Source organism: Acidobacteriota bacterium (assembly GCA_033549365.1).
Lineage (GTDB): Bacteria > Acidobacteriota > Aminicenantia > Aminicenantales > Saccharicenantaceae > JAWSUF01.
Genome location: JAWSUF010000002.1, coordinates 285,401 through 400,743, shown reverse-complemented (window position 1 = coordinate 400,743; position 115,343 = coordinate 285,401). Strand labels below are relative to the sequence as shown.

General features: G+C 59.4%; 96 protein-coding genes and 3 pseudogenes (2 of these 99 running past the window's edge). 46 read left to right on the top strand and 53 right to left on the bottom strand.

Going from position 1 to position 115,343, the window contains the following annotated elements; translation table 11 throughout:
- A protein-coding gene (locus SCM96_04565) for an ABC-type transport auxiliary lipoprotein family protein (GenBank protein MDW7759895.1) crosses the window boundary here: on the top strand, positions 1-368 show its 3' portion. It extends 232 nt beyond the left edge of the window; the window shows 368 of its 600 coding nt (coding positions 233-600); the start codon falls outside the window, past its left edge; its stop codon occupies positions 366-368.
- 17 nt (positions 369-385) lie between these two features.
- Here SCM96_04565 and SCM96_04560 read toward each other — a convergent pair whose 3' ends face one another.
- From SCM96_04560 to SCM96_04540, 5 genes are all read right to left on the bottom strand, one after another.
- Complete coding sequence (locus SCM96_04560) at positions 386-727, bottom strand: P-II family nitrogen regulator (GenBank protein ID MDW7759894.1); 342 nt, start codon at positions 725-727, stop codon at positions 386-388.
- Positions 724-1,455, bottom strand: a complete 732-nt coding sequence (locus SCM96_04555) for a DUF1538 domain-containing protein (GenBank protein MDW7759893.1) — start codon at positions 1,453-1,455, stop codon at positions 724-726. The genes SCM96_04560 and SCM96_04555 overlap by 4 nt, the downstream gene beginning before the upstream one ends.
- Positions 1,452-2,135, bottom strand: a complete 684-nt coding sequence (locus tag SCM96_04550; GenBank protein MDW7759892.1) for a DUF1538 domain-containing protein — start codon at positions 2,133-2,135, stop codon at positions 1,452-1,454. The genes SCM96_04555 and SCM96_04550 overlap by 4 nt, the downstream gene beginning before the upstream one ends.
- Positions 2,132-3,421 (bottom strand): poly(A) polymerase, encoded by a 1,290-nt coding sequence (locus SCM96_04545; GenBank protein ID MDW7759891.1) that lies wholly within the window; start codon positions 3,419-3,421, stop codon positions 2,132-2,134. Before SCM96_04545 ends, SCM96_04550 begins: the two co-directional genes overlap by 4 nt.
- Before the next feature lie 253 nt (positions 3,422-3,674).
- Entirely contained in the window at positions 3,675-4,928 is a 1,254-nt protein-coding gene (locus SCM96_04540) for a DEAD/DEAH box helicase (protein MDW7759890.1), read from the bottom strand.
- A 231-nt stretch (positions 4,929-5,159) separates the two neighbouring features.
- On the opposite strand from SCM96_04540, the gene SCM96_04535 reads away from it, so the two are divergent.
- Positions 5,160-5,813, top strand: coding sequence for a type II toxin-antitoxin system PemK/MazF family toxin (locus tag SCM96_04535; protein ID MDW7759889.1), 654 nt, complete (start codon positions 5,160-5,162; stop codon positions 5,811-5,813).
- Between the two features lie 460 nt (positions 5,814-6,273).
- On the opposite strand, the gene SCM96_04530 is transcribed toward SCM96_04535, so the two are convergent.
- The 5 genes from SCM96_04530 to SCM96_04510 all read right to left on the bottom strand — a co-directional run bounded on the left by SCM96_04530 (position 6,274) and on the right by SCM96_04510 (position 14,770).
- On the bottom strand, positions 6,274-7,017 hold the full coding sequence (locus SCM96_04530; protein MDW7759888.1) for an ABC transporter permease: 744 nt from the start codon (positions 7,015-7,017) through the stop codon (positions 6,274-6,276).
- Positions 7,018-7,021: 4 nt separating this feature from the next.
- A complete protein-coding gene (locus SCM96_04525) occupies positions 7,022-7,654 on the bottom strand; it encodes an ATP-binding cassette domain-containing protein (protein MDW7759887.1) in 633 nt (210 codons plus the stop codon).
- 106 nt (positions 7,655-7,760) lie between these two features.
- Positions 7,761-9,575 (bottom strand): M20/M25/M40 family metallo-hydrolase, encoded by a 1,815-nt coding sequence (locus SCM96_04520; protein MDW7759886.1) that lies wholly within the window; start codon positions 9,573-9,575, stop codon positions 7,761-7,763.
- 91 nt (positions 9,576-9,666) lie between these two features.
- Positions 9,667-12,066, bottom strand: coding sequence for an alpha-L-arabinofuranosidase C-terminal domain-containing protein (locus tag SCM96_04515; GenBank protein MDW7759885.1), 2,400 nt, complete (start codon positions 12,064-12,066; stop codon positions 9,667-9,669).
- Positions 12,067-12,331: 265 nt separating this feature from the next.
- Positions 12,332-14,770 carry a glycoside hydrolase family 127 protein gene (locus SCM96_04510; GenBank protein ID MDW7759884.1) on the bottom strand — a complete coding sequence of 813 codons (2,439 nt, stop codon included), beginning with the start codon at positions 14,768-14,770 and terminating at the stop codon, positions 12,332-12,334.
- A gap of 223 nt (positions 14,771-14,993) precedes the next feature.
- On the opposite strand from SCM96_04510, the gene SCM96_04505 reads away from it, so the two are divergent.
- Complete coding sequence (locus SCM96_04505) at positions 14,994-16,835, top strand: glycoside hydrolase family 2 TIM barrel-domain containing protein (protein ID MDW7759883.1); 1,842 nt, start codon at positions 14,994-14,996, stop codon at positions 16,833-16,835.
- Positions 16,836-16,917: 82 nt separating this feature from the next.
- Positions 16,918-17,997 (top strand): M14 family metallopeptidase, encoded by a 1,080-nt coding sequence (locus SCM96_04500; protein MDW7759882.1) that lies wholly within the window; start codon positions 16,918-16,920, stop codon positions 17,995-17,997.
- Between the two features lie 16 nt (positions 17,998-18,013).
- On the opposite strand, the gene SCM96_04495 is transcribed toward SCM96_04500, so the two are convergent.
- Both SCM96_04495 and SCM96_04490 read right to left on the bottom strand, forming a co-directional pair.
- Entirely contained in the window at positions 18,014-19,567 is a 1,554-nt protein-coding gene (locus SCM96_04495; GenBank protein MDW7759881.1) for a M20/M25/M40 family metallo-hydrolase, read from the bottom strand.
- 35 nt (positions 19,568-19,602) lie between these two features.
- Complete coding sequence (locus SCM96_04490; GenBank protein ID MDW7759880.1) at positions 19,603-21,351, bottom strand: M20/M25/M40 family metallo-hydrolase; 1,749 nt, start codon at positions 21,349-21,351, stop codon at positions 19,603-19,605.
- A gap of 187 nt (positions 21,352-21,538) precedes the next feature.
- Here SCM96_04490 and SCM96_04485 point away from each other — a divergent pair, with 187 nt between their 5' ends.
- The gene (locus SCM96_04485) at positions 21,539-22,903 is read left to right on the top strand and encodes a M24 family metallopeptidase (protein MDW7759879.1); all 1,365 of its coding nucleotides are present in this window, start codon (positions 21,539-21,541) and stop codon (positions 22,901-22,903) included.
- Positions 22,904-23,021: 118 nt separating this feature from the next.
- Positions 23,022-24,716, top strand: coding sequence for an alpha/beta hydrolase-fold protein (locus SCM96_04480; GenBank protein ID MDW7759878.1), 1,695 nt, complete (start codon positions 23,022-23,024; stop codon positions 24,714-24,716).
- Positions 24,717-24,725: 9 nt separating this feature from the next.
- On the opposite strand, the gene SCM96_04475 is transcribed toward SCM96_04480, so the two are convergent.
- Entirely contained in the window at positions 24,726-26,090 is a 1,365-nt protein-coding gene (locus SCM96_04475; protein MDW7759877.1) for a M24 family metallopeptidase, read from the bottom strand.
- 87 nt (positions 26,091-26,177) lie between these two features.
- Between SCM96_04475 and SCM96_04470 the strand changes: the two genes are divergently transcribed.
- A complete protein-coding gene (locus tag SCM96_04470) occupies positions 26,178-27,878 on the top strand; it encodes a M14 family zinc carboxypeptidase (GenBank protein MDW7759876.1) in 1,701 nt (566 codons plus the stop codon).
- Positions 27,879-27,984: 106 nt separating this feature from the next.
- Here the strand turns inward: SCM96_04470 and SCM96_04465 are convergent.
- A pseudogene (locus tag SCM96_04465) lies at positions 27,985-28,113 on the bottom strand (transposase).
- Between the two features lie 110 nt (positions 28,114-28,223).
- Positions 28,224-29,384: a Xaa-Pro peptidase family protein gene (locus tag SCM96_04460; GenBank protein ID MDW7759875.1), complete on the bottom strand. Its 1,161-nt coding sequence runs from the start codon at positions 29,382-29,384 to the stop codon at positions 28,224-28,226.
- On the opposite strand from SCM96_04460, the gene SCM96_04455 reads away from it, so the two are divergent.
- A complete protein-coding gene (locus tag SCM96_04455) occupies positions 29,383-29,667 on the top strand; it encodes a hypothetical protein (GenBank protein ID MDW7759874.1) in 285 nt (94 codons plus the stop codon). The two genes, SCM96_04460 and SCM96_04455, sit on opposite strands and share 2 nt — an antisense overlap.
- A gap of 50 nt (positions 29,668-29,717) precedes the next feature.
- Here SCM96_04455 and SCM96_04450 read toward each other — a convergent pair whose 3' ends face one another.
- Positions 29,718-31,130, bottom strand: a complete 1,413-nt coding sequence (locus SCM96_04450) for a M24 family metallopeptidase (GenBank protein ID MDW7759873.1) — start codon at positions 31,128-31,130, stop codon at positions 29,718-29,720.
- Between the two features lie 144 nt (positions 31,131-31,274).
- On the bottom strand, positions 31,275-33,029 hold the full coding sequence (locus SCM96_04445; GenBank protein MDW7759872.1) for an alpha/beta hydrolase-fold protein: 1,755 nt from the start codon (positions 33,027-33,029) through the stop codon (positions 31,275-31,277).
- Between the two features lie 269 nt (positions 33,030-33,298).
- Here SCM96_04445 and SCM96_04440 point away from each other — a divergent pair, with 269 nt between their 5' ends.
- From SCM96_04440 to SCM96_04425, 4 genes are all read left to right on the top strand, one after another.
- Positions 33,299-35,059, top strand: a complete 1,761-nt coding sequence (locus SCM96_04440; protein MDW7759871.1) for an alpha/beta hydrolase-fold protein — start codon at positions 33,299-33,301, stop codon at positions 35,057-35,059.
- Positions 35,060-35,095: 36 nt separating this feature from the next.
- Complete coding sequence (locus tag SCM96_04435) at positions 35,096-36,439, top strand: Xaa-Pro peptidase family protein (protein ID MDW7759870.1); 1,344 nt, start codon at positions 35,096-35,098, stop codon at positions 36,437-36,439.
- Positions 36,440-36,452: 13 nt separating this feature from the next.
- The gene (locus tag SCM96_04430) at positions 36,453-37,793 is read left to right on the top strand and encodes a M24 family metallopeptidase (protein MDW7759869.1); all 1,341 of its coding nucleotides are present in this window, start codon (positions 36,453-36,455) and stop codon (positions 37,791-37,793) included.
- Between the two features lie 72 nt (positions 37,794-37,865).
- Entirely contained in the window at positions 37,866-38,570 is a 705-nt protein-coding gene (locus SCM96_04425; protein ID MDW7759868.1) for a GntR family transcriptional regulator, read from the top strand.
- 96 nt (positions 38,571-38,666) lie between these two features.
- Here the strand turns inward: SCM96_04425 and SCM96_04420 are convergent, their stop codons facing one another.
- Positions 38,667-41,702 (bottom strand): carboxypeptidase regulatory-like domain-containing protein, encoded by a 3,036-nt coding sequence (locus SCM96_04420; protein MDW7759867.1) that lies wholly within the window; start codon positions 41,700-41,702, stop codon positions 38,667-38,669.
- A gap of 439 nt (positions 41,703-42,141) precedes the next feature.
- Here SCM96_04420 and SCM96_04415 point away from each other — a divergent pair, with 439 nt between their 5' ends.
- From SCM96_04415 to SCM96_04395, 5 genes are all read left to right on the top strand, one after another.
- On the top strand, positions 42,142-43,221 hold the full coding sequence (locus SCM96_04415) for a DUF2270 domain-containing protein (protein ID MDW7759866.1): 1,080 nt from the start codon (positions 42,142-42,144) through the stop codon (positions 43,219-43,221).
- A 67-nt stretch (positions 43,222-43,288) separates the two neighbouring features.
- A complete protein-coding gene (locus SCM96_04410; GenBank protein MDW7759865.1) occupies positions 43,289-44,230 on the top strand; it encodes a prenyltransferase in 942 nt (313 codons plus the stop codon).
- Positions 44,231-44,515: 285 nt separating this feature from the next.
- Positions 44,516-46,696 carry a S46 family peptidase gene (locus SCM96_04405; GenBank protein MDW7759864.1) on the top strand — a complete coding sequence of 727 codons (2,181 nt, stop codon included), beginning with the start codon at positions 44,516-44,518 and terminating at the stop codon, positions 46,694-46,696.
- A complete protein-coding gene (locus tag SCM96_04400) occupies positions 46,693-47,748 on the top strand; it encodes an LD-carboxypeptidase (GenBank protein MDW7759863.1) in 1,056 nt (351 codons plus the stop codon). Before SCM96_04405 ends, SCM96_04400 begins: the two co-directional genes overlap by 4 nt.
- Before the next feature lie 30 nt (positions 47,749-47,778).
- Positions 47,779-48,951, top strand: coding sequence for an ATP-binding protein (locus SCM96_04395; GenBank protein ID MDW7759862.1), 1,173 nt, complete (start codon positions 47,779-47,781; stop codon positions 48,949-48,951).
- Between the two features lie 48 nt (positions 48,952-48,999).
- On the opposite strand, the gene SCM96_04390 is transcribed toward SCM96_04395, so the two are convergent.
- The 7 genes from SCM96_04390 to SCM96_04360 all read right to left on the bottom strand — a co-directional run bounded on the left by SCM96_04390 (position 49,000) and on the right by SCM96_04360 (position 58,334).
- A complete protein-coding gene (locus tag SCM96_04390) occupies positions 49,000-51,741 on the bottom strand; it encodes a hypothetical protein (protein ID MDW7759861.1) in 2,742 nt (913 codons plus the stop codon).
- 199 nt (positions 51,742-51,940) lie between these two features.
- Entirely contained in the window at positions 51,941-53,020 is a 1,080-nt protein-coding gene (locus SCM96_04385; protein ID MDW7759860.1) for a peptidylprolyl isomerase, read from the bottom strand.
- A 49-nt stretch (positions 53,021-53,069) separates the two neighbouring features.
- Entirely contained in the window at positions 53,070-54,359 is a 1,290-nt protein-coding gene (locus tag SCM96_04380; GenBank protein MDW7759859.1) for a hypothetical protein, read from the bottom strand.
- A complete protein-coding gene (locus SCM96_04375; GenBank protein MDW7759858.1) occupies positions 54,349-55,062 on the bottom strand; it encodes an ABC transporter ATP-binding protein in 714 nt (237 codons plus the stop codon). The genes SCM96_04380 and SCM96_04375 overlap by 11 nt, the downstream gene beginning before the upstream one ends.
- Entirely contained in the window at positions 55,059-56,297 is a 1,239-nt protein-coding gene (locus SCM96_04370; GenBank protein MDW7759857.1) for an ABC transporter permease, read from the bottom strand. Before SCM96_04370 ends, SCM96_04375 begins: the two co-directional genes overlap by 4 nt.
- Positions 56,298-56,318: 21 nt before the next feature.
- Positions 56,319-57,539 carry an FtsX-like permease family protein gene (locus tag SCM96_04365; protein MDW7759856.1) on the bottom strand — a complete coding sequence of 407 codons (1,221 nt, stop codon included), beginning with the start codon at positions 57,537-57,539 and terminating at the stop codon, positions 56,319-56,321.
- A 12-nt stretch (positions 57,540-57,551) separates the two neighbouring features.
- Positions 57,552-58,334, bottom strand: a complete 783-nt coding sequence (locus tag SCM96_04360) for an outer membrane lipoprotein-sorting protein (GenBank protein MDW7759855.1) — start codon at positions 58,332-58,334, stop codon at positions 57,552-57,554.
- A gap of 104 nt (positions 58,335-58,438) precedes the next feature.
- Between SCM96_04360 and SCM96_04355 the strand changes: the two genes are divergently transcribed.
- Positions 58,439-60,016, top strand: coding sequence for a radical SAM protein (locus SCM96_04355; protein ID MDW7759854.1), 1,578 nt, complete (start codon positions 58,439-58,441; stop codon positions 60,014-60,016).
- A 33-nt stretch (positions 60,017-60,049) separates the two neighbouring features.
- Here SCM96_04355 and SCM96_04350 read toward each other — a convergent pair whose 3' ends face one another.
- Positions 60,050-61,177 carry a UDP-galactopyranose mutase gene (locus SCM96_04350; GenBank protein ID MDW7759853.1) on the bottom strand — a complete coding sequence of 376 codons (1,128 nt, stop codon included), beginning with the start codon at positions 61,175-61,177 and terminating at the stop codon, positions 60,050-60,052.
- Between the two features lie 101 nt (positions 61,178-61,278).
- On the opposite strand from SCM96_04350, the gene SCM96_04345 reads away from it, so the two are divergent.
- Both SCM96_04345 and SCM96_04340 read left to right on the top strand, forming a co-directional pair.
- Positions 61,279-62,352, top strand: coding sequence for a glycosyltransferase (locus tag SCM96_04345; GenBank protein ID MDW7759852.1), 1,074 nt, complete (start codon positions 61,279-61,281; stop codon positions 62,350-62,352).
- Positions 62,353-62,417: 65 nt separating this feature from the next.
- Positions 62,418-63,536: pseudogene (locus tag SCM96_04340) on the top strand (geranylgeranyl reductase family protein).
- Between the two features lie 54 nt (positions 63,537-63,590).
- On the opposite strand, the gene SCM96_04335 reads toward SCM96_04340, so the two are convergent.
- Genes SCM96_04335 through SCM96_04325 form a run of 3 tightly spaced genes read right to left on the bottom strand, consistent with a single transcriptional unit; the run spans position 63,591 to position 66,855 of the window.
- Complete coding sequence (locus SCM96_04335; protein ID MDW7759851.1) at positions 63,591-64,676, bottom strand: geranylgeranylglycerol-phosphate geranylgeranyltransferase; 1,086 nt, start codon at positions 64,674-64,676, stop codon at positions 63,591-63,593.
- The gene (locus SCM96_04330) at positions 64,677-65,438 is read right to left on the bottom strand and encodes a geranylgeranylglyceryl/heptaprenylglyceryl phosphate synthase (GenBank protein ID MDW7759850.1); all 762 of its coding nucleotides are present in this window, start codon (positions 65,436-65,438) and stop codon (positions 64,677-64,679) included. It abuts the gene before it with no gap.
- Positions 65,413-66,855, bottom strand: coding sequence for a radical SAM protein (locus SCM96_04325; protein ID MDW7759849.1), 1,443 nt, complete (start codon positions 66,853-66,855; stop codon positions 65,413-65,415). Before SCM96_04325 ends, SCM96_04330 begins: the two co-directional genes overlap by 26 nt.
- Positions 66,856-66,967: 112 nt before the next feature.
- Between SCM96_04325 and SCM96_04320 the strand changes: the two genes are divergently transcribed.
- Positions 66,968-67,747 (top strand): hypothetical protein, encoded by a 780-nt coding sequence (locus SCM96_04320; GenBank protein ID MDW7759848.1) that lies wholly within the window; start codon positions 66,968-66,970, stop codon positions 67,745-67,747.
- Between the two features lie 100 nt (positions 67,748-67,847).
- Here SCM96_04320 and SCM96_04315 read toward each other — a convergent pair whose 3' ends face one another.
- Positions 67,848-68,849 (bottom strand): outer membrane beta-barrel protein, encoded by a 1,002-nt coding sequence (locus tag SCM96_04315; GenBank protein ID MDW7759847.1) that lies wholly within the window; start codon positions 68,847-68,849, stop codon positions 67,848-67,850.
- A 151-nt stretch (positions 68,850-69,000) separates the two neighbouring features.
- Between SCM96_04315 and SCM96_04310 the strand changes: the two genes are divergently transcribed.
- Positions 69,001-69,663 carry an HAD-IA family hydrolase gene (locus SCM96_04310; protein MDW7759846.1) on the top strand — a complete coding sequence of 221 codons (663 nt, stop codon included), beginning with the start codon at positions 69,001-69,003 and terminating at the stop codon, positions 69,661-69,663.
- Positions 69,664-69,688: 25 nt separating this feature from the next.
- Here the strand turns inward: SCM96_04310 and SCM96_04305 are convergent, their stop codons facing one another.
- The 3 genes from SCM96_04305 to SCM96_04295 are packed head-to-tail and all read right to left on the bottom strand — an operon-like array spanning position 69,689 to position 72,181.
- Positions 69,689-70,642, bottom strand: coding sequence for a radical SAM protein (locus SCM96_04305; protein MDW7759845.1), 954 nt, complete (start codon positions 70,640-70,642; stop codon positions 69,689-69,691).
- Positions 70,639-71,529 carry an NAD(P)/FAD-dependent oxidoreductase gene (locus tag SCM96_04300; protein ID MDW7759844.1) on the bottom strand — a complete coding sequence of 297 codons (891 nt, stop codon included), beginning with the start codon at positions 71,527-71,529 and terminating at the stop codon, positions 70,639-70,641. The genes SCM96_04305 and SCM96_04300 overlap by 4 nt, the downstream gene beginning before the upstream one ends.
- Entirely contained in the window at positions 71,519-72,181 is a 663-nt protein-coding gene (locus tag SCM96_04295) for an isochorismatase family cysteine hydrolase (protein MDW7759843.1), read from the bottom strand. The genes SCM96_04300 and SCM96_04295 overlap by 11 nt, the downstream gene beginning before the upstream one ends.
- Before the next feature lie 236 nt (positions 72,182-72,417).
- On the opposite strand from SCM96_04295, the gene nuoE reads away from it, so the two are divergent.
- The 4 genes from nuoE to SCM96_04275 are packed head-to-tail and all read left to right on the top strand — an operon-like array spanning position 72,418 to position 78,338.
- Positions 72,418-72,882, top strand: a complete 465-nt coding sequence (nuoE, locus tag SCM96_04290; GenBank protein ID MDW7759842.1) for an NADH-quinone oxidoreductase subunit NuoE — start codon at positions 72,418-72,420, stop codon at positions 72,880-72,882.
- 8 nt (positions 72,883-72,890) lie between these two features.
- On the top strand, positions 72,891-76,055 hold the full coding sequence (gene nuoF / locus SCM96_04285) for an NADH-quinone oxidoreductase subunit NuoF (protein ID MDW7759841.1): 3,165 nt from the start codon (positions 72,891-72,893) through the stop codon (positions 76,053-76,055).
- Positions 76,052-76,747: a 2Fe-2S iron-sulfur cluster-binding protein gene (locus SCM96_04280; GenBank protein ID MDW7759840.1), complete on the top strand. Its 696-nt coding sequence runs from the start codon at positions 76,052-76,054 to the stop codon at positions 76,745-76,747. The genes nuoF (SCM96_04285) and SCM96_04280 overlap by 4 nt, the downstream gene beginning before the upstream one ends.
- Before the next feature lie 13 nt (positions 76,748-76,760).
- Positions 76,761-78,338 (top strand): FMN-binding glutamate synthase family protein, encoded by a 1,578-nt coding sequence (locus SCM96_04275; protein ID MDW7759839.1) that lies wholly within the window; start codon positions 76,761-76,763, stop codon positions 78,336-78,338.
- A 51-nt stretch (positions 78,339-78,389) separates the two neighbouring features.
- On the opposite strand, the gene SCM96_04270 is transcribed toward SCM96_04275, so the two are convergent.
- Positions 78,390-79,238, bottom strand: a complete 849-nt coding sequence (locus SCM96_04270) for a DpnII family type II restriction endonuclease (GenBank protein ID MDW7759838.1) — start codon at positions 79,236-79,238, stop codon at positions 78,390-78,392.
- Positions 79,239-80,234 (bottom strand): DNA adenine methylase, encoded by a 996-nt coding sequence (locus SCM96_04265; protein MDW7759837.1) that lies wholly within the window; start codon positions 80,232-80,234, stop codon positions 79,239-79,241.
- A 315-nt stretch (positions 80,235-80,549) separates the two neighbouring features.
- Here SCM96_04265 and SCM96_04260 point away from each other — a divergent pair, with 315 nt between their 5' ends.
- The 7 genes from SCM96_04260 (at position 80,550) to SCM96_04230 (ending at position 84,933) form a co-directional block, all read left to right on the top strand.
- Entirely contained in the window at positions 80,550-80,915 is a 366-nt protein-coding gene (locus SCM96_04260) for a hypothetical protein (protein ID MDW7759836.1), read from the top strand.
- Between the two features lie 21 nt (positions 80,916-80,936).
- A complete protein-coding gene (locus SCM96_04255; protein ID MDW7759835.1) occupies positions 80,937-81,122 on the top strand; it encodes a hypothetical protein in 186 nt (61 codons plus the stop codon).
- Positions 81,123-81,450: 328 nt separating this feature from the next.
- A complete protein-coding gene (locus SCM96_04250) occupies positions 81,451-81,831 on the top strand; it encodes a GntR family transcriptional regulator (protein ID MDW7759834.1) in 381 nt (126 codons plus the stop codon).
- Positions 81,828-82,706 (top strand): ABC transporter ATP-binding protein, encoded by an 879-nt coding sequence (locus SCM96_04245; protein MDW7759833.1) that lies wholly within the window; start codon positions 81,828-81,830, stop codon positions 82,704-82,706. Before SCM96_04250 ends, SCM96_04245 begins: the two co-directional genes overlap by 4 nt.
- Positions 82,687-83,349, top strand: coding sequence for an ABC-2 transporter permease (locus SCM96_04240; GenBank protein MDW7759832.1), 663 nt, complete (start codon positions 82,687-82,689; stop codon positions 83,347-83,349). The genes SCM96_04245 and SCM96_04240 overlap by 20 nt, the downstream gene beginning before the upstream one ends.
- Complete coding sequence (locus SCM96_04235) at positions 83,349-84,221, top strand: ABC transporter ATP-binding protein (GenBank protein ID MDW7759831.1); 873 nt, start codon at positions 83,349-83,351, stop codon at positions 84,219-84,221. Before SCM96_04240 ends, SCM96_04235 begins: the two co-directional genes overlap by 1 nt.
- A complete protein-coding gene (locus SCM96_04230; GenBank protein ID MDW7759830.1) occupies positions 84,214-84,933 on the top strand; it encodes an ABC-2 transporter permease in 720 nt (239 codons plus the stop codon). Before SCM96_04235 ends, SCM96_04230 begins: the two co-directional genes overlap by 8 nt.
- Before the next feature lie 233 nt (positions 84,934-85,166).
- On the opposite strand, the gene SCM96_04225 is transcribed toward SCM96_04230, so the two are convergent.
- The 16 genes and pseudogenes from SCM96_04225 to SCM96_04150 all read right to left on the bottom strand — a co-directional run bounded on the left by SCM96_04225 (position 85,167) and on the right by SCM96_04150 (position 102,377).
- Positions 85,167-86,783 (bottom strand): fumarate hydratase, encoded by a 1,617-nt coding sequence (locus SCM96_04225; GenBank protein ID MDW7759829.1) that lies wholly within the window; start codon positions 86,781-86,783, stop codon positions 85,167-85,169.
- A 135-nt stretch (positions 86,784-86,918) separates the two neighbouring features.
- Positions 86,919-87,467 (bottom strand): 2-oxoacid:acceptor oxidoreductase family protein, encoded by a 549-nt coding sequence (locus tag SCM96_04220; GenBank protein MDW7759828.1) that lies wholly within the window; start codon positions 87,465-87,467, stop codon positions 86,919-86,921.
- A 1-nt stretch (position 87,468) separates the two neighbouring features.
- Positions 87,469-88,368 carry a thiamine pyrophosphate-dependent enzyme gene (locus SCM96_04215; protein MDW7759827.1) on the bottom strand — a complete coding sequence of 300 codons (900 nt, stop codon included), beginning with the start codon at positions 88,366-88,368 and terminating at the stop codon, positions 87,469-87,471.
- Complete coding sequence (locus SCM96_04210) at positions 88,356-89,483, bottom strand: 2-oxoacid:acceptor oxidoreductase subunit alpha (protein ID MDW7759826.1); 1,128 nt, start codon at positions 89,481-89,483, stop codon at positions 88,356-88,358. Before SCM96_04210 ends, SCM96_04215 begins: the two co-directional genes overlap by 13 nt.
- Before the next feature lie 69 nt (positions 89,484-89,552).
- Positions 89,553-89,831, bottom strand: coding sequence for a 4Fe-4S binding protein (locus tag SCM96_04205; GenBank protein MDW7759825.1), 279 nt, complete (start codon positions 89,829-89,831; stop codon positions 89,553-89,555).
- 22 nt (positions 89,832-89,853) lie between these two features.
- Entirely contained in the window at positions 89,854-91,527 is a 1,674-nt protein-coding gene (locus SCM96_04200) for an FAD-binding protein (GenBank protein ID MDW7759824.1), read from the bottom strand.
- Between the two features lie 34 nt (positions 91,528-91,561).
- A complete protein-coding gene (locus tag SCM96_04195; protein MDW7759823.1) occupies positions 91,562-92,344 on the bottom strand; it encodes a 4Fe-4S dicluster domain-containing protein in 783 nt (260 codons plus the stop codon).
- Positions 92,337-92,780: a hydrogenase iron-sulfur subunit gene (locus tag SCM96_04190; protein MDW7759822.1), complete on the bottom strand. Its 444-nt coding sequence runs from the start codon at positions 92,778-92,780 to the stop codon at positions 92,337-92,339. The genes SCM96_04195 and SCM96_04190 overlap by 8 nt, the downstream gene beginning before the upstream one ends.
- Entirely contained in the window at positions 92,777-94,756 is a 1,980-nt protein-coding gene (locus tag SCM96_04185) for a CoB--CoM heterodisulfide reductase iron-sulfur subunit A family protein (protein MDW7759821.1), read from the bottom strand. The genes SCM96_04190 and SCM96_04185 overlap by 4 nt, the downstream gene beginning before the upstream one ends.
- Positions 94,753-95,688: a CoB--CoM heterodisulfide reductase iron-sulfur subunit B family protein gene (locus tag SCM96_04180; protein ID MDW7759820.1), complete on the bottom strand. Its 936-nt coding sequence runs from the start codon at positions 95,686-95,688 to the stop codon at positions 94,753-94,755. Before SCM96_04180 ends, SCM96_04185 begins: the two co-directional genes overlap by 4 nt.
- A 9-nt stretch (positions 95,689-95,697) precedes the next feature.
- On the bottom strand, positions 95,698-96,105 hold the full coding sequence (locus SCM96_04175) for a 4Fe-4S dicluster domain-containing protein (GenBank protein ID MDW7759819.1): 408 nt from the start codon (positions 96,103-96,105) through the stop codon (positions 95,698-95,700).
- Positions 96,106-96,164: 59 nt separating this feature from the next.
- A complete protein-coding gene (locus SCM96_04170) occupies positions 96,165-98,003 on the bottom strand; it encodes a HEAT repeat domain-containing protein (GenBank protein MDW7759818.1) in 1,839 nt (612 codons plus the stop codon).
- 1 nt (position 98,004) lies between these two features.
- Positions 98,005-98,502 carry a hypothetical protein gene (locus SCM96_04165; protein MDW7759817.1) on the bottom strand — a complete coding sequence of 166 codons (498 nt, stop codon included), beginning with the start codon at positions 98,500-98,502 and terminating at the stop codon, positions 98,005-98,007.
- Positions 98,503-98,776: 274 nt separating this feature from the next.
- Positions 98,777-99,952 (bottom strand): annotated as a pseudogene (locus SCM96_04160) (acetate kinase).
- 8 nt (positions 99,953-99,960) lie between these two features.
- Positions 99,961-101,415: a Ni/Fe hydrogenase subunit alpha gene (locus SCM96_04155; protein ID MDW7759816.1), complete on the bottom strand. Its 1,455-nt coding sequence runs from the start codon at positions 101,413-101,415 to the stop codon at positions 99,961-99,963.
- Positions 101,412-102,377: an oxidoreductase gene (locus SCM96_04150; GenBank protein ID MDW7759815.1), complete on the bottom strand. Its 966-nt coding sequence runs from the start codon at positions 102,375-102,377 to the stop codon at positions 101,412-101,414. The genes SCM96_04155 and SCM96_04150 overlap by 4 nt, the downstream gene beginning before the upstream one ends.
- A gap of 360 nt (positions 102,378-102,737) precedes the next feature.
- Between SCM96_04150 and sucC the strand changes: the two genes are divergently transcribed.
- Positions 102,738-103,895, top strand: a complete 1,158-nt coding sequence (sucC, locus tag SCM96_04145; protein MDW7759814.1) for an ADP-forming succinate--CoA ligase subunit beta — start codon at positions 102,738-102,740, stop codon at positions 103,893-103,895.
- Between the two features lie 25 nt (positions 103,896-103,920).
- On the top strand, positions 103,921-104,793 hold the full coding sequence (gene sucD / locus SCM96_04140; protein ID MDW7759813.1) for a succinate--CoA ligase subunit alpha: 873 nt from the start codon (positions 103,921-103,923) through the stop codon (positions 104,791-104,793).
- A gap of 221 nt (positions 104,794-105,014) precedes the next feature.
- On the opposite strand, the gene SCM96_04135 is transcribed toward sucD, so the two are convergent.
- Both SCM96_04135 and SCM96_04130 read right to left on the bottom strand, forming a co-directional pair.
- Positions 105,015-105,398, bottom strand: coding sequence for a response regulator (locus SCM96_04135; protein ID MDW7759812.1), 384 nt, complete (start codon positions 105,396-105,398; stop codon positions 105,015-105,017).
- Positions 105,395-107,410 (bottom strand): cache domain-containing protein, encoded by a 2,016-nt coding sequence (locus SCM96_04130; GenBank protein MDW7759811.1) that lies wholly within the window; start codon positions 107,408-107,410, stop codon positions 105,395-105,397. The genes SCM96_04135 and SCM96_04130 overlap by 4 nt, the downstream gene beginning before the upstream one ends.
- 166 nt (positions 107,411-107,576) lie before the next feature.
- Between SCM96_04130 and SCM96_04125 the strand changes: the two genes are divergently transcribed.
- The 11 genes from SCM96_04125 to SCM96_04075 all read left to right on the top strand — a co-directional run.
- Positions 107,577-108,161 (top strand): GNAT family N-acetyltransferase, encoded by a 585-nt coding sequence (locus SCM96_04125; protein ID MDW7759810.1) that lies wholly within the window; start codon positions 107,577-107,579, stop codon positions 108,159-108,161.
- A gap of 90 nt (positions 108,162-108,251) precedes the next feature.
- Positions 108,252-108,791 carry an NAD(P)H-dependent oxidoreductase subunit E gene (locus tag SCM96_04120; GenBank protein ID MDW7759809.1) on the top strand — a complete coding sequence of 180 codons (540 nt, stop codon included), beginning with the start codon at positions 108,252-108,254 and terminating at the stop codon, positions 108,789-108,791.
- Positions 108,788-109,126 carry a hypothetical protein gene (locus SCM96_04115; protein MDW7759808.1) on the top strand — a complete coding sequence of 113 codons (339 nt, stop codon included), beginning with the start codon at positions 108,788-108,790 and terminating at the stop codon, positions 109,124-109,126. Before SCM96_04120 ends, SCM96_04115 begins: the two co-directional genes overlap by 4 nt.
- A gap of 3 nt (positions 109,127-109,129) precedes the next feature.
- Positions 109,130-109,573: an ATP-binding protein gene (locus tag SCM96_04110; protein MDW7759807.1), complete on the top strand. Its 444-nt coding sequence runs from the start codon at positions 109,130-109,132 to the stop codon at positions 109,571-109,573.
- A complete protein-coding gene (locus SCM96_04105) occupies positions 109,570-110,844 on the top strand; it encodes a [Fe-Fe] hydrogenase large subunit C-terminal domain-containing protein (protein MDW7759806.1) in 1,275 nt (424 codons plus the stop codon). Before SCM96_04110 ends, SCM96_04105 begins: the two co-directional genes overlap by 4 nt.
- On the top strand, positions 110,841-111,182 hold the full coding sequence (locus SCM96_04100; GenBank protein ID MDW7759805.1) for a DRTGG domain-containing protein: 342 nt from the start codon (positions 110,841-110,843) through the stop codon (positions 111,180-111,182). The genes SCM96_04105 and SCM96_04100 overlap by 4 nt, the downstream gene beginning before the upstream one ends.
- On the top strand, positions 111,182-111,916 hold the full coding sequence (locus SCM96_04095; GenBank protein MDW7759804.1) for a PHP domain-containing protein: 735 nt from the start codon (positions 111,182-111,184) through the stop codon (positions 111,914-111,916). The genes SCM96_04100 and SCM96_04095 overlap by 1 nt, the downstream gene beginning before the upstream one ends.
- Positions 111,913-112,488 carry an ATP-binding protein gene (locus SCM96_04090; GenBank protein ID MDW7759803.1) on the top strand — a complete coding sequence of 192 codons (576 nt, stop codon included), beginning with the start codon at positions 111,913-111,915 and terminating at the stop codon, positions 112,486-112,488. The genes SCM96_04095 and SCM96_04090 overlap by 4 nt, the downstream gene beginning before the upstream one ends.
- Positions 112,485-112,871, top strand: coding sequence for a (2Fe-2S) ferredoxin domain-containing protein (locus SCM96_04085; GenBank protein ID MDW7759802.1), 387 nt, complete (start codon positions 112,485-112,487; stop codon positions 112,869-112,871). The genes SCM96_04090 and SCM96_04085 overlap by 4 nt, the downstream gene beginning before the upstream one ends.
- An 8-nt stretch (positions 112,872-112,879) precedes the next feature.
- A complete protein-coding gene (gene nuoF / locus SCM96_04080) occupies positions 112,880-114,733 on the top strand; it encodes an NADH-quinone oxidoreductase subunit NuoF (protein ID MDW7759801.1) in 1,854 nt (617 codons plus the stop codon).
- Positions 114,730-115,343: the 5' portion of a molybdopterin-dependent oxidoreductase gene (locus tag SCM96_04075; protein MDW7759800.1), read on the top strand. 1,630 nt of this gene lie beyond the right edge of the window; the window shows 614 of its 2,244 coding nt (coding positions 1-614); the start codon lies at positions 114,730-114,732; the stop codon falls past the right edge of the window. The genes nuoF (SCM96_04080) and SCM96_04075 overlap by 4 nt, the downstream gene beginning before the upstream one ends.

Below are 115,343 nucleotides of genomic sequence, written 5' to 3'. Positions count from 1 at the left end.
GGGCCGACAAGCCCGGCAAGCTCGTCGGCGACGCCATAAGCCACTACCTGGCCGGACACAATCTCTTCGCCGGCGTGACCCGGACCGTCACGGGGCCCGATCCCGATATCGTCCTCAAGTCCCGGATCCATGTCATCGAGGAAATCGACGAGCCGGATTTCTGGCACGGCCGGCTGGCCATGAGTCTCGAATTCCTGGAGTATCCTTCGGACCTTGCACTCCACACTCACACTTTCGACAGGACGGAAAAACTTCCGGGCAAGGATGTCGCCCATCTGCCCGCCGTGATCTCGCAAATTCTCGAGGAGGAACTGGCTCGGGCCGTGAGCGCCCTGGCCCGGAAAATCGTCGATCCGCCGGACCGCTGATTATCGCCCGGTCCCGTCTACTCCTCGCATGCCATGGTGTCCTTGAGGAGATGGCAGATTCCCGCAACCTGCTTCAGCTCCAGGACGAAAGCCACGCCCGTTCCCGGATTGCCCAGATCTCCGGCTTCCAGGATCGCCGCCAGAACGCTGTCGGTCCGGACCCGGGGAACGGCCGTCAGGATGATTTCCTTTTCCGGCTCGATGGGGATGCCGAGCATGGTTTTGGTGTCGTGAATCCCCGTGCCGCGGCCGAAGATGATGGTTCCCCCCTCGGCGCCGGCCGCCTTTGAGGCCTTGAGAATGCGTTCGGAAACGCCTTTAGGGACGATGGTGATGATCAGATCGAATGGAGGTTTCATGATGTTTTCCCCTTTCTCCTCGCATAAAAAAGTCCGAGGAGCATCATCGAAAGAATGGGCGCCAGGGCGACGAGGGCAATAAGGCCGAACCCGTCCAGGACGGGATGCCGGTTGTCCAGAGCGGAGGCCGTGCCCACGGCCAGAGCCATGACGAAGGTCACGGTCATCGGACCCGTGGCCACGCCTCCCGAATCGAAGGCGATGGAGATGAACGTCCGGTCCGAGAACGGCAGCATGGCCAGAGCCGCCGCATACCCGGGGACGACGATCCAATAGAGCGAAAGACCTGTCAGAATGCGGAACATGCCGACGGCCGTAAAAACGGCCACGCCGATCGAAAGGGCCAGAACGATGACCCGAGTCGGGATGGCCCCTGTCGAGGCCTTCTCGACCTCATGGCCGAGGATGCGGACGGCCGGTTCGGCGGCCGTCGCGGCGAACCCGAGACAAAACCCGATCGGGATGAGAATCCATTTTTGATCGAGGCCGCCCAGGGCAAGGCCCATGGCCTCGCCGACGGGCAGAAATCCGGTCTTGACGCCCTGAAGGAACAAAATCAGGCCGACAAAGGTCAGCCCGACCCCTTGAATCACCTTGACCAGGGCTTCGCGCGGCAGTTTCAGATAGACGACCTGGAACACGGCGAAAAACACGACAAGCGGGATCAAAGCCGTCAGGACTTCGAGAACGATGTCTCCGGCGTTCAGAAATTCGAGGATCATGTTCATCCGTGAAATATCCCCAGAAGCATGACGCCGATCACCGGACCGATCGAGGCGATCCCCACGATTCCGAAGCCGTCGGCCAGGGCCGACTTGCCGCCCAGGACGGAGACGACGCCGATACCAAGCGACAGGATGAAGGGCACGGTTACGGGGCCGGTCGTCACACCTCCGGCGTCAAAGGCCACGGGAACGAAGTTGGGAGGGACGAAAATGGACAAGATCAGGACCACGGCATAGCCCACAGCCAGGATCCAGGCGATGGGAATGCCGAGAATGACGCGCAGCATGGCCAGACTGACCGAAATGCCGACGCCCAGAGCGACGGTCAGGACGAGAACGCCCCGGCCGATGTCGCCGCCGGATACATAATCCACTTGGTAGGCCAGAACGCGGACGTCGGGCTCGGCCACGGTGGCCGCAAAGGCCAGGGCGAAAGCCAGAACCAGCAGGATTCCGAAGGACACCCGTTTCGGCAACTCGGCCCCGATGGCCTGCCCCATCGGGAGAAGGCCCATGCGGACGCCTTTCAAGAACAGAAGAAGTCCGGCCATGACCATGACCGCGCCGATGAGAAAACGGACGACAATCGCGAGAGGCATGGCGAGGACCGCAATCTGAAGGACGAGGACGAGCGCGGCGAGCGGCAGAACGGCCTGCAGCGTCTCGTGCAGAATCTCCTTCATGGATCGGTGTTTCCATCGGGCGGTTTGGGGCCCGGTTTTCTCCGGCGACGGCGGCGGACCGGACGCGGCGCCGACGGCCTGACCTCGGCGAAAAGCCGATCGAACGACTCGCCGTCTTCCGGGAGCCGGCTTTTTTCGAACAGGAAACACAGCCGGGCGGCCGGTTGGAAATGGGCCCTGTTTCTGAGGGAGGCCCGCATCCGTCCGGTGCGGAGAGCCCGGTGCAGGGCCGCTGCTATGGACAGAATCTGGACGGCGCCGGCCCGCATCGTCCGGGGGATTGTGGCACCCGTTTGGGCTTCCATCAGCGCCTCGTTGAGTACGGCCACCACATCTCCGGCGGCTCCCGTGACACGGGGTTCAAGCCAGGGCTGGAACAACAGAGCGTGCATTTCTTCGAGCGAAAACGGCCGCCCCGCCGCGGCCTCCCGTGCCGCAACGGCCAGAAGCGCACGCAGCCGGGCGAAGAGCGCGGAATCGGCTTCGTAGGCCTCTCCGGCCTTGCCCAGAACATAGCGAAGAAGTCCCCAGTTGCGGAGGGCATCGAAGACGGGCGGAAAAGCGGTCTTGAGATCCTTGTTCAGCTCCTCATAAAGACGGGCGCCGGAGCATCCGGTAAGGAGCGGGCGAAAACCGGGAATGGCCAGGGCCGTCGCCTCGTCGATATCAAAACCGATACGGGCGGCGTGGCGGACGACGCGCCAGACGCGCACGGGATCCTCGGCGAACCTTTCGCCGGGGTCGCCGATGACGCGGATCCTGCGGCCGGCGATGTCTTCGAGACCGCCGACATAATCGATGACGCTGAAATCGGCGATGTTGTAAAACAGGGCGTTGATCGTGACGTCCCGGCGGAAGGCATCCTCGCGGGGTGTGCCGTAAATGTCGGGAGCGGCAGGTGGACCGGGGGACGACGGCGCCTCGGCCGATGCGGGCGATTCGGACGACTCGGGCGAATCAACAGCATTTTCGCAGCCGTTGTCGGCAGGCGGAAGCGGCGTCTTGCGGAAGGTCGCGACTTCGATGACCTTGCCGCCCTGGAACCGGACATGAGCCAGCCGGAAGCGCCGTCCGATCAGAAAAGCGTTGGCGAAACGCTTGCGGATCTGTCCCGGCCGGGCATCGGTGACAATGTCGAAATCCTTGGGAGTGCGGCCCAGCATCAGGTCGCGGACGGCCCCGCCGCAGAGATAGGCCGTAAAGCCCAGCCGGTGGAGGCGGTTCAAAACCTTGAGAGCGTCATGATCGATGTCCCGCCGCGAGATCGGATGTTCGGCCCGTCTCAAGACAACGGGTTCATCCGGCGGCCGGCGAAAGGATGGGTTGTCTTCCATGCGCACGGTTTTAGAGCCGGGAATATCCCGCTTGGTCAATCAGAGTTTTACAGAACAACATTTCGGCGGACTTTTCAATATTGGGAAATCGGGAGATCTTTGAAACGTCACAATCTTCAAAAAATAAAGCATCAACACGCATCAAGATAAACCAACGCCGCCGCGAAGTCAATTTGAAGTTGGGCCGAGCCGCGGCGAGTGCGTGTCAGCGCCCCGACGGGGGGCGCGGCTTTCGCCCGCGGTCGCCGCCGGAGCGGGATTGCGGACGCCGGGAAGGGCCGTCGTCGCGCCGCCTGTTCCAGGGGCGATTTTCGAGGCTGCGGTCCGTTGCGAAAAGGCTCAAGTCCGCCTCGACTTCGGGAATTTTCATGTTGATGAATTTTTCGATCGCCGCCAGCCGGTCCTCCGTCTTCTCGCTGGCCAGGGAGACGGCCTTTCCGGATTGACCGGCCCGGGCCGTCCGGCCGATGCGGTGAACGTAGTTTTCATAATCCTCGGGCAGGTCGTAATTGACGACCATCTCCAGCCCGTCGATGTGGAGCCCGCGGGCTGCGACGTCGGTGGCCACCAGGATGGCGAATTTCCCGGCCTTGAAATCGTCCATGATCTTCAGCCTCTGGACCTGGGACAGGTCGCCCGTGAGATGACGCGTCCGGAAGCCGTTCGCGGCCAGATCCCGGGCTACATTGGCCGCCGAATGCTTCATGTTGGTGAAGATGAGGACGGTTTGCGGCTTGCGGGCCTGGAGAAGGCCGATCAGCAGGTTCATCTTGATGTGGCTCTTCACGCGGTAGAACTCCTGGTCGATGGTGTCGACCGTTATCTGCTTCGGCGTGACCGAGATGAACTCCGGCTGGTCCATGTATTCATAAGCGAGCCGCCGGGCCAGGGTGTTCAGCGTGGCGCTGAACAGCATGGTTTGCCGTTCGCCCGGAGGCGGCATCCGCTTGAGCAGGCGGCGGATATCCGGGAGAAATCCCATATCGAAGAGGCGGTCGGCCTCGTCGATGATCAGAATGCCGACTTCCCTGAGATTCAGAATGCCGCGCGATGCAAGATCCAGAAGGCGGCCGGGTGTACCCACGACGACATCCAGGCCCTTATTGAGTTTGTTGGTCTGGTCGGAAAGGCTCACGCCGCCGAAAATGCTGGCAATCGAAAAATTCATGTGGCCGTTCAGCGATTGCGCTTCTTCCTCGATCTGGACGGCAAGCTCCCGGGTCGGGGCGATGACGAGCGCCTTGGTCCCGGGGGGGAGGTCGCCCGAGAGAAGCTGTTCGAAGATCGCGATCAGGAAGGCCGCCGTTTTCCCCGTTCCCGTCTGCGACTGGACGGCGACGTCCAATCCCTGGAGAGCGATGGGAAGCGTGCGCGCCTGAACATCGGTCAGTTGTGTGTAGCCGCGGTCGGCGATGCCGCGCCGCAGGCGTTCGTCAAGTTTCAATTCGTCAAAATTCATATCGTTACCTTATTTCATAAAATTCATCACAGGGGAATGAAATCCAGGAGGGGCTAAACACTTCTACCCATTACAATTCCATCAAGTGAATAAGAAAGTATTATACTCTTTCAGAGCCTGTACAGCAAGCAAAAAGCCATTCCCCTTTAAACTTTGAATCTTGACTTTTTTGATGAATGTATTTACTGTTATTACATATGGCCTTTGGCGCTGAGAATTGAGGAGATCGCGATGAAAATCCGGGAACTCAAAGTCACCCGAATCGGCAACTCCCGCGGAGTCCGGCTGCCGGCTTCATCCCTGAAACGCTATGACGTCGGTTCATCCGTGATTATGGAGGAACGGACCGAAGGCATCCTTCTCCGGCCTGTAGGAGACGCGACAGTCAAGCTCGGATGGGAAGACACCGCACGGGAAATGGCAGGGTCGGGAGAAGATTGGAGCGAATGGGACACAACTGTCGGAGACGGACTCGACTTGCTGCCTTGGGATCCTTCGAAGAAACCCCGGGTCGAGGAACACAAAAGCCGTTACAAAACCAAACCGCAGCCGAGTCCGCAGGCTTTTTGGCGCTACGAAATCCGATGGGCGGCGCTCGACCCCTCGCGGGACTCGGAAATGGCAAAAACGCTGCCGGTTGTCATCATGAGCCTGAATGAAATGAACGCACGGCTCGGCACCGTAACCGTCTGTCCGTTGACCAGCCGGCTCCACCCGGCCTGGCGATGCCGGCTGTCCGTCAGCTGCATGGAGCAGCCGGCTGAAATCGCGGTCGATCAGTTCCGGACCGTCAGCAAAGCCCGCCTGGGGTCGAAAATCGGCATGCTTTCCGACGATGAGGCCGCCCGCCTCCGGCGCCTCATCACCGAAATGTACGGAGAATAACCCCGGCGCCGGGGTTGTACGCGAGTCGAGGTTGCCGTGGCGGCGAGGCCGCGGCCTGCGAAGGCGTAGCAGGCCTACGTCGAGCAGGCTGCAACGAAGCCGACGCGGTAAGATCGGCTCGCCCGAAGGGTGAAAACGCTGTAATAAAGAGAGAGATAATAAAACAGCGTTTTCACGTACGACCCCGGCACCGGGGCTGTGCGCGAGTCGAGATTGCCGTACATGATTCGTCGGCTTCCGCTTTACGGGCTCGGGTGAATCCCTTCACAAGACGTGTCCGGGCCCCGGCGAGTCCCGTCCACTCCGGCTCCGGGTCTCGCTCTCCTCGACCTGCGGTCTCGGATCCGTGCCCGCTCGACCCTCCGACGGCTTGCTCCGGGATCCCCCCTGCGCCCCGCGGAAGCCTCCTTGCGAGGGATAATATGGTGCGACGCAGTCGGAATGGTGAGATCGGTTCCGGCTATTCCCAGCGGAAGAATTTGGCGGAGACAAAGACGCCGACGATCAGAATCCCGACCAGCACGCCGACCTCGACGAGATGGCGGCTCCACGGGTTTCCGAACCAGAGGCCCTGGAGCAGGGTGACGACATGGGTCATGGGCAGAGCCTTGTTGATCGTCCGGACGACGGGCGGGAACATCTCTTTGGGAAACGTGGCGCCCGACAGAAACAGGTTGGGGAAAAAGATCACCAGGCCCAGGATGTTGGCGACCCGGGAGGTCCGGGCCAGCCCGGCCAGGAGAAAGCCGGCCGCAAAAAAACTGAGGCAGCTCAGCGTAAAGGCCAGAAAAACGGATCCGGCTCGGCCGCTGAATTGCAGGTTGAAAACGATCCTGGCGGCGACGATCAGCAGTCCGGCCCCGACGAGCGTCATGGCGAAGTGGACGATGATCTGGGCCGCGATCACGGCCGCCGGACGGAGCGGCGTCGCCCGGTAGCGGCGCAGGATGCCCTTCTCCCGGTACCCGCTGACGACGACGGCGATGGACAGTAGCCCGGTCGAACCGATGATCATGGCCATGTAGGCCGGGGTGCTGACGTCGACGGTGCCTCTCCCTCCGAAGAAGGGGTTGGGCTTGTTTCCGTAGATCCCGCCGAAAAGAAAAAGGAGAAGAAGCGGAAAAACCAGCGTGAAGAAGAAGGCCTCCGGCTGCCGGAGGTAGAGCTTCATTTCCACCCAGGCCAGTTTCAGAAATCCCCGCACGATCTCACTCCCTCATCCGATCGCCCGTCATCGCCAGAAATACGTCCTCGAGGTTGGGATGCTCGGTGCGCAGGTTTCGGAATTTGACGCCCCGGCCGTCCAGGGCATTGACGACGGAACAGACCAACCGGTCGCCGCGGCCGCGGACGACGATCCGTCCGCCCGACATCTCGACGCCGCTTACGCCGGGAAGCTGCTCGAGGATCCCGGGATCGGCACCGTCTTCGACCGTGAAGATGACGCGGGTTTCGCCGCCGAGATTCTGGACCAGGTTTTCGGGGGTGTCGAGAGCGACGATCCGGCCGCGGTCGATGACCAGAACGCGGTCACAGAGCTGCTCGGCCTCCTCCATGAAGTGGGTGGTCAGGAAAACCGTTTTGCCCCGCTTCCGGATATCCCGAACGAGGTCCCAAATGGAGTGTCGCGCCTGGGGGTCAAGGCCCAGGATACGGATCGTCCCTCCGTCGGATGTCCGCAGCCCTTCCAGGCATTCGATGGTCGTCGTCTTTCCGGCCCCGTTGGGGCCGACCATGCCGAAGATCTCTCCTTCGGCCACCTCGAATCCGATGCCGTCGACGGCGCGAAAATCCCCGTAATCCTTGCAGAAGTCGCTTACGAAAATCGCCCTCTGGGTCATGGCCTCAACAGAGGACACTATACGCCAAAACCCCGGAAACTTTCAAAACGCCGCGTTCCTCTCTATTCAGAAAAAGCGATGATCGTTCTTTTGCAGACACCCGATCTTATTTATCGGCCAGCATGTAGGCCGTCGCGTAGACGAGGCGCGAGACCCGGGCGATCAGCTCGCCGGTCACCTTCTCCACGGAATCGCTCGTCTGGTGATAATCCGAGGTCATGGCCGTGATGGCGAACATCCAGGGCACGTTGACGGCGGCGAAGGAGGAGTGGTCGCTTCCGCCCATGCCGCGCCCGCCCTCACTGGAGGCCTCGCGCAGGAAGACTTCGAGTCCCACATAATTGTTGACCGTCCGGAAAATGTCCGCGAAGCCGCCCTCCTGAGAGAAGGAGATCGGCAGGAAATCGGCGACCTTGATCGTCTTCAGGACGTCCTCGCCGCCCGGGAAACTGAACATCCGGGCCATGCGTCCAAAAGTTTCGGCATCGTAGGGACGGCTGATCATGTCCATGTTGAGGTAGGCCACGGTCTTTTCGATGGGGAAGGCCGGATTGCGCACGTAATAGCGGGAGCCGAGAAGTCCGCTCTCTTCTCCGGTCCAGAGGGCGAAGACCACCGTCCGCTTGGGCTTTTTGGGATTGAGGGCCATGGCCCGGGCGATGTTGAGCACGCCGACCGAGCCGGATCCGTTGTCGTCGGCGCCGTTGAAGACATAATCCTCCCAGGCGCCGAGGTGGTCGTAATGGGCACCGATGACGACGACTTCGTCCTTGAGCGCGGGGTCCGATCCTTCGATATAGCCGATGACGTTCGAACAGCGGACGAACGAGGCATCGACCTTGTTTTCGATGGTGACGCGCGTCCCCGGAAGGCCCATCGAGGCGGACTTTCCGGTCGATTCGATCTTCTTTTGAAGGTCATCGATCTTCAACCCGGCGCCGTCCAGGATGGCGTCGGCCATTTCCCGGCTGATCGTGATCGTGGGCGAGCCCTCCCAGGGCATCGTTCCCGCGGAACCGGGGATCAGCAGCCTCCGCCTTTCACGCTTGATGATGGGGCGCGAGTCGTCGACCGGACGGGGCCGGGACATGCTGTTGAACATCTGGGAGTCGGAGATCGTGTTTTGAACCTGAAGGATGGCCGCCGGTCCGAGCTTGGCGATCTCGCGAGCCTTGTTGAACCCGCCGCCGCCCCGCATCATGGGCGATTGAGCCGGAAAATACTTGTCCTTGAGCTCTTTTTTCTGGAAGGGCGAGGCCGGATTGTCCTTGCCGGGCGCTTCGGTGAAGATCAGGACGATCTTCCCTTTGACGTCGAGGCCCCGGAAATCGTCGTAGCCGATCTCCTTTTCCGTGATTCCGTAGCCGGCAAAAACGACGGGCGCCGTGATCGAGCCGGCCGTCGAGGACATGCTGGTGAAGTCGACGCCCTGATGGAATTCCCGCGTGGCCAGCGTATCACCCTTGCGGATTTCAAGACCGATCCGGGCGGAGGGATTCGTGATCTGCTTGAGGGCGAACTCCTGGAGATAGCCTTTCTGAGCGGACGCGGCCGGTCCGGCCGGCGCCATCGCTCCCATGCCGCGCCCGGCGCCCGACATCGGAAGCGGATCGCCCGCCGGCTTGATGTTCCAGAGCGCCATCAGAGAGGCGGCATAATCCGCCGCCAGGCGGTAGCCGCGCGTCCCGACCTCGCGGCCTTCGAGAAGATCGGAGGCGATATAGTTCAGCATGGCCAGGGAATCCTTGGCCGTGATGGAATCGAATCCGGGTTTCATGGCCTCGGGCGGCGCCTGGACTTTTTCAACCCGGACGAGGTTCTTCAGGATATCCTCGGGTTTGGGCGGGGCCGGAGTCTGGGCCAGGGCGAAAACGAAAACACAGGAAAGAAGGATTGCGGCGATGACGGATTTTTTCTTCAAGACGTCCTCCTGGGAGAATGATGGCCCGCGGGCGGGCGGAATTTAACCATAAGATGATTTAGACGTAAAACGCCCCTCTTTTCTTCCCTTATCAATTCCCGATTTCCATCGTAAAGAGCGAGATGCTCATGGGCGGAACGTCGAGTCTCCCGCCGAAGGGCGCGGAAGGCGTCTCGCGGATTTCGACTTCGGGCGGCAGGCCCGGAACGTTCTTGGCCTTCGGATCCGTCCCCTCGATGCGGAAAAGCCGGGCCCGGCGCGGCGTCTTGAGTCCGGCGAGGTCGAGCGTCAGCCCCTGCTCCGTCCGGGTCGGGTTGACGATCCCCACGGTGAACGTCCGGCCGTCCTCGCTCCATGCGGCCATGACGTCGAGGGGTTCGGGAGCGCCCTCGACGGCGACGGGGATCGTCCCGAAGTGCCTGCGGTAGAGTTTGAGGACAAGTCCGGTCGTTTCGAAGGCGGCTTCCGTCTTGCTCGTTTTGATCGCGCCGATGACGTTGACGGTCTGAGCGTAGTTGGCCATGAAGATGATGTCGCTCTGCCGGGCGTATTCGTGGAGGCCGGCCGCGATGCCCAGGGCGTCCTGGAGGAAATACTGGGTTCCCAGTTCGCCGTAGATGTAGGGGCCGTACCAGTAGTTCCACTCATCGAGGGCGATCCGGATGTCCCGGCCTTCGAGCGCCGGAATGGTCTCGCGATACTCGCGGTGGGCCTCGGCGATCCGCCGGACGTTGAAGGGGATCTGTGACACGTGGGACAACAGACCCGGCTTCTCGGCGCAGTAGAAGTGTTCGCTGATGAGATCCATGTGATCGGCGCATTCGGCCATCATGGTGCGGCTCCAGTTCCCGACGGCACCGACGGCGATGAGCCGAACATCCGGATCCGCGGCCCGCATGGCCTCGGCGAAGGCGTTGTGCTTCCTGACATAGTCGGCAAGCGGCATGTGACCGAGCTGCCACGAGCCGTACATCTCGTTGCCCACGGCCCACCAGATGCATTTCCAGGGTTCGAGGCGGCCGTTTGCAGTCCGGACCCGGCCCATCGGCGTGTCGGGGGCTCCGTTGACGTATTCGACCTGCTCGACGGCCATGCGGACATCGCCGAGACCGGTATTGACCGCGATGAAGGGCTCGGCCTCGACCAGACGGCAGAAGTCCATGAACTCGTGGATGCCGACGTCGTTGTGCTCAACGCCGAGCCAGGCCGGGTTTTTGCGCGGCGGCCGCTTGTCGCGGTCGCCGATTCCGTCACGCCAGTCGTAGCCGCTGACGAAATTGCCGCCCGGCCAGCGGTAGACGGGTGAGTCGAGCTCTCGGAGAAGCGCCAGGGTGTCGGGGCGGAAACCTTCGACGTTGTCGGCCGGCATGAGCGAGGCCGTTCCGATCCGGAGGCTGCCGCGGCCGGATGCCGCGATCTCGAGCCGGGCCTCGTTCGAGGAGGCCCCCGCCGTGAACACCAGCGGGAAAGTCCCGAAATCGGTCCCGACCTCATCGACGGTCATTGTTTGGCGGCCGGACTCGCCCTCGCCCCAGACGAAGCTTATGCGCACGGGACCTGTCTGCGGAGTTCCGGCCAGGACGACCCGTCCCTCGTAGGATTTTCCGGCAACGACTCCAAGACCCGTCTGGACGATCCCGGCCTCGACACCATTGAGCGTGATTCGGGGCGTGTGGACGCCGACGAAAGGCTTCGCCGTATCCATCGATACGGACGCGGCCTCCCCCAGCGGCTTCCAGGGCGAATCGGCGGCGCCGACGGCGTCAAAGAACTTCCGGTCCTCGAGCATTTCGGCCCAGATGCCGCCGTAGATGCAGCGCCCGAGGTGCTCGATGAACTGGCCGTAGATGTAAGGCGAAATGGGATGCAGGCGGCGGTCGGCGTCGATCCGGACTTCGGGTTTGACCTCACGCGCCTCCAGGAGATCGAGGCGGATGTCGTCAAACCAGGCCGCGCCCGCGGCCCGGCCCCAGCCTCCGAAGAGGCAGTTGACCTGGAGGGCGTCGTTGGCGCCGGCGTCGAATTCGAAAACGACCTCGGTCCAATCCGCGGTGCCGGTGACGGCTTCCGTGCGCCAACCCGAAACACCATGAATGTTGAGCAGGGCGCCGGCTCCGCCGTCGACGCTTCGGACATCCTCTGTCTTGATCCAGCCGCTCAGTCGGTAGCGGGCGAAGGGGCGGACGGGAACGACGGCCGTCCAGGCCAGATCGCCTCCCGTTTCGGAGGAAATCATGATGCTTCGTTCTCCCGTGCGGGCGACATCGTCGACGCGGAATTCGCCGTCCTTGCGCCAGACTGCGCTCTTCCAGCCGCGCGGCAGGTTGCCGTCCATCTCCTCGAAGGAGGGATTCGGGATGAACTGCGTCACGCCGGCCAATGGATCGTCCGCCGCGGGACGGGACGGGCCGCAGGCTGTGACGAGGCACAAGACGGCCAGGACCGTTGCCACAATCGCTTTTTCGACTATCGATTTCTTTCGCTTGACCATAACCCCTCCTCCTTATCTATTTTGGAGACGATGTTAATGCTTCCCCATTGTCTAAGGGGGGTGCCCGGCTCCGGGACCGTGCGCGAGTCGAGGTTACCGTTTCGACAAGGAAACGGCCTGCGAAGGCGTAGCATGCCTACGTCGAGCAGGCTGCGACAAAGTCGGAATGGTGAGATCGGCTCGCCCGTAGGGTGAAAATGCTGAAATGAGAGAAAGATTGAAAAATTCAGCATTTTCACGCACGGTCCCGGAGCAAGACGTAACCCTATTTGATCGTCCATTCCTGTATACCGGCCGACCATTCCTCCTGAAGCTGAACCTCCAGGCGCAGGCCGGTCGTCCGGACGGGCGCGAAGCTCACCGTATTGTAGGCATTGAGGACAACGCCGTACTCATCCCCGGTTTCCACCGGAAGCCACCGGCCGCCGGATCTGTAGAGCAGCCGCCAGGAGGCGGGGACGCGGCACTGCCCGGCACCCGTGTCATCGAACCAGTAAACCGAGGATTCGGAGACGCGAACGGGAGCCTTGAAGGAGTATTCGATCCACTCGAGTGTTCCCTTTTTGGGCCACCAGTGCATGTAGCCGGCGGCATCGCCGGAAGATTCGGGTTCGTATTGATCGTTGACGTTCTGAGGCCTGACGGCGCCTTCGGACGCCTTGACTTCGGCCATCGAGGCCGGGCCGGGTTCACGGACAGGCCGGGCTCGGGCCGGATCCCGGGCAAGCCAGACGGCCATCTCACCCTTGCCCCTGTTCGCCCAGGCGTAATACGGAATCAGAGTCAGGATTTCCGAAGCCGTCTCCAGGCGGCCGGATTTTTCCGAAAGCGCCTCGGCTTCGGCCGTGATGACCGTAATCCCATTCAGGAGTCCGGGCCGGTGCTCGACCCGAAGATCAGAGGCGTCGGGCAGCACGAACTGATGGACCCGGCCGTCGTTGTCGGGCCATTCGGCGCAGTAAACGAGAGGACCGCGCTCGACGGCCACGCGGCCGCGGTTCACCTCGACGGCCTCGTGGGACAGGACACGGCGCGGCGCCATGGGCAGGCTGATCTCGACGCGATCGCCGTCGCGCCAGGTCCGGCGCAGGGAGACATAGCCGTTCCGGATGTCGAGGGCCGCCTCTTCGCCGTTGACCTTGACGACGGGCCGCTTTTCGGTTCGATCCAGGTAGGTGTAGAGATCCGAAGGAATGGGCTGTTCGACGGCCCAGCCCGGAATGCGGACGTGAAGCGTGAAGGCCGCGGGCTTTTCGGGCCGGACATCGACGGTCACGTCGCCCGTCCAGGGATAATCGGTCGTCTGATTCAGAGTGACCCCGGTTTTCCCGACCGTCGCCCGGGCCGATCCCTGAACGTACAGATTGACGAAAAGACCGTCCTTGGAAACGACATAGGCGTATTCGGGAACGGAGGCCAGAATGCGGGCCACATTGGGAGGACAGCAGGCGCAGGGGAACCACGGTGTCCGCTCATGCTGGCCGAAGGAGGCGAGGGGATTGGGATAGAAAAACTTGTCGCCGCTCAGGGAGATGCCCGATAGCAGCCCGTTGTAGAGGATGCGCTCCATGACGTCGGCATACTTGCCGTCCGCCTTGAGCAGGAACATCCGGTGGTTCCAGAGGAAGGTCGCGATCGCCGCGCAGGTTTCGGCATAGGCGCTGACATTGGGAAGCCGGTAGGCCGGGCCGTATCCCTCCCAGGATCCGGCCGCGCCGATGCCGCCGGTGAGGTAGATCTTCGTGCCGATGACGTCGTCCCAGATGCGGTCGAGGGCCGCGATATAGGCTTGGTCGCCCGTCAGAGCGGCGATATCGGCCATGGCCGTGTACATGTAGTTGGCGCGGACGGCGTGGCCGACGGCCGTGTCCTGCTCGGTGACGGGCTTGTGGTCCTGGGAATATTCTCCGTAGAGTTTGCGGCCGCTATCCGTCCGGCCGCGCACATCGAGGAAGAACTTGGCCAGGTCGAGATAGCGGGCATCGCCCGTGATCCGATAGAGCTTGACGAGACCGATTTCGATTTCCTGGTGCCCCGGCGGATCCTGCCGTTTTCCGGGTCCGAATTCGGCCAGAATGAGTTCGGCGTTCTTGAGAGCGATGTCGAGGAGGTTGCGTTTGCCCGTAGCCTCGTAGTAGGCCGCGGCCGCCTCGTAGAAATGGCCGGGATTGTAGAGTTCGTGGCTCATGTAGAGGTTGGCCCATCGTTCGTCGCCCATCCAGTCGACGGGCGGGGGGCCGCCGATCGTCCGGGCGCTATAGAGATACCCGTCCGGTTCCTGGGCGGCGGCGATCTTCTCGGCCAGGCCGTCGATGTAGGCTTCAAGTTCAGGATCGCGCTCGAGTGACAGCGCATAGGCCGCGGCCTCGATGACCTTGAAGACGTCGGAGTCGTCGAAGGGGAAGCGCGTGCAGAACTCCCCGCCGGTTTCACCCTGGAGCGCTTCCGCGGCGAGCTCGAAGTTGCGGATGCGCCCGGTCTCCTCGCTCTGGCGGAAGTTGTGGGGAATGGTGACCGTGCGGTTCGTCTCCAGGCGCGGCGCCCAGAAATCGTCCTCAAAGTGGACGTCGGTGAAAGAGACGGGCTTATGGGGATAATCCGAAGCGGCCTTCGGCCCGCAGGCCGGAACGACGACCAAGGCGGCGGTGACGGCCGTGATCAGAAGGAATCCCCGGACGGTGTTTTTTCGGAAGAGACGGGTCATGGACGGACCTCCTCATGAATGATTCACCATCAATATATTTGATATCTCCCTCCCCCGCAACCCTTTCCGCTCAGACTGCCGGAAATGATTGATAACAATAAAAATGACTGTTTTTCAGCTGCTTGGACTGCCGAAAGTTATTGAAAAGAAAGGTCTGTGTGTTGGCTTGCGCGGGATGATGCGTTAGAATAAGCCTGTTCGCAATTCAGGTCCGGGAGGTCTCATGTCAACATCCCATCAGTTCGCCGCTGTTTTCACGCTGTTTCTTATTCTTAACGCAGGCACCGCCTGCAAGTCCCCCGAACCGCCTCCGGCCTGGAGTCCCGCCGAGGGGCGCATCATGACGCGCTGGGCGGCCGACGTCGATCCCGTCCTCCCTCATCCCGATTATCCCCGCCCCCAGATGGTCCGCAACGATTGGATGAACCTCAACGGCCTCTGGGAATACGCCATCCGTCCGGCCGGCGATCCGGAACCCGAAGCCTACGACGGGCACATCCTCGTCCCCTTTCCCGTCGAGTCCGCACTCTCCGGCGTTAAAAAGGCCGTCGGCCCCGACAACCGGCTCTGGTACCGCCGGACCTTCCGCCTCCCAAAAGGCTGGGATGCTAAAAGAATTCTCATCAACTTCGAGGCCGTGGACTGGGAAACGCGCGTCTCGGTAAACGGCATCGACATCGGGACCCACCGCGGCGGATACAACCCCTTTTCCTTCGACGTCACGGATGCGCTCAGGAAACGTGGAGAACAGACTCTCGTTCTTTCCGTCTGGGATCCCGTGGATGCGGGAACACAGCCCCGCGGCAAACAGGTCCGGGAGCCCCGGAGCATCTGGTACACGTCGGTCACGGGCATCTGGGCCACAGTCTGGATCGAACCGGTCGACCCGGAACACATCCGCTCCCTTCGCATCATCCCCGACATCGACGCGGAAGAAGTCCGCATTCAGGTTGAGGCCGCAGGAGGAGAACGCGTCAAGATCGCCATCCTCAGCGAGGGCGTCACAGCAGGCAATGCCCAGGGCCGGCCCGGCGACATCGTCGCTCTGGCCGTTCCCGACCCGAAGCTCTGGTCTCCCGAAAGCCCCTTTCTCTATGACCTCTCCGTCGAACTTCTCGATGCGAACGGCCACACGCTGGACCGCATCACCTCCTATTTCGGCATGCGGAAAACATCCCTCGGCCGCGACGAGGCCGGACGCACACGCCTATTCCTGAACAACGCGCCCCTCTTCCAGTTCGGACCGCTCGACCAGGGCTGGTGGCCGGACGGACTCTACGCGGCCCCGACCGACGAGGCGCTCCAATACGACATCGAGGCGCTCAAGGATCTCGGCTTCAACATGATGCGCAAACACGTCAAGGTGGAGCCCCGGCGCTTCTACACCATGTGCGACCGGCTCGGGCTTCTCGTCTGGCAGGACATGCCGAACGGCGACGCCTTCATCGGATCCAAGGATCCCGATCTCGTCCGCAGCGAGGAGTCGGCCCGGCAATTCGAAGCCGAATTCGCGTCCGTCATCAAGACGCTCATCAATCACCCCAGCATCGTGATGTGGGTGCCCTTCAATGAAGGCTGGGGTCAGTACGACACGGCCCGCATCACGGACTGGGTGAAGATCCTCGACCCGACGCGCCTCGTCAATTCCGCAAGCGGCTGGACCGACCGCGGCACGGGCGACGTCAACGACATCCACCGCTATCCCGGCCCCGATGCGCCGCCCAACGAACCCGGCCGGGCGGCCGTGCTCGGCGAGTTCGGCGGCCTGGGCCTTCCCGTTTCCGGACACACTTGGCAGGACGAGAAGAACTGGGGCTACCGGAGCTATACAAACACCGAGGAACTGACGGCCGCCTACATCGATCTCATCGCCAAACTCAAGCCTTTCATCCGGAACGGCCTGTCCGCCGCCGTCTACACCCAGACGACGGACGTCGAAATCGAAGTCAACGGTCTGCTGACCTACGACCGCGCTATCGTCAAAATGGACCGCGAGGCCGCCACGGCAGCAAACCGCTCGGTCTACGCCGCCGCGCCGGCCGGCAAGGCGCAGGACTTGCCGTGACGCCGGGACGCCGCGTCCCGGCATACGGATAACCGCCGTCCGGCCGAAGGAACGGCCGCCCGGCCCTGGGGAGGAGACAGCGATGAAGACATTTTATCGAGTGTTTGCAGGAATCGGGATTTTTGCCCTGGCCGCCGCTTTATCGGCCTCACCCGCCGCTCCGAACAAGCCCCGCGATCCTTTTATTTTCGGAGACCAAACCGTTTTGCCCGGCGAGGCGGCCTCGGGCTTTCTCGAGGTTCCGCCCGGAGACACCGACCCGGCGACCCGTATTCCGGTGACCGTCCTCCACGGCCGGAATCCCGGTCCGGCCCTCGCCCTCGTGACCGGTGTCCACGCCTACGAATACCCGCCCATTCTCGCCCTCTACCGGATCCGGGACATGCTCCGCGGCGAGGAACTCTCCGGTACGCTGATCATCGTCCACGTCGCCAACCTGCCGGGCTTCCAGAAACGGATCATCTATTACAACCCCTACGACTGGAAGAATCTCAATCGGGTTTTCCCAGGTGATCCGAAGGGCTCCCAGAGCCAGAGAATCGCCCATGTCCTGAACACCGAGGTCATCCAAAAATGCGACGCCCTGATCGACATGCACTGCGGCGACGGCAACGAGGCTCTCATCCCCTACACCTACTGGATGATCGGACCCGACCCGGCCGTCAGCGAAAAGGCCCGGGACATGGCTCTGGCCTTCGGTATCCCGACCATCATCATCGACGACTCCCGCACCCAGGACCTCAAGGACTCGAAATACCTGGGGAACACAGCACTTCTCCAGGGCAAGCCGGCTATCACCACGGAATGGGGGTATCTGGGCCGGACTGACGAGATCGCCGTCCGGAGGAACGTCGACGGCGTCCTCAGCGTCATGCGCCTTCTCCACATGATCGACGGCGACCCCGACATGGTCGGGCATCCCGTCTGGATCGACAAGTACGAAGTCGTTTATTCGAAATGGGACGGCCTGTTTTTCCCTGAAGTCGAAATGGGGCAATATGTCGCGGCCGGCCAGCCCGTCGGATATATCACCGACTACTTCGGAGATCGCATCGAAACCCTGACGGCACCCTTCGAAGGCATTATGCTCTACATCATCAACACACCGCCCGCCAACGCGGGCGAACCGCTCTTTGAAGTCGGACAAGTCAAGAGAGACTGATAGACAAGCGCAGCGATCAGCGCCTCACGGGGTACTTGCGCGGGGCCGGCAGAGGTTTGCGTGGTAGCATCTCCTCTCTCATGGCCGTGTGATAGACAAAACTCGCAATAATCACCGCCGACTGGATCAAGTCTTCGGGGATGAGGTGGTCGACGACATCCATGTTCGTATGGTGAATCCGTGTGCCGTAATGGATGGGATCCTGGATCCACTGGAAACTGGGCAGCCCGACCAGGTCCAGGGCGCCGTGATCGGAACCCATCGTCGAAAGGTTAACAACCTGGGTCATTCCCAGGTCATGAAACGGCCTCATCCATTTCTCGAAAATCGGCCGGATCTGGATGTTGTTCTGTGTCCTGATACCACGGATCCGCCCCGTGCCGTTGTCATAATTGAAATATGCGGAAAGCTTGGCATGGCCCGGCTTCAGGGTCATCGTCTCCACTTCCCCGAAGTGCTCGGCGACGTAGGCCTTGGAACCCAGCCAGCCTTTCTCCTCGGCACTCCACAGGACGATCCGGATCGTGCGGCGCGGCTTGACACCCAACTTCTTCAGGATGCGGACGGCTTCCATGTTAACGACACAGCCTGCGGCATTGTCGGCGGCGCCTGTTCCCGGGCTCCAGGAATCGAGGTGCCCACCCAACATGACGATTTCGTCCTTCTTGTCCGTACCCGGAATTTCCGCAACGACATTGTAGCCGTTGAGATCGTCGTCATAGAACTCGGTCCGGACCTCGACGATCATTTCGCAGGATTCCCGATGCTCCGTGACAAGCCTGTGGATGAGATTGTAATGCTCGGTGGCGAGGATGATTTCGGGCAAGGGTCGCGGTCGTTCGGGGTTGATGGCCTGCCGGATGCCGAAGGCGCGGACCGTCCCATAATCACGCGTCCCGGGAGAACTCGGGCGGACCAGGACGCCAATCTCTTCCTCCCTGAAGAAATCCTCCAGGTCATCGATGAAACCCCGAACATAATCGGCATCGACCGGCGATTCATCCGGAATGGGATAACGGTCCATGTTCTTCAATTCTTCGTCGTCGAATCTTCGGGCATCCGGCGTGAAGTGCGGCGGCGTCGGCCGCGGCGGCATGTAAAGAACGACGGCATTCTTGAGCCGGCCCCGATATTTCTCCATGTCGGCATGCGTCTTGATGTCGACAAACACCGGGGCACCGGTGACGGGCCCCCGGGTGCTCGATCCCCATTCCACGGAGATGGCGATGAGCGGCTGGTAGTGTGGGCGGAGCAGGTGAGCGGAAATGTATTGAGGCGCCCAACCGACGCCGAAATGGTAGGGTTCCAAACGGACATTCTGAAGTCCCCATTCCTTCAGCTTGTCCAACACCCAATGCGAGGCCCGGGTCATGGCGGGCGAACCCGTCGGGCGAGGTCCAATGACATCGCATAAGTAACCGGCAAGCTTCATCACCTGGGAGTTCTTGATGCCTTCATGCCGGATCTTGGCGACCATGGCCAGATCGGGTTCATCCTGGACGGCGAAAGAAAAGGCCGCGCAAAAAATTGCGGCGGCTGCAGCGATCCCAATGAAACGCCTGTTTTTCATGACATTCCTCCTTTTCACTCCAAGCCTCGGCCTTCTCACCATTGAAACGGCAAAATCTGTGTCGGCGAATCCCGCCAGGCCGGACGGTCCGCGGCCTCGCCGATCGTGAAGGCGAGCAGGTAAGCGAGACGGACGATCCGGCTCATCTTGGTTTTATTCATTTTGTCCACGGTATCCCCGGGCTGGTGCAGTTCCCGGTGCCCGCCTGTATAAAAGAAAACGGCCGGAATTTTTTTCAGACAGAAGAAATAATGATCGCTGTTGCCGAGCATGGGAAAGGACGGGAGAGGAACGACCTGAAGGCCGCTGTGATCGCGGCCCAACTGAACGGACATGTCCTCAAGAGACGGCGCCGGGGACGACGTGAAGACCATGAGCGTCTTCTCCGGGAGATCTTCGAGGCCGTCGAGTATCGCAAGATCGATGTTGAAATCCCTTGCCGTTTCCTTGACGACACTGAGAGGCGTGTCCCTGGAAATCATGTCAAGATTGACGTTGGCCACAATATTTTCCAGGGGAATTGTGGGGAACCGCACGAAATAGCCGCTGCCGACGAGCCCCTTTTCCTCGCCCGTCCAGTGTGCAAAAAGAACGGACCTTTTAGGTTTCACGGGATTCCGGGCGAGGGCCTTGGCGATCTGCAGGACGCCCACCGATCCGGATCCATTGTCGTCCGAACCGTTAAAAACATATCCCTGGGGATTCATCCCGACGTGGTCCAGATGGGCGCCGATGACCACGAACTCGTTTTTCAATTCGGGATCGGAACCCTCGATCATACCCAGGAGGTTGGCCGTCAGGGAAGGCGTTTGCCGGACATCGAGATCGATGTCTATGGTTACGCCAGGAAAGTTCAGGGAATTCGGCCGGATCCGGGAATCGATTGAGTTTTTCGATTCGACGAATGATCGTCCGGACGATGAAAAAATCGCCTCCGCCACCTCAGGGGAGGCCCAAAACGACGGCACCATGGGATCGACAAGAGACAGTGCGGGGGAAAAAACGCTTTTTCCGGCCGAGCGGATGCGATCGCCCCGGATATATCCGTGAGGGCTCACGGCACGGCCACGGGATTCGTCGATGATGATGAGAGCCAGGGCACCCTTCCTCGCCAGAAGACGGGCGCAGTTTTCCGCGGGCGTGCGCCGGCCGGCGAACCGAGCCCGGTTCTCGGGCCGGTTGAAGACGGTGTCCGCGTCCGGGCCACCCGGTTTCCCCGCCGCGACGACGACGATTTTTCCCTTGACGTCGATATTCGCGAAATCGTCATACCCGACATCCGGAGCCGAGAGTCCGTAGCCCGCGAAAACAACCGGCCCCACAATCGTCCCCGCAAAATCAGCTCCGTTACTGCAAGAAAAATCCGTGTCAACAAAAAATTTGCGGGCGATTCCGCCCGATCGGACCTCCATGAATGTGTCTTTTCCATATTCCTTGATGACGACAGGTATTTTTTGCTCATAGGACCGGGAGGAGCCGGCCGGGTCGCCCGCCGGCTGAACACCCCAGGTTTTATAGAGGCTTTGAATGTACAGCTTGGCGATTGTCAGACCCTTGCTCGGAGTGTCGCGTCCCTCAAGTTCGTCCGCGGCAATAAACTCCAAATAGCTCACCGAATCCTCAGGACGAATGCTTTCATATCCTTCTCTCATCTTCTCCGGAACGCTTTGCGCTTGCGACCCGGCGTCGGCGGAGCCCACGGCCGGGAGGGACAGGCTGCAAAAGACCAGGATGATCACAAGGTAATAGAAAGAAGAACGGCGGATGAAAATACCGGGTTTCATGAAACACCTCTTTTTAATTGATCAATCATAAATATTCTATTAAAATATATTAGAAGTGCAAACACATTTTTTCGATTCTTTTTATTGATTTATTATGAATGACTTAAAGAGTAGATGGGGAACGGCTCCCAAAGCCCCGCCGGTTAGCCGGGCAAAGAATGGAAATCATAAGGAAAGGAAATCAACAATGAGACGATCTTTTGCAATCGGTCTGTCGTTCGTTTTTCTTGTGGCGGCCGGGGTTCCGCCCCCCCCTCTTCACGCCCAATTCGGTTTCCGGCACACGAATGTGGAGTTGCGGGACATTATCCGCAAGGACAAGCTCGACCTGTATCTTCTCCCCCTCATGCAGGAATATGACATCGACTGCTGGGTGACACTGACACGGGACCCGAACGACGATATGACCAATGTCGTCTGGGACAGAAAAATTCAACTCGATCCCATCGTCGAATACATCGGAGGCGAAGATGTCACGGTCCCGGCGGCCTTCATTTTCACGCGGGACGGAGGCAGGACGGCCATTGCCGCCACCGGTGACCGGGAGGCCATCATGGAGACCGGAATCTACTCGGAAGTCCTCGTTTATACCTTTAATCGGGAGAAAGCCTTCAGCGAATTCCAGGACCTCCTCGGCGCAAAACTGAATGGACTGAATCCCCGCAACATCGCCCTCAACTATTCTCTGGACGAAGGCGTCGCGGACGGCCTGACACTCGGCATGAAGATGATCTTCGATGCGGCTGTGGGCCCGGAATTGTCCCGACGAGTGGTCTCCGCCGAAAAGATCATCATCTCCCTCTGGAACAGAAAAACGCCCGCGGAAATCCAATTGATCACGAAATCGGCCCGAAGATCCGCAGCCATCACGGAAGACGCCCTGCGCATGGTTGTCCCCGGTGTGACCACGGCGCGGGGGATTTTCGATTACATCCGGCAAAGAGGAGCGGAAGAAGGCCTCGAGCCGGGATGGCAGGAATACTGGAGCCCGACCGTGACCGTGGGGGCTTTCCGTCTGGGGAAACCGCCCCGGGACAAGGTCGTGGAAAGAGGTGACTTGATCGTCATCAACTCCGGTTTTCTCGTTGAAGGGCACATGGCCGACATCAATAAAATGGCCTATGTCCTCAGGGAAGGCGAAGACGCCCCTCCTTCGATGATCCAAAAGATTTTCGATACAGGACTGCGGGCCACGGAGGCGGCGGTCTCACTTATCCGCCCCGGCGCGACCGGCGTGGATATAGATCGCGCGGCCCGCGACATCGTGGTCGGTGCCGGATTCAAGGAGTATGGGCACGCGACCGGTCACACCACGGGAGTTTGGGTTCACGGGCTGGGCGCCATTCTGGGTCCTCCCTGGAAGGCCTACGGAGAGAAAATTTCCATGACCCTCCAGAAGAACGATATCTACGCCATCGAACCGAGTGTCACTGTCTTTTCCAAGGAACACGGAGGAAATCTCCGCGTCCATTTTCAGGAAATGGTCATCGTCGAGGAGAACGGCGCCCGGTATCTCACCCCGCCGGTCAAAGAACTGATGCTGATCCGTTAGGCGCCGCCGGCCTGAGAACCCCCGAAAACCGTTGAAAACACACAAATCCATATATGAAGATGGAGGAGGTCCAGTGAAAAAAAGGCGACAACTTCTCATTTCAGGATTATCATTTTTCATGCTGTTCATGTCTCTCGGCACAATCTCCATAGCGGAAACACTCCGCTTTGCCGTGTCTTTTCCATCGGAGCAAAGTCAAAAGGCCTTGGAGGGACGCATCCTTCTCATGATTTCGGATGACGAAATCCGGGAGCCCCGCTTTCTCATCACGCGGGGCCCCGACTCACAGCTTGTCTTCGGCATCGAGGTCGAGGAACTGGAACCCGGAGAAAACGCAGTGATCGGCAAGGAGGTTTTCGGCTATCCTCTGGACAGTCTGTCCGAAATCCCTCCGGGTGAATATTGGGTCCAGGGTCTGCTCAATCGCTACGAGACATTCCATCGCTCCGACGGTCACACGGTCAAGCTTGCCCCGGACAAGGGTGAGGGTCAGCGATGGAACAGCAAGCCGGGCAACCTCTACAGCAAGCCGGAGAAATTCTGGATTGATCCCCGGGAAGACAAAGTCATAGAGATTTCTCTCGATCGGCAAATCCCGCCCATCCCTGATCCCCCCGACACAAAATACATCAGGCACGTCAGGATCCAGAGTCGGCTTCTTACGGAGTTCTGGGGCCGGCCGATGTTTTTGGGCGCCAACGTTCTCCTTCCCGAGGGGTTCGACGAACATCCCGAGGCCCGCTATCCCCTGATCATCAACCACGGCCATTTCCCCTACACATTCGGAGGCTTTCGGGAGACGCCCCCGGATCCCGACCTCGAGCCCGAATACAGTTCCCGCTTCAATTTGCCTGACTACAACATCACCGTCCAGGAATACGCATATAAGTTCTACCAGTACTGGACCGCGCCCGACACCCCACGGATGATTATTATGGAAATCCAACACGCCAACCCCTTCTACGACTCCTCCTATGCCGTAAATTCGGCCAACGTCGGCCCTTACGGCGACGCCATTACCTACGAGCTCATTCCTTATGTCGAGAAGACGTTCCGCGGCCTCGGCCAGGGCTGGTCGCGTTTTCTCTATGGCGGATCGACCGGGGGCTGGCAATCGCTCGCCGCCCAGGTCTTCTACCCCGAAGACTACAACGGCTGTTATGCCGCCTGCCCTGACCCCATCGATTTCCGGGCCTACACGTCCGTAAATATCTACAAAAACAAAAATGCCTACTACTTGGACACTCCTTGGAAACAGACCCCGAGACCCCGGGGACGCAATTTTTTAGGGGAGATCTTGTTTACCCTCAAAGAAGCTTGCCACCTGGAACTTGTCCTCGGGAGCAAAGGGCGCTCGGGAGGCCAACAGGATATCTGGGAGGCCACATTCGGCCCGGTCGGCGATGACGGATATCCACGGCCGATCTGGGACAGAATGACCGGAGCCATCAACCCTGAGGTCGCAAAATACTGGCGAGACAATTATGACCTCAGATATCTCTTGGAAAAGAATTGGAAGACGATCGGTCCCAAGCTAAAGGGGAAGATCCATATCTACGTCGGCGACATGGACAATTACTATCTCAACAATGCCGTGTATTTCATGGAAGAGTTCTTGGAGAAGACGACAGAACCTCACTACGGCGGGGAAATCGACTATGGCGACAGGCAAGAACACTGCTGGAACGGCGACCACGAACTGCCGAACGCCATCTCGCGGCTGAGATACCACCAGATGTTCATTCCGAAGATCCTCGACCGCATCCTCAAGACAGCCCCGCCGAGCGCCGATACGACAAGCTGGAGGTATTGACTTTCGGCGTCAGTGGATCAGGTAATATTTTTTCGGGTAGCCGTCAAGCCATCGGCATCCGTCCTTCGTGAACACGGCGCCCTCTTCGAGCCCGATGGAGACCCGGGCGTTGTCCCATTCGGGGATCACATGGGAAACGCTCAGCTCGATCGCGTAACACGTGTTTTCATGAAGAGGATAGTCGCCCCTCACGGGAACTCCTTCCTGTGACTCCGTCCTTCCCATTGTCGTGCCCGCGGCGTGTCCGTGGATGCCGAGGGGGTGGGTGTAGATCCGCCCCTCGATCCCTTCGGCCCCTGCTTTTTTCAAGGCCGCAAGCAAGACCTCGTTCCCGGTCCGGCCCGCCCGGAATTCATCCATAAAGATCTCCTGGAGCCTATTGCCGCGCCGGAGAAGCTCCCGGAGCCCAGCGGGAACGTCCGTTTCCCCGAGGCGAAGGACATAGGCGTTGTGCTGGGCGTCGGTCGAAAGGCCCAGGTAGGAAATGCCGACATCGCAGTGAAGAATGTCCCCCCGTCTTATCGTTCTGTCGCCTTTGCCGTACCGGGCTTCGTCCCGCGGCGACCTCCGGATACTCACGGACGGTTGAAACCAGGTCCCCAGCCCAAGACCCGTGATCCTGTCCCGGATCCACCAGACAACATCGTCCGTCGTCGTGACGTCGGGAATGATGACCCTATTGGAATAGAATTCGGCGATGATGTCGTGGGCGATGCCCTGGATGTGGCGGTAGACGCTGATTTCCATGGGGCTGCGGGTTTCGAGCCAGCCGACGCAAAGCATCTCGGCGGAAACGATCCTTTCCCTGTAAACCGGGTCAAGAACCTTTTCGAGCTCTTTCATCAGCCCTACCGTCAAACCATCGCCGAATTGCCAGTGTTCGGAAAAATTGAGGCCGATCCGGCGGGGATCATACTTCTTAATATATGCGGCGACGGTTTCAAACTGGCCCTTCCAGCCCTTGGAGCGGTCGGTGAAGATCGGCTCGTAGAGGGGGCCCGAGCTCCCTGTGCCGTGCCAGTTGGCGGTCAGCCTCTTGACGCCTTCGGCTCCGCGGTCGTGAAAAATGAGGATCGAAAGCCGGCGGGCGTTCATGTTCGGCCGGGAAATCATCGACAGGTAAACGGGATCCTCGTTATATTCGCGGTTGATGATCAACCAGAGGTCGATGCCTTCCCGTTTCATGATCTCGGGAACGATGTTGTCCAAACGCCATTCCAGCCACGCGTTCATAACCTCGGCCCGGGCTTTTTCCGGAAGAATATTCTCGATGTCCCGGACATCGCTCATGTTCCAATTCCGAGCGGCGGAAAGACCCGCGGCCAGCCCGAATACACAACCCAGAAGGACAATCCAGTATAGCGGCTTTCTCATGACCATCTCCCTCCTATAAAAAAAACCTGCTTGATATTTTTTTCTATGATATATTTAACTCAAAGCCAAGTCAAGGAGTGGACCCTCATGAAAAAACATTTCGTTATCTTATTTGTCATGGCCGCGGCCCTGACCGTCGGCTTTGTCCTGGATGTCGCCGCCCAAGAAATCTACTGGGGAGATTCCGTGCCTGAAGGGTGGGCCGGAACATGGCCGGCCAAGGACTTGACTATCCCTGAGAAGACGAACTTCGAGCGGACCAGTTCCTCCACCGAGGTCCTCGAATTCATAAACGCCCTCCGGTGGAACAGTGAACATGTCCATGTCTTTAACGTGTACACGAGCCCTATGCGGCGCAACTGCCCGGCCGTCGTCTTGGCCAAGCCCAGGGTCACGACCCCGGAAGAAGCCAAGAAATCCGGAAAAACCGTCGTCTACTTCCAGGGAAACATCCACCCCTACGAGGCCGAAGCCAAGGAGGCGCTCCTGATGATCATGCGCGAGATCCTCTTCGGCCGGATGTCACATCTTCTGGACAACCTGGTCATCATCGTCGTCCCCAACTTCAATGTCGACGGCAACGAAATCCTGAACCTGAACCACGGGACACCCCATCTCCTCGGGGTGAACAGCAACTCCCAAAACCTTAACCTCAATCGGGACGCGGTCAAGGTGGATACTATCGAAATCATGGGACTTTATCGAACGATTTTCAACCGCTGGGACCCCATTCTGATCTATGACGGTCACGCCATGGGCCGGGTTCAGCACGGCTACGCCATGGGCTATGCCACGTGCACCGTGCCGACCGCCCATCCCGGTCCGCGCAATTATGTCTTCGACACGCTGTTCCCGGCCGTCCGCGAATCCGCGCGCAGAAACTTCGGCCTTGAGATGTTCACGCATTGCGGTTTCGATCAGGAATGGCCGCCGAAGATTTGGTCGCATCTTGAGGGCTGGTGGTCGAACGAGGCGAAGTTTGTAGCCAACGCCTACGGCCTGCGGAACCGGATGACCATCCTGGCCGAATCACCCGGCCACGAATCCTTCGAACGCAAAATCTATGCCCACTTCGCCTTTGTCGCCGAGATCCTGGAGTTCGCACGCGCCCATGGCCGGCAAATGCAGGACATTTGCCGCAGCGCGGACCGTGACGTTGTTGAAGCTGTGAAAGCCAAGGCCGAGAGCGGGAGTCTCGAGAATTATGTGGCCGGAGAATATCAATCGTACGGAAAGGTCGATGTGCTGGCCTACAGGGAAAGGAATGTCTCGGATTACGTCCCGGGAACAAGCGTCCGGGCGAAGATCCCTGCCCACATGCTGGGACCGCCGGAAGTCGTCAAGGGGCTCGATTTCATGGCCAAGCCGGTCGGCACGGCCAAAGCGAAAATGCCGCGGGGCTACCTGATTCCGGCCGAATTGGAATTCGTCGTCGAGAAGCTTCGGACCCACAACATTCAAATCGATGTCCTGGAGAAACCGGTCAAGGTATCGGGCGAAGAGTTTGTCGTTGACCGGATCGTCCAAAGGCCCGGAGGCCAGAGGCAAGAAGCACCGTTCAGCCTGAAGGGAGGCTTCGCCCCGTCGCCGGTCAAGGAGTTCCCCGCGGGGACTTTCCGGGTCGACATGGCCCAGCCCAACGCCAACACGGCCTTCTACTGCCTGGAACCCCAGGCCGCCGACGGTTTCGTCGGCTGGGGCGTCCTGGACGAACACCTCAGATCGCTCGGCGCGGACCGGCGCAGCGTCGTCTACCCAATCTACAAGTATTTCAAGATCCTGGAATGACCCGGCTCATCGGCAAGACCTGAAGTCCTGCCCATCGCCTCGCAGGGCAAATATCGGCAAAGTGTCTACAGGCCTTGCGCCGCCTGGGAAGCCTCCTTCTCGCAGACTTCTTCTTCCAGCGATAGAACGTGACCTCGGAGATCTCCATCTTCCGGATGATCGCCGCAACCGGCGTCCCGCTCGCCGCTTGGTGAAGGGCAAAGACGATCTGTGCCTCCGTGAACTTCTTCTTCATCCCGAACTCCTTTCCGAATGCCCGGTTTTATCAAACCGTTGCATCCTGAAGAGGCCAAGATCCGGAGGGCAGAACAGAAACGCATATTTATGAACCGGATGAAGGTTTTTTCAAGCGAATGGCTTATCAATTGCTGGACTCGGCTGGGAAAACCAGCGCGGGCCGTCCTGAGTAATGTAAATGCAGTCCTCAAGCCGGACGCCGAACTCACCGGGAAGCACGAGCATGGGCTCGTTGCTGAAACACATACCCGGTTCCATGGGCCGCTTGTTTCCTTTGACCAAATTGATCCACTCATGCCCATCCAACCCGATTCCGTGCCCGGTGCGGTGAGGGCAGCCGGGGAGCTTGTATCCGCCGGGAAAGCCGTAATCGGCGTAGACTTGACGGGCGGCACGATCGACATCCTCGCAGGGAACCCCCGGCCCGGCCGCGGCGAAGGCCGCCGCCTGGGCTTTTTTCATCAGGTTCCACATTTCGCTCTGCCGGACGGAAGGATCGCCGAAGACGATGGTCCGGCTGATATCCGAACGGTATCCATCGACTCCGCATCCTCCGTCCATCAGGATGATGTCCCCTTCCTTGACTTCAATCCGCTTGATGCTGCCGTGGGGATTGGCGGAAGCCTCGGCAATTTGAGCCCCGATTCCCCCCTGAACGCCGAGTGCGGCATGCGCCCGCGTGGAGATCTCCCGGATGTCACTCCCGGTCATTCCCGCCTCGATTTTGGCCACGGTCGCTTTATAGGCTTCAATCGTGATGTCGACCGCTTTCTGCATGAGGGCCAGTTCGGCCGGAGACTTGATCACACGGCATTCGATCGTGACGGGATCGGCGCTGACGTATTCGAAATGAGGCGCTTCCCGACGGATGTTGTCATAGAGAAAGAAGCGAACCCGTTCTTCTATCCCGATTTTCCCGGTCAGGAGGCCGCGGTCCCGGAAGACTTGGGCCACCCGGCGGGCCGGGCTTTCTTCTTCTTCACAAGTTCGGATATCCTCCCCGAAACGGATGAGTTCCCGGGCGCGGTCTTCCTCGAACGCGGGACAGACCCAGGCGATGTCCCCTTTGGCGGGGATGACCACAGCGAACATGCGCTCACTGGTTCCCCATCTCACACCTGTAAAGTAGAACATCCCGCTTCCACCTTCGAGATAGATCGCATCGATTCCGTTCTCGATCATCAGGCGGCGAGCTTTCTCGATCCGCTGCATCCGTTCATCATCGCTGATCGGCACGATATCTCCGGTCATGGGTTTCAAGAGGTCCATGGGATCTACACCTGGACCGGATTTATTTTGCGGCGTGCATCCCGAAGACAGAACCGCAGCCCCAGAGAACAGGCCCGACCATTTCAAAAAATCGCGCCGTCTTAAAGACATGAAAATCCTCCAAAATCTTGAGATTTCCGGCCGCTTCACCAACAACTTCGGTGAACAGCAGGACTCCATTTATATGATGTGCCCGTGGGCAAACATATCGGGTTGGAATCGGCAGCAAATCCAATCGTTGCAAAAATCCATCGGTTCACTTAAGGCTTCATATTTGACATGATTCAGGAATAAAAATCCCTCGACGTGCATCAGGGGTAACCTCCCCGCCTCTCAGTGTATCAGGTAGAAGGTCGTTGGGTATCCGTCGACCCAGCGGCAGACTCCGTTCGCGAAAACCATCTCTTCCTCGAGTCCCAAAGACACCTTCGCGCCTCCCCACTCGGGCACCGCGACCGTCACACTGAGTTCGCTGGAATAGACGGTGTTCGGAAATAGGGGATGCTCGCCCGTTCCGGGAACAAAGTCCTGTTTCTCCGACATGCCGATCATCATGCCCGATCCGTGGCCGTGAAAACCGATGGGGTGGGTGTAGATCCGGGTTTCGATGCCCTCGCCTTTCGCCTTCCGGAGCGCCGCACGGAGAATCTCATTTCCGGTGCGGCCTTCCTTCATTTCGTCCATAAGGATCTTCTGCACGCGGTTGCCCTTTTTCAGCAGGGCCTTCAGACCCTCGGGCGCGTCCGTCTCGCCGATACGCAGGACATAGGCGTTGTGCTGCTGGTCGGTCTTAAGACCCAGGTAGTCGATCCCGACGTCGCAGTGGAGGAGATCTCCGCGCCGGATAACCCTGTCGTCCGAGCCGTATTTCTTCTGATCGGCCGGCGAACGCCGGATGCTGACCGAAGGATGGAACCAGGTTTCCAGGCCCAGGTCGGTGATCCTTTGCCTGATCCACCAGCAGACATCGTCGGTAGTGGTGACATCGGGAGTGATGACCTTGTTCGAGAAAAACTCGGCGATGAGATCGTGACCGATGCCGCAGAGGTGGCGGTAGAGGCTCAGCTCTTGCGGGCTGCGTGTTTCGAGCCAGCCGATGCAGACCTTCTCGGCCGAAACGAGTCTCTTCTTGTGTTCCGGATCCAAGGCCTGCTCCAGCTTTGTCTTGTTGAACGCGGTCAGTGCAGTGCCGTGGGAAAAATCGTCGTGGTAGTCCCAGTGTTCGGCGGTGTTGATCCCAATGCGCTTCGGGTCGTGTTTCCGGATGTAGTCGGCCACGGCGTCGAACTGAGCGTTTGCACCCCGCTCCCGGTATTCGGTCGTGAAAATGTTTGTGTACATGGGACCGGCGCTTCCGGTGCCGTGCCAGTTGGCTGTCAGCTTCTTGAGCCCTTCCGTCGGGTGGTCGTGAAAGAGAAGGATGGACATTCTTCGGGCGGTCAACTGGGGTTTAGGAACGAGGGTCATATAAACGGGGTCTTCCTGGTATTCGAAGCAGATAACAAGCCAGAGATCGATATTTTCCCGGCGGAGAATTTCGGGTAGAATGTTGTCCAGCCGCCATTCGAGGATTTGATTAAAGACCTCGGCCCGCTGTCTTTCGGGCAGGATGTTGTCGATATCCCGGACATGGGACATGGACCAATCAAGGCTCTGGGGATCGGCGCCGGGATCAGCCGGGAGGATAATCCCCCCCAGGAAGAGGCCGGCGGCGAGGATGAATGTGAAGACGCGCGGTGTTTTCATTACAATCTCCTTTCGAATTTAATTTTTCCGGCATCGGCCGAACTTAGTGTTGCGGTATATTGATGATAATAACATGCGACGACAATCTCACGGATACTCAGATGCATTTTCAGATTCGTTCTCAGTTTTCTGGCGAAACAGACATCAATAGCGCCAGCTTTTCGTATCGGCTTCCGGCGGGGCTGTCTTGAGCATGCGTTCGACCATCTTGGGCGCAAACATCTGCTGGTACCTCAACCGCGAGATTGCGTTCGGCCTGTCCTGATCTCCGTTCCAGCAGTGTTCCTGTCTGTCGCCATAGTCGATTTCGCCTGCGTAATAAGGGTCCTTTGTGCTTTCCAGAAATTCTTCTGCCCAATAGACAGCGTTGTTGAGGTACCAATTGTCCATGTCTCCGACATAGATATGGATTTTTCCTTCCAACTTTGGTCCGAGTGTCTCCCAATCCCTCTGCATGATATGGACAAGATCATAGTTCTCGCGCCAATATTCGGCCACATCATGGTCGATCTCTCCAGTAAGCTTGTCCCATATCGGCATGGGGTATCCGTCCTCCCCGACCGGGGAATAGACGGCATTGTAGATGTCCCAGGTCCCTCCGGATCGGCTCTTTGTCCCGAGCACAAGCTCCAGATGATTTCCCTCCTCTGTGGTGAAACTGACTTCGCCGAGATAGTTCCGGTTTCCGGGAGTCGGCGTCTTCTTCCAAGGACTGTCTGCGAAGTAGGCATTTCTATGCTCATAGATGTTGACGATGAAGAAGGAGCGAAAGCTTATTGAATCGGGACAGGCGGCGAAACACCCGTTGTATTCTTCGGGATAGAAGACCTGGGAGGCAAGAGCTTCCCAGCCCCCCGTGGAGCCGCCGTAGAGGAAACGTGCCCAGCCTTCTCCAATCCCTCGGAACTTTTTCTCGATATAGGGGATCAATTCATAATTGATCGCATCCCCGTAAGGGCCTTGATTAACGGAATTGACCGCATAGGAGTCATCGAAGAAAGGCGTTGGGTGCTGAATGGAAATGATAATCATTCGTGGAGTGTCCGGTGCCGTCCAGTACCGATAGAATTTGTAGGCATATTCTTGAACCGTTCGGTTGTATCCTTCCCATTGAAACCTTTCGTTGTAAATAGGCTCAAGATCCGGATCCGGAGGAACCTCGCGCCAGGGAAGGGGGTCGATAGGCGATAAGGGGAAATGGCCGTGGTTGACCACAAGAGGATAGCGGGCTTCGGGATGCTCATCGAACCCCTCAGGCAAAAGGATATTGGCGCCGAGATAGGTGGGTCTGCCCCAGAATTCCGTTAACAACTCACTCTGGATCTTGACATGCTTGACATACTTGGAGTCGACCTGTTCGGGGAGGGGAGGAATTATTTGGTCAAGAGCAATTCGGATCGTCTCAGTTTTCCCAGAGTTCACTCGGAACTTCCGGGGGATACTGTAGAAATTCCCGGGTTTTCGGTTCCACTTCTGTCCTTCACCCATATCCGGAGGCAGTTTGAGGGTGTGACCGTCAGCCCTTCGGAATGTCTCATAGCGGTTGAGGAGGGCCTGAACCCAGTAGTCACCGGGAGGGATGTCAGCGATGCTTCGGAGCGGATAGCCGAATGCGGCGCTGTCTATGACGGCTTCTTCTCCGGGCTTGAGGGCCTCGACATCGATTCCAAAAATTAATTGCGTGTCGGAACTTGTACCGATCTGAAAACGGGGCTCGCGGCCTCCGTCGCTCGAGACCATCACCAAGATCCGTCCATCGAGGGTTTCTTGGCTCTGTTCTCCCGTGAAATACACCCGAAAGACTGTCTCGCCCGTCCCGTTTCCTTCAAAGAACCGGCAGGCGGTGAACAAAGAAAACAGGAAGAAGATGAGGATGGAGATGAAAAGGGATTTTTTCATCATGGGAACGGCCCTCCTTTTTTTAATTATGATACGACCTCATAGACAGCCTGAGCTCATTTCATTAATGTTTTGCGGTGTACATAAATAATTATTGCTTGATATTTTTTAATATGATATATTTTTGTCAGGGCCTCGTCAATGAAAATAACAGCTTTCATTGTTTACCCTAAGTCTCCATTCATGAATTGCAGCCCGGAAAAGGTCTTTATCCCGGTCTCCGAAGACGGGATTATCTCAATTTTTCTTTGCGGAAGGAGCGGATTGTTATGAAAATCCATCGTTTCCCAAGGTTCCAAGGACTTGTCCTGAGCCTGCTTTTCGTGTCGATCATGGGGGCCGTCTCCTGCATCGGAGAAAACGCCCCGGCTGCGAAGCTCCGCTTCGCCGTCTCTTTCTCTGAAGATCTGAGTCCGGACCCTCTGGATGGTCGCGTTCTTCTGATGCTCTCGATCGACGAAAGTCGCGAACCCCGGTTCCAGATCAGCGATGGGCCCGACACCCAACTCGTATTCGGCATCGATGTCGACGGGCTTGCGCCGGGCCGGGAAGCCGTCATCGACAACGGGGTTTTCGGCTATCCCTTGGAAAGCCTCTCCCGGATTCCCGCGGGCGAATACTGGGTCCAGGCGCTGCTCCACGTCTACGAAACATTCCATCGCTCCGACGGCCACACGGTCAAACTGCCCATGGACCGCGGCGAGGGCCAGCAATGGAACCGTGCTCCAGGCAATCTTTACAGCACGCCGGTGAAAATGCATATCGATCCCCGGAAAAAGGAAACGATCTCCGTTGTCCTCGACAAAAAAATCCCACCCATCCCCGATCCCCCCGACACGAAATACATCAAGCATGTCAAGATCCAGAGCGAGCTTCTCACGGAGTTCTGGGGCCGGCCGATGTACCTGGGCGCCAACGTTCTCCTTCCCGAGGGCTTCGACGAACATCCCGAGGCCCGCTATCCCCTGATCATCAACCACGGCCATTTCCCCTACACATTCGGAGGCTTTCGGGAGACGCCCCCGGATCCCGACCTCGAGCCCGAATACAGTTCCCGCTTCAATTTGCCTGACTACAACATCACCGTCCAGGAATACGCATATAAGTTCTACCAGTACTGGACCGCGCCCGACACCCCACGGATGATTATTATTGAAATCCAACACGCCAACCCCTTCTACGACTCCTCCTATGCCGTAAATTCGGCCAACGTCGGCCCTTACGGTGACGCCATCACCTACGAACTCATTCCTTATATCGAGGAGAAGTTCCGCGGCCTCGGCCAGGGCTGGTCGCGCTTTCTCTACGGCGGATCAACGGGGGGCTGGCAATCGCTCGCAGCCCAGATCTTTTACCCCGAGGAATACAACGCCTGCTACGCCGCCTGCCCGGACCCTATCGACTTTCGGGCCTACACGGTCGTCGACATCTACGAAGACGAGAACGCCTATTTCCTGAAAAGCCCGTTCAAGAAAACACCCCGGCCGGGACGAAGGAACTACCTCGGCCACATCAACTGCACGCTCGAAGACATGAACCACAGGGAACTTGTCCTGGGAACACGGTCCCGATCCGGAGCCCAATGGGATATCTGGGAGGCCATGTACAGCCCGGCCGGAGCGGATGGTTACCCCCGGCCGATCTGGGACAAGAGGACCGGGGTCATCGACAGGGAAATCGCCGAATACTGGCGGGAGAACTACGATCTCTCCCATATCGTGAGACGGGATTGGAAAACCCTGGGCCCGAAACTCCAGGGAAAGATCCACATCTATGTCGGTGACATGGACAATTACTACCTAAACAATGCTGTCTACCTCATCGAGGAATTTCTGGAATCCACGAAAAATCCCTACTACGGCGGGGAAATCGACTACGGCGACAGAGCCGAACACTGCTGGAACGGCGACCACGAACTGCCGAACGCCATCTCACGGCTGAGATACCACCAGATGTTCATCCCGAAGATCCTCGACCGCATCCTCAAGACGGCCCCGCGGGGCGCCGATACACATAGCTGGCGCTATTGACGTTGTGACACCATGGAAAGCGAAAGGAGAACGACTTTGAAAAGGAATCTTGGGATCCGCTTGATAATGGCCGTGGCCCTGACAGTCGGCCTCGTCCTCGACGCCGCCGCCCAGAGGACCGGCTACACGAAGGAGGAATTTCTACGCCGCAGGGCCGTTCTCATGGAAAAGACCGGGAACGGCATGATCATCCTCTTCGGAGGAGCCGCCGTTCCCGCCGGAGCTCATTTCCGCCAGGACAACGACTTCTATTACTACACCGGTGTTGACGATACAAACGCCGTCGTGGTCATGACTCCGAAAAACGGCCGCGCCTTCCTCTTCCTCCCCGCCCAGAGCCCGCGCGAGGAGATGATCGATGGAACGAATCTTCTCAAGGATTCCCGGGGAGCGGAAAAAACAGGCATGGCCGAGATCCACCCCTTGAGCTACCTCGACGAGTTCATCGCCCGCAACGCGGGAGAACACGGCACGAAGTTCCACGTCCGACTTTCGCCGGCCGACGATGTCGACAGCGGGCGCTGGGAGACAGGGATCTTCGTCGGCAGGAAAAACAGGACCCATTACAACGATCAGATCTCCATCGATCAGCACCGCATCGTGAAGCTCAAGGAGCGCTATCCCGTTTTCTTTTTCGAAGACGTCGTGCCGCATATCGACGCGATGCGGGTGATCAAGTCGGCCGAGGAAATCGCGGTCCTCCGCCGCAACGGCAAAATTTCCGCCGAAGCCGTGAAACAGGCCATGCTCGCCTCGCGGCCGGGCGGCTTCGAGTACGAAGTTGAGGCGGCGGCCATGCATGTCGTCCTGAAACACGGCGCACGAGGATTCGCCTATCCGCCGATTGTGGGCTCAGGGCCCAATTCCTGCGTCTGGCACTACAGCAAAAACGAGCGCCGCATGGAGAGCGGCGACATTCTCCTCATGGATTTCGGCGGCGATCTCGATTACATGTGCATGGATATCAGCCGAACCTGGCCCGTCTCAGGCAAGTTTTCCGACGAACAGCGTGAGGTTTATACCATTGCGCTCGAGGTCCTGAAAGCCTGTCTGGAATTTTATCGACCCGGTGTCACAACGGCCGATGTCCAAGCTCACGTGGCCGCCGTCATGAAAAAGAAAGGGATCGATCCGCGCGGCCAGCGAGGCGGAATCGGTCATTACGTCGGCATGTCAACCCATGATGTGGGGCCCCGAGGAGTTCCCCTGCAGGAAGGCATGGTTTTCGCCATCGAGCCGGGTCTTTACTATCCCGAAATAAATCTCGGCGTTCGTATCGAGGATACCGTCCTCATCACCAAAGATGGATGCGAAGTCCTGACGAAAGACGTCCCGAAGGAAATCGATGAGATCGAAAAACTCCTGGCGACGAGGAAGTGAAGGAAACGCTCCAATGAAAAAGGCGCTCTTGGGATTCCTAATATACAGCCTGGCCTTCGCTTTGGGAGCATGCCGGGACTTTCCTGAAGCCTCCGCCGACCTCCAGATCCGCCCGCTCAAAGAGCGCATGGCGATTCAGGCCTCCCTGAACCTGGAACGCGTGGACACGCTTCTTCTTCCCGCCATGCGGGCGGTGGAGATCGACTGCTGGATTATCATGTCGCGGGAATTCAACGAAGATTTCGTGCTCGACTACATTGAAGACATGAAAGGGGCGACGGGAGGGCACCGGAACGCCTATATCTTTTTCGACGACGGCTCCGACAGGGCGCAAAGAATCGTGATCGGAACGCACCTGGCCCGTGAAAGCCGGGTCTGGGACCGACAGATTTCCTATCACAGCGGTCAGGGACGGGAAGGGCCGTCCCTGAAGCCCGCTCTTCGGGAAGTCATCGAAACCCTGGATCCGAAGAGAATCGGCGTCAACACCTCCCGCACAATTCCCATGTGCGACGGACTGACCGTGGCCATGAGGGATTTCCTCGTCGATACGATAGGGCCGGAATACGCCGGACGGCTTGTTTCCGCCGAACAGCTGATCGTGGATTTTCTTGATACAAGACTTCCGGAGGAACTCGAGTATTTTGCCGAGGCAGCGGAAATCACCAAAAGGATTCATGAAGAGGTCTTCAGCCGCCGCGCCATCACTCCGGAGGCGAGCACCATCGGGGATGTCCGGCAGTATGTTTACGACAGGCTGGCCGAACTCAGTCTCGAGACCTGGTATGTGCCGATCATCCGCGTCTCCCGGGAAGACGGCGACTTCGCCGATGAGAATACCGTCATCGAACCTGGGGATATCGTGCACACGGATATCGGGATCGTCTATGTCGGGCTCTACACGGATTACCAGAAGAATGCCTACGTTCTCAGGGCCGGCGAGGACGAACCCCCCGCCGGAATCCGCGACGCTTTCCAGAATTCCCTCAAAGTTCAGGACGCCATTCTCCACGTCTCCCGGGCCGGGGACATCGGATACGAATTGAAGGAGGCGGCCGAAAGGCTGTGCGCGGAATGGGGCGTCAAGGCGAGAGTGTACTGCCATTCCACGGGAGTGCCGGGACACGGCATCGGGGCCTCGATCAACTTCAACTGGCCCGACAGGTACGGAATTCGGACAACCTTCCCGCTGAGAATGGGGGCCATCTATGCCGTGGAATCCTCGGCTTCGACAGCCATACCCGAATGGAAAGGGCGGGAGATTGCCCTGGGAACAGAGGAAAATGCCTATCTCGCCCCCGAAGGCTTGAAATATTTCTATCCCAGGCAGGAGGAGCTTTATCTTATCAATTGATATTTAATTCATTCTGTTTTAGAATTTTATGTCAATGGGGTGGTTATAGAATTTTTTATTGAGCCCGGAGCGATGATGAAAGAGATTCAATTCAACTATCAATCCTTGAAACAATGCGTCAAGGACTATCTCAAGGAACAAATGGAAGGTGGAACCCTGAATCCGGGTGAGCGCATCGACGAAAAGGATTTGCGTGAAAAGCTGAATGTCAGCCGGACACCCATACGGGAAGCGCTTATCGAGCTGGAAACAGAGGGCTTTGTCGAAATTATACCGAGAAAACACATCATTGTCAAAAAGCTCACCGAAAAAGAGATCCATGACATGTTTCAGATGATCGGAACTCTCGAGGCCGAGGCAGCCGCCAGTGTCGCGGCCCGTTTAACCGATGAAGAGTATGCCCGGTTCGAACGGCTTTTCCAGGAAATGACGGCCTCCCACGAGCGAGGGGACTTCAAGGAATACTGCAATCTCAATATCGCGATTCATAGCTTTTTCATCGAAGCCTATGGAAACGATATCTTCAAGAAAACCATCGGCCAGTTGAAAGAGCGTCTTTGGGAGTTTCCCAAGATTCTCATAGATATCCCGGAATGGGAAAAGATACTGATCGAAGACCACCGCAAGCTCCTAGAGCTTTTCAAGAAAAGAGATTCGGAGGGCGTCCGTCGTCTGCTTAAAGACAAGCATTGGAACTACAAGCGGAGTTCCTCCTTCCTCAAACAGGTGTTTTCCCTCTGTAAGATCGAGTCCGAGATCGCCCGAACCTCGCTCTGAATCAACAATTTCTTAAGATCAGGATCCAAAAAAAATGGAGGCCCCCGAAGGGGCCTCCATAAAAATTTCCAAGCGTTCTAGAAACCTCTCGATGGGCTAGAAGATGAACTTGAATCCCAGGCGGACGGCACGAGGTGGAGTAAAATCGTATTCCATCAAGAAGCGGGGATCGGGGGTCCAGGAGTAAACTCGTCCTTCAGCGTCAGTAGCCGTTTTCGCATCGAAATTGTAGGTGAAGCCCTGGGCCTTCAGAGCGTCCGTCATCGGGATTGAGGTGCGCGACATTCCTGCGTATTTCCGGCGCGCGGTTTTCATGTCCAACAGGTTGTCCACGTTGACACTGAACTGGAAAGTGGCCCGGTCGGACATCTTGATGTTGTATTCGGCGTAGAAATTGGTCAGGAACAGGAACGGCGACCGGCCGTCGGATAGGCGACCGTCGACCATTAAGCTCTCCGGCATAGGCAAGGTCCTGCTGACAGGGACGCCGCTCATGGCGTTGGCGAAAAATCCCAGGGTAAGCCCGAAGTCGAGAAGGTAGCTGCCATAAAGCTTGAACTGGTGGGGTCTGTCCGTGGTGAGCGGCCCGTTGGCGACGTTCATGTTTTTATCATAGACCATGTACCACAGATCCCAAACCCGGCCGACATTGGGTCTGTCGCCCAGCCCGTCGTAGTTGCCATAGAGGCGGCTCAGGGTGTAGGAAAAACCGCCCATCCAGTTGTTCGAATACCTCTTTTCGAAGTTGAAGTTGGCGGCCCAGTAATCCCGTTGGGCTCGCGGCGTCTCGGGATAGGCATCGCTGAACAAGCCACCCTGAGATTCAGGACGGGTGTATCCGAACCCGGGATTTGAAATGTAATACGTTTCCCCCGCCTGGGATACAACGCCGACGTCCTCGATGGCCCGGATCATATGTTTGTAAACAAGGCGCAAAGAACCCGAGAGATAGTCCCCCAGTTGCTGTTCGATCCCAAAAGAGAATTCGGACTGGCTCATAGGCCTAAGGTCGGGATCCAGGGTGTCGAAGGACGGTAACCGCCAATCGTAGGTGCCGACGTAGGGACCCAGGGCTCCCGGATTTTCCTTGGTGATGAGGCGCCAATCCCAATGGTTCATCAAGTAATAGTCGCTCTTCCACTTGAAGCCGCCGAAGGAGCCGATGGCCATTTCCAGTTTCATCACGTCGTAGTAGAGGCCGTAGCTCGCGAAGATCTTTGTTCTGGAATTGCCGAAGACGTCATAAACGAATCCCAGGCGCGGCGCGATTTTGTCGAAAAACCCAAATTCTATCGGGGGATACTGGAATTCGGGAATATCGGAATAGCTGGGGATGTCCTCGGATTCGACCCGCACCCCCAAATTGAATGTCATCCGGGGCGCGAAGCTGGGTGTCCAACTGTCCTGGATGAACATCGCCCAACGGTTGCTGTAAACATTGGCGAAGGTCCCATAGGGGCCGGCGTCTCCGCCGCGGACGGCGTACATGCCGTACTGACCCTCGGTGATTTCCCCGGTCACAATGTCCTGGAAATTGCTGCCCCAGCCGAGGAGGACATAAGGATACTTGTATGTGTCATCAATGTTTTGATGGAGCCGGATATACTGGATGCCCGCCTTCCAGGCATGCTCGCCGGCCAAGTTGATGTAATATGTGAAGTTCAGGTTGGCACTCACGCGTTGCTTGAGCCGGCTGTTGGTCACATAACCATCGGCGGCGGACATGTTGGACCAACCACGGGGCCGGATCATGTCGGCGGGAATGTCCTCGAACATAGCGTTTGTTCCCAACTGACCATAGGGAATGGTTCCAGCCGTTGGATAACGGAAATGGTAGCGGGGCTCCGTGGGTTGGACGAGCTGGTTTGTCATGTCTTCGGAAAAGAACCCGAACCGCCCGCTGATCAGGAAGTTGTTCCCAACGGTGTAATCGGCCGATAATGTTCCGCTGAAATTGGGGTAGGTGAAACCGTAATCGCCCCAGTTTTTTGTGGGGCTTTCCGATCCGTCCCTGGCCGGAAGGTCGCCCTTGTACTTACTGAAATTGCTCAGGACACTCGCCGAAAGCCGCAGGCCCTGGATCGGCTGGGCCGTCAGCTTCAAGGAGGCATTGTACCAATAATAGTTTTGGGAATGCTGTGTGACAGGGACATCTGTCGCTGTCGCCCATTCGACGTTCCTTTCGGTGAATCGGGCGACGGGCAGGACCGAGGTGAAAAACCAGAGCTTATCCCTGACGACGAAACCTCCGAGATTAAACCCGCCCTCGAGCCGATGGGACTTGTCTTTTCCGTAGAGATCCTGGAAGTTGGCGTATTCGGCCACGTCCTGAAAAGTTCCGAGCCGCAGGGTGTCTCTTTCCTTACTCTCCAGCACACTTCCTGCGTAGTAACCGAGGACCTCACCGCGGAAGTCGTTTCCCCCTGACCGGGTGATTACATTGAGAACGCCGCCGATGGCCCCTCCGAACTCAGCCTGGTAGCCGCTGGCTTTCATCTGGACCTCTTCAATGAATTCAAAGGCGGCTTCCTGGCCCTTGCGGCCCTGGTCCATCTCGGTGATGTCCATGCCGTCGATGTAGAAGACGTTCTCCGCTCCAGTCGCCCCATCGACCGAAAGTCCTCCGCCGGTCAGCGGCTCTTCATTGACGCCCGCAACGGTCAGCGCGAGACTCTGAAAATCCCTTCCCCTTGGCAGGCGTTGGAAAGTCTCCTTGGAAAAATCCATCCCTCGCGCCGTGCTCCGGACATCGATCAGAGGAGACTGGCCTACGACAATGACCTCCTCTTCAAGCGCGCCCATTTCCAGGGAAACGTCTAGGGTCAGGCTCTGCTCGGGCCGGAGCTGGACTTGTTCCCGAATCAGGGTTTTAAAGCCGGAAAGGCTGTAGGTGATTGTGTAGAATCCGGGCGGAACGGCCAGGATCCGATAGACCCCATTGCCGTCGGTCAACGTGGCCGCTTGTCCAACAAGTGCCGGGCTGGAGGCTGCGACGGAAACGCCGGGCAGGGGGGTTCCGTCGCTGTCCACAACCGTACCTATGAACCTTCCGGCCGCTTCTTGAGTAAAGGCCGGCACAACAAGCATGGTCATGCATAATACGCTTAGAATCACATTCTTCAGTTTTCTCAATCTCTCTCCTCCCGTCTGTTCCATAATGAAGCCCTGCCTCCCTTTTGAGGAGGCACCTTGGAGATTGTCAATACGGTCAATCATCCTTCTTCCTTTTCCACCTCCAAACCACGCTGATATATTTTGCTCTTATATATGCAATACTTGTGCCAATTATTTCAGGCAACTTGAACAATTCTATCTTGTTTTTTTTCTTATTCTTAGTGGTTTCATGATTGAAAGAATTTGCGGTTTTTCTTCAATATTTTGGATTTTATCTAATTAATTGGATTATTCTTTTCAAGTCTTGTTAAAATCCCGAATTTTTAGATTATTATCATCAACACACCGCCCACCAACCAAGGAGAGCCGCTCTTTGAAGTCGGGCAGGTCAAGAGGGATTGATGGACCGGATTCCGGTTGCCTTGACACCCGACCTGCCGTGGCATAGAATTTCCCCATGACACAGGATGCCCCATCTCCTCCGGGCACCGGCTCCTCAAGCCCTCCCGAGCCCGGATGCGATCCGATCTGGACCTTCCGCGGCCTCCAGCTCAAAGCCGGCGAATTCACGACGGCCATGGTCCATTTCTTCCGGGCCGAGGTGCAGCGGGCCAATGTCTGGCGGCAGCGCCTTGACGCCACCACCAATTGGGCCGTGGTCACGACCGGCGCCGCCATTTCCTTCGCCTTCACCCATGCGAGCTACGGCCACGTGGTCATCCTGCTCGACATGATCCTGGTGACCATGTTCCTGATGATCGAGGCCCGCCGCTATCGCTACTACGAACTCTGGAGCACGCGCGTGCGTCTCATGGAGACGGATTTCTTCGCGGCCATGCTGGTGCCGCCCTTTCATCCCTCCCCGGACTGGGCCGAAGCCCTGGCCGAAAATCTTCTGACACCGAAATTCCCGATCAAGAAGCGGGAAGCCATCGGCCGCCGCCTGAGGCGGAATTATCTCTGGGTTTATCTTGTCATCGGCCTGTCGTGGCTGGCCAACCTGTGGCTTCTTCCCCAACCGGCCGGGTCCTTCGGTGAGATCATCCAACGCGCCCGACTGGGCCATTTACCCGGAGAAACCCTTGCCCTTATCGTGGCCCTGTTCTACATCGGAATTCTGGCCTTCGCCGTCGGGACACTCCGTTATCATCAGGCCGCAGGAGAGGTGCTGCCCCGCTACGACAGCCTGCCGGCCGGATTGATTCCCTCCGAAGAGGAAGAAGGACGGAAGGGCCGCCGCGCCTGGTTCCGCCGGACCCGGCGGCGGCAGCAGCTGCTCACCTTCATCGTCACCGCCAAGCCTCAGGAGGTCGCCGCACGCATCAACAAGGAGATGAATCGGGGCGCGACCGTTCTTTCCGGCAAAGGCGCTTTCACCGGCCAGGAACGGACCGTTCTGATGTGCGCCCTGACGGTCACCGAAGTCGCCGCGCTCAAAGCCCTGGTCGGAGACGAAGATCCGACAGCCTTCGTCATCGTCTCGCCCGCCCAGGGGATTTTCGGTAAGGGATTCCTGCCTTTCGAAGCCGAGCCCTGACAAAAGTGCCGCTCCCTCGACCCGATAAAAGATCGTCACAGAATGCATGGAAGGCCGCAAGCCTGCGATGAACACGGAAGAGAAAGTTTCAGCGCCTCGGAAATGGGCCGTCGCGGCCCGTCCCTGGGCTCTCCCGGCCTCAACCATGCCCGTGCTCTTCGGAACTTCCCTGGCCGCCGTTTTCGGAGGTTCCGGTTTCAACATCCTGCGCTTCGTCCTGGCGCTTGCCGCAATGATCCTTCTCCACCTCGGCGCCAACATGCTGAGCGACGTGTTCGACGCCCGGCGCGGCCTCGACGTCAAGGTAACGCCGATGAGCGGCGCCATCATCAGGGGATGGCTCACGGAACGCCAGGTCGTTCGGGGATCGACCGTCCTGATCGCCGCTGGATCCGGACTCGGAATCGCGCTTGCCGCCATGACCGGCTGGGAGCTTGTCGCAATCGGCTTGGCCGGTATCGGAATCGGCCTCGGCTATTCCTGGTTGAAAAGCCGTCTTCTGGGCGATCTATCCGTCTTTCTGAATTTCGGCATTCTGGGCTCGCTCGGCGCCTGGTTCGTCCAGACCCGCGCGCTCTCCCTTCTTCCCGTTCTCTGGGCCGTCTCCATGTCCATGCTGGTCGCCGCCATCCTGCACGCCAACAACTGGAGGGACGCCGCCCTGGACAAGGAGAAGGGGATCATCACACCGGCCGTCGTTCTCGGTGACCGGGGATCCGCCGTTTATTACGACCTGCTCATTTTCAGCCCATTCGCCGTTCTTCTCTTTTTCATCGCCGCCCCGCGGATTGCGGCAATGCCCATGCCCGCCATGCCGATCTCGTTTTTCGCGACAGCCGCCGCCCTTCCTCTCTCCTTTTCTCTCCGGCGCAGGGCCCGCCGCAGACATGCCCCCGGCGGGCGGCCGGATTTCATCACCCTCGACGCCGCCACCGCCCAATACAACCTCCTTTTCGGACTCCTCTGCACCCTCGCCGCCTGGTTGTCCCTCATCCCCGGCCTGCCCTAGCCGAATCCACGGCAAATCGATCCGGCTGAAAGTCTTCCGCGGGGGGGGCAGGGGGGATCCCGGATCCGGAGCCGTGCGTGAAAACGCTTTTTTTCTGCTTTCCCTATTTACCAGCGTTTTCACCCTTTGGGCGGGCCGACCTCACTATTCCAACTGCGTTGCAGCCCTCTCGACGTAGCTCAATCTCGACACGCGCACGGCTCCGGAGCAAGCCGTCGGAGGGTCGAGCGGGGTACATTGACTTCGGCGGTGCATCCGGACTAATCTTCCGTCGAGGAGGAATCCATGTCCCTCAAAACTCTCCATCATACAAAACCGAACCGCCGTGCTCTGCCGATCCTGGCTGTTGCGGTCTTTGCCTTGATCCTCGGCCTGCGGGCCGACGAAGGCATGTTCCCGGTATCGGAGATCTCCCGGCTCGATCTCAAGGCCCGGGGATTGGAAATCGACCCGGCCCGAATCTTCAGCGAGGACGAGTCCAGCCTCATCTACGCCATTGTCCAGGTCGGCGCGACCGGATCGTTCGTCTCTCCCGAAGGATTGATCCTGACCAACCACCATGTGGCTTTCGGCGCCGCCCAAGCCGCAAGCAGCACCGAAAACGACTACATCCGCGACGGCTTCCTGGCCCGCAGCCACAGCGCGGAAATCGAAGCCAAGGGCATGACGGCCCGCATTACCGAGTCGTTCCGCGATGTCTCGGCCGAAGTCCTCTCCGTGGTCCGGCCCGGCCTGTCCCCGGAAGCCCGAACGCAGGCCATCCAGAAGAAGAGAAACGAGATCGTCGCCGCTGCCGAAAAAGCCAATCCCGGCAAGCGGGCCGAGGTCGCCGAAATGTTCGCCGGAAAAACCTATGTTCTTTTTCTTTACACCCATCTCCGAGACATCCGGCTCGTCTACGTTCCTCCCCGCTCGATCGGCGAATTCGGCGGCGAAACCGACAACTGGATGTGGCCGCGCCACACGGGCGACTTCTCTTTTCTCCGCGCCTATGTCGCACCCGACGGCTCTCCTGCGGCCTTTTCTCCCGAGAACATCCCTTATCGGCCCAAAGTCTATCTCGAGGTCGAGCCCCGGGGCGTCGCTGAAAACGACTTTGTGTTTCTTCTCGGCTATCCCGGACGAACCTTCCGGCACCGGACTTCGCACTATCTCGCCTACGAAGAAGAGGTCCGGATGCCCGATGTCGCCGACTGGTACGCCTGGCAGATCGCCCTCATGGAGCAAATGAGCGACGCCGGACGCGACATCGCCATCCGCCACGCCGGACGCATCAAGGGCCTGTCCAACACCATGAAAAACTTCCGCGGCAAGCTCAAGGGCATGGCCCGGGTCGGCATCGTCGAGAACAAACGCGCCGAGGAAAAGGCGCTCCAGACCTGGATCGCATCCGACACAAAGCGCCGAGCCGCGGCCGGCGATCTGTTCGACACGTTTGCGGCCGTTTACGACGAAATCCGCAGCGGCCACGAGCTCAACCAGGTCATGTTGTATCTGCGCCAACACGTCAATCTCTTAGGCTGGGCTTCGATCGTGTATGAAGCCGCACTCGAGCGGGCCAAGCCGGACCTGGAGAGGGAATCGGCCTATATGGACCGGAACTTCGACCGGACGAAACAGCGCATCGCGCTCGGCCTCGAAAACTATTACGAACCGACCGACAGGGCCGTCCTGGAAGCCCTCCTTCTCCGCGCGGCCCGGCTGCCGAAAGAGAATCAAATCCCGGCCTTCGCCGAAATCTCCGGCGCCTCCGATCCCGCCGCCGCCGCGGCGGCTTTCATCGACAATCTCTACGGCAACACCCGTATGGCCGATCCTGCATTCGTCGCGGCCGCCTGGGACAAGCCGGCCGAAGAGCTGAAAAAATCCGGAGATGCCTTCATCGATCTCGCCGTCGCACTCCACCCCATCCAGCGCAAGATCAAGGCGCAAGAGGATGCCTGGAACGGACGCCTCGACCCCCTCTACGCCAGGCTTCTGGATCTCAAGGCCGATTATCTCGCCAAGGACTTCATCCCCGACGCCAACAGCACGCTGCGGCTGACCTTCGGACGGATCAAAGGTTACTCACCCGCCGACGCCGTTTATTATCACCCCGTCACAACCCTGACCGGCGTTTTGGAAAAAACGACCGGCGTCGAACCGTTCGACACCCCGGAGGGGATTTTCGATCTCGCTGCGGCCCGGGACTTCGGACCTTACAAGCCCGAAAACCGGGACAGCGTCCCCGTCTGTATCCTCTACGACGCCGACACCACAGGCGGCAATTCCGGAAGCCCCGTTCTCGACGCCCGGGGCCGTCTTGTCGGCGTCAACTTCGACCGGACCTACGAAGCGACCATCAACGACTTCGCCTGGAGCGCGGATTACAGCCGGTCGATCTCCGTCGACATCCGCTACGTCCTCTGGGTGACGGAGAAGTTCGGCGGAGCGGATTTCCTGCTTAAGGAGATGAACGTCAAATGAAAAGGCGCCGTTTTTTGAAAACAGCCGGCCTGGCCGGTGTCGCCGCCGGTTGGCCGGGCCTTGCGGAATCGAGGGCGGCTTCCGCCGGCGCAGCGAAGCCGCACAAGCCCGTCAAACCGAAACGACTGAAAGCCGGGGACACCGTGGCTCTGGTCAGCCCCTCGGGGGCGACGGCCACCCGCTTCGAAGTGACCCTTGTCAAAGAGAACATGGAGGCTCTGGGCTTCAAGGTCAAGTTCGGCGATCATCTTCTCGACCGCTACGGTTACCTCGGGGGAACGGACGAGGACCGCGCCGCCGATCTCACGGCCCAATTCGCCGACCCCGAAATCTCCGGCATCGTGGCCATGAAGGGCGGCTGGGGCTGCGCCCGCATGCTGCCGCATCTCGACCATGATCTCATCCGCGCCAATCCCAAGGTGTTCATCGGTTACAGCGATATCACGGCGCTTCTTCTCGGTCTATACGCCAAAACCGGCCTGGTTGGATTTCACGGGCCGATCGGGCTTGATCCCTGGAACTCCTTCACGGTCGGTTGGTTCCGCAGGGTGATCATGGATGGCGAAGCCGTCGTGATGCGCAACGCCGCCGATCCGGCCGACCGTCTGACGCCGAGAGAACACCGGGTCCAGACCATCTTTCCGGGCGAAACATCGGGGGTCCTCCTGGGCGGATGCCTGTCCATCGTCTCGACGATTCTCGGCACACCCTATGTCCCCTCATGGAAGGATGCGATCCTCTTCGTTGAAGACGTCAACGAAGAGATCTACAGGATCGACCGGATGCTGACCCACCTGAAGCTGGCCGGCGTTCTGGATCAGGCCCGGGGTTTCATCTTCGGCCGCTGCACCGACTGCGGACCCGGCGAAGGATACGGCGCCCTGTCCCTGGAACAGGTTCTCGACGACCACATCAAACCCCTGGGCATCCCCGCCTGGTACGGCTCCATGATCGGACACATCCCGATGAAATTCACGATCCCCGTGGGCGTTCCCGCGCGAATCGATGCCGTGGAGGGGACCATCGCGCTTCTGGAGCCGGCCGTCTCTTGACTTTCATTTTGTCCATGTTAAAATGAAACCATGTTTACAAGATGGATAGAATCTTCCATATCTTCAAAAAGAAGCGTTCTTGTCCTGGGGCCTCGGCGGGCCGGTAAAACGACGCTGCTCAAAAAGCTTTTTCCCGACTTTTGTTACGTCACCCTGGATGACCTCGATGCGCTGGCCTGGGCCCGAAAAGATCCCAAGGGTCTTGTCATGAGCATCGGACCGAGAGGTATTATCGACGAGATCCAGAGGGTTCCGGAATTGACGATCGCCGTCAAGTACGCCATCGATCAGAAAGACGCCGTTATCATGATGACCGGATCGAGTTCCATCGGCCTGCTGGACTCGACGGCGGACACCATGGCCGGCAGAATCGACATTCTGAATCTCCCCACGGCCTGTTGGGGAGAAAACGACGGTCCGGCCACGCATGGCTTGCTGAACGACAAGCCCCCGCTCCCGGAGTTGATGAATGCCGCACGGATGTTCGAAGATGCGGCGACATACGGGCAGTTTCCGGAAGTCCTGACACAAAGCGATCCGGGACAAAAAGAACGGGTCTTAAAAAATTACCGGGATACTTATTTCACGCGCGACCTCATGCAACTCGCCAACCTTGAAAATATCGAAGCCCTTCTGACGATCATGAATCACCTGGCCCGATCCACCGGTTCGACTCTGGATGTCTCCAACTTCGCCCGAGAGGCCAACGTCAGTTTTCCCACGGCAAAAAAATACCTGAACACCCTGCTGCAATCTCAACTTGTTTTTAAGCTTTACGGCTATCAAGACGGGCCGGCAAAACGCTATATCAAGTCCGCCAAGACCTATTTCGCCGACGCCGGGATCGTTCAAGGTCTGAATGCCAAGCTGTCGTTCGGACAGCGGGTTGAAAACTTCGTCCTGGCGGAACTGGAAAAGCGGCGAAAGATCGGACGGATTCCGGCCGACCGGTTTTTCTTTTATAAAAGTATTTCGGGACATGAGATCGACCTGGTCTTTGAGATCGATGAGACCGTATACGCCGTTGAGATCAAGGCTGCGGAAAAACCCGGACCCCGAGACATTCGCAATCTGACGGAATTTTCCCGCCAAACCCAAGCCAAGTGCGAATTGATACTGTTTTATCTCGGCACGGAATACCGGACCGTCGACACAGTCCGCCTGATTCCGATCGCGGCGTTATATCGAGCCGGCGGCCTTTAACCTGAAATGCATTTCGCTTAACGCGTCTCACCTGTTTCTTTTTAGGAATTACCGCCCCGGCGCCTCAAGAAGAATCGTCGGGTGCGGACCATAGGCCCAGCCGGTCCGTTTCGTGATCACGATCTTTTCTTCGAGCCGCTTTCCCCCGGCTTCGAGAACGACGCGGTATTCTCCGGGATCGACGCGCTCGCGCCTGCGGCGCATCGTCCGGTCCTCACCGCCGGCCGGGGTGCGGGTCATGTCCCAAAAAGCGGTGTGCAATCCCGCCGTGGTCTTCCCTTCGAGAACGCTCAGCACCTCGCCGCCCGGGCCGCTGACCGTGATCTTCACGGGACTCCGGACCGGGTCTTTCAGATAATAGCGGACGGCGACGGCCTCGGGTTCGTTGGGTGTCGCAAGATGGCTGTCGCCCATCATGTGATAATTGCCGATGCCGCCGGTCACACGCTGGGCCTTGGGGCGGGGCGCGAAGAGATGGACGTCGCGGTCGAGGACGGCGACCGTCATCTGCTGCAGCGGCGTGATGTCCGCGATGAAAGCGCCGCGGCCGTACGTTGCGACCACAAGATCGTTTTCCCTCGGATGGACGACGAGGTCGGTGACCTTGGCCCAGGGCATGTTGTTCTTGAGAGCCGTCCAGCCCCGGCCGCCGTCGATCGAAACATAGACGCCGCGCTCGGTCCCGACGAAAAGAAGATCGGAGTTCCTGTGATCCTGCACGACGACATTGATCGCATTCTCAGGAAGACCGGCGCTCAGTGAAGTCCAGGTTTCCCCGTAGTCTTCGGTCTTGAAGAGATAGGGGGTCTCGTCGCTCTCGCGCCAGCCGGTTTTGGCGACGAAGGCCGTGCCGCCCGCATGCGGAGAGGCGAAAACGCGGCTTACCCAGAGCCGCTCGGGTCCGCCCGCGGCGGCGATTGCAGCCGTTGCATCGCGCCAGGATGCGCCGCCGTCCCGCGTCACCTGGACCTTGCCGTCGTCCGCGCCCGCCCAGATGATGCCGGGCTCGACCGGCGACTCCGCAAGCGTCGTGATCGTGCAGAAGGAAATATGTCCCGCGCCGCCCTGTTTCGAGGCGTCGTCCGTCGTCAGGTCGGGGCTGATCTCCTCCCAGGTGTCGCCCCGGTCGCCCGACCGGAAGACGATCTGGGCGCCGACATAAACGACGGCCGGATCGTGGGGAGAAAGAAGAATGGGCGGCGTCCAGTTGAACCGCACAGCGGGTTTTCCCGCCTCGCGGCGCGGCGTGATCAGCGTCTGGACGCCCCGTTTCTGGTCGACCCGCCACATGGCGCCGAACTCACGGTTGTTGTAGAGCCAACGGCCGTCCTTCGGATGAACCTGGTTGTACATCCCGTCGCCGCCGCCCACGGTCACCCAATCGGAAAGCGTGATGCGACCGGCCCAGCCGTAAGACGGGCCCTTCCAGGAATCGTGGTCCTGGAGACCGACATAGATATTGTAGGGATCCTCCATGTCCACGCTTACGGTGTAGAGTTCGCCGAGCGGGATGTTGTACCAGAGATGGCAGGTCTCACCCCGGTCGTAGGAGACATAGACTCCGCCGTCGCTTCCGAACAGGATGCGATGGGAATCCCGGGGATCGATCCAGAGCGTGCGGACGTCGCCGAAGGCCGTCCGGAAGACGCCGTCGGGAGGCCAGTCGACGCTCTTCCAGGTCTTTCCGCCGTCGTTCGTCGAGGCCAGCGTGACGCCGGTCACGTAGACGGTCTGGTCGTCGCTCGGATCGATCCGCAGCATGTTGAAGGAATAGGGAGCCTTGTTGGCCAGGCCGACCTCGGCCGGCGTCACCAGCCTCCAGGTCTCCCCGGCGTCATCCGAGCGATAGACTTCACCGCCGATCTCGCGCTCCCGGGGTTCCAGCCCGAAACGGCGGTCCATGGCGGCCTCGTCCTCCGTGGGGGAACGCCGGTTGGCATTTTCGAAGACGGCATACAGGATGTTCGGATTTTTTCTGTAGACATCCAGTCCGATCCGGCCGATGCGGCCCGAAGGCAGCCCCTTGTCCAACCTCCGCCATGTCGCCCCGCCGTCCGTCGTCTTGTAGATCGCGCTTTCCGGCCCGCCGTTTTCATAATGCCAGGGATAGCGGACCTTGTCGTAGGCCGCGGCGTAGAGAACGTCGGGATCGGCCGGGTTCATGGCCAAGTCGATGACGCCGACCCGCGAGTTGATGTAGAGGACTTTCTTCCAGGTCGCGCCGCCGTCCACGGTCTTGAAGACGCCCCTCTCCTCGTTTTCGGAGAAGAGATATCCCATGGCCGCGACGTAGACAATGTCGGGATTTTTGGGGTGGACGGCCATGCGGGCGATGTGGTGGGTCTCTTCGAGTCCGAGATGAGTCCACGTTTTGCCGCCGTCCATCGTCTTGTGAACACCGTCTCCCCTGTTGGAGCTCCGGGCACAGAAGGCCTCTCCGGTTCCCACATACAGGGTTTCCGGCGCCGAGGGCGCCAGGCCGAGCGCGCCGATGGACAGAAATCTTTGGCCGTCGAAAATCGGCTCGAAGGTCGTCCCGTTGTTCACGGTTTTCCAGACGCCGCCGTTTCTCGTCCCGACGTAGAACGTGTAAAGGCGCGCCCTTTCCGGGAACTCCGGCACGGCAAAGTCCGTGATCCAGGAGCCGGCCCGGAACGGACCGAGATTCCGATAGGTCAGCCCATCGAGAAGCTTCTCGTCAAGACGGACCTGCCCGGACGCGGGAATCGCGGCGGCGAGGGCAAGAACCGCCGCCGTCAATACGATGATCATGAGTTTCAATATTCTCAATAGGCCTCCTAAAATCTATGGATTTAGGGCACAGGGCTTCTCAGTCAATATGACCCGCTCCCTGCACCCGGACGCGGGCATATTGACCGGGATTTATGGCATAGAGTTCAATCCCTGCCCGGAAAGGGGAGGGTTTTACAAGATTCGCGCGGCGATTTCGGAGGCTTCGAGGTTCGAATTTAACCAAGGCTGATATATTTTATATCAACCGTTCGATTTCGTAAACCAAAATCGTGTTCGGCCGGATGACAAAGCGTTTTTCGCCCGGTCTTTCGGGAGCGTAGTGGCCGCGGACACCGTAGGCTTTCTCGGCCGGCACAATGACAAGGCGCTTTTCACCCGGCGCCATCATGGAAACGGCGGCATCGAATCCGGGGTTGACGGCATTCGAGCCGACCTCATAAGAAAACGCCTCGGGCGTCTCTCCCCAGTACGGCTTGCCGTCGTCGCCCGTGCCGACAAAGACGCGGGCGCCGGAAAGCGTCCGCCCGGAATAGGCGACCGATATCCGATCGCCCGGCTTCGGCAAAGCGCCCCGGCCCCTGCTCAGGATTTTAGTTCTCAGTCCGTTTTCCAGCAACACGGCATCCGGCCAGTTTGCGGCGACAAGGGCCTCTTCTTCGGCCTCTTTCTCCGCCTCTTCGTTTCGGACGCGGTCCCAAGCCTGTTCGACCAGAGTCCGGAAGGAGTCCGTCGCCGGCCGGAAGGCCTTGGCGGCCGCTCCAACCCGGACGATCCGGACTTTTTCGACGACATCGCCCTGGACGATTTCAAAAACAACGTCCATCCCATCGATGACACGGCCGAAAACCGTATAGTCGCCGTCGAGGTAGGACCGGTCGCCCAGGGTGATGCACCACTGGCTACCGTTCGTGTGCGGACCGGCGTTGGCCATATTGACCATGCCCGCCCGGCCGTGGTCGAGGCCGTCACGGATCTCGTTCGGTATCCGGTAGCCGGGGTCCTGAGCCGCGCCGCCGGCCGGAATGCCGCACTGGATGACATGGCCGGGAACGACGCGATGGAACACGGTTCCGTCGAAATAAGGCCGGCCCTCGGAAAACGCGGCGTTCTTGATGGTCCCCTCGGCCAGCCCGACGAAGTTGGCCGCGGTCATCGGCGTTTTCTCGAATTCAAGGGCCAGGACGATCCGGCCCTTGTTCGTTTGGATTTCGGCATAGAGCCCCTCGTCGTACTGCGGCCCGCGGCAGCCGACCACCGCCGATAAAAGAATCAGAATCGCCGCCGGGGCAAAACAAGAGATTTTGGACAAATTCATTTTCGGACCTCCTCGACCGTCGGGCTTTCCGGACCCGGACATTATAAAATCAGAAATAAACTTTTAAAAGAAGATAGAGCGCATGGGGATATGTGCCGAATTCCGAACGCAACAGCGGGTATTGTTGCTGGTAAAGGAACGGTCCGTCGCCGAAGCCCCATGTGCCTCCCAGATAGAGATCCATTTCGTCGGTCAAGGACAGGGCCACGTGGGGGTGCACGAGAAACGAATGATCGGGAATCGAAAGAATCCAGGCCAGCCGGGCCGAGGCAATCGGTAGCACGGGATAACGGAAAACGGCTCCGAGAAGCTGGGTGCTCATCTGAAGATTCGATCCGTGGACCACGCGGAGGAGCGCGCTTTCGATGTATTTGGCCCGGGCGGCACCGTTATAAAAATACTCCACGGCGAGATCCAGCTCATAGGGAAACCGCCAGCTCAAGCCCAAAACAGCCGTCACATGATCTTCCAGAAGGTCGTTGGCGAGCGGATCGGGAAGAGGCCGGCGGCGCGTTTTATCCGCGATAAAATAGGCCGCTTCCATGCGCATGTCGAACGACCCCGCTTCTCCGGCGGCGCCGGCGCCGAGTTGAAAGCCCCCATAGACTTTTCCCGCTTGGAAGGACATCTCCCAGCCCTGACAAATCGTGGAATATCGGGCCAGAAGAGCCGATCCGTATCGGGACACGCCGCCCCGGGCGGATATTTCCCTGAAATCCGGGCTGAAGACGATCTCCCGTCCCAACGCAGCAATGAGATTCAGCCCGGAAAACCGGCCTGTGGGAACATCCAGCCGGACGGCATCCACGCCTTCCTTGTACTCCCGGTCAAAATCCAACAATCGGAACGGCGCGAAGACGTCCAGGGGATTCCAGAAAAAGGCATGGCCGAATGTGATGGCCTGGCGTCCCACCGTGAGATCGGCCCCGGGAAGGGCAATGCGGATATTGAACCGGTCAAGACGAAGCCCCGCCCCCCACGATCCGCGGCTCCACGTCCGCAGCGGAGGACCCACATGATAGCGGGGATTTCCGATCCGGGGTTTGAAAAGGCCGGATTCCGGCTCGGAGTCATAATCGGCGTAAGGAACGACATGGATATCGTATCCGACGGACGGCGACGGTCGCCCCGCAATCGTCAAGCGGAATGAAGATCTGAGAAATGTCTGAGAGTCCGGAAACAGCGGCTTGAGTTCGGTATAGGAACTGTGCGTGGCCAGAAACCGGACATTCCCTCCGACAGAGAAAAGTTTGGGCGACGAGAGGGCCGGCGCGACCGGCGCCGCGCAAAAAACGACGGACAGAAATCCGCAGGTGAAAATTCGGCGCTTATCGCTCATCAGAACCCGTTATCATCTCCTGCGGCGAAAGACCGCTGATTCGGCCGTCCCTGATATAAAAGATTTTTTCCGATCTTTTCAGCACCTCGGGATCATGCGAGGAGAACAGCATGGTCACCCGTTTTTCCTCATTCAATCGTTTCATCAGGTCCAGAATGCCGGCCGCGGTCCGGGCGTCCACATTCGCCGTCGGCTCATCGGCCAGAACAATGGCCGGCCGGGCCGCGACGGCCCGGGCGATGGCCACTCTCTGCTGTTGTCCGCCTGAAAGCTCCCTGGGAAAGCGATTCTCAAGGCCTTCGAGTCCCACATCCTTCAGAAGCGCCCGGACGATATCCCGGCGCTCATCCTTGGGCCGCCCTTGGAGCATGAGCACATATTCGGCGTTTTCGAGCGCCGTCAAAACGGGAAAAAGATTGTGCGTCTGAAAAACAAAACCGATGCGGTCACACCGCAAACGCGTCCGTTCGGCCTCCGAAAGTTCGTTCAACAATCGGCCTTCCACCTCGACAGAGCCTGCGGTGGGCCGATCCAACCCCCCGATGAGATTGAGCAAGGTTGTTTTTCCCGACCCGGACGGGCCGGCCACGGCCGCGAAATCGCCCTCCTTCAGAGCCAGGTCGACGCCTTGAAGCGCGGGAACGACAAGGCTGTCTTTGACATAATGCTTGGTCAACCCCCGAACGCGTATGATGTCCGTCATGGTTTTCCCTCCCGCAGGGACTCGGCCGGGGGCGCCTGCGTCGCCCGCCGCATGACCAGCAGCCCGAGGCCCAGAACCCCGGCCAGGATCGCCGCGGCCGGAATGATCAGCGCCGGCGCCGTCACCCGCGTGTAAAGCACGGTCGGCAATCCCATCCCCATCACCGGTTTCTGCTCTCCGAGGAATCTCTCGAAATCAACGCCCCGGAACTGAAGGATCAGGGACAACCCGCCGCCCCAAAGTAAACCCAAAAAAGTGCCGGCGGCGGCGATCCATGCTGTTTCAAGAAAAAGCTGCCTTTTCACGAACCCGGTCGGTGTTCCCAGGGCCCGTTGCACGGCGAATTCTTTCCGGCGTTCGAGAATGGACATGAGAAGCGTATTCCAGACCATAAAAAGGACCAGGATCAGAAGAACACCCTCCAGGATCCAGACCGACGCCTTGATCAGACGGGTCAGGGCATCCAATTGGGGAAGCAGGCTCTGCCAGGGGTAAACCGCAACGGATGTTTCGTCGACCCAGGAGGAAATCCGTTTCATCAGACGTTTCTGACTTGCGGGACTTGAAGCCAGGACTCCGATCTGAGTCGCACTTTCCGGGGGGAGCTGCAGGACATCCCGCAGAAACTCAAGAGGCACCTGGACCAGAAACGAATCGAACTCGCTGATTCCGGTTTGAAAAACGCCCGAGACCCGGCAGAGCGCCTCGATCAAAACACCGTCGGCGCCGGACGTCGCCAGAACGACCCGGTTTCCTTCGGCAACCCGCAGCCGCCGGGCCAGGCTTTCGCCCAGGACGATATCGGGAGCCTTCCGGTCCCGGAGATATCGGCCGGAAACGATAAGGGGAACCAGAGGCGACGTGCGGCTTTCGACGGAGGGATCGACCCCTCGAATCTCGACATAGCCGCTGCCCTGGGAGGATTTCACAAGACCTCTCGCAATGACGAGAGGCTTGACGGCATCGACTCCCGGCGCGGTTTCAAGGGAACGCCCGAGTCGCTCGGCATCCTCGAGATAAAAGGCGACATCCGGGTCCATCCGGTAGTCGGGATGTTCCAGGGTGATATGGCCGGCCAGGAAGCCGACCAATTCGTTTTCCAGCCGATAGTTCAGCCCCTGCTCGAAGGTCGCATAGACGATGGCGAATTGAAGACCCAGCGCGACGGCGGCGACGGTGATCGCCGTTCTCTTCGTGTTCCGCCGGAGACTTCTCCAGGCCATTCCGCCGATCATCGGATACTCCTTCGCCCCGGATCAATACCGGCCATGCAGAGTCCGAACGGGATCCAGGCGCGCCGCGGTCAAAGCCGGGTAAAGTGCGGCCGGAATGCAGACCGCCCAGATGCACAGAACCGGCAACATGATGTTTTTCCAGCCGAGAGCGGCCCGCCAGACCGCGCTGTGGATGAAGGTCGTCATTTTCATTTTTATGGGAAATCCCCCGAGATCCAGTCCTGTATCCGCAAGATAGAGTGAGGCGGCCGCCCCCAACGCCGCACCGGCGATCGTGGCGCACAGGCAGAGAAGCGCGGATTCAGCAAGAATCATGCCGATGATCCGCCGCGGCGCCGTCCCCAGAGCTTTCATGATCCCGAACTCCCGGGTGCGTTCGTAAGTCGCCATGAGCATCGTGTTCGTGATGCCCAGACCCGCAACAAGAAAAAAGCAGATGCTGAAGACCCAGACGGCTTTCCGGGCGTTCTGCACCGTTCCCGCAAACAGGGGGAGGATTTCCCGCCAGGTCTTCACATCGACACCGGGGGCGGCGGCGCGAATCCGATTTCTCAATCGATCCGCTGAAATGCGCCCGCCGGAATTGACCGCAATTTCGTGAACGGCACCGCCGGAGACGAAAAGATCGGCGAAGTCCCGCTCATGAATGATCGCGGCCGACAGATCGATTTCAGCGCCGGAGGTTTGAAGAATCCCGCGAAGGATGAAGACCTCGTTTCCTAGCGAACCGTCCGCCGCCTGCACGACCGCATCCAGCTCATCGCCGACGCCGGCCCTCAGGGAGTGGGCCAGGTTTTCTCCCAGAACGATCTCTCTTTCCGGCTGATCGGACAGGAACGCGCCGGCCAGGATCCTTTCCGGCAATGAGAATGCCTTTCTCTCAGCGGCCGGATCGACGCCCCAAAACCGGCAGCCGGAGGACCGGACGTCGCGGGCCAGAAGGCCGTCGCCGTAGCTTCGCGGGGCCGCTTTGGCGGCCGATTGCTCGACGATCCGGAGGATTCCCGCCGGATCATCGAGCGTCCGGTAGAGAGATCGCTCATCGAAATAGCCCGGAGCATGGATCTGAACCTCGCCTGCGGATATCGAAGTGATGTTGTTTTCGATATCGCCGATGAGCCCGTCCAGAAGAGCGAAACTGACGATGAGAACCGCCGTGGCGAAGGCCAGAGACGTGAGCGTGATCATGGTGCGCTTCCTGTTTCGCCCCAGGTTGCGCCAGGCATAGGCAAGAATAGACACCGATGATTCCCGTTATCTTTGCAGCGCGCGCAGCGAGAAGAATGCGTCGTCCAGGTCGGGATTGAAGACAAGATCGCGATAGACGACGTCCGTGAACTCCCCGGGTTTCTCCGCGGGAGTCATACGTTGGCGCCGGGGAAGCCGCCGGCCGCCCAGAGGTCCGATGTCGGAAAATTCCAGCGTCCGCACCAACCCGCCGTTTTCGTCGTAGTATCGAATCCAGCGCGGCAGGTCCAGATCCGTGTTCACCACGACCCGGATCGAGCCCCAAACGACGGGCGCATCCGGTTTCGGAGTGCCGGTGATCTCCACCAGAAGTCCGGATTCCGTAGCTTCTTCATTCGTGACGGCCGACAGGAAATCATCGGCCAGCCGCCTGTCCTTCAACATGTCGTCGTACGTGAAGTGGCTTCCCATCCAGGAGGAGGCCAGCGATACGGACGGCACCTTGATGACGCGGTTGGTTTTGGGAAGGTAGTTCCAGATGTCCGACCCGGATCTCAGGGTTGCCGTGCCCTTCTCCTTTTTGGGAGAGAGAATCCGCACCAGGAACCGGTCATCGCCTTTCGTCGAAAATTGCACCTCGAGCGTCCGAGTCCAATGCTCGGCCTGAACCGTCATGACCAGGATGCCGGAGGAGGAATCGCCGTGCATCATCTTGTCGACGCGCTCCAGAATCTCCCTGGGATTGTGTTCGGCTCGTTTCCCCGGCTCGAAGGCGGCGGCCGCGGAACAGAGGATGCAGAGGCAGACCGCGGTTCCGATGGTGCGCCTCAAAGATCCGTTGTGTTTCATGTCCGGTCGCATCTCTCTCAGGAAAGAATATACCATAGAAACTCCTTATGGGGCAGGCCGCGGCGAGATTGACACCCGGGTTCTCTCAAACTATAGTCGTCGTCATGGGCCGCGGTTATTCGATCGTCTTGACGGCCTCGCGCGCCGAAATGAGCCAATTCGGCCCCGAAATCGGATTGCCCGCCGATGCCTTCGAAGCCTTCAAATGCACGTTCCCCCGGATTCCTGCGGGATTATACCTGGAAAAGTTTTTTGCTCCGGTCGCCCATGCCGACGGCCGCGCCCGCTTCGCGCCTTACGGCCTGAGAAAAATCGAGGCGGCCTTGTCCGAGGCCGAAGACGACGGCGGCGTTGTCGTCTGCCATCCCGACCATCTGGAATCTTGCGTCGGCGACGGGACCGAAATTCTCGGCATTTCGACCATGGACCCCCTGGGGCTCGCCTACGTCAGCACGACCTACAACTCCCTGGTGGGATTCGGGGGAGAGTCCGTCAATGCCTATGAATTCAAACGACTGCTCCGGAAAGCCCGACGGCTCAAACGCGGGAAAACCTTCAAAATCGTCGTCGGGGGGGAAGCCGTCTGGCAAATCGATCATTCCGGAAAACAGGCGGAACTGGGCATCGATCATCTGGTGTCGGGACGGTCGGAGTCGGACATTCCGGCCGTATTCGAATCCATCCGCAGAGGAGCGGCGCCCCGGGTCATCCGCCTCAAGCCGTCCGGACGCAGCGGCGAAGCTCCCGCGATTCGCGCCCCGGCGATATTCGGCGACGTGGAAATCACCCGGGGTTGCGGAAGAGGCTGTGCCTTCTGTTCGCCGAACCTGCAGAAAAAGCACTCCGTGGCCCTCGAAACCGTCCTGAGCGAGATCGATACGAACATCCGGGGCGGCGGCGATGCGGCCTTCATCGTCACCGACGACATGTTTCTCTACCGTTCGCAACGCAACTTCGAGCCGGACCGGAAAGCTCTCGCCGGCCTTTTCGAGGCCGTGGCGGCCCGGCCGGGCCTCCGGCATATCCACCTGTCTCACGCCTCGATCGCACCCGTCCTCGTCGATCCCAAGTTGCTGCCCGAACTCGCCCCCATCTTCGTCGAAAAATCGTCGCGGACCCTGAGAGGCAAACCTTACGCCACGGTTGAAATCGGCATCGAATCCGGAAGCCCGCGGATCATGAGCCGGCACATGCCGGGAAAAGCCCTTCCCCTGGACGCGGACGGCTGGCCAGACATCGTCTGTGAGGGTGTCGCCGCATTCAACGCCAACCGGATCTATCCCCTGGCCACGATCATCGTGGGGTGGCCGGGTGAGGACGAAAACGACGCCCTTCGGACGGCCGGGCTCATCGAGCGGCTCCACCGGCAGAACGCCGTTCTCTTTTACACCCCGATCCTTTTCATCCCCCTGGACCGGACGCCCCTGGGCCGATCGAAGCGGATCAGCCTGGACGGCCTGACGGACACGCAACTGGCCGTCATCGAGCGCTGTTGGGAATTGAACGTCTCGATCTGGGGAAGCGAGGTGCCGGCGCCCATCCTGAAAATCGTCGGAGTGGGAGCCAAAGGCATCGGAATGTGGAGGCGGCTGACGGGCGCGCGCACGGCCGGCATTTCCAACCGCTTCGCCGATTTCATGCTTCGGACGAAATTCCCCTGCGATCCCGAAGCCTGCCGGTGAGGGCGCACGCGTTATCAGGGGAACCGCATCCGATCAATATTTCGCCCGGATGGCCGCAATTTTTTCGAACCGGACCGCCGGGCTGAGCCGGGGATAATGCTCAATGACCGGCAACATTCTGAAAGCGACTTCAACGGCTTGGTCCATGTTCAAATATTTCGAAAACCCCATTCTTCCCACCGGGCAAATCCGGGTCGCGCAGATCGCCCTTAAACACCTGATGTAAGCCTGCTCGTTCTCCGTCGTAGCGACCGGATACATGGGAATTCGGCCGTTTTCCGCAGCCACGGGTTCCTGGTATTGAATCCAATTGCGGCGGGATTGCCGGCGGTGGAGGATCTTGAAGTTGCATTTCCTGATGTATGTCCCATCCTGGGGAAGATTGATGGTCCCAAAAGCGTCATGTTCCCAGGGCGCGTCGGCCTGATAATCGAACCGAAGACTCCGATAGGCCAGCCGTCCGAAACGGAAAGCCAACATCTCGTCGATCGGAGCCGATGACACCACAACATCATACGAATCGCCGGTGTCAAACGGCGTATGGAGCTTCACGGGAATGCTTTCGAGCATGCTTTCCAGAAACGCCGAATAGCCGCGGGACGGCAAGCCCTGCCATTCGCCGCGAAACAAGTCCCCGGCGGGGCCATCCCGGAGCTCAAGTCTCCTTAAGGCCATGTCGGCGGACAAATGGACCGGATCCACCCCCCACATCCGGGTTGTATAATTCCGAATGAACAATCGATAAAGCGTCTCTCCGAAAAGCGAAAGCGCGGCCGTTTCGAAATTCGTCGCGTCAACCTCGTCCGGCAGATTTTCAAGTTCACGGCAGATCCTCTCCCGGGAATCGAGGGCCGACAGGGATTCCCGGCTGATCGGATACGGGAACAGTTTCCCATGGATTATGATCCCCTTGCGGTGAACATAGCCGTTGAATTCGGCGAATCTTCGGACAAAAGCGATGACATCCGGTTTCCGGGAGTGAAACGTCCTCGCTCCGAAGGGTTCGTATTGCAGTCCGTTGGGGCTGATTCTCGTGATGCACAGACCGCCGACATGGCTCTCCTTTTCGACGACAAGGATGCGATGTCCCCGATCCCGAAGCAGCCTGGCGACTGCGGCGCCGCTCAATCCCGCCCCGACAACAAGAATCTTCAAGGACATTTGACAATTTCGACCGTTCTCAGGATACTGTTTGGCCATGAGAGAACCTACAAGAATGCGTTAAGGGTGTCAACCTGTTCACAATCATTCTTATTGTGTACATGCTTTATCTGGCCGTGTCCCTCGCTGCGTTTTTCCTCACGGCCAAGACGGATGACACTCCGACCGCCGACGAACCGCGCCGGTTTGTCTCTGTTGTCCTGACCGCGCGGAACGAGGAGAACAACATCCGGGAGTGCCTCGAATCGCTCAAGAACCAGGACTGGCCCCGGGATCAATACGAGGTCGTTATCGTGGACGATCATTCCAAAGACAAGACTCCGGAGATCATCCGAGTCTATTCGGATTCGCTGGAGAATTTTCGCTCTTTCCGGCTGAGAGGAGGATCTCCGGGAAGAAAAAAGGCTCTGGCGTTCGGTATCGAAAAAGCCCGGGGAGAGATCATCATGCAGATCGACGCCGACTGTGTCGCCGGGTCAAGGTGGATATCCGAACTGTCCTCCCGGCTCCGCGGCGGAGATGCCATTGTGGGCGGGGCCTATTTGATCCGCGAAAACACCCGGATCGCGGCCGATATGCAAGCCCTGGAATTCCTCTACATGTTTTCCATCGGGAAATCCCTGGCGCGAACCTTTCGGACATGCAGCTTGTTCGGGGGAAACATGGCATTCAGTAAAAAGGCTTATGTGCAGGCCGGCGGATATCAAAAAATGAGCTCGGGTGCCCTGTTGGATTATCGGCTTGTCCGGGCCTGTCACAAGCATCGATGTGGGGGAGCTCGCCTGATATTCCATGCCGACACAGCCGTTTTCACCCGGCCCATGAGAAGCCTGAAGGACAATATCCGGCAAAAAAAGCGCTGGACCTCCGGCTTCTTTTATCCGATGCGAGGATGGAGAATTCTGGTCCCGTTTCTTATGGCGCTTTATCTGGGCGTCTCCATTTACCCGGTATTCACAACATCCCTTCCATTATTCGTGATGATTCGTCTGCTCGCCGACATCATGATCATGCTCAACCCCATGAGACATTTCCGGCAATTCCGCTTCCTTCCCTATGCGGTTTTATTTCAATTCTATCTTGTCGTCATGGTCATGACAGTGGGCACCACCCTGATTGTTTCCGGAAACCCCGGCCGGGACATCTCCCGGCTCTCCGATCCCAAACCGGGTTGAACGGCAAGGCCGGGCCGTCTATAATCGGCGGAGCGCCGAAACGCCGCAAAAAAACCGAGGGCGACATGAACGGAAACATCCGTATCGATCGGGAGATCTGCTGTATCTGCGGAGGATGTGTCGGAATCTGTCCGTCGGAAGCCCTGATCCTGGGGCACGGCGGACTCCATCTCGATGAGGCCGCCTGCACAGCGTGCGGGTTATGCGTTGCTTTCTGCCCCGTCCGGGCCGTTTCCCGAACCTCGGACAAGACGTGTTCGACTTCGTCGGAGACGATCGATACGGATGTCGTCGTCGTGGGCGCCGGACCCGCCGGCAGTGTCTGCGCCGAACGTCTGGCCCGGTCGGGGATCCGGACGATCGTCGTCGAAAAGCGGCGGGAAATCGGCGCGCCGAAACGATGCGCCGAGGGCATCAGCTCCCAAACCTTCAAAGATCTGGACATGGAGGTCGATCCCGGCTGGGTGGCCGCCCGCATCCAAAGCGCCGTTCTCCATGCGCCGGACGGAACGGCCGTGCGGTGGAAATCCCGATCGCAGGAGGATTGGGGCTATATCCTCGAAAGAAAGGTTTTTGAAAAACACCTGGCCCGGAATGCCGTTCTGGCGGGAGCGCGCTATCTGATTCAAACGGAGGCTGTCGGCGTTATCCGGGATCATGGAACCGTTGCGGGCGTGGAATTCCGAAGCCGCGGCAAAAAGGGATTCATCACGGCCCGAATCGTGATCGCGGCGGACGGGCCGGACTCCATGATCGCCAAATGGGCCGGACTGGACAGCAGAAACAGGCAGGAAGCCTACATCAGCGGAATCCAATATGAGATGGCCGGCCTTCGCCATATCGACGAAACCGCGATCCACCTCTATTTCGGAAACGGCATTGCCCCGGGCGGATACGCCTGGATCTTCCCCAAGGGACCGAGCATGGCCAACGTCGGCCTCGGCATCAAGACGGACAAATCCGAGGGGAAAAGCGCAAAAGATTTCCTGGACCTGTTCATCCGCGATCGTCCGGATATTTTCGGGCGGGCCTCGGCCGTCGAGATCAACTGCGGCGGAGTCCCGACGGACGGATCGATCCCGGCTCTTGCGGGAGACGGCCTGCTGATTGTCGGAGACGCCGGTCACCTCGTCAACCCGGCGACCGGAGGCGGGATGAAACTGGCCATGATGTCGGGCCGGATGGCGGCCGAAATCGCCGCCGATGCCGTCCGAAAGAACTCCGTCACGCGCGAAAGCTTAAGCCGTTATGAAACGCTCTGGAAAGCGCAACACGGCCGGAAAACGGCGCGGATGCTCAAGCTCAACACATTCCACGAACGTCTCTCCGACACGGACCTGAATCGCCTCGCCCGGCTGATCTCGGGAGAGACACTGGACGATCTTTCCCGGGGATCTTTTGCCGGGATAACGAAAATCCTGACGAAAAACGCCACCGATCTCGCCCGTTACGCCGTCAAATACCTCATGTCCTGAGCCTCGGCTTCTCTTGTCCGTCGACAAGACACCGAAGACATAGGCCAGGAGAACCAGAATCACGGCGATTTTGATCGACCTCTGGGCCGCACGCGGATTCGGAAAGAAGGAATAAACGACGGTTGCGGCGGCGGGAACGGCGAAAACCGGGAAAAGAACGTTCATCCCCAGATTCAAGGACGGAAGAACAATCAGGGGAACCGCGGGAAGAGCCGCCAGAACGGCCGCCGTTCGCGCCCGGCCCGGACCGACGCGGATCGGCAGGGTCGCCGCCGCGCCTCCTTCCCTGTCACCTTCCATATCCTCGATGTCCTTGAGGATTTCTCTCGATGTCATAATGAAAAACGCGCTCAGGCTCAAGGCCAGGATATTGACATCCGGATGTCCCTGAATGATCGCAGCGAAGAGAAAGACCGATGCCGTCAGCCAGCCGACCGCGAGATTGGCGAGCAGACCCAGGGACTTGGACCAACGGGCATAGATGACAAGAATCAGGATGTTCGCGGCGGCGAAGGCCGCGACTTTGAGGCCAAGAGCCAGGCTCAGCCCCAGACCCAGCGAAAGCAGAATCCAGGAGAAAACGACGGCCTGCCGGCCGGTGATCCGACCCGAAGGAATCGGCCTCCGCGGCCTGTTCACCTTGTCGATATGGCGATCAAAAAAATCATTGAGGGCGTTTCCTCCCGAAAGGATGAGCCAGACGATCCCGGCCCCGAGAAAAACCGCGGGCCGGATATCGAAGGACCGGGCGGTCACGACGCCGGCCATCACCGTCGATAAAACGGCGATCAAACCGTTGGGAAGCCGGATGAGAGATAAAAAGCCGGATATCGTCGTTCCCTTCGCCATTTATCGACGGCCGGGCCGGAACGCTTTGATGGTCCGGATGATGGCTTCGAGACGGGCCGGATCCCGCTCGACGATCGTGCCGGTGACGACGGCGTCGGCGCCGGCTTCCGCCGTTTGGAGGGCCCGGCGCGGGCTGCGGATGCCTCCACCAACAATGAGAGGCACCGAGATTTCCCCCCTCACGGCCCGGATCATCCGCGGCGGCACGGGCTTGTCCGCGCCCGATCCCGCCTCAAGATAGACACAGCTCATTCCGAGATATTCGGCCGCGAGCGCATAGTCCCTGGCTTTTCGAACATCGCAACTTCCGATGGCTTCCAGTCTGACCTTCTTTTCCACGGTCGTCGGCTTCCGGCTCGTGCCGACAACGATATAGGCCATGGAAATCGGGCGGAGGCCGGCCCTTTTTACAGCGGCGGCAGCCCGAACTTGCTCGCCGATCAGAAACCGAGATCCGCGGGAGTTGAGAAGCGACATGAAAAATATTTCGTCCGCGTGCCGGGATACGGATTCGGCGGAGTTCGGAAACAGAATGACGGGCCGGTCCGTATGTTTGCGGATCGTCTTCAGGGCGGTTTCCAGCCGGCGCCGTCCGAAAGGACCGGACCCGCCGACCATGAAGGCATCCGTGCCGAACCGGCAACACATCCGAACGACTTCGGCCAGCCGCTTGGGGGTTTGGCTGTCGGGATCGATCAACGTGAAATGCAGGACCTCCCGGCGGTCCCTCAGGCGTTCAATCACGGACGGTTTTGAAGGCATGCTCCACCTCATCCCGGTAGCCGAGATTGTTGTAGGCGCAGAAGGGGATGATCCGGCCGTCCGGGACGGCATAATGAATGACGCAGCGCCGCACACGCTCCCCGTCGAAATTCCAGGCATCCATGAAATGCATGCAGGAAACCAGCACGACCTTGAAGTGGAAATCGGCCAGGGCCTCAAACGTTCCCATTCTTAAAATGGGCAGAAGAAATCTCCTCAACATGCCGATCTTGACATGGCGGAGAGAGAAAAGGAGCATCAGGCCCGCCAAGCTCCGATATCCTTTCGCGGCCGTTCGTGATATGCGCCCCAGGGAACGGAGAAATTTATTCACATTCACGTGCCGGTTGATCGCCGTGATCCGGCCGTCTTCGACAAAAAAATAAGTGCCGGCGCCGCAGTGGGGATGGGCGGTGAACTCGGGAAAAACCTCGCCCTTCAGAGCGCCGACGGCCTTGGCGACGGGAACGACGCTTGGCACCGGATAAAAATCCGAGGCCCGGATGTCGCCCTGTGTCTGCTCCTCGACAAGGGCCAGAACATCCGGGATCGTGATGCGCCCGGTCCGGTCCGCTTCGTCAGGCCTCCGTCCGGTGAAGGCCACCGGTTGAATGTTGACGCAGCGGATGATGTCGCGGTTTTGGGCCGCATAGCGGATGATCTCTCCGAGATGCCCGTCATTCACGCCTTTGATCAGGGTGACGACCAGTACAACGCTGGGGATCTCCGCCCGGCGGCAGTTCTCGATCGCCTGTCTTTTGATTTCGACAAGGTCCCGGCCCCGTATGCGGCGATGAACCTCGGCATCCGGCGAGTCGAACTGAAGATAGACCGTATGCAGACCGGCATCCTTCAGACTTCGGCATAAATCGAGGCTTTCGGCCAGCCGGATCCCGTTGGTGTTGACCTCGATATTCAGGAAACCGAGGTCCCGGGCCATGGCCACGAGGTCGGCCAGGTCGGGCCTGAGAGTCGGCTCTCCTCCGGAAAACTGCAGCGCCGGGGTCGGCAGGGGCCGGTTGTTGCGGACGTTTTCCAGCATGGCCCGGATTTGATCCCGGGTCGGTTCGTAGACATAACCGCGGACCCCGGAATTCGCGAAGCAGACGGGGCAGCGGAGGTTACATCTGTTGGTCACATCCACGATCGCCAAAAGGGTGGTGGATTTATGGCCGGGACAGAGGCCGCAGTCGAGAGGACAGCCGCGGTCTTCCCGAGTCCGCGGGTTCTCGATGCCTTCGCCCTCATGGCGAAACGACTCGAACCTTTCGAACTGCCGGGAATCGGACCAATAGACATCCTGAAAACGGCCGTGGCGGGGGCACGTCTTGTCGAGCAGAATCCGCCCGCCGTCCAGATAAACCCGGGCCTCGACCACTTTTCGGCATTCCGGACATAGGGATGAGATCGTTTTCAATTCCCGGAAATCATACCTTAGGCGGCAATACGATTCAACACGAGGCGCCAACCTCGATTGTGGAAACAGCCGGATTTTGGAAGAGGCGTTTCTTCTGATATGATGGCTTCAAATGAAGGCAATATTCATCGGGACAATCCTGCTGATCCTTGTCTCCGGAGCGGTGCTCGGCGGCCCGGTCGAAGACAAGCGCGAAACATGGGAGTTTGAATGCGCCTGGGGCCCCTGGACTCTGTCCCCATTCCGGTCTCCCGTCGAGAGGGAAAGCGAGGCCGCGATCCGGAGCGCTTTCGTCCAACTCATCGACTCCGCCTACCTGGATCGCATCGTCTCCGTCGATGCCGTACAGGCTGATCTGGATTCCTCGGGCACAAATCTTTCCCTGGCCGCATGGCATCACATCCAGCCGGGAGCGGTTTCTCTGGGTATCCGCATCGGTTGGGCCGATTACCGCATCCCCTTCCGGGTTTCTTCCCGCCACGAAATCGGCCTGTTCGGATTTCCTCTGGGCGAGCTGGAAACCCATGGAGACGGCACGGTTCGCATCCGTTCGGTCATGGTGAACATGATCGCCCGTTGGAACGCCGTCCGGAACGAGAGATATCGCCTTTCCGTTTATGGAGGGGCGGCCGTCCTCCCCTTCACGGGAAATTTGGATGTCGACGGATCGGCCGTCTTGCGGACACCTCTGGGAGAGATCCGGGCTCAGGCCCGCGAAAGTTTCGAACTCGACACCCTCAGGGCTTGGGATCCCCGGACCCCCTCCCTCATCACGGCGCCCGTCATCGGCATTTCCGGACGAGCCCTGGCGTGGAGACGTCTGGGCTTTCTTCTGGATGTCGGTTTCGCCCATGGAACGGCCCTATCGGCCGGTCTTTTCTTCATCTTATAAAAAAGAAGCCGCGTTGTCGGCGGGAGGACGCGCGAATCTCGCTTTTCCCGCAGGCAACGCGGCTTGAACGACTTTCTTGTCGCCTATCGATTCCGGTTTCTTAGAATCTGATGCCGCCCACAATCAGGATTGTGCTGGTCTTGGTCCAGTTCTCCGCGGCGATGATGCCTTCATCCGGATTGTCCTTCGTGAGATTGGCCAAGCCGAGGTGATACCGGGCTTCGATGAAGATCGGAAACGACCCGGTATTCATTTCATATCCCAGGCCGAAAACGATTCCGTAGTCGATCGAGTTGATATCGTCCTTGAAGTCCTCGGTGTCGGTTTCCTTCTCCCCGGACTCAAGATCCGTGATCGTATACTTCGACTTCGCAGAAAGAACATAAGCCACTTCGCCTCCGGCCAATGCATACGGCGTCGAGCCGGGCATAAACCGGATCTTGGCCATGACGGGAAGGCTGATCATGTCAATGCTGATGGGGAAGCTGAACTTGACTCCGTCTTCCTCGCCGGAATATTTCACGCCCTTCTGCAGGTAAAGAACGTTCATGCCGAAACCGAACTGTCCTCCGCTGTCGAATCCGATTCCGCCGGCAAGGCCCATCTTGGATTTTTTGTATTTATCGAATTCGGCGGTTTCTTCGGTGGGATACCGGAGGCTGGCCATGGCCAGGCCGCCGATCGCCTTGAATCCGCCCATGCCGTAGTCGGAACGATAAGAGACGGGCGCCATGCGTCTTTCGACGGGCTGACGGGGTTCTTCGCGGACGGGCTCTCGGACGGGTCGCCGGGGTTCTTCACGGACGGGTTCCGGCTCCCTGGGCGCACCGGCGACAACATCGACAACCTGCTGGTGAATGTAACCCGATATGGCGGCTCCTGAGGCATCCGTCACGGTGATCTCATACCAGTCGCCGATTCTCTGGCGGGCTTCGAGCAGCGTGTCGGCGGGGATTTTCTTGACAACGGTGCTGTTCATGTCGGGTTCGGCCCGAACATTGGCGACCTGAACCTTGACTTTAAGAACGATCGCCTGCTCCGCGGTTAAAACCGGGGCGGCCACCAGCGAAACCAGAACAAATAAAAATACCAGTTTTTTCATAGAACCTCCTTCGCGTTTAACTGCCGAAAAAATATCGACATTCATCGAAACGTATCTCAGCACAAAAGGCCGCCTCTGTCAATTCCCCGATTTTCACCGAAAACATTGACTTTGCGCTCTCGTCCCATGTATTTTGGAGATTCGCAAACAGATGAACGAACTGAATACCGTCCTTTTCGACTTCGACGGCACGCTGGCCGACACCCGTCAAGCTCTTCTTCAAGTCTACCGGCGTTTGGCGACAAAATACAATTTCCCGGAGTGGCCCAAGGAGAAGCTGGAAGAGCTGTGGAGGCTGCCGATCCTTGAACGCTTGAATAAAGCCGGAGTCCCTCTCAGTCTTCTGCCCCGGCTGGCCCGCGAAACACGGGCCATTGTCAGCGAGTTCATGCACCAGGCCGTCCCCTATCCGGGAGTCCACGACATGCTCACCTCCCTGGCGGATAAAGGATTCCGCATTTATATCCTTTCCTCGAATTCGGAGCAGAACATCCGGACCTTCCTGAACGATCACGGCATGACCGACATCTTCAAAAAAATCCATACGGCCAAAAATCTCCTCGGCAAACATGCCGCCATCCGGAGTTTTCTGATCCGCAACCGCATCAAGAAGGCGGAGGCCGTCTATGTGGGCGACGAGCTGAGAGATATCACAGCCTGCAAAAAAGTCCCCATCCGGGTTATCGCGGTCTCCTGGGGATACGACATCCTTTCCCTCCTGCGCCAGGGCCGACCCGACGCCATCGCCGACTCTCCCTCGGATATTCTTCCGATCCTTGAGAGCGGCTTTGCGGACCGAATGTCATCCGGATGAAATTTGCTGTGTTGTGGCTTATGTGTTACTTATCGAAGCCAAGCAACGGAGGGTAAGAATAGCCGTCGGCCAGGGGGGCCGGGCTTTCCAGGTGGCGGCGTAGATATTGCCCGCAATTGCTGCCGATTTGGTTTTCCTCGGCTTCCCCGACGCTCACAATCACCCGGTAGCCGGCCGCACGCAGGAAGTCGGCCGCCGCCGCATCGGCCTCGGGGGCATCCGGATCGACTGCGGACGCAAGACGGTTGTCGCGAGCTCGATAGGTCGGGTTGAGGGGCGTGATCTTGATTAGAAAAAGTTCCGGATCGAAGTGGTCCTTCAGGATTGCGGGATCGACCGGAGCTTCCCGCGGCAGGGCGAAATTGAGAACGATCTTCCGGTCGCCCGGAGCGAAAAAGCGGCGTCCGTAGGCGGCCATCTCGGAGAAGCTCCACGTCTTCGCGGGAATCAGTTTGCCCCGCCAAGCCGCGTCCGTGGAATGGATGGAAAACTGGAACTGGAAACGCCCCCCGGCATAACGGCGGCGCTTGATGTCGATCAGGGCTTCGAAAAAGTCTTCTGCACCGGCCGGGGCGATCGTCGATAGAGACGGCATAAGACCGGGAGCGTCCAAACGCGACGGCAGTTCGTCCAAGACATCGAGCACGGCCGGATTGAGCGCCGGTTCCCCCATGCGGGCGAATTGGATCTTGAACTGCTCGCACGGGACATGTCCGTCGGGATAACGGCGGCGGACCAGAAAATCGATCTGGGCCAGAATCTCGTCCTTGGAAAGAAGACCCTGATAACCGCCTCCGGCGTCGCACATCGCACACCCGATCGGACAGCCGCACAGCGTGGAAATCAGAAGCACCCATTTCCTGAGGCGCGGAATCGGCGGCTGAACGGATTCGACCAGCTCGATTTTGCGTCCGTCTCCGATATCGGCGATGTAGACCATGGCCACATCCTCGGTTCCCGCGGCAGCCAGGATTTTCATTCTCCGGCCTCCTTCATGAGCCTGTGGATTTCCATGGCCGCCCGGATTCCGTCTCCCGCGGCGATCGAGGCCTGCCGGCAGAGGCCGTTATGGATGTCCCCCGCCGGAAAAAGCCGGCCGGATGCGCGAAGCACCGGGATGTTTTCAAGAAGTTCGCGAGAAAGACAGCCCGTCTCCGGATCGCGGCCGACGGCGAAGATCACGGCATCGACGTCCAGACGGAAATCGCTTCCCTTCCACGTTCCGCAAACAGATGCGCCGCCGGACGGCACCGGGGCCAGGCGGAGGACGTTCACATGATTTCGGATGTCGATGCATGCGTTTTTTGCGGCCCTTTCCCGGAGGAGAGACAGGCACCGGACGCCGGCGCTGCGTTTCAAGAGAGTCACATCATTCCTTTCCGAAAGACCGATGGCATAGTCGAAAGCCGCATCGCCCGCTCCGACAACGGCAATCCGAAGACCCGAGGCCTCGCGCAGGGCGACGACTTCGGTGTGGATGCGGCCCTCCATCTCCGGAGGAATTTCGCATCCGGCCGGCCCCCGGGCTTTTGTTCCCGAGGCCAAAACGATCCTGCGGGCCAGGTAATTCCGGGCGCGGCCTTTGATCCGGAAAACCTTGTCTTCGTCCACGATCGAGACAATCTCATCCTTCGTCAGAACGGCGCCGAAACTTTCGGCATGGCGCCGCATTAAGCGGACGAGATCGGGGCCGGACAGGCCGTCCGGAAACCCGGGATAATTCTCGACCCAATGAGCATTCAGAAGCAACCCGCCCGGATCGGCCCGTTCCAAAAGCCTTGCGGATATCCCCATGCGGGCCAGTTGCATGGCGGCCGCAAGCCCGGCCGGACCGGCTCCGATAACGGCCACGGGTTCAACCTTCATCGCCTCTCGCAGCCTCCAGGATCGTCTCCGACAGGGTCAAGACGGCAAAACCATGGGCCAGGTTGAGAAGGCTGGCCCGATGGAAAGCTTCCGTATACGTGGCCGTTCCGTCCACAGTGAAGAAAACATCAAAACCGCGCATGAAGGCGGACCGGGCCGTCGTCTCGCAGCACAGGTGCGTCATCACACCGCAGATCACCACCTGGTCGACGCCGCCGCCGCGCAACATCTCCTCGAGCGGCGTCCGGAAAAACGCATCGTAACGGCTCTTGAGGATGACCCGGTCCGAAGGCCTGTGGAATTCGGGAATCAGCGCCGACAAGGGGTTGTCGGGGGCGATTCTGTTTCTCCACCAGTCCGCCATGCGGCCGGCATCCTCCGGCGTGTTGACATGGCGTGTGAAAATCGCCGGCCGATTGCGGATTTCATAGGCCTCGGCCAGAGCCCTGATTCGGGGAATAACAGCCGGGGCACTCGGGATATAGGCGTGGGAGGATGGGTCCATAAAGACGCGCTGCATGTCCAAAACCAGGAGGGCCGAGCGAAGAAAATCAAAACCGGGGGGCCGAGCCGGTTGCAGGCCGGAATATTCCCTCAGAAAGTCCCGGCTTCGACTCTCGATCGTCTCGGGCGTGACATACAGCTTTTTCATGACACCTTTAGCGGACAAACGGCATTCTTTGTTGCATTCTTCTTGACAACAGCTCTTTTTCTCTGGTATAAACCGTTTCTGTATTTATTTTCGCACCTCCGGCTCGATGGGTGCGAGGAGCAAGTCATATTATCATTATCCGCCGCTCCCTCCAAGACCCCGGGGCCCCGGCCGGCCGCCGGCCGATACACGGACCATCCGATTTTTACGATACTAATCTTTCAATCCGGAGGTGAATGTTGCGTGTAGAGACGGCGAAAATTCAATCGCTCGTCGACAGACACGGCGGAAACAAGAAAGCTCTCATCGCCATCCTGCAGGACATCCAGGAGGAATACAACTATCTTCCCCGAGACTGTCTGAAACAGGTGGCCAAGGCGCTCAACATTCCGCTCGTCGATGTCATCGGCGTGGCGACGTTCTATCGGGCCTTCAGCCTGGCCCCTCGCGGGAAGCACACCTGTACGGTTTGCCTGGGAACGGCCTGCCATGTCCGGGGAGGTCCCAAGATCCTGGACGAATTCGAGCGCCAGCTCAAGGTGAAACCGGGCCAGACCACCAAGGACGGACAATTCACCCTGGACACCGTGGCCTGCCTGGGGTGTTGTGCCATCGGTCCCGTCGTCGTGGTCGACAAGGACTACCATGCCCATACCTCCATGCGCAAGGTCGTCCCGATCCTGAAGAAGTACAAGAAATGAGACGCGCCATGAAACATGAGGCCAAGTTCAAAACCGCCCGGGAATTCACGGCCTATGCGAACGGGATCGTCCGCGACCGCAAGGCGGACACCCGAACGGTTCTCACCGTATCGGCCGGCACATGCGGCCGGGCCCGTGGTTCGCTGAAAGTCATCGCCGCTCTGGGCCGGGCCGTCAAGGATCTGCGCCTACAAAAGCGCGTTCAGGTCCGGGTTTCAGGCTGCCACGGATTCTGCGAGGCCGAACCCAACATCATCATCACTCCGCGGGATATCTTCTACCAGAAAGTGCAGCCGCGGGACAGCCGGGCCATCGTCAGGGAAACCGTCAAAAACGACAGAATCATTCAGAAACTCCTTTACACGGAACCCGAAACCGGGATTGAGGCCGCCAAGGAGTCGGACATCCCTTTCTATAAGAAGCAAAAACGCATTGTCCTCGGCGACAATCCCCGGATCGACCCAACGCAGATCGAAGATTATTTCGCGATCGGCGGATACCGGACGTTTGTCAAGGCCCTGACCCGGATGTCCCCCGACGAGGTCGTCGCCGCCGTCAAGGAATCGGGACTTCGGGGCCGGGGCGGCGCCGGATTCCCCACCGGAGTCAAATGGGAACTGGCCCGGGCGGCCAAAGGCGACGTCAAATACGTCATCTGCAACGCCGATGAAGGTGACCCGGGCGCCTATATGGATCGCAGTCTTCTCGAAGGGAACCCGCACCGTGTGCTCGAAGGCATGATGATCGGCGCCTACGCCATCGGGGCCGGAACGGGCTATATCTACGCCCGCGACGAGTATCCCCTGGCCGTCAAGCACGTCTCCCTGGCCATCGCCGATCTTTACCGGCTCGGTCTTCTGGGAAAAAACATCCTGGGCACCGGCTTCGATTTCGACATCCTTATCGCCAAGGGCGCCGGCGCCTTTGTCTGCGGCGAGGAGACCGCGCTCATCGCCTCCATCGAGGGCAAAGTCGGCGAGCCGCGGCAGCGCCCGCCGTTCCCGGCCCAGAAGGGCCTCTGGAAGAAGCCGACCAACATCAACAACGTCGAAACATGGGGAACCGTCCCCATCATCGTCGACAAGGGCGCCGAATGGTTCGCCCGGATCGGAACGGACGGAAGCAAGGGCACCAAGATCTTCTCGCTTGTCGGCAAGATCAACAACACCGGCCTCGTCGAAGTCCCGATGGGCATGAGCCTCCGGGAAATCATCTACGATGTCGGCGGCGGGATCCCCGGCGGCCGGGCCTTCAAGGCCGTCCAGACCGGAGGCCCTTCGGGAGGGTGCATTCCCAAGGAAATGCTCGATCTGCCCATCGATTACCAGAGCCTGAGCCAGGCCGGCTCCATCATGGGCTCGGGCGGCATGATCGTCATGGACGACAAGACCTGCATGGTCGACATCGCCAAGTATTTTCTGAATTTCCTTCAGGACGAATCGTGCGGCAAATGCGTCTCCTGCCGCGAAGGCACCCGGCGCATGTACGAAATCGTCAAGGCCGTCACGGACGGCCGGGCCGTGCCGTCCGATCTCGCCGTTCTCGAGGAACTTGCCGCCGCGGTCAAGGACGCCTCCCTCTGCGGGCTCGGTCAGACGGCGGCCAACCCCGTTCTCTCCACCCTCAAGTATTTCCGGGACGAATACGAAAAACACGTTCTCGAGAAAAAATGCCCGGCCATGGTCTGCAAGGAGATTGTCTCCGCCCCCTGCCACTACACATGTCCCATCGACCAGGAGGCCGCCACTTACATCGCCCTTACGGCCGCAAAGAAGTTCAAGGAAGCTTTCGAAATTATCCGCAAGGACAACCCCCTGCCCTCGGTCTGCGGCCGGGTCTGCAGCCGGACCTGCGAGTCGTCCTGCCGGGCCGGCGAAATCGGCGAACCCATCGCCATCCGGGCCATCAAGAGATTCGTCACGGACTGGGGGCGGGCCAACGGCCTCGACTCCCCACCGAAATTCCCGGTCACCAAAAGCGAAAAGGTGGCCATTATCGGTGCCGGACCGGCCGGACTCGCGGCCGGCTATGCTCTGGCCGCAAAAGGCTATCCGGTCCGGATTTTCGAATCCCTCCCCGTCGCCGGCGGCATGCTCCAGGTCACGATCCCCGATCACCGTCTCCCCAAGGATATCCTGAAGCACGACATCGATTACCTGGTCAAATCCGGTCTCAACATCAAGACCAACATGACGCTGGGCAAGGACTTCAGCCTGGACGACCTTTTCCAACAGGGTTATCAATGCGTTTTCCTGGCGACCGGGGCCCACAAACCCATCGAAATCGGGGTCCCGGGAGAGGAAGCCGAGGGCGTTCTCCAATCCCTCGAATACCTGAAAGAGCACCATCTCGGCATCCCCGTCAACCTGGGCGCCGAAGTGGTCGTCATCGGCGGCGGCAACTCGGCCGTCGACGCCGCGCGGGTGGCCTTCCGGGACAAAAAGGTCAAAAAGGTCACCGTGCTCTATCGGCGCACCCGGAAAGAAATGCCGGCTTACCCGGAAGAGGTCGAAGCGGCCCTGGAAGAGGGCATCGACATCCAATTTCTCGTCGCACCGATCCGGGTCCGGACCGAAAACGACCGGGTCGTCGGCGTGGAATGCCTGCGGATGAAACTCGGCGAAAGGGACGAAAGCGGCCGGGCCCGCCCGGTCCCCGTGCCCGGATCCGAATTCCAAGCCAAGGCGGACACGCTGATTCTGGCCATCAGCGAACGCGCCTACACGCCCTACCTCAGAGAAAGCGACGGCCTGACCCTGGATTCGAAATGGGGAACGATCATCGTGGATCCGGCCACGCTGGCCACGACACGACCGGGAGTTTTCGCGGGCGGCGACGTCGTTACGGGCCCGAGCAGTGTCGTCGACGCCATCGCCGCCGGCAAACTGGCCGCGCGGTCCATCGAAAATTACCTGGAGGGCCGCATCATTCCCCGGACACACAGCCTCACGCGGCCCAGCCTTTATGTCCCGCCGGTCAAACTTTCCGAAGAGGAAGCCCAGAACGCCAAGCGGGAAAAGATGCCGCACCTCTCCCCGGCGAAAAGAAGAACCGGGCACGAGGAGGTCGAGCTGGGTTTCACGAAAGACATGGCTGTGCGTGAAGCCCGCCGTTGCCTTCGATGCGAGCTCGATACCGAGGACGGCAAAAAAGCCACAGGACGGGAAATATGATCGACCTCATACTCAACGGTTTGGAAGTCAAGGCCGAGGAAGGCTGGACTCTTCTGGAGACCGCCCGATTCTACGGTCTCGAAATCCCGACGCTCTGCCACAACGACGGATTGACGCCCTTCGGAGGCTGCCGTCTCTGCGTGGTGGAGATCGGGGAGGGGCCGCGGGCCAAACTGGTGTCCTCCTGCACCTATCCGGCGGAGGCGGGCTTGGTCGTCCGGACGGACACGCGGCGCGTCATCGCCGCCCGGCGGATGATGATCGAGCTCATGCTTTCGGTCGCCCCCGGGTCGAAACAGCTTCAGGACCTGGCCTCCAAGTTCGGCGTCACCCAGGTGAGGTTCACCCCCCGCAACGAGGAGTGCATCCTGTGCGGGTTGTGTGTCCGAATGTGCGCCGAACAGATGGACGGCCGGGCCATCGGGTTCCAGCAGCGCGGCTACAAAAAAAAAATCTCGACGCCGTTCGACATGCGTTCGGAGGAGTGCCGCCTCTGCGGCGCCTGCATGTACATCTGCCCGGTCTGTCAGCTCCGCTGCCAGGGCCCTTCGGCGGACACCGTGCTCTGCAACGCCTGTCTGACCATGGATCCGACCTGCCTCGACCACCACGAGGATCTCCAGTGCTGGATGTACGACGCGGGCCGCTGCGGAACCTGCGTTCAGGATCAGGATAAGAAAAAGGAATCTTAGGAGGTAAACGACAATGTCCTATACACGACTCAACCGGAGCGCGGCGACGCTCACCAAGAACCGGACCGAGGGATCGGTCAGCCCATTCAGCGGCATGTGCGTGACCTGCGTCGACGGCTGCATCGGGATGTGCGAAATCGGAAAATCCGCCTACCGGGGCGCCGAGGTTCTCTATCCCCAGCCCTTCGGCATCATCACGGCGGCCTCGGAAAAGGAGTACCCCGTCGACCTGTCCCACTTCAGCATCATGGGAACGGCCGTCGGAGCCTGGGGAGTCGCCGCCGACAGCGACATCGCCACCTTCGAAAAGGTCTCCGTCGAAACGGCGATCGGCCGCGACAAGGGCATCAAGCTCCGCCTGCCCTTTGTCATCCCCGGCATGGGATCGACCAACGTGGCCAAGCAGAACTGGGAAGGTCTGGCCGCAGGCGCCGCGATCTCGGGCGTCATTCTGACCGTCGGCGAGAACGTCTGCGCCATGGACCCGGATTCGGAAATCAAGAAGGGCCGTATCGTCCGTTCGGCGGACATGGAGATGCGTGTCGGAAGTTTCAAAAAATGGTCCGACGGCTACGGGACGGTCGTCGTTCAGGCCAACGTCGAGGACACCCGGCTCGGCGTTCAGGAATATGCCATCGAAAAACTGGGGGTCGAAGCCGTCGAGCTTAAATGGGGACAGGGCGCCAAGGACATCGGAGGCGAGGTCAAGCTCCACAGTCTCGAGAAAGCCCAGGAACTGAAAAAACGGGGTTACATCGTGCTCCCCGATCCCGAGGATCCGGCCGTCGTCGCCGCCTTCAAGAAAGGCTCCTTCAAGGAATTCGAGCGGCATTCCCGTCTCGGCATGGTCGAGGAGGAATCCTTCATGAAGCGGGTCGAGGAGCTGCGGAAGGCCGGCGCCAAGTACGTCTTCCTCAAGACGGGGGCCTACCGACCGGCCGACCTGGCCCGGGCCGTCAAATTCGCCTCCAAGGCCAAGCTCGACATGCTGACCGTTGACGGGGCCGGCGGCGGAACAGGTATGAGCCCCTGGCGGATGATGAACGAATGGGGCATCCCCAGCGTCGAAATCTGGAGTCTGACCCACAAATACGCCCAAATGTTGGACAAGGCCGGAGAATACGTGCCGGACATCGTTTTCGCCGGCGGAATCACTTTCGAGGATCAGATCTTCAAGGCACTCGCCATGGGCGCCCCTTACGTCAAGGCGATCGGCATGGCTCGAAGCGCCCTGGCCGCGGCCATGGTCGGGAAAACCATCGGCAAACGGATCCAGGAAGGCCAAATCCCGGTCTATGTCGAAAGGTTCGGCACCACGGTCGACGAGATCTTTGTGACGGCTCCCGACCTGCGTCATCGTTTCGGAAAGAAGTTCGATGAAATTCCGGCCGGGGCACTGGGCGTTTACAGCTACTTCACACGGCTCAGTCAGGGCGTGCGCCAGCTCATGGCCGGCGAGAGAAAGTTCAACCTCGGCTACATCAGCCGGGACGACATCGCCGCCCTGACCCGGGACGCAGCCGATATCAGCGGCATCCCCTTCATCACGGACGTGGACAAGGAGGAGGTCGAAAAGATCCTCAAGGGATAAAGAGCACCGATCGTTTAAAGCAGCCATCACAACGGGCGGATCGTTGCACGGCTACTCATTTTCCCAGATGTGTCGTATTACGACAGCCAGGTCGGAAAGGCGAACCCTTGTATAGATCATATCAATCAGATTCTCATCGTGGAACTCAACGATTTTTCGCAGATCACTGACGCGGTTGTGCCATCCACGACCGTCGGTGACCAGGAAGAAATACATATGAAAGTCTTTGGCTTGGGCAATTTTCAGGATGTCGCCGATAAAGTCCGTCAACTTGCTCCCGGTGGCTTCGAATCCTTTGGCCTCGATGACGACTTTTGGACGATCGCGACCGGGTATGGCAAAATCGCATTTGGCCGTTGCTCCCCTTTTCCCAAGGAAGGAGACACCCCGGTCGAAGGGGATCCGCAGTTCCTTCAATACTGCGGCCACATCATCCTCGAGACTACGGCCTCGCCGCTGTCCTGCTATTGCACGACCGCGACTCATCTTGTAGCGCTCAATCAAGATATCTTCAGCCTGCCACCGGCGTTCGAGGTGACTCTGGATAAGCTCAGGAAATTTTAGCGAATCGAGTGCCTTGGTCAACCGCTCCGGTTCCTGTCGCGCCATGGCTTGCAGTTTCGTCCACGAGACGCGCACTCCGAGAGCCTCGCAGAAGACATGAGCGGCCGGTTCTTGACCTTTGCCAAGGAAGAGCCGGCAGATCTCAAGAAACCTTGGGTCCGTGCGCAGCTCTGCCAATAAATCATCCGCCATCACCGGACGATTTAACCCCCGCAGGCGCCCGAGTGAAAGTTTGATAAGCGACTCTAAAGCCCGGGCTTTCTCATCCATCCAGTCGGAAGGAAGCTCTTCAATCTCTCCAAGAATTTCTTCAAGGGTGACCTTCCTGAGTTGCATTTAGACTCCGACGATGAGGTATTCCCGAACCGCGGCTCTATCGGGGGACACATTGCGATGTGTCCCAAAATGATAGCGATGATCCGTTTCAAAGACTCTGACGCTGCTTTTATAACGCCTCATAAGCGAGACCAATGTCTCAAGGTCCGGATAACCGTTGGATGAATAGGACAGGACAAGGATGCTCGAGCCGAAACGGGAAAACATCCGGTCGAAGGCCGCCAGAGCCGTACGTCGATAAGAGAAAGGAGTGAAGCGCTTCTTGATCTTCTTGACTTTCGAAGTCTCAAGGATTTCCGCATCCTCAGCTTTCCAGTAGGTCGCCAAACCCTCCAGAAAGTGATAGCGTTTGATGTAACAGTTGTCATCGGCTCGCGGGACATAGGGAGGATCCATATAAACCAAATCATAGCCAAGGGGTTCAATCTCGAAGATGTCCCGTCGGGTCGCCCGGCAAGGACGGCCGCTATCGAAGACCGCGCGATTAAAGGCTTTCACCGACTCAACGAAATGCTCCTCCAAGGTCAGCGTCAGGTCACGCCTTCCATCCTTATACCGCTCAGGATCCGCTACGGTGAAAACTCCTCTAGGTTGACGTTTCAAACAGGAACGAATAAGTGCTGCCAAAGCCAGCGCCCGGAGCCGTCCCGAAGGCAGAGCGGGCAGGTTTGCCCAGACATTGTCAAGGAATCGCAAATCTCCTGATTCGAAGAAGATCCCGCTGAAGGTTTTTTCTATGAATCGGTCCCGCGAGACTTTATCGGCCGTAAGAATTTCGATATGCTCACTCGAAAGGCGTTGATCCGAATTGGCCACTGCAGCCTCTGCAATGATCGATGCGAAGGACAGAAAGTCATTGGCCATGACTTTCTTGCCCATCGCTTTGAGCAAGTAGGCCACACACCCGCTGCCGGAAAACGCGTCCAGCGCCGAGTCGAACTTGAGACCCCAAAGGATCTCATGAATCCAGGGAAGAAGCCGATGTTTGCTTCCCATGTAACGCAGCTGGGGATATTCCGACACTCGCTGAGGAAACGTCGGCATTCCCCACAGAGTCTGTTGCTCACGGGCTGCAGATGTCACCATATCCGTTTTCTCTCGAACCGACTCCGGAAAAGCGTTCGCCCCTTTCATTTAACCCCTGTAACGAACCAAATCTCGACTTGCATGAGTTGCCGAATGAGGAATTTCAGTATAGGTTTAGTTTTATAACATGTCAAGAACAGACGGCAACTCGATCTTTTTTTGACCGCCGCGGTCATTATTGATAAAATACTGATAAAAGACACAGATTTCAGGAGAAAAATCAATATGCCGAAACAATTCCTTTCGATGTTATGCCTGCTTTTGTTGTTAACATCCTCGGCCTACGCCAACCGAACTGCGGTGTCCCTGGATGGTCCGGAGTCCGCGGCCGCCGGGACCGAAATCACCCTGACCGTCAAGGTTTCCCACAGAGGAAACAGCGCCTTCCATTACACGAACTGGGCGGTCGTCAAGGCCGACGGCGAGGAAATCGCCCGCTGGGATTTCAAATCCTCCGAGCGGCCGGAGAGCGAAAACTTCACCCGGGAAATCAAATACACGGTCGAGAAGACCGTGGAAATCACGGCCCAGGGCAACTGCAGCATTCACGGCAGCGAAGGACCGGCCGTGTTGAAAATCACGGTCGAGTAATTTCCGCAAGGGTGGCGGCACATGACCATCGGCGGCATTTCCATCATATGGATTCTCGGCATCGTCAATTTTCTGCTTATCCTGTTTCAGATTGCCTCCGGGTTCAGATACATCAAGGTCAAGATCGGCATTCACAAAAAAACGGGCTTGGCGCTGCTGTTTTTCGCCTCAGCTCACGGATTTCTTGCGTTCCTCGCCAATCTCTAATCAGACTCTCACCCGGGATCGAAAAACAGGCCGGGTGCTGTCTTCTTCGCTTATTTCCGGTTCTCTAAACCTACGGGCATGCCGCTCGACAGATTCCAACCGCACTGCAGCCCGCTCGACGTCGTTCAACGACGCCTCGGGAGCCGCTTCCTAGTTGGAGCGGCAATCTCGACGACTCTGCGCATGACCTCGACCTGAGAACCCCAGGCTCTTCAGTTTTTTCGCCCTTTCGAAAAAAGTTCTTGACAAGAACGATTTTATAATTATAGTGTTTATGTATGGTATATACACTATGTCCTCTATAGACATTTTTTGAGGATCGAAGCGCATGAAAATTATCATCTCTAATGCCTCCCCCGACCCAATCTATGAACAGATCTCCCGCCAGATCAAGGCCCAGATCCTCTCGGGAGATCTCTCCGAAGGCGAGGCTCTTCCCTCCATCCGCCGTCTGGCTCAGGATCTCCAGATCAGCGTCATTACGACAAAGCGGGCCTACGACGAGCTCGAACGCGAGGGCTTCATCAACACGGTCGGCGGCAAGGGCACCTTCGTCGCCGTTCAAAACCAGGAACTCCTCCGCGAAAAAAAGATGAAAATCGTCGAGGACAAGCTGGCCGAGGCCGTCTCCGAAGCCCGTCTTCTCGGCATCGATCTCAATCAGATTCAAAACATGCTTCTGCTTCTCTATCAGGAGGAAAACTCATGATACCCGCACTTGAAATCCGGGGCCTGCATAAGACCTACAAGAACTTCGCTCTCCAAAATGTCTCGTTCGCGCTCGAACCGGGAACGATCATGGGCCTTGTCGGGCCCAATGGGGCGGGCAAGACAACGATCATCAAGCTCATTCTGGGCATGATCCGCCCCTCGGAAGGTGCGATAAGGGTCTTCGGACTCGACGTCCCCCGGCATGAAGCCGAGATCAAACGGAGAATCGGGTTTGTTCAGGAAACCCCGACTCTGGTCGAAGATGCGCTTCTCCGCGACATCAAGGCGGCCGTCGCACCGTTTTATCCGAAGTGGGACGATCTCCGATTTTCATCCCTGGCCGCCGATTTCGGGCTGATGCTGAACAAGAAGTTCAAAACTCTGTCCCACGGCCAGAAAATGAAGTTCCAGCTCGCCCTGGCTCTCTGCCACGACGCCGATCTTCTCATTCTGGACGAACCGACCTCGGGTCTGGATCCCGTTTTCCGAAGGGAGCTCCTCGAGCGCCTCTCGGATGTCATCCAGGACGAGCGGAAATCCGTCCTCTTCTCGACTCACATCACCTCGGACCTGGAAAGTACGGCCGATATCATCACTTTCATCAGCCGCGGAAAGCTTGTCTTTTCCCTCCCCAAAGACGGAATTCGTGACGTCTGGGCCGTCGTCAAGGGCGGAACCGAGCTGGAAAACGGCGACCGAGCCGGTCTGTTCCGAAGCCTCCGCCGAAATCCCTACGGCGTTGAAGCCCTGACTTCGGATATCCCGGCCGTCCGCGCGGCTTTTCCCGCCGGAATCGTCATCGACAGAGCCTCCATCGAAGATATCATGGTCTTCATGGACTCGGGAGAATCCCATGTTGATATTCATCCTTAAAGACCTCCGCCTTCACAGAAAAACGGTCATGTTCCTGGGCGCCCTCTATCCGATCTACATCGGCTGGTTCGGATCGAGCCTCAGCAATCCCCGCATCTATCCCTTTTTCGCAGCCGTCATGTTCGTCTTCGTCGCCGTCATCCTCTACACACGGGAGGACAAGTTCAAGGCCGTCGGCTGGAACCTCGGCCTGCCGGCGACTCGGAGACAGATCATTCTGGGCCGTTATCTGACGAGCTGGTCTCTCATGACCGGGCTCGGAATCCTGAGCGCGGCCGTCGCGCTCCTCATCCCCGCCGGCAAGCTCGGCGCATCCGACTTGATCGGGCCGGCGGCGCTCCTGGCCCTTCTGTCTTACATGACGGCCGTTCTCGGCGTCCTTATGCCCCTGACCGTTCAGTTCGGCCTGGCCGGAATCCTGGTCTTTCTCATCGGTCTGCAGGTTCTCGGCGTCGGCGCCATGCTCTTCCGGGTCAGTTTCCAAAACCTGAAGGCCGTCATCGGCTTGCCCTGGCGTGCCGTTGCGGCCGCCCTGGACGCCTGGGGCCCGGCCGCCGCGGCGATCGTTCTGGGTGTTCTTTTCGCCGCCAATTGGGCTTCGTTCGAGCTTTCTTCGTTTCTCTTCAAGCGGAAGGATTTCTGATGAAAGCGCTCTATGCCCTCGAAATCGACCGCTTGTCTAAAAGCTACGGGGATTTCCGTCTCCGCGACGTGTCCTTGGCCCTTCCCCGGGGTACGATCATGGGACTCATCGGCCCGAACGGCGCCGGCAAGACGACGGTCATCAAGCTCCTCCTGAATCTTGTGCACCGGGAGAGCGGCGGAATCCGGATTTTCGGACTCGACATCCCGAAGAATGAAATCGCGGCCAAGCGCCGCATCGGCTTCGTTCACGACACGCCGCATTTTTTCGAATATCTGACGCTGCGCAGGATCGCGGACACCGTGGCGCCGTTTTATCCGGACTGGGAGGAAGGGGCCTTCTGTCGGCTCCTAGAGGAATTCGACCTGCCCCCGAGCCAAAAATTCTTCCGGCTTTCGCGCGGCATGAAAATGAAATTCAGCCTGGCCCTGGCCCTCGCCCACAATGCCGACCTTCTCATTCTTGACGAACCGACCTCAGGGCTGGATCCGGTCTTCCGGCGCGATCTCCTGAGTCGTCTGTCCGGCTTTCTCCAGGACGAGGGCAAATCCGTTTTATTTTCGACGCACATCACGTCCGACCTCGAACGGACAGCCGATTACGTGACCTTTCTGAAAGACGGCGCGATTGTTTTTTCGGCCGCCAAGGACGATATCCTCAACCGCTACGCCGTCGTCAAAGGCGGTCCGGAGCTTCTGGCTGCGGAAAACCGGAGGTTGTTCGCGGGTGTCCGGAAACGGGAATTCGTCGTTCAGGCGCTGACCGCCGACGCCCCCGAAGTCCGGCGGCGGCTGGGTTCCGCCGCGGTCATCGAAAAGGCGACCCTCGAAGACATCATGGTTTACCTGACACGGGAGACAGCCGATGCTTAATCTCAGCGGGAAGGATTTTCTGGCCTGCCGCCGGCCGTGGCTTCTCATGCTCCTGGTATTTTCTCTCTATGCGGCGTCGCCCATGGGTTGGGAAAGCCTGCCCTATATGCTGATGGGCGCGGCCCTCGTCGTCGGAGGACTCGTCGTCAACGCGGTTCTTGAGGACAAGCATAAGACCGAGGGTTTTTATCTCAGCCTTCCGGTCTCCCGCTCCGAGGTTGTCGCCGCGAAATACCTCACGGCCGGACTTCTCGCCGCGGCCTGCGGAGTGATTGTTTTCCTCGGCATCCTCATTCTCGCTCGGGTCGTTCCGCCCGACCGGTTTGGAATGGATCCGCGGATCATGGTCTCGATCGACGGCGCCGCCGGTTACGTCTTCGTCGTCGCGGTCCTGGTCGCCCTTTTCCTTCCGTTCTACCTCGGATTCGGGCTGGGTCGCGGCGGCGCCTTATTCTCAGCGACAATTCTGGGAATCAACCTGGTTCTCTACGCTCTTCACCGGATTCACACCTCAATCCGGCCAGGCTGGAGCACGGATTTTAAAATCAATACGGATCAGGACATCGGCGCCGTCTTCATCGGGCTGATCTCTTCGTTGCGATCCGCCGTGGGAACGCCGCTTTTCGTCGTTCTGGTCGTTCTCGCGGCCGGCGTGCCCGTCCTTTTCTCGATCGGAATCTCCATGCGTCTCTACGATCGCAGGGAGTTTTGAACCCTGAAAGGAGTTCAGGCCATGGCCAAACTGGTTTGGGCCGTCCTGATGATTCTGATCGTCGTTCTGCTTTTCATCGTCTCCGCCTGAAGCGGATTTTCGCGGAATCCTCCTTGCGGGATACCGAAAGGTGCGACTCAGCCGGAATGGTGATATCGGCACGCCCGAAGGGTCATAACGCCGAATTGGAAAAGGAGAAAAAATTGGCGTTAAGACGCACAGCCCCGGAGAGGTCAGGTCATGAGGGGGGCGTAAAAATCATTCCCCTTGTCATCGACGATGATGAAGGCTGGGAAATCCTCGACCGTGATTTTGAAAATCGCTTCCATGCCGAGCTCGGGATAGGCCAGCACTTCCTGCTTGGTGATGCAGTCCTTGGCCAGACGGGCCGCCGGGCCGCCGATCGAGCCGAGGTAGAATCCGCCGTTGGCATGGCAGGATTCCGTGACGACCCGGGAGCGGTTGCCCTTGGCCAGCATGACCATCGATCCGCCCATTTTCTGAAAGATCGGCACATAGTCGTCCATGCGGCCGGCCGTTGTCGGTCCGAGAGAGCCCGATGCGTAGCCGGGCGGCGTCTTGGCCGGTCCGGCGTAGTAGACCATATGGTCCTTGAAAAAAGCCGGCAGGTCCTCGCCCTTGTCGACGAGTTCCTTCAGACGGGCGTGGGCGATGTCGCGGGCGACGACGATCGGTCCGCTGAGCGAGAGCAGCGTGGCTACGGGATATCGGCTCAGAGTCGCCCGGATTTCGCTCATGGGCCGGTTGAGATCGATCTTCACGGCCTCGGCGGCGTCTCCTTCCGGCTCCGGCAGGAAGCGGGCCGGATCGGTTTCCAGCTTCTCGAGGTAAACCCCGTCGCGGGTGATTTTGGCCTTGATGTTCCGGTCGGCATTGCAGCTGACGCCGAGTCCGATCGGGCAGGAAGCGCCGTGGCGCGGCATGCGGACGACGCGGATGTCCAGGGCGAAATACTTCCCCCCGAACTGGGCGCCGAGGCCCAGCTTGTACGCGGCTTCAAGGAGCTCCTTTTCGAGGGCGATGTCCCGGAAAGCGTGTCCGCCCGGTCCGCCCGCGGCCGGCAATCCGTCCAGATCGCGGGCCGAGGCCAGTTTCACGGTTTTGAGGACGAGTTCGGGCGAGGTGCCCCCAACGACGATGCCGATGTGATACGGCGGGCAGGCCGCGGTGCCAATGGCCCGCATCTTGCCGATCAGATATTTGACCAGGGCTTTCGGATTGAGAACGGCCTTGCTTTCCTGGAAGAGATACGTCTTATTGGACGAACCGCCGCCCTTAGCGACGAACAGGAACTTGTAGGCATCGCCATCGACGGCCGCGATGTCGATCTGGGCGGGCAGGTTGCATCCCGTGTTTTTCTCATCGTACATCGTGATCGGCGCGTTCTGCGAATATCGGAAATAGTTTTTTGTGTAGGCGTTGAAAACACCCCGGGACAGGGCTTCCTCGTCTCCGCCGCCCGTCCAGATCTGCTGGCCCTTCTTCCCCATGATCACGGCCGTTCCCGTATCCTGGCACATGGGAAAGAGGCCTTCGGCCGAAATCACGGCGTTCTTGATAAGATCGAGGGCCACAAACTTGTCGTTGTCGGAACTCTCCGGATCCTTGAGGATCGCGGCAAGTTGCTCAAGATGGGAGGTTCGAAGAAGGAAGCCCGCATCACGATAGGCATTCTCGGCTACAATCGTCAGGGCTTCCGGGGCAACCATGATTATCTCCCGGCCTTCGAAGACGGATCTCGAAACGTGATCCCTTGTCAACTCCCTGTATTCGGTCGTGTCGGGACCGAGCGGAAACATCGGTTGATAAGAAAATTCGGCCATTGTCATTCCCTCCTGCAATATGTTGCCTCCCCCGGGAGAATTCCCAATCATTCGGACCCCCGGGAGGCCGGATGTCCCGCCCGGATCACCGGGGGGATTCCAGCGTTGTCCACAAAGCTCTTTCGGTTTACCGAATCCGGGTTACGCGCTCTTTTTTTGAAGCCCGTATTCGTAGCCTTTTTCGAAAGCCATCAGGTTCAATCCCTCGGTTCCCTTGGGAACCGACGTTTCGATGGCTTTCCGCATGGCCTCCTTCGAGACAAGTCCCGTAACCGCCGTGAAGAAACCCGTCACGACCATATTGAGAACGACCTTCCGTCCCAATTCCTCGGCGATCCGGGTGGCCGGGATACCGAAGACCTTGACCGTCGGGGGCAATCCCTTGACATCAACCAGATCCTCCTCGATGAGCGCCATTCCGTTCGGATCAATCGAGGGTGAATATTTCGTGAAGGCTTCCTGGCTCATGAAAACCATGACCTGAGGCGTCTTGATATAGGGATAGAGAATGGCCTGGTCCGAGAGGATGACCTGGGAACTGCAGGCGCTGCCCCGGGCTTCCGGGCCGAAGGACTGGGTCATGGTGGCGTTTTTCTTGTCGAAAATCGCCGCCGCCTTGCCGATGACATACCCGGTCAGGATGACGCCCTGTCCGCCGAATCCGCCGATTCTGATTTCTGTGCGTGCCATCTTATCCCTCATAATCCTTATACCGGTCGCCGAAACGCTTCCGGAAATGCGTGTTCATGCTGTCCAGGTAAGTCGGCCGCTCCTTGTCGACGAACTTGCCGACGATGACCGGATCGTGGAGCTTGATGTCGACGTCGTGGGTATCGGCGCCGTGGCGGATGATGCTGTTGTCGCAGTACCAGCGCAGGCGATCGAGCCCGTCGCCGAACTTCTGCTGCCGCTCGAAAATGGTCGGGCAGGGGGCCAGGATTTCAATGAAGGTGAACCCGGGCTTTTTCAAGGCCTCGACCATGGCAACGGTCTGATTATAAATGTGGAGCGACGTCCAGCGGGCCACATAGACCGCGCCGACGGACTCGGCCAGGAAAGGAAGATTGAAGGGAGCCTCGAAATTCCCAAAAGGCGATGTCGACAGCACGGAACCTTCGGGCGTGGTCGAGGCCAATTGTCCGCCGGTCATGGCGTAGTTGAAGTTGTTGACGCAGATGACCGTGATGTCGATGTTCCGCCGGGCGGCGCTGATGAAATGGTTGCCGCCGATGGCCATGAGATCGCCGTCGCCGCTGAACACCACGACCTTGAGCTTGGGATTGGCCAGCTTCAGCCCGGTGGCGAACGGAATGGCCCGGCCGTGGGTCGTGTGGAAGGAATCGACTTTCATGTAGCCGGCCACCCGTCCCGTGCAGCCGATTCCCGAAACGACGGTGATGTCGTCCAGGGGAATCCGGGCCTTTTCGATGGCTTTGGCGAAACAGTTGACGCTGACCCCGATGCCGCAGGTCGGACACCAGATGTGAGGCATCCGGTCCATCCGCAGGTAGTCGTCCATGGGATGGTGGCTGGGATCCAAATCCTTGGTCGGGGACAGGGACGCTCTTTCAAGTTCTTTTAAGACCGACATTTGTGCGCCTCCCTGATTTTTTCCACAATGGCTTCGACGTTGTGCACGGTTCCGCCGCCGTGCCCGGCCAGAACGACCGGGGCCCGGCCGCGGGCACAGCGATCGACCTCGTAAAAGACCTGCCCGTAATTCATCTCGGCCACGACCAGCCCCTTCCCCTGGGAGGCCAGTTCGAAGATTCGATCCTCCGGGAAGGGCCAGACGACGATGAGCCGCAGCATGCCGACCTTGATGCCCTCCTTCCGGGCCATGGCCACGGCTTCGACGGCCACGCGCGAGGTGATGCCGTAGGCGATGACGACGACTTCGGCGTCCTCAACGGCGGTTTCCTCATAGCGCCAGATCTTGGGGGCATTGAGCCGGATCTTGTCGACCAGTCGCCGGACCAGTTGCTCCTGGATATCGGCCGACATCACGGGATACCCCTTGTAGTCGTGCGTCAGCCCGGTGATATGCAGACGATAGCCGTCTCCGGCCTTGAACATTTCGGGCACGAGATCCTCGCCGGGTTTGTAGGGCAGATATTCACCGGGGGGAAGTTTGGTGTATCGGCGGGGCGTGATCTCGATCGTGTCGGCTTCCGGGATGATAACCCGTTCCATCATGTGTCCGACGCATTCATCCATCATGAACATGACCGGGACGCGGTACTGTTCCGCGAGATTGAAAGCGTCGATGGTCAGGTCGAAACACTCCTGGGGAGAGTTGGGGCAGATGGCGATGATTTCGTAGTCGCCGTGCGAGCCCCAGCGGGCCTGCATCATGTCGGCCTGGCCGGGGAGGGTCGGCAGCCCCGTGGAGGGACCGCCGCGTTGGACATTGACAAAGACGCAGGGGACCTCGGCCATGACCGCCAAACCGATATGTTCCATCATCAGCGAGAACCCCGGCCCGCTGGTCACGGTCATAGCTTTCTTGCCTGCCCAAACGGCCCCTTGAAGCGTGATGGATGCCGCCAGTTCGTCTTCCATCTGGATGAAAAAGGCTCCAGGCACCATCGGCGCTCGGCGGGAGAAGCGCTCCACGACTTCGGTGGAGGGCGTGATCGGATAGCCGGCCACAAACCGGCAGCCGGCCGCCAGCGCGCCCTCGCAGCAGGCGTGGTCGCCGTCCATGTAATGGGCTCCTGTTAAAACCCCTTTGGGATCAGCTTTCACGGGACGTCACCTTTCCTTGGATTCCGTTCATGGTTTCTCCCCGGTGGTGGATTCATAGGTGTAAATGGCGAACTCCGGGCAGATCATGCGGCAGAAACCGCAGTTGATGCACAGTTCGGCTTTTTCGACTTCCGGGGGGTGGTAGCCCTTGATGTTAAACCTCTTGGATATCACCAGCACATCATGCGGGCAGTATTCGATGCAGAAGGCACAGCCCTTGCACCGGTCATCCAGGATGACGATCTCACCATGGGGAGTTTCGGGCTTAGGGAGCCCGAACGGCTTTTCTCTGTGTCTCACCGGCATGGACGCACCTCGCTTGTTGGGATCAGCGCAACGTCCCGTGATAGGCCGTCGTTAGCTGTTTTTTCCGGACCTCGGGATTGGAATAATCGGGAAGAATCATGGGCGCCACGCGGTTGTCCACGGAGATCCCCGCCTCTTCCAGGGCTTTGTGATAGGCCCGGACGTGATCGAGCGTCGGCTGGCCGGCCTCGGCCCTGGTTTTCACATAATCGGCCGCGGCGCAGCCGGCGATGCGGCCGAAAACCACGACATCAAGGAGAGAGTTGCCCATCAGGCGGTTTTCTCCGTGGATGCCGCCGCTCACCTCGCCGGCGGCGTAGAGCCCCGGCACCCGGGTTTCGGAATTGGGCTTGATTTCAAGCCCTCCGTTCTGATAATGCAGCGTGGGGTAGATGAGCATGGGTTCCTTGGTGATGTCGATGCCGTAGCGCTTGAAGAGGATCCACTTGCCCGGGAATTCCTTGCGGACCGTGCCCTCGCCCTGGAGGATGTCGATCATGGGCGAGTCGAGCCAGACGCCGAATTTGCCGGTTGGCGTCGGCACGCCCTTCCCCCGTTCAAGGCATTCCCGGATGATCGCCGATGATTCGACATCGCGGGGCTCGCGCTCGAAGACGAACTGCTCGCCGTCGACGTTCAACACATTGGCCCCGGCGCCGCGGAATTTTTCGGTGATGAGAAGCCCTTCGGCCTGTTCGGGGAACACGGCGCCTGTCGGGTGGTACTGGACCGTATGCAGGAACCGAAGCGGAACGCCGGCCCGGTATCCGAGAATCAGGCCGTCGCCCGTCGCGCCGTAGTGGTTGGTGGTCATGAAGTCCTGGATGTGCAGGCGGCCCGATCCTCCCGTGGCCAGGATGGTCGCCTTGGCCCGGACGATGAAGTACTCTTCGGTTTCCAGATTGTAGAGAACGGCGCCGGCGCAGGCTCCGTTTTCGTCGAGGAGGAGTTCCACGGCCGTCGTGAACTCGAGAACATCGATGTCTTCGGGATGGTTTTTGACCTCGTCGCGAAGCGTCCGCATGATCTCGGCGCCGGTGATGTCGCCGGCGTAATGCATCCTCTTGCGGGACGTTCCGCCGCCGTGCATGGCCTTGAGCAACCCGTCGTCGAATTTCGAGAACATCGTGCCCTGCTTTTCCAGCCAGGCCATGACCTTGGGCGCCTCGAGAACCAGGGTTTTGACGAGGTCGGGGTCGTTCTTGAAATGGCCGCCGCCCATGGCGTCGAGATAATGGTAATAGGGCGAATCCTTTCGATATTTCGTGGCGGCCTGGATTCCGCCTTCGGCCATCATGGTGTTGGCATCGCCCAACCGAAGCTTGGTGGCGATAAGGACCTTCGCCCCGTTTTCCCGCGCCAGAAGAGCCGCCGAAGCGCCCGCACCGCCGCCGCCGACGACCAGGACATCGGTTTCGAAGTCGACCTTGTTGAGATCGACGGCATCCGGATCCAGCCGGCTTTTGGCATGGATGAGGCTGACCATCTCGTTGGCGATCCGGTAGCCTGTGTTGGGCCCGACCTTGATTTCGGACCGCCCTTCTTCCTTGAAGTCGGGATGGAACTTGAGGATATCCTTCCGCTCCTGAAGCGACATGGCGGGGAATTCCTCGCCCTTGCGCTTCTTCTCCACGCGGGCCGGCCGCGTTTTCTCGACCTTCTTGATGAGTTCGTTCAATTCCGGTGTGTACGGCATGGGTCACCCTCCCTTCTGATCGTCGCCCGTCATGTCAATCTTCATAGATCTGGACCTTTTCCTTCGGCGTCCAGTCCTCGTCCGCCATGTCGGGTTCGTGTTCGAGACTCTTGTAAATTTTCGCCAGGTCCTCGGTGCTCAATTTCTTGAGTTCCTCCAGGGCCTGGTCATATTTTCCGTTTTCGACATTGGCCACGGCCTGGACCAGATGCACGGCCTTCGGTGCCAGGTGGCGGGCGTAAAGACGGCGGGCCAGGATGGCGAAGTTGTACTGGACTTCTTCGGCCGGACAGCGCGCCGCGCACAGCCCGCACATGACGCAGTCGAAGGAGCCCTCGGCCACGGCCGCAATGTCTCCCTGAATGGCTTTGGAGACGTAGTTCAGAACGTCGATGTCCATGGGACAGCTTCGCGTGCAGGTGCCGCAGCCGACGCACTTGAAGATTTCCGGATAAAGAGCGGCCACCGTCGCCCCCGTAGGATCGAGGGTTTCGATGTCGTAGACCGCCTTGTTTCCCGGGAAAAAGGGAATCTGGGCGATGTACATGTCCGGCTGAACGACGGTCTGGCAGGCCAGTCCGACTTCGACCCGGTAGGAGTCGGGGAAGCGGTAGACCGTGCCGCAGGCGCCGCAGATTCCTCCCCGGCAGCCGCAGCCCCGGACCAGTTGATAGCCCGCATATTCGAGGGCTTTCTGAATGGTCAGGGAGTCGGGGACGTCGTACCGTTTGCCCATGACGAAGATGGGAACTTTCCCCGCTTCCTTTTTCTTGGTGCGGGACACGGCCTTCTTGGTTTTGCTTTCGGTTTTACTCATCGTGCTCGACCTCTCTCAATAAGGCGTTTTCGTTCAAACGCAACGGGCCCAAGGCCCGGATCTGCTCGGTGAATTCGTCCATGACCTGGGCGTATTTCCGGCCTTCCGCGGCGGAAATCCATTCCAGCCGGAGCCGGCGGGGATCGATACCCAGGTCCTTCATCATCCGCTTGAGAAGGGCGATCCGCCGGAGGGTCTTGTAGTTGCCCTCGACATAATGGCAGTCGCCCGGATGACACCCGCCGAGAAAGACGCCGTCGGCGCCTTCCCGGAACGCGTAGAGAATGTGCTGCGGGTCCACCCGGCTCGAGCACATGACCCGCATCGAGACGGCGTTGGGCGCGTGCTCGATCCGGGATGTCCCGGCCAGGTCGGCCGCCGCGCTCGTGCACCATTTGCAGAGAAACGACATGATTTGAGGCTCGAACATGGTCATCCTTTCATCATGGCGGTGACCATCGCGAAGATCTGGTCGTCCGTCTGGTTTCTCTGCTGGGCGGCGCCGGCCGGGCAGGCCGCGGCGCAGGCGCCGCAACCCTCGCAGAGAATCTCGTTGACCACAACGACGCCGCGTTCGCGGTCCAGGGTGCGGGCCTGATAGGGGCACATCGTAACGCAGATGCCGCAGCCGGAGCACAGGTCGTCGTCGACCGGCACGATGGTCGGCTCATGGAGAAGTTCCTTCTGGGCGAAGAGATCCCCGACCTTGGCCGCCGCGGCCGAAGCCTGGGAGACCGCTTCGGGGATGTCCTTGGGCCCGTGGGCGCAGCCGGCCAGGTAGAAACCGGCATTTAGACTTTCGACGGGCCTCAGTTTGGCATGGGCTTCAGCCAGGAAACCGTGAATATCGGTCGAAATCTTGAGCTTCTTCAGGAGATCCCCCACGCCGTCGGCCTTGACCATGGCCATGGCCAGGACGACCATGTCGGCCTCGACCTCGACCTTCCGGCCGCTCAAAGTGTCGACGCCCCAAACGATGACCTTGTCCCCTTCTTTGAAGATCTTGGAGACCTTGCCTCGAATGTAGAGGACCTTGTCCTCCTCGACCGTCCTCTGGTAGAACTCATCGAAAGCCTTGCCGCCCGTCCGGACGTCGATGTAGAAGACCGTCGCCTGCCCGTCCGGGACGCGGTGCTTGTAGAGCATGGCGTGCTTGGCCGTATACATGCAGCAGATCTTGGAGCAATAGGGCAGGTGTTTTTCGGTATCCCTCGATCCGCTGCACTGAACAAAGACGATGGACTTGGGGACCTTGCCGTCCGACGGCCGGCGGATGACACCGCCCGTCGGACCCGAGGCGGAGAGGATCCGTTCGAACTCAAGACCGTTGATGACGTCGTCGTATTTCTCGCCTCCGAATTCGCCCAGGGCCTGCATCGTGTAAAGGTCGTAGCCCGTGGCCACGACAATGGCCCCGATCTCTTCCTCGATGATTTCCTCTTTCATGTCGAAATCGATGGCGTGGACGTCGCAGACATCCTTGCACTTGCCGCAACGGACGGGATTCAGGCCGAGGCAGTTGGCCTCGTCCAGAGTGTAGGTTCCGGGCACGGCCTGGGGAAAGGGCATATAGATGGCTTTGCGGAACGACAACCCCATGTTGAACTCGTCCGGAACGACCTGCGGACAGACCTTTTCGCATTCACCGCAAAGATTGCACAGGTCTTCATCGACGTAACGCGGTTTCTTCTTGATCCGGACCTTGAAATTGCCGACGAACCCGGAGATGGAATCCACTTCGTGATAGGTCAGGATGCGGATATTCGGATGGCGATGCGCCTCGACCATCTTCGGAGTCATGATGCACTGGGAGCAGTCCAGCGTGGGGAACGTTTCCGAAAGCTGGATCATTTTCCCCCCGATCGAGGGATTCTTTTCGACCAGGAGGACTTCGTAGCCGTGGTCGGCGATGTCGAGCGCGGCCTGCAGGCCGGAGACGCCGCCGCCGATGACCAGGGCTTTTCTGGAGACGTCCACGCGGATAGGTTCGAGGCTCTCATTGAGAAGGGCCTTCTCGACATGCGCCTTGCAGATCTTGACGGCTTTCCGGGTCGCCCAGTCCTTGTCGCTGTGGACCCAACTGTTCTGTTCGCGGATGTTGGCGATTTCGATCTGGTAGGGATTGAGACCGGCCAGGCGGGCCGCCTCCTGGAATGTTTTTTCGTGCAGCGTCGGCGAACAGGCGGCGATGATGATGCTGTCGAGTTTCTTCTCTTTGATCGTGTCGATGATCATCTGCTGCCCGGGGTCGGAGCACATGTAGATGTAGTCGGCCGAGAAGTTCACCCCCGGGTAATCCTTCATGACCTCGGCCACTTTTTCGACGTCCACCACGCCGGCGATGTTGACGCCGCAGTGGCAGACGAACAGCCCGATGCGCTTATCCGTCGGTTTCGTCTTCTTCTTTGTCATGTCCTCACCTCGGCTGGGCGGTCATCGGCAAACAGATGACCGGCGGGAACGGCATGCTGGTCCAGCCCCAGAACATCCCGGTCGACGCCCAGGGCCCAGGCCAGAATCTGCGTGAAAAAGACCACCGGCAGGCCCGGGAAGTCGGGAAACATTTCCCGGATTTTTTCCTGGCGACGATCCAGATTGTAGAAGCAGAGGGGGCAGGTCACGGTGGCCGCGGCGGCGCCGTTGAGGCCGGCCGACCTGAGAACCCGGTAGGAGGCGTCGGATGCAGCGTCCGGCATGGACACCGAAAGATAGGATCCGCAGCACTCCTGTTTGAAGGGATAGTCGACGGCCCGGCAGCCCACGGCTTCCAGGAATTCCTCGAAAAAGCGGGGCTCGTCCGGCTCACCCCAACTCATATCCTCCTGGGGACGGAGCAGCCGGCAGCCATAATACGCGGCGATGGGCAGTCCGGCGAGATCGCGCTTGATTCGGGACCGGAGCCTTGGATAAGTGACCTCGTCCTTGATATATTCAAGGAGATGGAGGACTTTGACCTCCCCCTTGTAGTCCTCGAATCCCGTCGTTTTCGTTTTGGTCAGGGGATCGATCTTGATGTCATCCTTGAGATAGGCGTTGATCCTCCTGTTTTTCAAGGGGTCCTCGATCATGGCCTTGTTGGCCCGTTTCAGGACGGCATAGCAGAAGGAACAGGTCGTGACGACGAGCTCGCCCCCTTCGTCCCGAACCTGGCGCAGGACGCGCACCGGCGCGGCCAATCCCGAGATTTTTTCCTCGGTCAGCGGATATTCCGCCCCGCAGCAGGCCCAGCCGTCGGGCTCGACAAGTTCGACATCCAGGCGCTTCATGGCCTCGCGGGTGGACAGATCCAGATTCGTCGTTTTTTCCTTCAGCGTGCATCCGGGGTAGTAATGGATCTTCATCATGGGCACACCTTATTTGCTGAATTTGCGGAACAGAGACACAAGAACCTGTTGGGGCAGTTCCTTGGCCAGCTCCGGGGTAATCTCGTCCGGACCGCAGACGTCTTTCCCTTTCGGTTCGAGCAGGTGGCGGACGGCTTCCATGACCCGGGCCATATCGATGCCCTTGGGGCAGCGGGACTGGCACGTGAAGCAGGATGCGCAGAGAAACAGGGTTTTCGAACCGAGGACCTCTTCGGCGAGGCCCAACTGGATCAGCCGGATGACCTGATTGGGCAGGATGTCCATCTCGAGGGCCACCGGACAACCTGCCGAACACCGGCCGCACTGGTAGCAGGCGAAGATGTCCTCTCCGGACAGCTCCTCGATTCTCTCGATAAACTTCCGCTGTTCGGGCCCGGCCCTGAGCTTGACTCTCATGTCCTCTCTCCTCGACTGGAATTACCGCCAGCTATAAAAGCTTATAAGTCCGTAAAAAATTATGACGCGCTATCCTTTTTTTCCAGTTTGGCAAGAGAGGCCCGGGCGATGTCCCGAACGCTATTCCTTTCTCCCTTCCGGGCGATCAAACCCTTCAGGGGTTTCTCGGCTCTGGAATCCCCGCTTTCTCCCAGAAGGCGGGCGGCCCGGAAACGGGCCCACCAGGAGCGACTTTTCAATGTCTCGACAAGGTGAGGTACGGCTTTGCGGCCGAAATTCAAGAGCGCGATCTCCGCGCTTTGGCGGACGCTCCAATGGGGATCGACCATGGCTTTGAGAAGAGGCGGGATGGACCGCTCGTCGTGAAAGTTCCCCAGGAGTCGGGCCGAGTGAGAACGGACATCGCGACAGGGATCATTGAGTCCGGCCAGGGCCGTATCCAGAACACCGGGCCGCCCCAGACCGATCCGCCGCAGGCCCCGGACGGACTCCGTGCGGACGAAATCCGCCTTGTCCCGCCGGGCCATACGGATGAGATGATTGACGGCCTCTGGACCGCCCATGCGGGTCAGGGCCCGCACGGCCTCGAACCGGACATTCTCGGAATGGTCCCTGAGAGAGGGGATGATACGAGGCACGAGGGACGCATCGCCGACCTCGGCCAGAACTTTGAGAGCCGTGCAACGTCCCCAGGCCGCGCACCCGATTTGGAAGAGGGCGTGAACGACCGCTTCCTGGACATCGGGCAGACTGTCCTCGACAAGGTCTTTCAACAGGGCGACGACCCGATGATCCTCCAAACCGCCGAGCGCCTTGACGGCCCGCAATTGGAGTTCCGGACGTTCCCGGCAACAGGCGTCTTTTTTGAGTGTGTCGATGTCGGATTTGTTATAAGAGAGGAGCGGGATGAGGAGGTTGGCAATGGACGGACCGAAGAGGACGAGGGAGGAAAACGCCGTCTGGCGGACGATGAAATAGCTGCTGCGCAGACAGCCGATCAGGGCCGGGGCGGATTTCGGGTCGCGGATGAGGCCCAGAGTTTTCAAATAGGCCGTTTGGGCGAATTTGTCTCTCTCCCGGGTCAAGGCGTTCAAAATCGGAATGGTCGCCGGTTTCCCGACACGAGCCAAAGCCTGGACGGCGCTGTCCCGAACGACACCGACGTTGTCCTGGACTTTTCCGACCAGGGCCTCGATCGCGATTTTGTCGCCGATCACGCCCAGCGCCTCGGCGGCCGCGGCACGGACCCGGGCATCGTCGTCCTTGAGAAGCTCCATGAGATAAGGCGTCGACTGGGAGGACCGGATGCGGCCCAGAGCCCGGGCCGCGTTGGCCCGGATTGCGGCCGAAGAGGCCGAGAGCGCGTCATGGAGGCAAGGCAGGCTCTCCAGACCGAGGTCTTCAAAACCCTCAATGGCCAGGTCGACGATCTCTTTGTTGTCGAGATAAAACATATTGATGAGCAGCCGGGTCAGTCTCAGGTTTTTCGCGGCGATGATGTCCCGGATCTTGTCCATCAGTTCGGCTACGGCCTGGGTTCGAACGATCCATTCGGGATCCTCCGCGGCCTTGATGAGGGGGTCGATGACCCGATGGTCGCCCAGCCGGCCGACCGCGGACACCGCGACCCAGCGGATATTGGCCCACGGCGACCTGAAAATCTTGGGCTTGATCAGTTCTTCTACGGCCTCCGGTCTGCCGGAGCGGCCGAGGGAAACGACGGCGGCGTGCTGCACGGCGGGGTTGGGGTCGTCCAGACGCTCGATCAGAATCTTGTAGGCCTCAGCGCTCTTCTCGTAGCCCAGATCGATGACCGCACAGCGGATGGCGGCGGCGTCCCGGCTTTCGTTCAGGACGCGGAGCGCCGTATCCAGCGAAGAACACCCGTCTTTCGTCAAATCAAATCCTTTCGATATAACCTTTGCAGGCGCCTTCGATGTTGAAGGAGGTCACCTGGTAATCGCAGTCGAGGTTGCCGAGGGCCTTGACCGCGGCTCGGAAACAGCCGATCCGGGCACAGGTCAGGTCTCTCACGGAAAATCCTTCGTCGATGAGCGCCTGGCAACTCTTGAGGTAGACGCAGTCATGGACCGTGACTTCGACGTGATAAGGATTGACCTCGTTGAGTTCGAAACTTCCGCCCTCGCGGAAGACTCCGGCCGAGACTCCGATGCGGATGTAGTTTTCGACGGCCTCCCGGATGGAGGCGGCTTTCTCGATCGCAAAACCATACTCGTCACCGAGGCGATGAAGGAAAAACTGAACGGAGTGTTCGTAAACGCGCTCGCAGAAAACGCGGGGGCGCGTCCCGTGAAAATCCCGGGCCGTCTCCTCCAGGGCGCTCAGCCAGGACAGGGCGACCAGCCAGCCCGATTCTTCTTTCGAGATCTTATCCATGTGATTTTCCTTTTTTGGGCTTGGCCGATCGGCGGTCCGGGGCGGGCAGTGACGCAAGTTCCAGACGGCCGATCTCTTTCTGAACGGCCGCGGGTTCGACCGTCCGCCCGAATTCCCGGCTTAAGCGGGCGGCCAGGTCATCGGGTGCCGCCTTGGGATTTCGCGCCCAGGCCAGAACAAGGCGGGCCGTCTCTTCGGGTTTGAAAGGCGCCGGGACCGGCGCCGGGACCGAGCGTGGCGCGGCCTGTGCGGCTTCGCGATATTCCGCGGATCCCAAAATGTCCCGCGTATCCCGGGCGATGGCCAGCTCCTCATTGGTCGGAATGACCAGGATTTTGACCTTGCCGGAACTGATATCGGAGGCATTGGCCTCGTTTTTATCGGCATCGCAAACGATGCCGAAAGCTTCGAGATTTTCGCAAACAAGCCGCCGCACAAGGCGGGAATTCTCTCCGATGCCGCCCGTGAAGACGATGGCGTCGAGACGCCCCAATTCGAGCATATAAGCTCCGATGAACTTCTTCACGCTCTGGCAATAGATATCGATGGCCAATTGGTGGCGTTCGCTGCCGCGGGCGGCTTCCTGCTCGATCTCGCGCATGTCGTTGGATGTTTCCGTCAGGCCGAGCATGCCGCTGTTTTTGTTCATGATGGCGTCGATATCCTTGGTCCCCAGCTTTTCCCGTTCCATAATATACGGGACAAGCGCAGGATCGATGGAGCCGCAGCGGGTGCCCATGACCAGCCCTTCCAGGGGGGTAAAGCCCATGGTCGTATCGATGGACCGGCCGCCGTCGATCGCCGTGATGCTGGCGCCGTTGCCCAGATGGCAGGTGATGATTTTCGTTTTATCGATGGGCTTGCCCAGAATCTCCGCGGCCCGATGGGCCACATAGCTGTGGGATGTCCCATGGAAACCGTAGCGCCGGACACCAAGCTTCTTGTACAAGGCATAGGGAAGACCGTAAATGTAGCCTTTGGGCGGAATGGTCTGGTGAAACGCCGTGTCGAAGACGGCGACCTGGGGGACGCCGGGCAGGAGGGCCTCGCAGGCCTCGATGCCCTTGAGGTTGTGGGGATTGTGCAGAGGAGCGAATTGAATGCACTTCCGGATGGTGGCGGCCACACGGTCCGTGATCAAGACGGACGAGGCGAACTCCTCGCCGCCGTGAACGACCCGGTGACCGATGCCGTCGATTTCACTCTTGTTCTTGATCACCCCGTGCTGGGGATGGAGAAGCAGGGCCAAAACGATCTCGATGGCCGTGCCGTGATTCTGCACCTCGCGGATCTCCCGGATCCGGTCCCGGCCCGAAGGCTGGTAGGTGATGATGGCATCGCTCGAGCCGATTTTTTCGACAATCCCCTTGGCCAGAAGGCTCTCGTCCTCCATGCCGATGAACTGGAATTTGATCGAAGAACTGCCGCTGTTGAGAACGAGAACGCGCATGGCCTGTGTTATCTCCTCAAATCCTTGATGATCTCGCCCCGGTGATCGTGGACGGAAACCCGGAGCGGGGTGCGGCCGAGGGCGTGCGTGGCGCAGCCGAAGCAGGGGTCGTAGGCCCGGAAGGCCATTTCGACGATGTTCAGGAGCCCGTCGTCGACCCGGCCGTTTTTGATGAATCCCTGAGCCGCTTTCTTGACGGAAAGGTTGATGGCGCCGTTGTTGTTGGTCGTTCCCACAATGAGGTTGGCTTCCCGAAGAAGGCCCTTTTCGTCGGTTTTATAGTGATGAAAAAGCGTTCCCCGCGGGGCCTCAACCACGGCAACGCCCTCGTCCGGGGTCTTGTCCGGAACGATGCGGTATTCGGGGCCCGTGATCTCCGGGTCGGAAGCGAGTTCGACCCAGCGCTCGGCCGCATAGAGAAGCTCGATCAGGCGAGCCCAATGCGTGGCCAGAGTTTGATGAACCGGCTTCCCGCCCAGGGTTTTGTACATCTTGTCATGCTCTTCATTGGCCAGAGGCGTGGCCATACTATCGGAAACATTCAGCCGGGAGAGGGGCGTGGCTTTGTAAATGCCGCTGTCTGGCCCATCGACCAAGCCCTTCCAGCCGACGTTCTTAAGGAAGGGGAACTTGAGGTAGGACCAGGTCTCGACATGCTCGACGATATGGTTCAAGTAATCGGCCGGTTTGAACTTGGCCAGTTCGGCGCCGTCCGGGCCGGTGACGCGGACGTCTCCGTCGTAGAAGTTGACGCGGTTTTTCGCGTCGACGAGTCCCATGTTGTAAGTCCGGTGCGTGAAGCTGTCGCTCAGGATGAGATCGACATACTCCTTGTTTTCGAGAACCAGGGAGTTGAAAAGACCGATCGAGAACTTGGCGAATTCGACGGCCTCTTTCCCCTTGGCCAGAATCGCCGCCTGCTCCTCCTTCGTCATGCCCTTGCTCATGCCGCCGGGAATGGCGCCGATGGGATGAACGGACTTCCCGCCCATCTGCTTGATGATGTTGTGGCAGGCGCCCCGCATGCCGATGACTTTCTTGCCGATTTCAACGCCGACCTTGTGAATGACGCCCAGGATGTTGCGCTGGGCTTTGGGTGCGGTTGGCCCCATGACGAAGTCCGGGCCGCCCAGGGCGTAAAAGTGCGTCGAATGGTCGGTGACGTAAAAAACGACATAAAGAAGCTCCCGCAGCAGCTTGGCCGTGCGGGGCAGTTCGCAGTGATAGACGGCGTCGCAGGCCTTGGCCGCCGCCATCATATGGGCTTCGGGACAGACGCCGCAGATCCGTGTCGTAATACGGGGCATTTCCTCGACCGGACGGCCGATGCAGAACTGCTCGAACCCGCGCAGCTCGGGGATCTGAAGATAGGCATCGGCGACGTTTCCGGCGTCGTCGAGGAATATGGAAATCTTGCCGTGTCCCTCCAGCCGGGTGATGGGATCGATGGTGATGGTTTTCATCTTACGCGTCTCCCCACAAACGAACCGGCCAGGTTGAACCGGTAAAAGGTTCCGACCGGATCGAGGATCTGGTCGACGATGCCGTCGATTTCGGCCGGATCATCGCTGTCGATGACCGAGGCGATGGCGCCGGCCAGTTTGGCCCCGACATCCTGGATGCCGGCCGCCGGGCCGTAGCAGCCGCGGCAACCCAGGTTGACCCGGGGGCAGAGGGCGCCGCAGCCGGCGTGGATGGCCGGGCCGTTGCACAGGAGGCCTTGTTCCAGAAGACAGATCTCGGGATCGATGTCCCGGGGTGAGACAAGATGGGGCCGCCGAAAGGCTTTGACCTTCTTGACGTCCTTCGTCCGGGGACATTCATCGCAGACCGTTTTGGGGTTGACGCCGACGAGCGACCCCTTGGGCGGAAGCTTGCCCGAAAGAGCGGCCTCGGCCACCGCCCAGATCTGCTCCTCGACGGGCGGGCAGCCGGGCATGAAGTAGTCGACATCCACCACCTGCCCGAGCGTCCTCAGGTTTTCGTGGATGGCGGGAAGCGTGAGCTTCCCGAACGGCGTTTCGGTCTCCAGTTGCGGAAGCACGGTATTTCCGGGAGCCACCGACGGAGATCGGCGATAGACATAATCCAGGATGTCCTCTTTCGTCGTCAGGTTGGCCAGACCCGGGATGCACCCTTCGGTGGCACAAGAGCCGAACGCCACCAGAACCTTCGATTTCCGCCGCAGAAGATGGGCCAGATGAAGGTTTTCCTCGTTGCGGATCCCGCCGTTGAAGAGCGTGACATCGATCTCCTCATCGGCCATGGCCTCGACATCGGAGTACTTGGTGTCCATGAGGCAGGGGCAGAACACCAGTTCCGCCGCGGCATCGAAATCCAGGATCTTCTCCTTGATGTCGAGGAAGGCGATCTCGCATCCTCCGCAGCTCGCGGCCCAGTAAATCGCAAATTTCGGTTTCGCCATGACTCACCCTTTCGAACTCGTGTGGAGTCCTCTCCCTTCATTGAAGATCAAGCGCCGGGAACCGGAATCCGGCGGTCGGGGGGACAGAACGGACGACATCGACGGGCACAAGGAGCGGGAAAAGATAAACGGGAGGGGGATTAAGATTCCGTGTCGCCGCTTTAGCAATGAATGCATCATAAAAAATTAAAATTTTTCCGAAACCGGTCGGAAGCCGCGAGATCGAAACTATAGACTCTTTTTTCTGGGGTGTCAAGACTTGAGGAGATGCGAGACGTCTCAATCATTGACACCCCCGTGCGCCTTTGCTATAAAAAAACAGCCCGCCGCCCGACGGCGATGCAATTTCGGGAGGGAAAAATGAAAATCCACGAATTCCAAGCCAAGCAGATTCTGGCCCGCTACGGTGTCCGCGTCCCCCGCGGCGAAGTCGCCGGGAAACCGGACCAGGTTCAGGAGATCGCCCAACGCCTCGGCTCCCGCGTCGTCCTCAAGGCGCAGATCCACGCCGGCGGGCGCGGCAAAGGCGGCGGAATCAAGATCGCCGACACACCCGAACAGGCCGCAAATCTGGCCGCGGACATGATCGGCATGACGCTGGTCACGCCCCAGACGGGACCCGAGGGGAGGAAGGTCAAGAGCCTTCTCGTCGAGGAAGCACTGGACATCGATCGGGAACTCTATCTGGGTATCGTCATCGACCGGGCCACGGAGGCGCCCGTTATCATGGCATCGACGGAAGGCGGTATGGAGATCGAAAAAGTCGCCGCCGAAACTCCGGAGCTTATCATCAAGGAGTTCATTCATCCGGGAACGGGACTTCTGGGTTTCCAGGCCCGCAACCTGGCCTTCAAGCTCGGCCTGAAAGGCTCAACCTTCAAACAGGCCGTGGCCTTCATCGATGCTCTCTATAAGGCGTTCGAGGGAACCGACGCTTCGTTGGCCGAGATCAATCCCCTGCTCATCACGAAGAACGGCGACGTTCTGGCGCTCGACGCCAAGATGAATTTCGACGACAACGCGCTCTACCGTCATCCCGAGATCCGGGAACTCCGCGATCTCGACGAAGAATCGCCGCTCGAAGTCGAGGCCTCAAAGCACGATCTCAACTACATCAAGCTCGACGGCAATGTCGGCTGCATGGTCAACGGCGCCGGTCTGGCCATGGCCACCATGGACATCGTCAAGTACAGCGGCGGCGTGCCGGCCAACTTCCTGGATGTCGGCGGAGGCGTTTCCGAGGAGGCGGTGACGAACGCCTTCAAGATCCTGGTCTCGGATCCTGACGTCAAAGGCGCCCTCATCAACATTTTCGGCGGCATCGTGCGTTGCGATCTTATCGCCTCGGGCGTCGTCAAGGCGGCCAAGGAGCTGGGAACGAACATCCCCATCGTCATCCGTCTCGAGGGCACCAACGTCGATCTGGGCAAGAAAATCCTCAAGGATTCCGGGCTGACCTTCTCCTGGGCTTCGGGAATGAAGGAGGCGGCCGAGACGGTCGTCGCCCTGGTGAAATAGCGCAAGGAAAACAAAGGAGAATCCCATGAGCATTCTGATCAACGCAGAGACTCGAGTGGTCGTCCAGGGCATCACGGGAAGCGAGGGCACGTTCCATACCGGCCGCATGGCGGAGTACGGCACGCGCGTCGTGGCCGGAGTGACTCCGGGCAAAGGCGGAACGCGACATCTCGACATTCCCGTTTTCAACACCGTCGCCGACGCCGTCGCAGCGGAAAAAGCCGATGCGGCCGTGATTTTCGTTCCCCCTTTCGCCGGGGCCGATGCCATCATGGAGGCGGCCGCAGCCGGAGTCGGACTCGTCGTCTGCATCACGGAAGGGATTCCGACTTACGACATGATCCGGGTCAAGACCTTTCTCAAGGATCATCCCGTCCGGCTGATCGGCCCGAACACGCCGGGCGTGATTTCCCCCGGAAAGTGCAAAATCGGCATCATGCCCGGTCCCATCCACTCTCCCGGAACCGTCGGCATCATCTCCCGGTCCGGCACACTGACCTATGAGGCGGTGCAGCAGGTGACCCAGCAGGGATTCGGCCAGTCCACGGCCGTCGGCATCGGCGGCGACCCCATCGTGGGGTTGAAATTCGTCGATCTTTTGAAACTCTTCAAGGACGACCCCGAAACCGAGGCCGTCATTCTGATCGGAGAGATCGGCGGTTCGGCCGAAGAGGAGGCCGCCGCCTACATCAAGGCGGAGTTCAAAAAGCCCGTCGTCGGCTTCATCGCCGGCCAGACGGCGCCTCCCGGACGCCGCATGGGCCACGCCGGCGCCATCATCGCCGGCGGAAAAGGTACGGCCGCGGAGAAAATGGAGGCACTGAAGGCGGCCGGCGTCCACGTGGCGCAGAGTCCGGCCGACATCGGCGCCACCCTCAAATCCGCCATCAAAACCTGAGCGAGAATATCGGCTCTGCCCTCCGACGGCTTGCTTTTCCGGAGTTGTGCGCGGGCCGAGATTGCCGTTCCGGCAAGGATGCGGCCCACGAAGGCGTAGTGAGGCTACGTCGAGTGGGCTGCGACGCAGCCGGAATGGTGAGATCGGCACGCCTGAAAGGGAAAAAACGCTTAAAAAGGAGCGAAGAACCGGCGTTTTTTCCGCACAGATCCGGTCGCCGATCAGTCCGGTTGGGTTTCCAGGGCGCGGTCGACGGCGCCGCGCAGGTCGGACGGAAGAAAGGGTTTGGGGAGGAATTCAAAGGCGCCGATCTGCATGGCCTGGATGGTGTTCCGCATGGTCGGGTATCCCGTGATCATGATGATCCGGGCTTTCACACTCATTTCCTTGAGGGATTTCAAGAGATCCAGGCCGCTGACGCCCGGCATCATGAGGTCGATGATGATGACGTCGTAAGGACCGGCCTTTTCCAGCCGGAGGGCTTCATCGGCGGACAACGCGATGTCGACGATGACATCATCCCGGACGAGAGCCTGCCGGATGCTCTTGCAGACGATCTGTTCATCATCAACAACAAGAATTCTTTTTCGAACAGGTTGAGTCATGGGGAAACCTCCTCCGCTTCGCTTGTCTCGGCCCGGAATTCCAGGGGAATCCGGACAATGAATTCCGAACCTCGTCCAGGTTCGCTTCGGACTTGAATGGTTCCGCCACTCTGGCGGACGATCCCGTAGCTCACGGCCAGGCCGAGTCCGGTCCCGAAATTTTTGGTCGTGAAAAACGGGTCAAATATTTTTTTCAAATTCTCCGCAGGGATCCCCCCCCCCGTATCGGCGAAAGACACTTCGATGCCGTCTCCGTCCGCCCCGGGACGGGTGGACACGGTCAGCGTTCCGCCGGAGGGCATGGCCTCGCAGGCATTGATGACAAGATTGGAAAAAACCTGCTGCATCTTGTTTCTGTCGAGTTCCACGGAAGGCAGCGCGGGATCCAGGGATTTGATGAGGGCGATGCTGCGCACCGCGATCTGGTTCGTCAGAAGCTGCAGGGTTCTTTCGACGAGACCGTTGACATCCTCGGGGGCGGTCCGGGCCGGCATTTTTCGGGAAAACTCGAGAAGCCCCCGAACGATCTGCGTGCAGCGCTCCGCCTCTTCGGCGATGAGATTCAACGAGCTTCTGGCCTCGCCGCCCGAATCGCATTTTTCAAGAAGAAGATGGGTCTGGATGAGAATGGACGTCAGCGGATTGTTGATTTCGTGGGCGACGCCGGCCGCCATTTTTCCGAGGGAGGCCAGTTTCTCCGACTGAACGAGTGCGTCCTGCATATCCCGCAACTCCTGCGTCCGCTCCTCGACCCGTTTTTCCAAAGTGCGTCCCCATTCGATCCGGCTTTCCCGGGCGCTCTTCAGATCATCCGTCATCCGGTTGAACGCGGCGGCCAATTGACCGACCTCATCGCGTCTTTCGACGCGCAGGCGGTGATCGAGATCACCCCGGGCGATTCTCTCCGTGGCATCGACGAGGTCCCGCATCGGCCGCGTCATGCTCCGGGCGATGATCGAGAAAAGGGCCAGGAGAAAAACCGTTCCCAGGCCCCCCAGAAATACGAAGGCACCCATAACCCTGTTTCTGAGGTCGATATACGGTTTTTCCAGCATCCCGACATAGAGCATGCCGACAATGTTTCCCTCGAAGGAACGGATGGGTTCATAGGCCGTGATAGACCAGTCCCGGACGACGAAGGCACGTCCCATCCAGGCCCGGCCTTCTTTGAGAACCGCCTGATGAACATCCCGGGAGACGCGCGTCCCGACCGCCCGGTTGCCCTGATCGTCCAGAACATTCGTGGCGATGCGAAGATCGTTCTGGAAGATCGTCGCCGTTCCGATGTCTTTGTCCTGATGGCGCTCTCCTTTGAAAACGACGTCCTTCACCAGATCGACGATTTCATAATTCCGGTTGAGAACAATCCCCCCGCGCAGGGCTCCCAGAAATTCTCCCCTTTCGCTGAAAACCGGAGCCGCCGCTTCCATCATCATCCCCCGGTCTTCATAATCCTCGATCCGTTCGACGGCCATGGGAGTGGGAACAATTGTGAAAAACGCCCGGCCGGCCAACTCCTCGCCATCAAGGAGAAGTTCTTCATGGGAGACGATCCGTGTTCCGGCGGCGGCGCGGCCGGAAAGGGCCGCGGCCAGGATCGGGTTTCCGGAAAGATCGTCCCCGAAAACATCCGGGCGATGTGTCCGGAGAACGGTCCTTCCGGAGGCATCGGTCACCGTGAAAACATCCATGTCGTACTCGAGGCGGATCCCTTCCAGTTTCTCCACCACGGCCGGCCGGTCGCCGGCCTGCAGGGCATTCTGAACACATTCCATGGCCGCGCTCAACCGGACGGTGTCGAGCAGGCCCTTCAAACGGTCGTTGTAAACCATCCAGGCGGCGGACAAGTCATGTCCGACCTTGGCCTGAGCCAGTGAAAAAACGGTCCGGTGGACAAGCCGTGTCCCAATGACAAAAAAAATGATACTGCCGATGACGGCGGCGGAAAGAAAGCTCAGATTCAACTTGCGTCGCAAGGGGAGATCGAGATAACGCCGGATGAATCTTCGCATCGCCGCTGGTTCTCAAGATAGCACCCGGAGAGACAGCCTGTCAAACCGCGACATCCGACTTCCTTGACATTCGGGGCGGGGCTTACATACAATCAGGTTTATCGACGATCTGCCATGATTATAAAGGCGGCCTGACCGTGATTCCAATGAGAGGGGACGAATCCGCATGGAAAAAACAGAAAACCTGAAAGACGGCACTGAAGTCATCATCCGGGAACTGACCCTTGACGATCTCGACGCGCTGATGGCCTTTTACGCAGGACTGCCCCGCGAAGACCGGAAATACCTTCGTGTCGACGTCACCGACAAGAGAATCGTCAGCCGGAGGCTGCAGCGCATCGAAGCGGGCGATCATATCCGCATCGGAGCCTTTCACGACGGGAAAATCATCGCCGACGGACATCTCGAACTCTCCGGGGAGCGCTGGAGCGAACACCAGGCCGAAATCCGCGTCATCATCGCCCGGCCGTTTCGCAACAAGGGGCTGGGCACGGTCATGATCCGCGAACTCTACTTCATCGCCGTACGCCGAAACGTCGAGACCATCGTCGCCCGCCTGATGCGGCCTCAAGTCGGCGCCCAGCTCATTTTCCGCAAATTGGGTTTCCGCGAAGACACCCTGTTCCCCGATTTCGTCAAGGATATCGAGGGCGCCGCCCAGGATCTGATTTATATGAGCTGCCACGTCAAGGATCTCTGGAAAGAACTCGACCGTTTGTTCAGTGAATCGGACTGGCAGCGTTGCCGCTGACAAGGGCGTGTCCCGGCCTTCGCTTATAGTCAACCATGCCCGGACGAGAGACTCCGGGGAAAGAAAAGGGACCGACGAAAGGAGCCGCGCGTGATATCGGAAACAGCCGCCATTCAAAACGTCATCGCCAGGTATCAGGGGCGTCAATACGCCCTGATCCCCATTCTCCAGGATATCCAGGATGAAACCCGCTGGCTTTCCCCCGAAATTCTCGAAGGGGTGGCCGCGGAACTGGATATTCCCCTGTCCCATATCTACAGCGTGGCCACATTTTACAAATCCTTTCATCTTGAACCCAGGGGACGCCATACCTGCACGGTCTGCATGGGAACGGCCTGCCATGTCCGCGGCGCCGGGGCCGTTCTCGATCATTTCGCGCGGCGGATGGGCTTGGAACCCGGCCGCACATCATTCGACGGCGAGTTCACGCTCGAGCGTGTCAACTGCCTGGGTGCCTGTGCCCTGGCGCCCCTTGTCGTCGTCGACGGACGATACTACGGCCAAATGACGGAATCCCGGGCCGACGAGGTGCTGGCGGCGTTGACGCAGGAATCAGAAAACAAAAAAGCGGCCGGCGGAGACAAGACCGGAAAAAAGAAATCCGGCCGCCGCGGCAGGGCGTCGACATGACTCTGGACGACGTCCTGGTCCGGCTCCAGGGCGACATCCTGACGCCGGGCGTCAAAACCGCCCATCGTTTTTCCCGCGTTTTCGCCTCGGATCTCATGAGCGACGTCCTGGCCTTCGCCCATTCGGGAACTCTTCTTTTAACGGGACTGGCCAATATCCACGTTGTCCGGACAGCCACCCTGGCGGATATCGCCGCCGTGGTTTTCGTCCAGGGCAAGCGTCCGGCGGACGACATCATCGCGGAAGCCCTCAAGAACGATTTGCCCCTTGCTTCAACCCCTCTTCCCATGTTCGAGGCCTGCACGCGGATGGGTGCGCTTCTGAACGGGAAGTGACGGATGACCGGGGACAAGGCTTTTCGCACTGAATTTTCGGTCAAGGGCCGCGAGTTTTCCCGGGCCGGCGATGTCTCCTGCCGCATCAAGAATCTCCTCAAAGACATCGGAATCGACGCGGGGACCGTACGGCGTCTCGCCATCGCCGCCTTCGAAGCCGAAATGAACGTGATCATGTATGCCCGGCAGGCCGTGATCAGCCTGGCCGTCACACCGGAAAAAGTTTCCATCATCGTTGACGATGAAGGCCCGGGCATCCCCGACATCAACTTGGCCATGAAGGAAGGGTTTTCGACGGCGACCCGTGAAATGCGCGAGCTCGGATTCGGCGCCGGCATGGGACTGCCGAACATCCGGAAAAACTCCGACGTCTTCCATCTGACCTCCGAACCGGGCCAGGGGACACGTCTGGAGATCACAGTTTGTCTGGACGGGTCCCGGCCATGACTCAGGCAAAACAGCACGCCATCAGCATCAATCTCAACAAATGCACGGGGTGCGTCCACTGCCTGACCGCCTGCCCGACCCAGGCCATCCGCATCCGGGACGGCAAGGCCCGCGTCATCGACCGGCAGTGCATCGACTGTGGCGAATGCATCCGGCATTGTCCCCGGGACGCCATCGAATCCCACACGACATCCTTTTCCGACCTGCAGAGGTTCGCCTACAAAGTCGCCATTCCGGCCACGGCCCTTTACGGCCAATTCGGAAACAGCGTCCTTCCCTACGAAATCCTTTACGCCCTCAGAAAAATCGGCTTCGACCACGTCTACGACCTCAGCGCGATCTGCGAACTCTATATCGCCGCCGTCGAGGAATATCTGACCGAACACGCCCAGCCCCGTCCCGTCATCGCCTCGACCTGCCCCGTCGTCGTCCGGCTCATCCAGCGCCGCTTCCCGGCTCTCAGCGAGCTCATTGTCCCGTTCGAGCCGCCGCGGGAAATCGGCGCCAAAATTCTGCGTTCGACGCTGCCCGCGGCCTTGAAACTCAAGCCCGAAGATATCGGCATCATTCACATCACGCCCTGCCCGGCCAAACTTGTGTCCATCAATCACCCGGCAACCATGAAAAAGTCCTTTCTCGACGGCGCCGTTTCCATCCGCGACATCTATCCGCCGATTCTCGATATCCTCCGAAAAAAAGACGACACGGCCATCATGCGGCACCTGTTTCCGGATTCTTCGATGAGCGGTCTCGGCATCGGCTGGTCCATCTCCGGCGGAGAAACCCGCAGTCTGCCCAAGTTCAGAACCGTGGCCGTTTCCGGGGTTCAGGACACCATTCACGTGCTGGATCAGGTCGAATCCGGTCTTCTCCGGGACGTCGACTACCTGGAGTGCATGGTCTGTCCCGACGGCTGCGTGGGCGGGCCCCTGTCGATCGAGAACCGTTTTCTGGCCAAAAGCCGCATCTTGCACCTGGCCAAAAAAGCCGGTGATAAATCCGTCATCGACAGAAGCGAGATCCGGACCATGTACCGGGAAAATTTCCTGTCGTTCCAGCATCCCTTGGAACCCCAACCCTCCGCTCCGCTGGACGCCGATCCGGCCGAAGCCATCCGCAAAGCCGGCCTTCGCGACGAAATCCTCCAGCGGCTTCCCGGAAAGGATTGCGGCTTCTGCGGCGCGCCGTATTGCGCGACTCTGGCCGACGACATCGTCCGCGGTCTGGCCGACATCCGCGACTGTCCCATGACCTGGAAGGAGACACCATGACCCTGGCCGAACTGGTTGCCCGGCTTGATCTCACTGTTTTCGCCGGTGAGAACGGGCTTCAACGCGCCGTCAAGAGCGGCTATGCCGGAGACCTCCTGAGCGATGTGATGGCCCGCGGCGGAGAGAATGTTCTGTGGATCACCATTCAGATTCATCCCAATATCGTCGCCGTCGCCGTCCTCAAGGATCTTGCGGGCGTCGTTATCTCCGGCGGCCGGACTCCCGAACCGGAGACCGTCCAGAGGGCCGAAAAGGAGGGGCTGCCGCTGCTCGGCAGCGCTCTCGGCGCCTTCGAACTGGCCGGCCGCCTTCATGGTCTCGGCCTTCGCGGAGCCTGATGGCCCTGAGACGCTACCGGGCCGATCTGCACATTCATTCCTGTCTTTCGCCCTGCGGCGAAGTCGAGATGTCCCCCCGCCGCATCGTGGATGAGGCCCGCAAGGCCGGACTGGACATCATCGCCCTCTGCGATCACAATACGGCGGCGAACACGGCGGCGGCCGTCCGGGCGGCGGCGGAATCGGGCCTTCGGGTTTTTCCGGGCATTGAGATCACGTCCTCCGAAGAGGTCCATATCCTGGGTCTGTTCGAGAGCCTGGAGGACATCCGTCCCGTGGAAACCGCCGTGGCTTCGAACCTGCCGATGCCGGACTCAAGAAAAACCTTTGTCCGCGATCAGATCATCGCGGACGAATTCGACGGAGTCTCCGGGTTCCATCCGGCCTTCCTCATGGGCGCAACCGCCCTGTCGGCCGGGGAGGTCGTCGACCTCATTCATGCTCACAACGGATTGGCCGTCGCCTCCCATTTCGACAGAAGCGCCTTCGGCATCATCGCCCAACTCGGATTCATCCCTCCGGACCTGCGGCTGGACGCCTTGGAGTCCGCATCTCCGGACAAAGCGGGGGAGTTCGACGAAGCCTCCGGCCTGCCGGTCATTCAATCCTCGGACGCCCACCAGCCGGACGAAATCGGCCGCCGGTCGACGCTTTTTCTTCTCGCCGAGCCCTCCATCCGGGAGATCCGGCAGGCTCTGGCCGGCCTCGAGGGGCGGGGGGTTCTCCGGACATGATGGAAGATCTGTCCTTCCACGTCATGGACTTGGCCGAAAACGCCGCCGCGGCCGGAGCGACGCGCATCGCCATCTCCGTTCGGGAGGACTCAGCCCGCGACCTTCTTGTTCTTCGGGTCGCCGACAACGGCCGGGGCATGTCCGAAGAGACCGTCGCTCAAGCCCTCGATCCGTTTTTCACAACCGGCGCCAAACGGACGGGCCTGGGATTGCCGCTCCTGGCCCAAGCCGCACGCCAGGCCGGCGGCGACATCAAAATCGACTCGAAGCCGGGCCGGGGAACGCAAATCACCGCCCGCTTCCGCCATTCCCATATCGACCGCCAACCCTTGACAAAAATGGCCGAAACATTGATGATACTCATCTTCGGCCATCCCGGAATCGAATTTCGGTACCGCCACAGGCGCGACGGACGGGCGTTCGCGTTTTCCAGTTCGCGTTTCCTGCCGCGTGACGCCGGCGGAACGCCGGCGGATCCGGCGACGATCGGAGCGATACAGCAGGCGCTTCGCAACGGCCTCGAAGAGATCGGGGCCGCATCTCAGAACAAGGGAGAGGTTTCGGGCCGATGACGAAAAAACTGACGATTCAAGACCTCGCCGCAATGAGGGACAAAACCCGGTCGCTGACCGTTCTGCGCGACGGCGCCGGCCGGGCCAAGGTGACGGTTCACATGGGCACCTGCGGCATCGCCGCCGGGGCCAGGGATATCATGGAAACCCTCCTGGAAGAGATCCGCAGCCGGGGTCTTCAGGACGTCATCGTGACCACCTCGGGTTGCGCCGGGCTCTGCAACCGCGAACCCATGGCCACCGTCGAAATCAAGGACCAGCCTCCCGTCAAGTATGTTCGGCTCACCCCGGACAAGATGCGGCGGGTCATCGCCGAACACGTCCTGGACGGCCGGATTGTCGCCGAATACGCCCTGGCCGTCGGCAGCGAAACCATGTATTGAGGATACCATTGAAACACCATCGCGCTCATCTCCTGGTTTGCGCCGGAACGGGATGCGTCTCGTGCGGAGCTTTCGACGTCAAAACAGCCCTCAAGAAGGAAATTGAACGGCGCGGGCTGGCCGACGAGATCCTGGTCGTGGCGACGGGCTGCAACGGGTTCTGCGAGAAAGGGCCCATCGTTCTCGTGCGTCCCGACGACATCTTTTACCAGAGACTCTCCGTCGACGACATTCCCCTGCTCGTCGAGGAACACCTGATCAAAGGCCGACCGGTCGCCCGGCTCATGTATACGCCTCCGGCCGACACCAAGCCTGTTCCCAAGATGGCCGACATCGAATTCTTCCGGCATCAACGCCTCATCGTTCTTCGCAACCGGGGCCGCATCGATCCGGAAAAAATCGAGGAGTACATTGCCTACGACGGTTACCAGGCCATGGCCAAGGCCCTGACGGAAATGACGCCCGAAGAGATCATTGCGGAAATCAGCGCCTCGGGACTCCGCGGCCGGGGCGGCGCCGGGTTTCCCACCGGAAAAAAGTGGGATCTGTGCCGGAAGGAAAAAGCTTCGCCCAAATACCTGATCTGCAACGGCGACGAGGGCGACCCGGGAGCCTTCATGGACCGGTCCGTTCTCGAAGCCGACCCCCATGCCGTTCTTGAGGGCATGGTCATCGCAGCCCGGGCCATCAGCGCCGCCCGGGGTTTCATCTACATCCGGAACGAATATCCCCTGGCCATTCAGCGTCTTGACATTGCCATTCGCAGTGCCAGGGAATTCGGCCTGCTGGGAGAAAACATCCTCGGTTCGGGATTCGATTTCGACGTCGAGATCGTGAGAGGCGCCGGCGCTTTCGTTTCCGGAGAGGAAACGGCCCTCATCGCCTCGATCGAGGGCCAGCGCGCCGCACCGCGGCAACGGCCGCCCTACCCGGCTCAGAGCGGGCTTTGGGGACAACCGACGACGATCAACAACGTCGAAACCTGGGCCAACGTTCCCTCCATCATCCGCCGGGGAGCAGCCTGGTTTGCCGGCTTGGGCACGGAGACGAGCAAGGGAACCAAGGTTTTCTCGCTGGTCGGCAAGATCAACAACACCGGCCTTGTCGAGGTGCCCATGGGCATCCGCCTCGACGAAATCGTCAACAACATCGGCGGCGGCATTCCCAACGGGCGCAAGTTCAAGGCCGTCCAGATCGGCGGCCCCTCGGGGGGCTGCATCCCCACCGAACTCCTGGATCTGCCGGTCGACTATGAAAGCCTGACCCGGGCCGGCGCCATGATGGGCTCGGGCGGCATGATCGTCATGGACGAAGACACCTGCATGGTCGACATCGCCCTGTATTTCCTGCGCTTCACCCAGGAAGAATCCTGCGGCAAGTGCGCGCCGTGCCGGATCGGAACGCGCCGGATGGCCGAGATCCTGGCCGGAATCGCCGCGGGCGAGGGCCGCCCCGGCGACATCGAAAAGCTGGAGGAGCTGGCCTGGACGGTCAAACGTGGCTCCCTGTGCGGACTGGGCCAGACGGCGCCCAATCCCGTTCTCTCGACCCTGCGGTATTTCCGCGACGAATACCGGGCCCATATCGAGGACAAAACCTGCCCCGCGCGGGTCTGCAAGAATCTCATTTCCTTCGCCATCGATCCCGAAAAATGCGTCGGATGCCTTCTCTGCCTGAAAGCCTGCCCGGTGAACGCCATTGCCGGAGAGCGAAAGAAAGTCCACGTCATCGATCAGGCGCTCTGCATCAAATGCGGCGCCTGTTTTACGGCCTGTCCCGTCAAAATCGGGGCCGTATCCAAACTCACCGGAGAGAAAGGGCGGGCGCTTGTTCCTGAAGCGACCCGAGCGACGACATCATGAACATCACCATCGACGGCCGCGCCTTAACCTTCGAGGGCCGACCCAATCTGCTGGAATTGGCCCGCGCGAACGGGATCCGCATCCCTTCGCTCTGCGACAACCCCGGACTTCATCCCTACGCCGGCTGCCGCCTGTGTCTCGTCGAAATCAAGGGCCGGAACGGCTATGTTCCCGCCTGCGCAACCCAGGCGGGCGACGGGATGGAGGTTGTGACCCGAAGCGCCGATCTCGACGCACTCCGCCGCAACATCCTCGAACTCATCCTGTCCGAACATCCGAACGCCTGCCTCGTCTGCGCCGAAAAGACGGACTGCGACGATTTCAAGTCGACCGCACGGAAAGTCGGCGAGGTGACGGGATGCGTGCTGTGTTCCAACAACGGCCGCTGCGAACTTCAGGACGTCGTGGAAGCCGTCGGCATCGACCGGGTCCGCCATCCCTCGATTTACAGAAATCTCGAGGTCCGGAAAGACGACCCCTTCATCGACAGAAACTTCAACCTCTGCATCCTCTGCGGACGTTGCGTGCGGGTATGCCATGATGTCCGGGGGGCCGCAACCATCGCCTTCGTCGAACGGGGCTCCAGCGCCATTGTCGGCACCCCCCAGGA

Excerpts from the sequence above, each read along its gene's own strand:
- SCM96_04560 (MDW7759894.1), bottom strand. The coding sequence starts at position 727 with ATGAAACCTCCATTCGATCTGATCATCACCATCGTCCCTAAAGGCGTT.
- SCM96_04555 (MDW7759893.1), bottom strand. The coding sequence starts at position 1,455 with ATGAACATGATCCTCGAATTTCTGAACGCCGGAGACATCGTTCTCGAA.
- SCM96_04550 (MDW7759892.1), bottom strand. The coding sequence starts at position 2,135 with ATGAAGGAGATTCTGCACGAGACGCTGCAGGCCGTTCTGCCGCTCGCC.
- SCM96_04540 (MDW7759890.1), bottom strand. The coding sequence starts at position 4,928 with ATGAATTTTGACGAATTGAAACTTGACGAACGCCTGCGGCGCGGCATC.
- SCM96_04535 (MDW7759889.1), top strand. The coding sequence starts at position 5,160 with ATGAAAATCCGGGAACTCAAAGTCACCCGAATCGGCAACTCCCGCGGA.
- SCM96_04525 (MDW7759887.1), bottom strand. The coding sequence starts at position 7,654 with ATGACCCAGAGGGCGATTTTCGTAAGCGACTTCTGCAAGGATTACGGG.
- SCM96_04515 (MDW7759885.1), bottom strand. The coding sequence starts at position 12,066 with ATGGTCAAGCGAAAGAAATCGATAGTCGAAAAAGCGATTGTGGCAACG.
- SCM96_04510 (MDW7759884.1), bottom strand. The coding sequence starts at position 14,770 with ATGACCCGTCTCTTCCGAAAAAACACCGTCCGGGGATTCCTTCTGATC.
- SCM96_04505 (MDW7759883.1), top strand. The coding sequence starts at position 14,994 with ATGTCAACATCCCATCAGTTCGCCGCTGTTTTCACGCTGTTTCTTATT.
- SCM96_04500 (MDW7759882.1), top strand. The coding sequence starts at position 16,918 with ATGAAGACATTTTATCGAGTGTTTGCAGGAATCGGGATTTTTGCCCTG.
- SCM96_04495 (MDW7759881.1), bottom strand. The coding sequence starts at position 19,567 with ATGAAAAACAGGCGTTTCATTGGGATCGCTGCAGCCGCCGCAATTTTT.
- SCM96_04490 (MDW7759880.1), bottom strand. The coding sequence starts at position 21,351 with ATGAAACCCGGTATTTTCATCCGCCGTTCTTCTTTCTATTACCTTGTG.
- SCM96_04485 (MDW7759879.1), top strand. The coding sequence starts at position 21,539 with ATGAGACGATCTTTTGCAATCGGTCTGTCGTTCGTTTTTCTTGTGGCG.
- SCM96_04480 (MDW7759878.1), top strand. The coding sequence starts at position 23,022 with ATGCTGTTCATGTCTCTCGGCACAATCTCCATAGCGGAAACACTCCGC.
- SCM96_04475 (MDW7759877.1), bottom strand. The coding sequence starts at position 26,090 with ATGAGAAAGCCGCTATACTGGATTGTCCTTCTGGGTTGTGTATTCGGG.
- SCM96_04470 (MDW7759876.1), top strand. The coding sequence starts at position 26,178 with ATGAAAAAACATTTCGTTATCTTATTTGTCATGGCCGCGGCCCTGACC.
- SCM96_04455 (MDW7759874.1), top strand. The coding sequence starts at position 29,383 with ATGGGATCTACACCTGGACCGGATTTATTTTGCGGCGTGCATCCCGAA.
- SCM96_04460 (MDW7759875.1), bottom strand. The coding sequence starts at position 29,384 with ATGGACCTCTTGAAACCCATGACCGGAGATATCGTGCCGATCAGCGAT.
- SCM96_04450 (MDW7759873.1), bottom strand. The coding sequence starts at position 31,130 with ATGAAAACACCGCGCGTCTTCACATTCATCCTCGCCGCCGGCCTCTTC.
- SCM96_04445 (MDW7759872.1), bottom strand. The coding sequence starts at position 33,029 with ATGAAAAAATCCCTTTTCATCTCCATCCTCATCTTCTTCCTGTTTTCT.
- SCM96_04440 (MDW7759871.1), top strand. The coding sequence starts at position 33,299 with ATGAAAATCCATCGTTTCCCAAGGTTCCAAGGACTTGTCCTGAGCCTG.
- SCM96_04430 (MDW7759869.1), top strand. The coding sequence starts at position 36,453 with ATGAAAAAGGCGCTCTTGGGATTCCTAATATACAGCCTGGCCTTCGCT.
- SCM96_04425 (MDW7759868.1), top strand. The coding sequence starts at position 37,866 with ATGATGAAAGAGATTCAATTCAACTATCAATCCTTGAAACAATGCGTC.
- SCM96_04415 (MDW7759866.1), top strand. The coding sequence starts at position 42,142 with ATGACACAGGATGCCCCATCTCCTCCGGGCACCGGCTCCTCAAGCCCT.
- SCM96_04410 (MDW7759865.1), top strand. The coding sequence starts at position 43,289 with ATGAACACGGAAGAGAAAGTTTCAGCGCCTCGGAAATGGGCCGTCGCG.
- SCM96_04405 (MDW7759864.1), top strand. The coding sequence starts at position 44,516 with ATGTCCCTCAAAACTCTCCATCATACAAAACCGAACCGCCGTGCTCTG.
- SCM96_04400 (MDW7759863.1), top strand. The coding sequence starts at position 46,693 with ATGAAAAGGCGCCGTTTTTTGAAAACAGCCGGCCTGGCCGGTGTCGCC.
- SCM96_04395 (MDW7759862.1), top strand. The coding sequence starts at position 47,779 with ATGTTTACAAGATGGATAGAATCTTCCATATCTTCAAAAAGAAGCGTT.
- SCM96_04385 (MDW7759860.1), bottom strand. The coding sequence starts at position 53,020 with ATGAATTTGTCCAAAATCTCTTGTTTTGCCCCGGCGGCGATTCTGATT.
- SCM96_04380 (MDW7759859.1), bottom strand. The coding sequence starts at position 54,359 with ATGAGCGATAAGCGCCGAATTTTCACCTGCGGATTTCTGTCCGTCGTT.
- SCM96_04375 (MDW7759858.1), bottom strand. The coding sequence starts at position 55,062 with ATGACGGACATCATACGCGTTCGGGGGTTGACCAAGCATTATGTCAAA.
- SCM96_04370 (MDW7759857.1), bottom strand. The coding sequence starts at position 56,297 with ATGATCGGCGGAATGGCCTGGAGAAGTCTCCGGCGGAACACGAAGAGA.
- SCM96_04360 (MDW7759855.1), bottom strand. The coding sequence starts at position 58,334 with ATGAAACACAACGGATCTTTGAGGCGCACCATCGGAACCGCGGTCTGC.
- SCM96_04355 (MDW7759854.1), top strand. The coding sequence starts at position 58,439 with ATGGGCCGCGGTTATTCGATCGTCTTGACGGCCTCGCGCGCCGAAATG.
- SCM96_04350 (MDW7759853.1), bottom strand. The coding sequence starts at position 61,177 with ATGTCCTTGAAGATTCTTGTTGTCGGGGCGGGATTGAGCGGCGCCGCA.
- SCM96_04345 (MDW7759852.1), top strand. The coding sequence starts at position 61,279 with ATGCTTTATCTGGCCGTGTCCCTCGCTGCGTTTTTCCTCACGGCCAAG.
- SCM96_04335 (MDW7759851.1), bottom strand. The coding sequence starts at position 64,676 with ATGGCGAAGGGAACGACGATATCCGGCTTTTTATCTCTCATCCGGCTT.
- SCM96_04330 (MDW7759850.1), bottom strand. The coding sequence starts at position 65,438 with ATGCCTTCAAAACCGTCCGTGATTGAACGCCTGAGGGACCGCCGGGAG.
- SCM96_04320 (MDW7759848.1), top strand. The coding sequence starts at position 66,968 with ATGAAGGCAATATTCATCGGGACAATCCTGCTGATCCTTGTCTCCGGA.
- SCM96_04315 (MDW7759847.1), bottom strand. The coding sequence starts at position 68,849 with ATGAAAAAACTGGTATTTTTATTTGTTCTGGTTTCGCTGGTGGCCGCC.
- SCM96_04310 (MDW7759846.1), top strand. The coding sequence starts at position 69,001 with ATGAACGAACTGAATACCGTCCTTTTCGACTTCGACGGCACGCTGGCC.
- SCM96_04305 (MDW7759845.1), bottom strand. The coding sequence starts at position 70,642 with ATGAAAATCCTGGCTGCCGCGGGAACCGAGGATGTGGCCATGGTCTAC.
- SCM96_04300 (MDW7759844.1), bottom strand. The coding sequence starts at position 71,529 with ATGAAGGTTGAACCCGTGGCCGTTATCGGAGCCGGTCCGGCCGGGCTT.
- SCM96_04295 (MDW7759843.1), bottom strand. The coding sequence starts at position 72,181 with ATGAAAAAGCTGTATGTCACGCCCGAGACGATCGAGAGTCGAAGCCGG.
- nuoE (MDW7759842.1), top strand. The coding sequence starts at position 72,418 with ATGTTGCGTGTAGAGACGGCGAAAATTCAATCGCTCGTCGACAGACAC.
- nuoF (MDW7759841.1), top strand. The coding sequence starts at position 72,891 with ATGAAACATGAGGCCAAGTTCAAAACCGCCCGGGAATTCACGGCCTAT.
- SCM96_04280 (MDW7759840.1), top strand. The coding sequence starts at position 76,052 with ATGATCGACCTCATACTCAACGGTTTGGAAGTCAAGGCCGAGGAAGGC.
- SCM96_04275 (MDW7759839.1), top strand. The coding sequence starts at position 76,761 with ATGTCCTATACACGACTCAACCGGAGCGCGGCGACGCTCACCAAGAAC.
- SCM96_04270 (MDW7759838.1), bottom strand. The coding sequence starts at position 79,238 with ATGCAACTCAGGAAGGTCACCCTTGAAGAAATTCTTGGAGAGATTGAA.
- SCM96_04265 (MDW7759837.1), bottom strand. The coding sequence starts at position 80,234 with ATGGGAAGCAAACATCGGCTTCTTCCCTGGATTCATGAGATCCTTTGG.
- SCM96_04260 (MDW7759836.1), top strand. The coding sequence starts at position 80,550 with ATGCCGAAACAATTCCTTTCGATGTTATGCCTGCTTTTGTTGTTAACA.
- SCM96_04255 (MDW7759835.1), top strand. The coding sequence starts at position 80,937 with ATGACCATCGGCGGCATTTCCATCATATGGATTCTCGGCATCGTCAAT.
- SCM96_04250 (MDW7759834.1), top strand. The coding sequence starts at position 81,451 with ATGAAAATTATCATCTCTAATGCCTCCCCCGACCCAATCTATGAACAG.
- SCM96_04245 (MDW7759833.1), top strand. The coding sequence starts at position 81,828 with ATGATACCCGCACTTGAAATCCGGGGCCTGCATAAGACCTACAAGAAC.
- SCM96_04240 (MDW7759832.1), top strand. The coding sequence starts at position 82,687 with ATGTTGATATTCATCCTTAAAGACCTCCGCCTTCACAGAAAAACGGTC.
- SCM96_04235 (MDW7759831.1), top strand. The coding sequence starts at position 83,349 with ATGAAAGCGCTCTATGCCCTCGAAATCGACCGCTTGTCTAAAAGCTAC.
- SCM96_04230 (MDW7759830.1), top strand. The coding sequence starts at position 84,214 with ATGCTTAATCTCAGCGGGAAGGATTTTCTGGCCTGCCGCCGGCCGTGG.
- SCM96_04225 (MDW7759829.1), bottom strand. The coding sequence starts at position 86,783 with ATGACAATGGCCGAATTTTCTTATCAACCGATGTTTCCGCTCGGTCCC.
- SCM96_04220 (MDW7759828.1), bottom strand. The coding sequence starts at position 87,467 with ATGGCACGCACAGAAATCAGAATCGGCGGATTCGGCGGACAGGGCGTC.
- SCM96_04215 (MDW7759827.1), bottom strand. The coding sequence starts at position 88,368 with ATGTCGGTCTTAAAAGAACTTGAAAGAGCGTCCCTGTCCCCGACCAAG.
- SCM96_04210 (MDW7759826.1), bottom strand. The coding sequence starts at position 89,483 with ATGGACGGCGACCACGCCTGCTGCGAGGGCGCGCTGGCGGCCGGCTGC.
- SCM96_04205 (MDW7759825.1), bottom strand. The coding sequence starts at position 89,831 with ATGCCGGTGAGACACAGAGAAAAGCCGTTCGGGCTCCCTAAGCCCGAA.
- SCM96_04200 (MDW7759824.1), bottom strand. The coding sequence starts at position 91,527 with ATGCCGTACACACCGGAATTGAACGAACTCATCAAGAAGGTCGAGAAA.
- SCM96_04195 (MDW7759823.1), bottom strand. The coding sequence starts at position 92,344 with ATGAGTAAAACCGAAAGCAAAACCAAGAAGGCCGTGTCCCGCACCAAG.
- SCM96_04190 (MDW7759822.1), bottom strand. The coding sequence starts at position 92,780 with ATGACCATGTTCGAGCCTCAAATCATGTCGTTTCTCTGCAAATGGTGC.
- SCM96_04185 (MDW7759821.1), bottom strand. The coding sequence starts at position 94,756 with ATGACAAAGAAGAAGACGAAACCGACGGATAAGCGCATCGGGCTGTTC.
- SCM96_04180 (MDW7759820.1), bottom strand. The coding sequence starts at position 95,688 with ATGATGAAGATCCATTACTACCCCGGATGCACGCTGAAGGAAAAAACG.
- SCM96_04175 (MDW7759819.1), bottom strand. The coding sequence starts at position 96,105 with ATGAGAGTCAAGCTCAGGGCCGGGCCCGAACAGCGGAAGTTTATCGAG.
- SCM96_04165 (MDW7759817.1), bottom strand. The coding sequence starts at position 98,502 with ATGGATAAGATCTCGAAAGAAGAATCGGGCTGGCTGGTCGCCCTGTCC.
- SCM96_04155 (MDW7759816.1), bottom strand. The coding sequence starts at position 101,415 with ATGAAAACCATCACCATCGATCCCATCACCCGGCTGGAGGGACACGGC.
- SCM96_04150 (MDW7759815.1), bottom strand. The coding sequence starts at position 102,377 with ATGGCGAAACCGAAATTTGCGATTTACTGGGCCGCGAGCTGCGGAGGA.
- sucC (MDW7759814.1), top strand. The coding sequence starts at position 102,738 with ATGAAAATCCACGAATTCCAAGCCAAGCAGATTCTGGCCCGCTACGGT.
- sucD (MDW7759813.1), top strand. The coding sequence starts at position 103,921 with ATGAGCATTCTGATCAACGCAGAGACTCGAGTGGTCGTCCAGGGCATC.
- SCM96_04135 (MDW7759812.1), bottom strand. The coding sequence starts at position 105,398 with ATGACTCAACCTGTTCGAAAAAGAATTCTTGTTGTTGATGATGAACAG.
- SCM96_04130 (MDW7759811.1), bottom strand. The coding sequence starts at position 107,410 with ATGCGAAGATTCATCCGGCGTTATCTCGATCTCCCCTTGCGACGCAAG.
- SCM96_04125 (MDW7759810.1), top strand. The coding sequence starts at position 107,577 with ATGGAAAAAACAGAAAACCTGAAAGACGGCACTGAAGTCATCATCCGG.
- SCM96_04115 (MDW7759808.1), top strand. The coding sequence starts at position 108,788 with ATGACTCTGGACGACGTCCTGGTCCGGCTCCAGGGCGACATCCTGACG.
- SCM96_04110 (MDW7759807.1), top strand. The coding sequence starts at position 109,130 with ATGACCGGGGACAAGGCTTTTCGCACTGAATTTTCGGTCAAGGGCCGC.
- SCM96_04105 (MDW7759806.1), top strand. The coding sequence starts at position 109,570 with ATGACTCAGGCAAAACAGCACGCCATCAGCATCAATCTCAACAAATGC.
- SCM96_04100 (MDW7759805.1), top strand. The coding sequence starts at position 110,841 with ATGACCCTGGCCGAACTGGTTGCCCGGCTTGATCTCACTGTTTTCGCC.
- SCM96_04095 (MDW7759804.1), top strand. The coding sequence starts at position 111,182 with ATGGCCCTGAGACGCTACCGGGCCGATCTGCACATTCATTCCTGTCTT.
- SCM96_04090 (MDW7759803.1), top strand. The coding sequence starts at position 111,913 with ATGATGGAAGATCTGTCCTTCCACGTCATGGACTTGGCCGAAAACGCC.
- SCM96_04085 (MDW7759802.1), top strand. The coding sequence starts at position 112,485 with ATGACGAAAAAACTGACGATTCAAGACCTCGCCGCAATGAGGGACAAA.